The 113,594-nt window shown below is 55.1% G+C and carries 97 protein-coding genes and 2 tRNA genes; 30 read left to right on the top strand and 69 right to left on the bottom strand.

Translation table 11 applies throughout. From position 1 onward, the window contains the following. The 6 genes from VFA09_09810 to VFA09_09785 all read right to left on the bottom strand — a co-directional run. The coding region (locus VFA09_09810; GenBank protein HZU67563.1) for a GTP-binding protein at positions 1-276 on the bottom strand (276 nt) is incomplete at its 3' end. A 345-nt stretch (positions 277-621) separates the two neighbouring features. Continuing rightward, complete coding sequence (gene fusA / locus VFA09_09805) at positions 622-2,697, bottom strand: elongation factor G (protein ID HZU67562.1); 2,076 nt, start codon at positions 2,695-2,697, stop codon at positions 622-624. A gap of 6 nt (positions 2,698-2,703) precedes the next feature. Continuing rightward, positions 2,704-3,174 (bottom strand): 30S ribosomal protein S7, encoded by a 471-nt coding sequence (gene rpsG / locus VFA09_09800; GenBank protein HZU67561.1) that lies wholly within the window; start codon positions 3,172-3,174, stop codon positions 2,704-2,706. A 349-nt stretch (positions 3,175-3,523) separates the two neighbouring features. Next, a complete protein-coding gene (gene rpsL / locus VFA09_09795) occupies positions 3,524-3,973 on the bottom strand; it encodes a 30S ribosomal protein S12 (GenBank protein ID HZU67560.1) in 450 nt (149 codons plus the stop codon). Between the two features lie 124 nt (positions 3,974-4,097). Continuing rightward, positions 4,098-8,426, bottom strand: a complete 4,329-nt coding sequence (rpoC, locus tag VFA09_09790; protein ID HZU67559.1) for a DNA-directed RNA polymerase subunit beta' — start codon at positions 8,424-8,426, stop codon at positions 4,098-4,100. A 14-nt stretch (positions 8,427-8,440) separates the two neighbouring features. Then, positions 8,441-11,938: a DNA-directed RNA polymerase subunit beta gene (locus tag VFA09_09785; GenBank protein HZU67558.1), complete on the bottom strand. Its 3,498-nt coding sequence runs from the start codon at positions 11,936-11,938 to the stop codon at positions 8,441-8,443. Between the two features lie 677 nt (positions 11,939-12,615). Here VFA09_09785 and VFA09_09780 point away from each other — a divergent pair. After that, positions 12,616-13,134 (top strand): hypothetical protein, encoded by a 519-nt coding sequence (locus tag VFA09_09780; GenBank protein ID HZU67557.1) that lies wholly within the window; start codon positions 12,616-12,618, stop codon positions 13,132-13,134. 47 nt (positions 13,135-13,181) lie between these two features. Here the strand turns inward: VFA09_09780 and VFA09_09775 are convergent, their stop codons facing one another. The 20 genes from VFA09_09775 to VFA09_09680 form a co-directional block, all read right to left on the bottom strand. Next, positions 13,182-16,265 (bottom strand): FtsX-like permease family protein, encoded by a 3,084-nt coding sequence (locus VFA09_09775; GenBank protein HZU67556.1) that lies wholly within the window; start codon positions 16,263-16,265, stop codon positions 13,182-13,184. A gap of 62 nt (positions 16,266-16,327) precedes the next feature. Next, positions 16,328-19,462, bottom strand: a complete 3,135-nt coding sequence (locus VFA09_09770) for an FtsX-like permease family protein (protein HZU67555.1) — start codon at positions 19,460-19,462, stop codon at positions 16,328-16,330. A 6-nt stretch (positions 19,463-19,468) separates the two neighbouring features. Continuing rightward, positions 19,469-20,161, bottom strand: coding sequence for an ABC transporter ATP-binding protein (locus VFA09_09765; protein HZU67554.1), 693 nt, complete (start codon positions 20,159-20,161; stop codon positions 19,469-19,471). A 190-nt stretch (positions 20,162-20,351) separates the two neighbouring features. Continuing rightward, positions 20,352-20,474 carry a hypothetical protein gene (locus VFA09_09760; protein ID HZU67553.1) on the bottom strand — a complete coding sequence of 41 codons (123 nt, stop codon included), beginning with the start codon at positions 20,472-20,474 and terminating at the stop codon, positions 20,352-20,354. Between the two features lie 81 nt (positions 20,475-20,555). Further along, a complete protein-coding gene (locus tag VFA09_09755; protein HZU67552.1) occupies positions 20,556-21,524 on the bottom strand; it encodes an ABC transporter ATP-binding protein in 969 nt (322 codons plus the stop codon). A gap of 2 nt (positions 21,525-21,526) precedes the next feature. After that, a complete protein-coding gene (locus VFA09_09750; protein ID HZU67551.1) occupies positions 21,527-24,553 on the bottom strand; it encodes an FtsX-like permease family protein in 3,027 nt (1,008 codons plus the stop codon). A 422-nt stretch (positions 24,554-24,975) separates the two neighbouring features. Further along, a complete protein-coding gene (locus VFA09_09745) occupies positions 24,976-25,884 on the bottom strand; it encodes an LLM class F420-dependent oxidoreductase (GenBank protein HZU67550.1) in 909 nt (302 codons plus the stop codon). Positions 25,885-25,992: 108 nt separating this feature from the next. Beyond that, the gene (locus VFA09_09740; GenBank protein ID HZU67549.1) at positions 25,993-26,823 is read right to left on the bottom strand and encodes a hypothetical protein; all 831 of its coding nucleotides are present in this window, start codon (positions 26,821-26,823) and stop codon (positions 25,993-25,995) included. 133 nt (positions 26,824-26,956) lie between these two features. Then, positions 26,957-27,898: a cysteine synthase A gene (gene cysK, locus VFA09_09735; GenBank protein HZU67548.1), complete on the bottom strand. Its 942-nt coding sequence runs from the start codon at positions 27,896-27,898 to the stop codon at positions 26,957-26,959. A gap of 10 nt (positions 27,899-27,908) precedes the next feature. Then, a complete protein-coding gene (locus VFA09_09730; protein ID HZU67547.1) occupies positions 27,909-28,298 on the bottom strand; it encodes a response regulator in 390 nt (129 codons plus the stop codon). Between the two features lie 60 nt (positions 28,299-28,358). Continuing rightward, complete coding sequence (locus tag VFA09_09725) at positions 28,359-28,796, bottom strand: Rrf2 family transcriptional regulator (protein ID HZU67546.1); 438 nt, start codon at positions 28,794-28,796, stop codon at positions 28,359-28,361. A gap of 117 nt (positions 28,797-28,913) precedes the next feature. Next, a complete protein-coding gene (locus VFA09_09720) occupies positions 28,914-30,494 on the bottom strand; it encodes a cytochrome c biogenesis protein ResB (protein ID HZU67545.1) in 1,581 nt (526 codons plus the stop codon). Positions 30,495-30,594: 100 nt separating this feature from the next. Next, positions 30,595-31,416 carry a Uma2 family endonuclease gene (locus tag VFA09_09715; GenBank protein HZU67544.1) on the bottom strand — a complete coding sequence of 274 codons (822 nt, stop codon included), beginning with the start codon at positions 31,414-31,416 and terminating at the stop codon, positions 30,595-30,597. A 351-nt stretch (positions 31,417-31,767) separates the two neighbouring features. Next, positions 31,768-31,902, bottom strand: a complete 135-nt coding sequence (locus tag VFA09_09710; protein HZU67543.1) for a DinB family protein — start codon at positions 31,900-31,902, stop codon at positions 31,768-31,770. 266 nt (positions 31,903-32,168) lie between these two features. Then, positions 32,169-33,656: a beta-glucosidase gene (locus VFA09_09705; GenBank protein HZU67542.1), complete on the bottom strand. Its 1,488-nt coding sequence runs from the start codon at positions 33,654-33,656 to the stop codon at positions 32,169-32,171. A 48-nt stretch (positions 33,657-33,704) separates the two neighbouring features. After that, positions 33,705-34,682, bottom strand: a complete 978-nt coding sequence (locus tag VFA09_09700) for an ABC transporter permease (GenBank protein HZU67541.1) — start codon at positions 34,680-34,682, stop codon at positions 33,705-33,707. Positions 34,683-34,685: 3 nt separating this feature from the next. Next, complete coding sequence (locus tag VFA09_09695) at positions 34,686-35,678, bottom strand: ABC transporter permease (GenBank protein ID HZU67540.1); 993 nt, start codon at positions 35,676-35,678, stop codon at positions 34,686-34,688. Positions 35,679-35,837: 159 nt separating this feature from the next. Continuing rightward, positions 35,838-37,574, bottom strand: a complete 1,737-nt coding sequence (locus tag VFA09_09690) for an ABC transporter substrate-binding protein (GenBank protein ID HZU67539.1) — start codon at positions 37,572-37,574, stop codon at positions 35,838-35,840. Between the two features lie 226 nt (positions 37,575-37,800). After that, positions 37,801-38,919, bottom strand: coding sequence for a LacI family DNA-binding transcriptional regulator (locus VFA09_09685; GenBank protein ID HZU67538.1), 1,119 nt, complete (start codon positions 38,917-38,919; stop codon positions 37,801-37,803). Between the two features lie 195 nt (positions 38,920-39,114). Further along, on the bottom strand, positions 39,115-39,525 hold the full coding sequence (locus VFA09_09680) for a DUF5666 domain-containing protein (protein ID HZU67537.1): 411 nt from the start codon (positions 39,523-39,525) through the stop codon (positions 39,115-39,117). Between the two features lie 249 nt (positions 39,526-39,774). Here VFA09_09680 and VFA09_09675 point away from each other — a divergent pair, with 249 nt between their 5' ends. From VFA09_09675 to VFA09_09645, 7 genes are all read left to right on the top strand, one after another. Further along, complete coding sequence (locus tag VFA09_09675) at positions 39,775-40,524, top strand: response regulator transcription factor (protein HZU67536.1); 750 nt, start codon at positions 39,775-39,777, stop codon at positions 40,522-40,524. 4 nt (positions 40,525-40,528) lie between these two features. After that, positions 40,529-42,199: a HAMP domain-containing sensor histidine kinase gene (locus tag VFA09_09670; protein HZU67535.1), complete on the top strand. Its 1,671-nt coding sequence runs from the start codon at positions 40,529-40,531 to the stop codon at positions 42,197-42,199. A gap of 367 nt (positions 42,200-42,566) precedes the next feature. Further along, entirely contained in the window at positions 42,567-42,809 is a 243-nt protein-coding gene (locus VFA09_09665) for a hypothetical protein (GenBank protein ID HZU67534.1), read from the top strand. Between the two features lie 219 nt (positions 42,810-43,028). Next, positions 43,029-43,475: a succinate dehydrogenase, cytochrome b556 subunit gene (gene sdhC, locus VFA09_09660; protein HZU67533.1), complete on the top strand. Its 447-nt coding sequence runs from the start codon at positions 43,029-43,031 to the stop codon at positions 43,473-43,475. Positions 43,476-43,527: 52 nt separating this feature from the next. Then, positions 43,528-43,944: a succinate dehydrogenase gene (locus tag VFA09_09655; GenBank protein ID HZU67532.1), complete on the top strand. Its 417-nt coding sequence runs from the start codon at positions 43,528-43,530 to the stop codon at positions 43,942-43,944. A gap of 153 nt (positions 43,945-44,097) precedes the next feature. Further along, entirely contained in the window at positions 44,098-45,834 is a 1,737-nt protein-coding gene (gene sdhA / locus VFA09_09650; protein HZU67531.1) for a succinate dehydrogenase flavoprotein subunit, read from the top strand. 15 nt (positions 45,835-45,849) lie between these two features. After that, a complete protein-coding gene (locus VFA09_09645; GenBank protein HZU67530.1) occupies positions 45,850-46,557 on the top strand; it encodes a succinate dehydrogenase iron-sulfur subunit in 708 nt (235 codons plus the stop codon). A gap of 500 nt (positions 46,558-47,057) precedes the next feature. Here VFA09_09645 and VFA09_09640 read toward each other — a convergent pair whose 3' ends face one another. From VFA09_09640 to VFA09_09615, 6 genes are all read right to left on the bottom strand, one after another. Next, positions 47,058-48,419, bottom strand: coding sequence for a glycosyltransferase family 39 protein (locus VFA09_09640; protein HZU67529.1), 1,362 nt, complete (start codon positions 48,417-48,419; stop codon positions 47,058-47,060). Between the two features lie 271 nt (positions 48,420-48,690). Further along, complete coding sequence (locus VFA09_09635; protein HZU67528.1) at positions 48,691-48,918, bottom strand: hypothetical protein; 228 nt, start codon at positions 48,916-48,918, stop codon at positions 48,691-48,693. A 92-nt stretch (positions 48,919-49,010) separates the two neighbouring features. Further along, positions 49,011-49,925, bottom strand: coding sequence for a hypothetical protein (locus VFA09_09630; GenBank protein ID HZU67527.1), 915 nt, complete (start codon positions 49,923-49,925; stop codon positions 49,011-49,013). 53 nt (positions 49,926-49,978) lie between these two features. After that, positions 49,979-50,551: an RNA polymerase sigma factor gene (locus tag VFA09_09625; GenBank protein ID HZU67526.1), complete on the bottom strand. Its 573-nt coding sequence runs from the start codon at positions 50,549-50,551 to the stop codon at positions 49,979-49,981. Positions 50,552-50,701: 150 nt separating this feature from the next. Further along, positions 50,702-52,372 carry a molybdopterin-dependent oxidoreductase gene (locus VFA09_09620; GenBank protein HZU67525.1) on the bottom strand — a complete coding sequence of 557 codons (1,671 nt, stop codon included), beginning with the start codon at positions 52,370-52,372 and terminating at the stop codon, positions 50,702-50,704. A gap of 104 nt (positions 52,373-52,476) precedes the next feature. Further along, entirely contained in the window at positions 52,477-53,328 is an 852-nt protein-coding gene (locus tag VFA09_09615) for an alpha/beta hydrolase (GenBank protein HZU67524.1), read from the bottom strand. Positions 53,329-53,536: 208 nt separating this feature from the next. On the opposite strand from VFA09_09615, the gene VFA09_09610 reads away from it, so the two are divergent. The 9 genes from VFA09_09610 to VFA09_09570 all read left to right on the top strand — a co-directional run bounded on the left by VFA09_09610 (position 53,537) and on the right by VFA09_09570 (position 60,246). Next, positions 53,537-54,643: an ROK family protein gene (locus VFA09_09610; protein HZU67523.1), complete on the top strand. Its 1,107-nt coding sequence runs from the start codon at positions 53,537-53,539 to the stop codon at positions 54,641-54,643. 2 nt (positions 54,644-54,645) lie between these two features. Beyond that, positions 54,646-55,392, top strand: coding sequence for a TlyA family RNA methyltransferase (locus VFA09_09605; protein HZU67522.1), 747 nt, complete (start codon positions 54,646-54,648; stop codon positions 55,390-55,392). Between the two features lie 51 nt (positions 55,393-55,443). After that, positions 55,444-57,030 (top strand): benzoate-CoA ligase family protein, encoded by a 1,587-nt coding sequence (locus VFA09_09600; protein ID HZU67521.1) that lies wholly within the window; start codon positions 55,444-55,446, stop codon positions 57,028-57,030. A gap of 28 nt (positions 57,031-57,058) precedes the next feature. Continuing rightward, positions 57,059-57,802 (top strand): enoyl-CoA hydratase-related protein, encoded by a 744-nt coding sequence (locus VFA09_09595; GenBank protein ID HZU67520.1) that lies wholly within the window; start codon positions 57,059-57,061, stop codon positions 57,800-57,802. Between the two features lie 33 nt (positions 57,803-57,835). After that, complete coding sequence (locus tag VFA09_09590) at positions 57,836-58,408, top strand: NUDIX hydrolase (protein HZU67519.1); 573 nt, start codon at positions 57,836-57,838, stop codon at positions 58,406-58,408. Between the two features lie 24 nt (positions 58,409-58,432). After that, positions 58,433-58,843, top strand: coding sequence for a MaoC family dehydratase N-terminal domain-containing protein (locus VFA09_09585; protein ID HZU67518.1), 411 nt, complete (start codon positions 58,433-58,435; stop codon positions 58,841-58,843). 94 nt (positions 58,844-58,937) lie between these two features. Next, positions 58,938-59,019, top strand: a tRNA-Leu gene (locus VFA09_09580). A 70-nt stretch (positions 59,020-59,089) separates the two neighbouring features. Further along, positions 59,090-59,163, top strand: a tRNA-Val gene (locus VFA09_09575). 306 nt (positions 59,164-59,469) lie between these two features. After that, a complete protein-coding gene (locus VFA09_09570; GenBank protein HZU67517.1) occupies positions 59,470-60,246 on the top strand; it encodes an acetate uptake transporter in 777 nt (258 codons plus the stop codon). Between the two features lie 361 nt (positions 60,247-60,607). Here VFA09_09570 and VFA09_09565 read toward each other — a convergent pair whose 3' ends face one another. From VFA09_09565 to VFA09_09495, 15 genes are all read right to left on the bottom strand, one after another. After that, positions 60,608-61,000 (bottom strand): PPOX class F420-dependent oxidoreductase, encoded by a 393-nt coding sequence (locus VFA09_09565; protein HZU67516.1) that lies wholly within the window; start codon positions 60,998-61,000, stop codon positions 60,608-60,610. A gap of 49 nt (positions 61,001-61,049) precedes the next feature. Next, complete coding sequence (locus VFA09_09560; protein ID HZU67515.1) at positions 61,050-61,460, bottom strand: hypothetical protein; 411 nt, start codon at positions 61,458-61,460, stop codon at positions 61,050-61,052. A 352-nt stretch (positions 61,461-61,812) separates the two neighbouring features. Continuing rightward, positions 61,813-62,112, bottom strand: a complete 300-nt coding sequence (locus VFA09_09555) for a hypothetical protein (GenBank protein HZU67514.1) — start codon at positions 62,110-62,112, stop codon at positions 61,813-61,815. Continuing rightward, complete coding sequence (locus VFA09_09550; GenBank protein HZU67513.1) at positions 62,112-62,588, bottom strand: hypothetical protein; 477 nt, start codon at positions 62,586-62,588, stop codon at positions 62,112-62,114. The genes VFA09_09555 and VFA09_09550 overlap by 1 nt, the downstream gene beginning before the upstream one ends. 60 nt (positions 62,589-62,648) lie before the next feature. Next, positions 62,649-64,634 carry an MDR family MFS transporter gene (locus VFA09_09545; protein ID HZU67512.1) on the bottom strand — a complete coding sequence of 662 codons (1,986 nt, stop codon included), beginning with the start codon at positions 64,632-64,634 and terminating at the stop codon, positions 62,649-62,651. 166 nt (positions 64,635-64,800) lie between these two features. After that, a complete protein-coding gene (locus tag VFA09_09540) occupies positions 64,801-65,304 on the bottom strand; it encodes a MarR family transcriptional regulator (GenBank protein HZU67511.1) in 504 nt (167 codons plus the stop codon). A 701-nt stretch (positions 65,305-66,005) separates the two neighbouring features. Further along, positions 66,006-66,554, bottom strand: coding sequence for a hypothetical protein (locus VFA09_09535; GenBank protein ID HZU67510.1), 549 nt, complete (start codon positions 66,552-66,554; stop codon positions 66,006-66,008). A gap of 168 nt (positions 66,555-66,722) precedes the next feature. Beyond that, on the bottom strand, positions 66,723-67,586 hold the full coding sequence (locus VFA09_09530) for an SPFH domain-containing protein (protein ID HZU67509.1): 864 nt from the start codon (positions 67,584-67,586) through the stop codon (positions 66,723-66,725). 202 nt (positions 67,587-67,788) lie between these two features. After that, complete coding sequence (gene cydB, locus VFA09_09525; GenBank protein ID HZU67508.1) at positions 67,789-68,832, bottom strand: cytochrome d ubiquinol oxidase subunit II; 1,044 nt, start codon at positions 68,830-68,832, stop codon at positions 67,789-67,791. 9 nt (positions 68,833-68,841) lie between these two features. Continuing rightward, the gene (locus VFA09_09520; GenBank protein HZU67507.1) at positions 68,842-70,215 is read right to left on the bottom strand and encodes a cytochrome ubiquinol oxidase subunit I; all 1,374 of its coding nucleotides are present in this window, start codon (positions 70,213-70,215) and stop codon (positions 68,842-68,844) included. Between the two features lie 16 nt (positions 70,216-70,231). Next, positions 70,232-71,977 (bottom strand): thiol reductant ABC exporter subunit CydC, encoded by a 1,746-nt coding sequence (cydC, locus tag VFA09_09515; GenBank protein HZU67506.1) that lies wholly within the window; start codon positions 71,975-71,977, stop codon positions 70,232-70,234. Beyond that, a complete protein-coding gene (cydD, locus tag VFA09_09510) occupies positions 71,974-73,782 on the bottom strand; it encodes a thiol reductant ABC exporter subunit CydD (GenBank protein ID HZU67505.1) in 1,809 nt (602 codons plus the stop codon). The genes cydC and cydD overlap by 4 nt, the downstream gene beginning before the upstream one ends. 175 nt (positions 73,783-73,957) lie before the next feature. After that, complete coding sequence (locus VFA09_09505; protein HZU67504.1) at positions 73,958-74,836, bottom strand: alpha/beta hydrolase; 879 nt, start codon at positions 74,834-74,836, stop codon at positions 73,958-73,960. An 11-nt stretch (positions 74,837-74,847) separates the two neighbouring features. Then, positions 74,848-75,993 carry a M20/M25/M40 family metallo-hydrolase gene (locus VFA09_09500; protein ID HZU67503.1) on the bottom strand — a complete coding sequence of 382 codons (1,146 nt, stop codon included), beginning with the start codon at positions 75,991-75,993 and terminating at the stop codon, positions 74,848-74,850. Positions 75,994-76,024: 31 nt separating this feature from the next. After that, positions 76,025-76,486, bottom strand: a complete 462-nt coding sequence (locus VFA09_09495; protein HZU67502.1) for a YbaK/EbsC family protein — start codon at positions 76,484-76,486, stop codon at positions 76,025-76,027. A 645-nt stretch (positions 76,487-77,131) separates the two neighbouring features. On the opposite strand from VFA09_09495, the gene pdxS reads away from it, so the two are divergent. From pdxS to VFA09_09475, 4 genes are all read left to right on the top strand, one after another. Next, entirely contained in the window at positions 77,132-78,019 is an 888-nt protein-coding gene (gene pdxS, locus VFA09_09490) for a pyridoxal 5'-phosphate synthase lyase subunit PdxS (protein HZU67501.1), read from the top strand. A gap of 89 nt (positions 78,020-78,108) precedes the next feature. Then, positions 78,109-78,720 carry a pyridoxal 5'-phosphate synthase glutaminase subunit PdxT gene (gene pdxT / locus VFA09_09485; protein HZU67500.1) on the top strand — a complete coding sequence of 204 codons (612 nt, stop codon included), beginning with the start codon at positions 78,109-78,111 and terminating at the stop codon, positions 78,718-78,720. Between the two features lie 42 nt (positions 78,721-78,762). Then, positions 78,763-79,911 (top strand): hypothetical protein, encoded by a 1,149-nt coding sequence (locus VFA09_09480; GenBank protein HZU67499.1) that lies wholly within the window; start codon positions 78,763-78,765, stop codon positions 79,909-79,911. Positions 79,912-79,922: 11 nt separating this feature from the next. After that, positions 79,923-81,806 (top strand): R3H domain-containing nucleic acid-binding protein, encoded by a 1,884-nt coding sequence (locus tag VFA09_09475; protein HZU67498.1) that lies wholly within the window; start codon positions 79,923-79,925, stop codon positions 81,804-81,806. Positions 81,807-81,884: 78 nt separating this feature from the next. Here VFA09_09475 and VFA09_09470 read toward each other — a convergent pair whose 3' ends face one another. The 3 genes from VFA09_09470 to VFA09_09460 form a co-directional block, all read right to left on the bottom strand. Then, entirely contained in the window at positions 81,885-82,481 is a 597-nt protein-coding gene (locus VFA09_09470; GenBank protein HZU67497.1) for a Uma2 family endonuclease, read from the bottom strand. Between the two features lie 300 nt (positions 82,482-82,781). Further along, on the bottom strand, positions 82,782-83,477 hold the full coding sequence (gene tmk, locus VFA09_09465; protein HZU67496.1) for a dTMP kinase: 696 nt from the start codon (positions 83,475-83,477) through the stop codon (positions 82,782-82,784). 48 nt (positions 83,478-83,525) lie between these two features. Continuing rightward, the gene (locus VFA09_09460) at positions 83,526-84,272 is read right to left on the bottom strand and encodes a thymidylate kinase (protein HZU67495.1); all 747 of its coding nucleotides are present in this window, start codon (positions 84,270-84,272) and stop codon (positions 83,526-83,528) included. 241 nt (positions 84,273-84,513) lie between these two features. Here VFA09_09460 and VFA09_09455 point away from each other — a divergent pair, with 241 nt between their 5' ends. The 8 genes from VFA09_09455 (at position 84,514) to VFA09_09420 (ending at position 96,041) form a co-directional block, all read left to right on the top strand. After that, on the top strand, positions 84,514-85,140 hold the full coding sequence (locus tag VFA09_09455; protein HZU67494.1) for an alpha/beta fold hydrolase: 627 nt from the start codon (positions 84,514-84,516) through the stop codon (positions 85,138-85,140). A 122-nt stretch (positions 85,141-85,262) separates the two neighbouring features. Then, entirely contained in the window at positions 85,263-85,910 is a 648-nt protein-coding gene (locus VFA09_09450; GenBank protein HZU67493.1) for a TspO/MBR family protein, read from the top strand. A 362-nt stretch (positions 85,911-86,272) separates the two neighbouring features. After that, on the top strand, positions 86,273-87,544 hold the full coding sequence (locus VFA09_09445) for an ATP-binding protein (protein ID HZU67492.1): 1,272 nt from the start codon (positions 86,273-86,275) through the stop codon (positions 87,542-87,544). A 162-nt stretch (positions 87,545-87,706) separates the two neighbouring features. Beyond that, positions 87,707-88,354: a helix-turn-helix domain-containing protein gene (locus tag VFA09_09440; GenBank protein ID HZU67491.1), complete on the top strand. Its 648-nt coding sequence runs from the start codon at positions 87,707-87,709 to the stop codon at positions 88,352-88,354. A 17-nt stretch (positions 88,355-88,371) separates the two neighbouring features. Next, on the top strand, positions 88,372-89,403 hold the full coding sequence (locus VFA09_09435) for a site-specific DNA-methyltransferase (GenBank protein ID HZU67490.1): 1,032 nt from the start codon (positions 88,372-88,374) through the stop codon (positions 89,401-89,403). Beyond that, a complete protein-coding gene (locus VFA09_09430; GenBank protein ID HZU67489.1) occupies positions 89,400-90,356 on the top strand; it encodes a hypothetical protein in 957 nt (318 codons plus the stop codon). The genes VFA09_09435 and VFA09_09430 overlap by 4 nt, the downstream gene beginning before the upstream one ends. Positions 90,357-90,524: 168 nt before the next feature. After that, positions 90,525-93,497, top strand: a complete 2,973-nt coding sequence (locus tag VFA09_09425; protein HZU67488.1) for a PBP1A family penicillin-binding protein — start codon at positions 90,525-90,527, stop codon at positions 93,495-93,497. Positions 93,498-93,770: 273 nt separating this feature from the next. Further along, entirely contained in the window at positions 93,771-96,041 is a 2,271-nt protein-coding gene (locus tag VFA09_09420; GenBank protein HZU67487.1) for a transglycosylase domain-containing protein, read from the top strand. 90 nt (positions 96,042-96,131) lie between these two features. Here VFA09_09420 and VFA09_09415 read toward each other — a convergent pair whose 3' ends face one another. From VFA09_09415 to VFA09_09380, 8 genes are all read right to left on the bottom strand, one after another. Beyond that, positions 96,132-97,481: an MFS transporter gene (locus VFA09_09415; protein HZU67486.1), complete on the bottom strand. Its 1,350-nt coding sequence runs from the start codon at positions 97,479-97,481 to the stop codon at positions 96,132-96,134. Positions 97,482-97,824: 343 nt separating this feature from the next. Then, on the bottom strand, positions 97,825-98,697 hold the full coding sequence (locus VFA09_09410; protein HZU67485.1) for a PHP domain-containing protein: 873 nt from the start codon (positions 98,695-98,697) through the stop codon (positions 97,825-97,827). A 73-nt stretch (positions 98,698-98,770) separates the two neighbouring features. Then, positions 98,771-99,505 carry a response regulator transcription factor gene (locus tag VFA09_09405; protein HZU67484.1) on the bottom strand — a complete coding sequence of 245 codons (735 nt, stop codon included), beginning with the start codon at positions 99,503-99,505 and terminating at the stop codon, positions 98,771-98,773. 16 nt (positions 99,506-99,521) lie between these two features. Beyond that, a complete protein-coding gene (gene pstB, locus VFA09_09400) occupies positions 99,522-100,421 on the bottom strand; it encodes a phosphate ABC transporter ATP-binding protein PstB (GenBank protein ID HZU67483.1) in 900 nt (299 codons plus the stop codon). An 85-nt stretch (positions 100,422-100,506) separates the two neighbouring features. Beyond that, positions 100,507-100,731, bottom strand: coding sequence for a hypothetical protein (locus tag VFA09_09395; GenBank protein ID HZU67482.1), 225 nt, complete (start codon positions 100,729-100,731; stop codon positions 100,507-100,509). A 24-nt stretch (positions 100,732-100,755) separates the two neighbouring features. Then, positions 100,756-101,703 carry a phosphate ABC transporter permease PstA gene (pstA, locus tag VFA09_09390; GenBank protein HZU67481.1) on the bottom strand — a complete coding sequence of 316 codons (948 nt, stop codon included), beginning with the start codon at positions 101,701-101,703 and terminating at the stop codon, positions 100,756-100,758. Beyond that, positions 101,700-102,722, bottom strand: coding sequence for a phosphate ABC transporter permease subunit PstC (gene pstC, locus VFA09_09385; GenBank protein ID HZU67480.1), 1,023 nt, complete (start codon positions 102,720-102,722; stop codon positions 101,700-101,702). Before pstC ends, pstA begins: the two co-directional genes overlap by 4 nt. Positions 102,723-102,775: 53 nt before the next feature. Continuing rightward, positions 102,776-103,702: a phosphate ABC transporter substrate-binding protein gene (locus tag VFA09_09380; protein ID HZU67479.1), complete on the bottom strand. Its 927-nt coding sequence runs from the start codon at positions 103,700-103,702 to the stop codon at positions 102,776-102,778. A 513-nt stretch (positions 103,703-104,215) separates the two neighbouring features. Here VFA09_09380 and VFA09_09375 point away from each other — a divergent pair. Then, a complete protein-coding gene (locus VFA09_09375) occupies positions 104,216-105,187 on the top strand; it encodes an alpha/beta fold hydrolase (protein HZU67478.1) in 972 nt (323 codons plus the stop codon). Between the two features lie 80 nt (positions 105,188-105,267). On the opposite strand, the gene VFA09_09370 is transcribed toward VFA09_09375, so the two are convergent. The 11 genes from VFA09_09370 to tuf form a co-directional block, all read right to left on the bottom strand. Continuing rightward, positions 105,268-105,906: a uracil-DNA glycosylase gene (locus VFA09_09370; protein HZU67477.1), complete on the bottom strand. Its 639-nt coding sequence runs from the start codon at positions 105,904-105,906 to the stop codon at positions 105,268-105,270. A 169-nt stretch (positions 105,907-106,075) separates the two neighbouring features. Further along, positions 106,076-108,520, bottom strand: a complete 2,445-nt coding sequence (locus VFA09_09365) for a polyribonucleotide nucleotidyltransferase (GenBank protein ID HZU67476.1) — start codon at positions 108,518-108,520, stop codon at positions 106,076-106,078. Positions 108,521-108,961: 441 nt separating this feature from the next. Beyond that, positions 108,962-109,231 (bottom strand): 30S ribosomal protein S15, encoded by a 270-nt coding sequence (gene rpsO, locus VFA09_09360; GenBank protein ID HZU67475.1) that lies wholly within the window; start codon positions 109,229-109,231, stop codon positions 108,962-108,964. A 148-nt stretch (positions 109,232-109,379) separates the two neighbouring features. Beyond that, a complete protein-coding gene (gene rplL, locus VFA09_09355; protein ID HZU67474.1) occupies positions 109,380-109,766 on the bottom strand; it encodes a 50S ribosomal protein L7/L12 in 387 nt (128 codons plus the stop codon). Positions 109,767-109,868: 102 nt separating this feature from the next. After that, the gene (rplJ, locus tag VFA09_09350; GenBank protein ID HZU67473.1) at positions 109,869-110,414 is read right to left on the bottom strand and encodes a 50S ribosomal protein L10; all 546 of its coding nucleotides are present in this window, start codon (positions 110,412-110,414) and stop codon (positions 109,869-109,871) included. Positions 110,415-110,705: 291 nt separating this feature from the next. Beyond that, the gene (gene rplA, locus VFA09_09345) at positions 110,706-111,413 is read right to left on the bottom strand and encodes a 50S ribosomal protein L1 (GenBank protein ID HZU67472.1); all 708 of its coding nucleotides are present in this window, start codon (positions 111,411-111,413) and stop codon (positions 110,706-110,708) included. A 132-nt stretch (positions 111,414-111,545) separates the two neighbouring features. Then, positions 111,546-111,968: a 50S ribosomal protein L11 gene (gene rplK, locus VFA09_09340; GenBank protein ID HZU67471.1), complete on the bottom strand. Its 423-nt coding sequence runs from the start codon at positions 111,966-111,968 to the stop codon at positions 111,546-111,548. A 61-nt stretch (positions 111,969-112,029) separates the two neighbouring features. Beyond that, a complete protein-coding gene (nusG, locus tag VFA09_09335; GenBank protein HZU67470.1) occupies positions 112,030-112,539 on the bottom strand; it encodes a transcription termination/antitermination protein NusG in 510 nt (169 codons plus the stop codon). A 174-nt stretch (positions 112,540-112,713) separates the two neighbouring features. After that, positions 112,714-113,145 carry a preprotein translocase subunit SecE gene (secE, locus tag VFA09_09330; GenBank protein ID HZU67469.1) on the bottom strand — a complete coding sequence of 144 codons (432 nt, stop codon included), beginning with the start codon at positions 113,143-113,145 and terminating at the stop codon, positions 112,714-112,716. A 53-nt stretch (positions 113,146-113,198) separates the two neighbouring features. Further along, positions 113,199-113,369 carry a 50S ribosomal protein L33 gene (gene rpmG / locus VFA09_09325; protein ID HZU67468.1) on the bottom strand — a complete coding sequence of 57 codons (171 nt, stop codon included), beginning with the start codon at positions 113,367-113,369 and terminating at the stop codon, positions 113,199-113,201. Between the two features lie 87 nt (positions 113,370-113,456). Further along, positions 113,457-113,594, bottom strand: a 138-nt coding sequence (gene tuf / locus VFA09_09320; GenBank protein HZU67467.1) for an elongation factor Tu, incomplete at its 5' end; no start/stop codon positions are given.

Here is a 113,594-nt window from a genome sequence, read left to right as displayed (position 1 = left end):
GTTCTTGATGTAGTCGGCATGTCCTGGGCAGTCCACGTGCGCGTAGTGGCGTTTCTCGGTCTCATATTCGACGTGGGCAATGGCAATCGTGATGCCGCGCTCGCGCTCCTCGGGCGCTTTGTCGATCTGGTCGAAAGCGATGTACTTGTTGGCGGCGTTGGCTTTGGCCAGCACTTTGGTGATCGCCGCCGTCAAGGTCGTCTTGCCATGGTCGATATGGCCGATGGTGCCCACGTTCACATGCGGTTTCGTTCGCTCAAATTTCTTCTTTGCCATAAGAGTTTGTCATCCTCCATTGTGCTCAGTGCATCTGTGCTCAGAGGTTGCACCTTTGCGACAGCACACTCTTTGTCTTTACTCCTCATCCAGTCTGCATGCTGGACAAACTTTAAAAGATAGCAGTACGATACCCGGTAGGCCGTGCCTCTGATTTCGGCACCGGGTAGGGCCGAATAGTCGATTTTGACGAAATTATCAGGTAATTCCGCCGGGGGCCGATAAATCGGCGCTGCCCGCGATCAATCGGGGCCTACGACCCTATGGGACGGTTGATCGCACCCATCGTCGATTTATCCGTCTGTTGCCGGTTTATTTCATCAAACGTTGTTATCGCGGTGCGCTTTAGCGAGTCGCTTTGGCGATAATTGTATCGCCGATGCCTCGCGGCACCGGATCGTAGTGTGCAAACTCCATCGAATAGTTGGCGCGACCGCTGGTCATTGAACGGAGGTCATTCACGTAGCCGAACATTTCGGCGAGGGGAACATGGCCTCGCACTACCACCATTGATCCTCGATTATCCATACCCAGGATAGTTCCACGGCGACGATTGAGATCACCAATTACGTCACCATAGAATTCTTCTGAAGTGGTTACCTCTACCAACATCACCGGTTCAAGTAGGATTGGAGCTGCTTTGCGAACGGCCTCTTTGATTGCCAGCGAACCGGCGGTCTTGAAGGCCATTTCACTTGAGTCAACCTCGTGGTATGACCCATCATACAGTGTGGCTTTCACATCGATCATTGGATAGCCGGCAATTATACCATTTTCCAATGTCTCGCGAATACCATTTTCAACAGGTTTGATATATTCCTTGGGTATCACGCCGCCGACGATGGCATTGATGAACTCAAAGCCCTTGCCACGCTCGTTGGGGGCCACGCGGATCCATACGTCACCGTATTGGCCATGGCCGCCAGTCTGACGGACATGTTTGCCTTGAGCCTGGGCTTCGCGCGTGATGGTCTCTCGATAGGCGACCTGCGGGCGGCCCACATTTGCCTCGACCTTGAATTCGCGGAACAGGCGATCAACAATCACTTCGAGGTGCAGTTCACCCATACCGCGGATGATCGTCTGGCCGGTTTCCACATCGGTACGCAACTGGAATGTGGGGTCTTCTTCCGCCAATTTATTCAAGGCAATTGCCATTTTATCCTGGTCCGCGCGTGTCTTCGGTTCGATAGCGATTTCAATGACCGGCTCCGGGAAACTGATCGCTTCCAGGATAATAGGGGCTTGCGCGGCGCACAAGGTATCGCCGGTAAAGGTATTGCGCAGTCCAACGGCGGCACAGATATCACCGGCGCGGATTTCATCGATATCCTCGCGGTGATTGGCGTGCATACGCAGCAGTCGTCCGATACGTTCGGTTTTGTCCTTGGTACTATTCTGGACGGCGGCACCTTTTGTGAGGGTGCCGGAATAGACGCGCAAGTAGGCCAGGCGTCCAACGAAAGGATCTGAGACGATCTTGAACGCGAGGGCGCTGAAAGGTGCGTCGTCGCTTACTTCGCGAGTAACGACCTGACCGGTATCGGGATCGATGCCGGTAGGAGCAGGGATATCGAGAGGAGAAGGAAGATAGGCAATGACGGCATCCAGCATTGCCTGCACGCCCTTGTTCTTCAAGGCTGAGCCACAAAGCACCGGCACCAGAGTGCCAGCGATGGTAGCGCGACGTAGTGCCGCGATTAACTCCTCTTTCGTAATCGGCTCGCCCTCAAGATACTTGAGGGTCAACTCCTCATCTGTTTCGGCCACACGCTCGATCAGAAATTCCCGATGCTGCGCGACCTCGGACTCCATGCTTGTTGGAACCTGCGTATGCTCGGATTTTGTGCCCAGGTCATCCGTAAAGATAACGGCCTGCTGCTCAATGAGATCTATAAAACCTTTAAAGCTGCTTTCTTGCCCCACCGGTATCTGGATCGGGACCGGTACGGCGCCAAGGCGCTCACGGATCATTTCCACCGTGCGCCAGAAATCGGCACCAACGCGGTCCATTTTATTCACGAAGCAGATACGAGGGACGTTATACTTATTCGCCTGGCGCCATACGGTTTCAGATTGTGGTTCGACGCCGGCGACGGCATCAAACACCACAACGCCACCATCGAGCACACGTAGAGAGCGCTCGACCTCGGCGGTAAAATCGACGTGGCCGGGGGTGTCGATGATGTTGATGCGATGATCGAGCCAGAAGCAGGTGGTAGCGGCGGACGTGATGGTAATACCGCGCTCCTGCTCCTGGGGCATCCAGTCCATGGTGGCAGCGCCCTCATGAACCTCACCCATACGGTGAATCTTCTTCGTATAGAAGAGGATGCGCTCGGTCGTGGTCGTCTTACCGGCATCAATATGAGCTATAATACCAATATTTCTGGTTTTTTCGAGTGGAAATTCTCTTGACATGTATAGTTACCAACGGTAATGGGCGAAAGCCTTATTACTTTCGGCCATTTTGTGCGTCTCCTCACGCTTCTTAATAGTTGCGCCTTGCCCGGCGGCAGCGTCCATGAGTTCGCTGGCGAGCTTTTCCGCCATGCTTTTGCCGGTACGCGAACGTGCTGAGCGAATGAGCCAGCGCATAGCGAGTGCGTTGCCGCGCTCTCTACGAATATCTACGGGAACCTGGTAGGTTGAGCCACCGACGCGGCGGGGTTTTACTTCCAGGGTGGGCGTGGCATTTTTGAGCGCCTGCTCGAACACATCAAGCGGGGGACGCTTCTGCCGCGCCTCAATCGTATCGAAAGCATCATAGAGGATACGCTCGGCAAGGCTGCGTTTTCCATCCAACATTAACTTACCAATGAAACGGGATACGTTCCGGCTCTTAAATTTTGCGTCCGGCACGTCTGGCCGCCGCACCACTTTTTTACGTCTTGGCAAAGTCTGCCTGCCTTCCTTATTGCTTGAGTCGTTTCTCTTGCAAGCTCTCTCAGTCCGTAAACACCACAAAAGGCGTCGCTAGATTGTCTGGGACCGGAGACCCTGTGGTCAACCGGCGCGCAACAATCTCTACGCGGACGCCTGGCGCGAGTGCCTATCCAGCGTGCAGTACCTTCTTTAAGACACAGAAGAAGGTAAGATCGATACACAGGAGGACACTCGACACTCATCAAGAAGAGGCGAATATTGATGTTAAGCTTTCGCCTCTCTGATGATTCCGATTTGCCGACCTACCTGAGGCGTTCAGGTGGTATCGTTCGGGTAGACGCTGTATTTCGCCTACCACATTTTACTTCCTACCGCCCTTAGCGGCGGCGGCCTGTCCGGGTTTTGGCCGTTTGGCTCCATATTTGGAGCGGCCACGACGGCGTTTTGCGACTCCATCGCTATCCAGAGTACCGCGGACGATGTGATAGCGGACGCTAGGCAAATCTTTCACGCGGCCACCACGGATGAGGACGACGGAGTGTTCCTGTAAATTGTGCCCTTCACCAGGGATGTAGGCCGTCACTTCCATCTGGTTGCTTAAGCGAACGCGGGCAATTTTGCGCATTGCCGAGTTCGGCTTTTTGGGCGTCATGGTACGCACCTGAGTGCAAACGCCACGTTTCTGAGGCGAGCCTTTCAGGCGCGAAGTCCGGTTTTTCAGCGCGTTGTAGGAGTACAGCAGCGCCGGGGCCTTGACTTTTTCCTTCTTTTGCGAGCGGCCCTTACGGATCAATTGATTGATCGTCGGCAATGGATAATTTCTCCCTATGCTTATTTTTTAGAATGATAACCGGGCGCATTGCTGTGCCCGACACTTAGAACAGGGCGCGGAGTTCACCGCGCCCATTATCACTTGTTTGCAGAACCTTATGATATCACTCATCTTCGAGGCTGTCAAGTGTCAGGCCAAGAGTACCGGCTCCATTGCTACCGCCTGCCGCAACACTGGCGACCGGGGTAGCCTGGGCGGCCAGTCGCGCGGCAGCTGCCTGCTGGCGCGCGATCTGCTCGCGGCGTCGCTGGGCGATGCCGGAGCCTGCCGGGATGAGCTTACCAATGATCACGTTTTCTTTGAGGCCGGTCAGGTGATCGGTCTGGCCCTCAATTGCCGCCTCTGTCAACACTTTCGTCGTCTCGATGAAGGACGCGGCGGCGAGGAAGCTATCGGTGTTGAGCGAAGCCTTGGTGATACCGAGCAGAACGGTCTGGGCCGTGGCGGGTTCTCCACCTTCCGCCAGCACGCGGGCATTGGTATCCGCGTAGACGAAGCGATCGACCAGGTCGTTCGGCAGCATATCGGTATCGCCGGTTTCCTCTACACGCACGCGACGAAGCATCTGACGGACAATGACCTCAATATGTTTGTCGTTGATATAGACGCCGGTATTACGATAGACGCGCTGTACTTCTTTGATCAAGTACATCTGGACGGCTGCAGGACCCTGGATGCGCAGGACATCCTGGGGATCGCGCTGGCCGGCGGTGATGGGCGTGCCAGCATAAATCTTCTGGCCAGATGTCACCGTAATGTTGCGTGCTGCCGGAACGGGATACGAGCGCTCTTCTCGCTCCTCGAAGCGGATGGTCAGCATGCCTTCGGCATTGATGATTACCTCGCCCTCGGTGCGAGCATCTACTTTCTGCGGCTCGTTGCCATCTTCAGCCGGCATCAGAGCAATAGTTTGATCCTTGTGTACATGATCCTTATCAGCGACGAGTACATCGCTGCCAGAGGGCAGTGGATATTCGTCGAAGAAGACGTTGGTGGATACGACGCGTACTGTGCGTGCGTTCGTATTCTCGTCTTTGATGATCTCGACCACGCCGTCGATTTCGCTGATTTCGGCCTTGTCCTTGGGGACGCGAGCCTCGAACAGTTCTTCGACGCGCGGCAAGCCCTGGGTGATGTCACCCTGCGCGCCCGCGATACCACCGGTGTGGAAGGTACGCATGGTCAACTGCGTGCCCGGTTCGCCAATGGACTGCGCGGCGATGATACCGACTGCCGCGCCAAGACTGACCAGCGAGTTGGCGGCAAGGTCCCGGCCATAGCACTTGCGGCAGACGCCCTTGCGAGCGAGACAGCCGAGTACCGAGCGGACGCGCACGGCCTTGATACCGGCGTTGATGATATCTTCAACGATTTCTTCGGTCAGTTCGTCGCCTGGTTCCACGTTGTCAATGCCGGGGATGGCCTCGAGGAGCACGCGACCCTTCAGGCGATCACGCATATCGGGCAGCATCATATCTTTGCTGTCCTCATCCGTAATCAGAATACCTTCGGTAGAGCCGCAATCTTCCTCGGTGACGATGACATCCTGGGCCACATCGATCAAGCGGCGGGTCAGGTAACCGGATTCCGCGGTACGCAGGGCGGTATCGGCCAGACCCTTACGAGCGCCGTGGCTACTGATGAAGTACTCGAGTACGCTCAAGCCTTCGCGGAAGTTGCCACGAATTGGAATATCGATGATCTTACCTGATGGGCTTGCCATCAAGCCACGCATGCCTGACAACTGGCGGATCTGCTGGAACTTTGCCTTGGTTGCGCCTGACTTGGCGATGGTATAGATCGAGCCGTATGGGTCAAGGGTTGCCTCAACCATTTTGGTCACGTTTTCGGTCGCCTCGTTCCAGGCATCGACCGTTTGCTGGTATTTCTCGTTGTCGGTGATCAGACCTTCACGATACTGCTCTTCCAGTTCGGCGATCTTGGCATCGGCCTTAGCCAGTTCCTCTTGCTTACCGGTTGGCACCTTGACATCGCTGATGGCGATGGTGACGCCACACTTAGTGGCATAGGAGAAACCGAGGCGCTTGATTTCGTCGGCCAGTTCGGCGGTTTTGACGCGTCCATACTCCTTGAAGCACTCGCCGATGAGCTGCCTCAAGTTCTCCTTTTTCATAGCATAGTTCTTGAAGCGCAGGCGCTCCGGCAGGGCCTCGTTCAGGATGATACGCCCGACGGTGGTAGTCACGAGCTTGCCATTGGCCGATATGGTGGCCTTAGCCGGTGGTGGCTCATCGTAGACATCTACATCGCCCAGGCGCACTTTGATAAGGGCCTGTAGATCGATGACGCCGTGCTGGTAGGCCAGCATGGCTTCGGTCGTGTTGGTGAAGACACGTCCTTCGCCTTTCTTGGCGGGACGATCCTGTGTCAGGTAGAAGCAGCCAAGTACCATGTCCTGGCTGGCGCCGATGGATGGCTCGCCGGTCGCCGGTGAGAGCAGGTTGCGTGTTGAGAGCATGAACCTGCGGGCCTCATCCTGGGCCTTGTCGGACAGCGGAACGTGTACGGCCATCTGGTCACCATCGAAGTCAGCGTTGAAAGCTGAACAGACGAGCGGGTGCAACTGGATGGCGCTGCCCTCGACCAGCACTGCCTCGAACGCCTGAATGCCCAGGCGGTGCAGCGTTGGCGCGCGGTTCAGCAGGACGGGATGGTCTTTAATGACCTCTTCGAGTACGTCCCATACTTCCGGCTTGACACGCTCAACGAAGCGCTTCGCGCTCTTGATATTGTGGGCGAAGTTCTGCTCCACCAGCTTGCGCATGACGAACGGCTTGAAGAGCTCCAGAGCCATCTTCTTGGGCAGGCCGCACTGGTGCAACTTCAAGTCGGGGCCAACCACGATGACCGAACGGCCAGAGTAGTCGACGCGCTTACCGAGGAGGTTCTGGCGGAAGCGGCCCTGCTTACCCTTGAGCATGTCGGACAGGCTCTTGAGCTTGTGGTTGCCGGAACCGGCGACGGCGCGACCACGGCGACCGTTGTCGATCAGCGCATCACATGCTTCTTGCAGCATGCGCTTCTCGTTGCGGATGATGATTTCAGGCGCGCCCAGTTCGAGCAACCTCTTCAGGCGGTTGTTGCGGTTAATGACGCGCCGGTACAGGTCGTTGAGGTCGGATGTGGCGAAGCGGCCACCGTCGAGCTGTACCATGGGGCGCAGGTCGGGCGGCAGCACCGGCAAGACCGTGAGGATCATCCACTCCGGCGAGGTGCCGGATTTGCGGAAAGCCTCGACGACTTTCAGGCGCTTGGTGGCCTTTTTGCGGCGCTGACCAACGGTTGAGCTGATCTCGTGGCGCAGGTCGGCGGCCAGTTTGTCCAGGTCGATGCTGGCGATCAGCTCGCGCACGGCCTCAGCTCCCATACCCGCACGGAAGACGTGGGAGCCAAAGGAGTCGCGCAGCTCGCGATAGCGATTTTCCTGGAGCAGGTCCATCTTTTTCAGGCCTTCCAGGTCGCGGCGCAGCTGTTCGAGGCGCTGGCGTCTATCGGTGCGCTGGGATTCGAGTTGCGTCTGCACGTTGTCGATCTGTCCCTGGTAGTCCAGGCGAACGCGCTCGGCCTCTTGATCTACCTGCGCGCGCATCTCTTCAAGCTCGCGGCGGGCATTTTCGGCGATATCGTTGCGCGATGTTTCGGCCACGCGCTCCAGGATTTCCAGGTCTCTGGGCGCGACGACATCGCCGGCTTTGACGATGACGCGGTCGGTTGGTTCAAAGACGATATCGTCGTCGGCTTCCTGGCCCATATATTCACGCAGCAGCGCCCGTGTGTCGATTTCGGCCTGGCGAGCGGCTTCCAACTCCTGCTCGCGGCGGGCCTCGATCTCGTGCAGGGCATCGGCGATGCGATTCCTGGCATCGAGGATATCACCTTCGCGCTTTTCTTTCAAGCTATCGACGCGTTCGACGACCTGTTCGTCGAGGTTCTGTTCGAGGTTCATAAGTTCCTCGTCCAGGCGCATCAATTCCTGCTGGCGCGCCTCTTCGTCGATGTGCGTCACGACGTAGAGGGCGAAGTAGAGGATGCGCTCCAGGTTACGCGGCGAGAGGTCGAGCAAGAGACCGATGCGGCTCGGCGTCCCCTTGAAGTACCAGATGTGGCTGACGGGGGAGGCGAGTTCGATATGGCCCATGCGCTCGCGACGCACCTTTGAGCGGGCAACTTCTACGCCGCACTTGTCGCAGACGATGCCTTTAAAGCGCACGCGCTTGTATTTGCCGCAGTAGCACTCCCAGTCCTTGGTGGGACCGAAGATGCGCTCGCAGAAGAGGCCATCTTTTTCCGGCTTCAGCGTGCGGTAGTTGATGGTTTCCGGTTTCGTGACTTCGCCATAGCTCCAACTGCGGATCTGGTCCGGGCTGGCCAGGCTGATACGTATTGCGTTAAAATCGTTTACTTCAAGCATCAGTTACTCCTTTTTTATTGATCTCCTTCGAAACCGGATAGATTGATGCCGAGTTCGGGCATGACATCGTTGGAGGTGTCTTCGACGAATTGAATTTTTTGCTCGTCTTCGTTGAGGACTTCGACATTGATGCCGAGGCTCTGTAACTCTTTTACTAAGACTTTAAAGGATTCGGGCACGCCCGGTTCCATGATGTTTTCGCCTTTGACGATGGCTTCGTAGGTTTTGACACGGCCTACGACATCGTCGGATTTGACGGTCAGGATTTCTTGCAGGATGTTGGCGGCGCCATAGGCTTCCAACGCCCAGACTTCCATTTCGCCGAAGCGCTGGCCGCCGAACTGTGCTTTACCACCGAGCGGCTGCTGGGTGATGAGGCTGTATGGGCCGGTCGAGCGGGCATGCACCTTATCTTCGACGAGGTGCGCCAGCTTGAGCATGTAGGTGTAGCCGACGGTAATCGGGTTATCGAACGGCTCGCCGGTGCGCCCATCGAACAACTGCACTTTGCCGGTGGCGGGCAGGCCCGCGCGCATGAGTACTTCTTCGATGTCCTCTTCGCTGGCTCCGTCGAAGACGGGAGTGGCGATCTTGAAGCCGAGTTCGTGAGCGGCCCAGCCCAGGTGCGTTTCCATGATCTGGCCGATGTTCATGCGGTGAGGCACGCCCAACGGGTTCAGAATGATATCGACCGGCGTGCCATCTGGCAGGAACGGCATATCTTCCATGGGTAACACGCGTGAGATGACGCCTTTGTTACCGTGGCGACCGGCCATTTTGTCGCCGGCGCCGATCTTGCGCTTCTGGGCAATGCTGACGCGCACAAGCTGGTTGACACCTGGCGGCAGTTCGTCGCCAGCATCACGCGAGAAGACTTTGACCTCGACGACTTTGCCGCGCTCGCCGTGTGGCACGCGCAATGAGGTGTCTTTGACTTCACGCGCTTTTTCACCGAAGATGGCGCGCAGCAGTTTTTCTTCGGCGGTCAGTTCGGTCTCGCCTTTGGGCGTGATTTTGCCGACGAGGATGTCCTGCGGGCCGACTTCGGCGCCGACATAGATGATGCCGCGCTCGTCGAGGTTGCGCAGTCCCTCTTCACCGACGTTGGGTATGTCGCGGGTGATTTCTTCGGGACCGAGCTTGGTGTCGCGAGCGTCGATTTCGTACTTTTCTATATGGATCGAGGTGAAGAGATCTTCACGCACGATACGTTCGCTGATGAGGATGGCGTCTTCGAAGTTGCCACCTTCCCAACTCATGAATGCGACGAGGATGTTCTGGCCGAGGGCGAGTTCACCCAGTTCTGTGGATGAGCCGTCGGCGATGACCTCGCCTGCTCTCACGTAGTCACCCTTGCGCACGATGGGACGCTGGTTGATGCAGGTTCCGGCGTTGGACCGCACAAATTTGCGCAGGCGATAGGTATGCAATTCGCCCTCTTCGTCGATGATCTGAATCTGGCGAGCAGTGGCGCTGACGACCTCACCGTCAACATCGCTGACGGCGACCTGGCCGGAGTCGATGGCGACCTGGCGTTCGATGCCGGTGCCGCAAATGGGCGACTGCGGGCGCAGCAGCGGTACTGCCTGGCGCTGCATGTTGGCGCCCATAAGCGCGCGGTTTACGTCGTCATGCTCCAGGAACGGGATGAGCGCGGTAGCGACACTGACGGTCTGGCGCGGGCTGACATCCATGTAGTCCATTTTGTCGGCGCTGTCCATGACGAAGTCACCCTGGTAACGGGCGAGGACGCGCTCTTCGACGAATTCGCCGTTATCAGTCAGCCTGGCGTTGGCCTGAGCGATCCAGAAATTTTCTTCGTCGTCGGCGGTGCGATAATCGACTTCGTGCGTGACGAAAGGTTTGATACGCACTTCGGCGCTGCCTACTGCTTCCTGCAGGCGAGCGAACAGGCGCTCGTCGATGCGGGGGCGAGTGCGAGCCGGTATGATGACTTCGCCATCGGGAGTTTTGACATCTTCGTTTTCGTGTCCGATGACGCCACGGAATTCGCGACCGATCAAGGCCGGGTCATCGGCCCGCAGGCGTTTATAGACCTTGCGATACGGCGTTTCGATGAAGCCGTAGGGGTTGATCTGACCATAGGTTGCGAGGTTGCCGATGAGGCCGATATTGGGGCCTTCAGGCGTCTCGATAGGACAGATGCGACCATAGTGCGAGCGATGCACGTCACGGACATCGAAACCGGCGCGCTCGCGGGAGAGACCACCGGGGCCAAGGGCGGAGAGACGGCGCTTATGACCGATTTCCGCCAGGGCGTTGGTCTGATCCATAAACTGCGAGAGCTGGCTGCCGCCGAAGAATTCCTTCATAGCGGCGACGACGGGCCGGATATTGATGAGCGCGTTGGGCGTGGCCTGTCCTGGCTCCTGGATGCTCATGCGCTCTTTCACGACGCGCTCCATACGCAGCAGGCCAACGCGGAACTGGCTTTGAATCAGTTCGCCGACGCAGCGCACGCGGCGGTTGCCGAGGTGGTCGATGTCATCTTTGCGGCCATGGCCGTTGTTCAACTGCACCAGGCGACGAATGATGTTGACCAGGTCATCCTGGGTAAGGATGCGGTGGCTCTGCGGCACCGAGAGATCGAGCTTGCGATTGAGCTTATAGCGTCCGACGCTGCCGAGGTCGTAGCGACGACCGTTAAAGAACATGTTCTTGACCAGCGCGCGGGCGTTGTCAATGGTGGCCGGATCGCCGGGGCGCATTTTTTTATAGAGTTCGAGCAGGGCCTCGTCCTCGCGTTTGACGGGATCGCGGTCGAGCGTGGCCTGGATGTAGCGCACATTAGGATCGGTATCCACATCGCGGAAGGCGTCGAGGATGCCCTGATCGCTGGTGAGGTCCAACTGTTCGCCATACCACTGCTCTTTAGCGAGGGAGGCGATGGCGCGCAGCAGGGTTGTGACCGGCAGCTTGCGCTTGCGGTCGATTTTGACGGTGAGCAAGTTTTTGTTGCTGGTTTCGAACTCAAGCCAGGCGCCGCGGCCAGGGATGAGTTTGGCAGCATAGAGCTTACGGCCAGTCGTGGCATCCTCGTCGGCGGTGAAGTAGACGCCGGGGGAGCGAACGAGCTGGCTGACAACGACGCGCTCAGCGCCATTGATGATGAAGGTACCCTGTTTGGTCATGAGGGGAAAGTCCCCCATGAAGATGTCCTTCTCGATGATTTCGCCGGTTTCTTTATTGGTGAGGCGGGCCTTGACGGTGAGCGGCGCATTGTAGGTGGCGTCGCGGTCGCGGCACTCGTCCTCAGTATATTTGGGCTTACCGAAAGGCTCGGGTGGGACGATAAATTCGAGTTTCAGATTTTTGCCGGTAAAGTCTTCAATAGGAGAGATTTCGTCAAAGAGTTCGCGCAGACCTTCTTTCTTAAACCATTCAAAGGAATCAAGCTGAATCTGGATCAGGCCGGGCATGGGGCGGATGTCGGGAATGCGCGCGAATGAGACGCGCTCCGGCAGCGTGACTGCCCTGGTAGTAACGGACATAGGTAAAGTTCTCCTCTCACAGAATGGCCCACGGTGGTAGGCCGGGATTGATTGAGGCGGGTGATTACCCGAACCATGAAACGAGAAAACGTATAAAAGATAATTGCACTATGACAAGAAAAGTAACCGCTAGCCGCGCCAACTGTGCGTTCGCAATGCGGTTACTTGAGACTTGTGCTACGTGTACGATCTATTTTTGATCCTCCCACAAACACGACCCCACGGTAGAATACAAAGACGATTGCCCAATCTATAATACCAAAACATGCTGGCAAATTCCCACAGGGTGGTACTATTGTCAGGGCGCCCGGCGAGGACAGGCACAAAGCGCTGTCCCTACGGAGGTTGCGCATTATTTCCGTTCCGGCAACGGGCGACCAGCAGGGTACGCTCCCACGATAAATGGACGGTCCATGTTGTTAAAAGGCTTCACTAAAGAAAGGGGTGATCGATGTTCATAATCACCGTCGGCGCAAACCGGTGAAGCCTTGCAACATGTTAAGAACCCGGAAATAGGGAACATGCTGGAAGTTCCCACGCTCCCTTCCCATACATGGGTCTTCCCGTGCTTACGCTTTAATGGTTGCAGCGTGATAGCCTGTGCAGATCAACATAGACCAGCCGCCAATCGACATAGCCTGTTGGTTAAGCTGTGTGAGAGGAGGCGGTGAACCCTTATGCATGTAGTACCCTTACGTTGGTGTCGGGGAATGTTGTTCTATGGCCAAATTCGTGTTTCGTTTTTCTTTGCCTATCACTGTGTCATGTATCGTTTGATATTTTCACCGGATACTGAACAGACACTCGTACAGGATGAAGTATACTACCTTGTTCAAGAGATGTCAAGAGTTTTTGGGGTAATTTTCCCAAAAACGAATAAAATTCGTGGAATTGGGACAAAGGTAGCTTCGAAAGAGATAACAATGGAGGAGGGGAGATTATTCCCGGAAGGGGGGCGTCCTCGCCGGCTTGCGCAAGCATTCGGGTTAGTCAATGAAGACGAGATCGTTCATGAGGATAGGCCGGTACAGAATTATTCCCCACGCTACATTTACCTCGTGCTTGAAGCCTATCGACGGGAGAAGATTTCCCTCGGAAAGTTAGCAGAATTGCTTTCAATAGAAATTGCCGAAGCACGAGAACTCGTCTGGGACCTGGAAATGGATTCTAAAGAAGAACTACTCAGCGAAGATTAAATTCCGGTTGATCTGCCGGACGCATCTTCCGGCAGATCAACCGGAATTTAATCTTCGCTGACGCGCAACAGTTGGTGGACTGCCGGACGAAAGGCGACGCGAAGCATAGCGCCCAGGGCGATGAGACAGATGAGGATCAGCAGGCCGAGAGTGATGGCCAGCAGGGCATAAGGCAGAACGATGCGGACGGGTGGAGCATCCTGCAGGATGAAGAACTGTGTTGTGCTGATGGGCTGGCTGCCGCTTGTGTTGAGGACGGTGGTAAAGACGAGCCTGGGCAGGACGATGGCGGAGAAGATGAGGCCGGTGGCGATGCCAAGGACAATAGATACTATATAGATGATGGATTGCTCGCAGGTGAGGAGAGCGGCGATTTCGCGTGGGGTGCTGCCGAGGGCACGCAGGATGATGAAGTCTGGCAGGCGGCTGCGCGCGCTTTGCCAGGCGAGGGCGAGGTTGCCAACGAGGGCAAGCAGGACGACGGTTGCCACGCCGAGGTACAACACGACGATGAGGGTGAGATAGAGCGGATCATTGCTGAGGCTGTTGATAATGGCACGCCGGTCGCTAAGGTTAACGAGCTGGAGGGGACCGGCGGTGAGGGCGGCGCGAACGCTGGCGAGCGAGGCGGGATCATCGCGGGTGCGCAGCCAGATGTTGGTGGGGGTAACACCCTGGTTATTGACGGCGGCGGAGTAGTCGGAGTAGCTCTGGAAATCGGCAAGGAGGCCACCAAAAGCGCTGGAATCGGTGGCACTGGAGGAATAGGGACTGTCATTGATGGTTGGGATATGGGTGACCTGGGCAACGACGAGGGCATTGACGGGGTTGTTGGGGTCGTTGATGGTGAAGCGGGAGCCAACTGAAAGGTTGAGCTGGTTGGCTGTCGCGGTATCGATGATGACGGGGACGACTTTTTGCGAGGCCACCAGGGAGCGATGGGCAATGAGTTGCTGCATAAGGGAGGTTGCCGATTGTGATGAGTCCTGCGATGTCCAGTAAGTTGTCTGGGCGTAGGTAGCGGCGTTGACGATGCGTATGTCGATGGAGGTATTGAAGGAACCTGCGGTGGCGGTAAGGAAATTAGCATAGCCGATGGTGGCGGAGGTGACGCCTGGGATATGACGGTAGAGGGCTTCTTGCTGCTGCCAGGAGTCAAAACTGACGATGCTGCCTACGGCGAAGGCGCCGCTGAAGTCGGAGCCGACCTGGTAGGCGGCGACATCCGGGATGCGCTGCGCCTGGGAAGCGGTAAAGGAGAGGGTAAATGTGGCGAAGGCGATGGCGAGGACGAGCAGGGTGGTGATGCGGAGGGCCTGACGCGGTGAGCGCGCAATGTGGGCAAGGGCGAGCATGGGGGTTGCGCTGCGGCTGCGAGATGCGAGCGATGAGGCAAGACGCAGGATGGATGGGAAGAGGCGGAGCAGGAGCAGTGCGCAGGCGAGCAGGAGGAAGAGGGCGCCTGCGACGGTGGTGGCCGGTAAAATAAGCGTGCGGACGCGATCATCGAGAACGCCGGGAGTGGTGATATAGAGCGAAAAGGCAAAGCCTATAATGGCGATGAGAGCGGCGGCGAGGTCGAGACGCATACGCTGCCAGAACGGTTGATGTGTGGAACGGGCAGTTTCGCGTCGTAAGGCGAGCATGTCGATGCGAACTGCGCGTATGATGGCGAAAGCCATGGCGAGTATGGCGACGGCGATGGTGAGCAGGACGGGCCAGCGCAATCCCCAGGCGACCTGCAAGGGATTCTGCGTTATGAGGCTAATGATGGCTCGATCTGCTGGAGCAAGGGTAAGCAGGGTAATGAAGGAGGCAATGAGTATGGCAAGAAATGGGCCGGCAAGAAGGGCAAAGATGGCGACGGCAAGGCTCTGTACGATCAAGGCAGCGAAGACCTGGCGGCGACTGGCGCCGCGACTGCGCAGGAGAGCGATAGCCTGGTTCTGGCGGTCTACGAGCAGGGCGGTCATGATGCTGACGAAGAAGAGGATGAGCCCGGCGATGAGATAGGTGAGGCTATCCAGGGGGACGCTGATGACGGTGATGCGGCTGCTATAGCCGTCCAGGACATCGAGAGGGGCGATAGCGGAGGTGTGATCGAAGAAAGGAGGGTCGGAGGGATAGTTGGAAAGGTCATTGAGGATGGTTTTGAGCCGCGAGTTGAAGTCATCGAGGCTATGAATATCAAGATGCGCGGTGCCGAGGGAATAGTAGGTATAGAGGTCGAAAGGGGATGCGATGCCGAGGTCGGCAACGGTGAGGCCGGAGCCGAGAGGAGCGATAGCCGCACGGAGCATTTGATTGATAACGGTGAGCATTGCCTGGTTGGAGACGAGCGCGGGATAGCGTTCGGGTGGTTCGCCTGGGCCTACAGGTTTGAAGAGCTGGCCAGGGGCAAAGGTTTCGCCATGCCAGAACAGGTCATCTGATACAGGAAGTTTGAAGAGGCCGACGATGTGTAACGGGAGTTTGAGTGTTTCTGCCTGTTCAAAAGGATATTTCTGCAAGGGAATGACGTAGACGAACTGTACGAAGATGGTCGAGCCGATGGTGGCGTGCAGAAGAGCGGCGCTCTGGGGCGTGATGGCAATCTCAATAGTTTGAGCCGCATCCTGGGGAAGTCGTCCCTGGACAAGCTGGAGATGCTGACTGGCCTGAGAGATTGGGAAGCCAAGCATGGCAACCTGGTCTGGTGAGGGTAACAGCATAGGTTTACCAGAGGGGCGGGTAGTTCGCATCTCATAGAGGGGCAAGGAGTTACGGGCGGAGAACTCTTGCGGGCCGTCGATATATTGACCGAGGGCGAAATGAGCCTTAGCGTCGATCTGGCTTTCGTCTCGCTGGATGGCGTATGGAGAGAGTGCCGCGGCGGTACTATGCACGATGACGTAGGGGCCGGAGGGGGCGGTTTTGAGGGCATCACGCAAGCCGGCGCTGATGGCGACGTTGGAATAGAGGGGGACGAGACATACGAGGATGACGGCGGTAAGGATGCCGGCGGCGATGAGGAGCAGGAGACGCCAGGTGCGGCGCAATTGCCAGAGTGAGAGTGTGATAGTGGAGTTGAATGGATTATTGCCGTGTGGATGCGGTTTTCTGGCATAGGTTTTTGTATAGGTGTGTGGCATATTTTTTCTCGATTCTAGCATTTTTGGTGAGAGATGATTCCCCATTTTTTCAGGCATGGCATTTAATCCTCGTTCAATCTGAGAGTCTGGGCGATGGATGGGCGGGAGGCAATGCGGAGCATGATGCCGAGCGCGATGGCACAGATGACGACCAGGACGGCGAGAGCGATAACGATCGATAGAGAAGGAATAACGAGCTGGATGGGTGGGACGTTCTGGACGACGTAAAATTCGCCGTTGGTGAGCTGGGCCTGACCGGGATTGGCGGCGATGGTGGTGAAGACGAAGTATGGAATGATGATGATGGAGAAGAGGAAGCCGGCGAGAAGGCCGGTGAGGAGGCCGGCGCTGTAGGTGATACCTTGTTCGAGGCCGATGACGGCGGCGATCTGGCGTGGAGCGCTGCCGAGGGCGCGCATGACGGCAAAGTTGGTGAGGCGGCTGCGGGCGCTGAGCCAGGAGACGGTGAGGTTGCCGAGCAGGGCAAGTACGAGAGCAAGGATAGAGCCAATGGCGAGGACGCCGGTGAGGGCCAGGTAGAGGGGGTCGTTGCTGAGACTCGCGCTGAGGGCACGGCGGTCGCTGATGTTGTCGAGTTGGAGGGAACTGCTATTGATGGCGCTGCGGACGCTGGCAAGCGAGCGGGAGTCATCGCGCGTGCGCAGCCAGATGGTGTTTGCTTCTATGTCGGAGCTGTTGATGTTGCGTGCAACAGTGGAGTAGGTGGCGAAGTCGACGAGGATGCCGCCAACGGTGGTAAAGTCGCCGGAGCCGACATTCTGGGTAGTGTCATTGATAGTGGGGATGTTGTTGACCTCGGCGATGGCGACGAAGTTCATGGTGCCGTGAAAGTCCACCAGGGAGAAATGCATGCCGGTGGAGAGATGGAGGGTTTGCCAGGCGGCAGCATCGACGATGGCAGGGACGACGTTGCTAGAGATGGCGCCGTTTCTGAGCGCGACGAGGTGAGCCATGAGGGGTGCGATGGGCTGGTCTGAATCTTGCTGGGGCCAGATGACGGTTTTCGCGTAGGAGCCGGCATTGACGGCACGCAGTTCGACGGTAGTGTAGATATTGGAGGCGGAGATATTCTCGGTCTGCACGTAGCCGGCGGTAACGGAGGTGACGCCGGGAATGCTGGCGTAGGATGCGACTTGCTGGTCGATCGGCCCACCGAAGATGGTGCTGGCGAGGGCGCCGCTGAAGTCGGAGCCGACCTGGTAGGCGGTAACATCGGGGATGCGTTGCAATTGGGAGGCGGAGAAGGTGAGGGTGAAGATTGTCATTGCGAGGGCGAACGCAAGCAGCATGGTCATGCGAATAGCTTGCCTGGGAGCACGGGCGATATGGGCGAGCGCGAGCATGGGCGTCGCGCCACGACCGCGGGCGGCGAGGGCCGCGGCTGCGCGTAGGAGAGATGGGAAGAGACGCAGGAAGAGCAGCACGCAGGCGAGGAGCAGAAAGAGGGTGCCGGCGAGGGCCGTTGTGGGGAGAATAAGAACGCGGGAGCGGACATCGAGGACGCCGGGGCTGGCGATGTAGAGAGTGAAGCCGAAGCCGGTGAGAGCAATAATGGCGGCGACGATATCCAGGCGCAGGCGCTGCCAGAAAGGCGGGCGCGTGGAACGGGCGGATTCACGGCGCATGGAGAGGATATCCGTGCGCACGGGACGGAGAATGGCAAGTATGATAGCGAAGAGGGCAACGGCAATCGTGCCGAGGACGGGCCAGCGCAGGTTCCAGAGCGACGGACCGATACTGGCGGTAATCAAGCCGAAGGCGGTCTGGTCTGATGGCGCAAGTACGTGCTGGACAAGCAGATAGGTGGCAAGAATGGCGAGCAGTGGGCCTATGATGAGAGCGATGATACTCAGGCCGAGACCCTGAACAAATATTGACGCGAAGACCTGGCGGCGGCTGGCTCCCCGGCTGCGCAGCATAGCGATGGCAGGGGCCTGGCGCTCGACGAGCAGGTCGGTCATGAGGCTGACGAAGAAGATGAGCAGGGCGACGATAAGCAAGGATATGCTCTCCAGCGGGACGCGCAGGACATTGATGCGGTTGCTATAGAGTTGCAGCAGGTCGATAGGTCCAGTGGATAGTGTATGAGTCACAAAAGGAGGGTCATTTGGAGGGGCACCTGCCATCTGATTCAAGGCAGTATTGAGGCCATTGAGCAGGTCGTTGAGCTTATTGCTATCGAGGCGAGCGTAATCGAAATCGTAGTACCAGTACAGGTCCAGGGGAGTGGACAGGTAGCCGCCATTGAGCGTGGGATTGGTAGTAAAGCGGTTAAAGACGGAGAGAAGTGTGCCATTGGAAGCGATGGCAGGAAAGCTGATGCCATAGGCGCCGACAGGTTGGGTCTGGAAGTTTTGCCCATGCCAGAATGGGTCGTTGGACTGCGGGAGATCGAAGATGCCGGTGATGTAGAGAGGAAGATAGCTGCTAGCTTGCTCGTCGTTCGCAACAGTGAAATTTACGACGACGCTGATGGCGGAACCTACGTGCAGGTTGAGCCTGCTGGCAGCGTCCTGGGTGATGGCTATTTCGATGCCGTAGCTTCGTGGGGCGGGCAATCTACCGGCGAGCAGTTTGACGTGGGGAAGCGCATTTTCGACGGGAGTGCCGATGAAGGTGATGAATTCGTTGGAGGTGGGCGAGTTGACGCTGAACTGGCCCTGGACGGAGAGAACAGGGGATTTTTTGAGAAACGGACCCATATTTTGCTGCATGATGGGAGTCAACTGGCCCTGAAAGTCCTGGATGGACGAGGGGACTACTTGATAAGAGACGCTGTGTACGGTGATGAATGAGTCGGTGGGGGAGGCTGCGAGGGTGTCGCGCAGTCCGGCGCTCATGGAAACCTGCGAGTAAAGCGGGACGATGCAAATGAGTACGACAGCTGCCAGAATACCGGTGCCAACGACGAGCAGCATGCGCCAGGATTGCCGCATCTGCCAGAGGGCTAAGGTGATAATGATCGAGAGTTGCTGCCTATTGTTGTCACGTTTAGGGCCAGCAGCGAGGCTGGAAGCAGTAGACCTGGAAATCTCGATTGTACCGGTTGTTCCGGCGGAGGGCGACCCGCTCCGGGTGGAGAGCAGCCTGCCGCTGATGGAGAGCGACCTCAAGGGTGCGCCCTTGCTATGCCCACGAGATGGATTGAGCATGTTTTGTTGTTGTTCGATGTTCATTACGAGTTATTCTTCGCTGATGCGGCCATCCTGGATCTGTAGGACGCGGTCGGCGGCATTGACGACGGTGGCGTCATGGGTGGCGATAAGCATGCCTATCTGCAGGTCGTGACTGACGCTGCGCAGAAGGCTGGCGATATCACGACCGGTGACGGAGTCGAGGTTGCCGGTGGGTTCGTCGGCGACGACGAAGCGCGGGTTGTGTACGAGGGCGCGCGCGAGAGCAACACGCTGCTGCTCGCCGCCGGAAAGTTCGAGGCCACGATGGTGCATGCGGGCACCAAGGCCGACGCGCTGCAAGGCTTCGCGGGAGCGTCTTGTGCGCTCCTCGGGGTCCATGCGAACGAGGCGCAAGGGAACTTCGACATTTTCCTGAGCCGTGAGCGATGGAAAGAGGTGAGCGTTCTGAAACATCATGCCGATGCTTTCGCGCCGCAGGTGCGCCCTGGCGGTTTCATCCAATGTTGAGAGGTCACGGCCAAGGATGAAGACTTTGCCTTCGGTTGGGTCGTCGAGGCCGATTAAGATGTTGAGCAGGGTGGTTTTGCCGGAACCCGAACGCCCGCGGAGGGCTACAAATTCTCCTGGCAGGATGCGCAGGTCTATGCCACGCAGGGCATGGACGATGCCACCACCGCTACGAAAGTCACGTTTGACTCCGTGTGCTTCGGCAATTGCTGTTGCTATAGCCTGTTCCATAAGATGGCTCCTTCTGTTTAGAAGAAATTATTGCAATGTTTTTTAACGAATGTAATGAATCGGGTTGCCGGGCAGGGCCGATTATGAATTTTAACAACCAGAATCGGTAAGCAGGTGCTAGCCGTGTTATTCTTCGCTTCGCTCAGAATCTCGGTGGGCCGTCGCGGCCGATTCTTCGCTGCGCTCAGCATCACATAGCCTGAACCTGAGAAGCACCGGGAAATCCATGCCAGGACACCGGCGATTCTTCGCTGCGCTCAGCATGACACAGCCCGAACCACATGGATGATCGATTTTGATCGTGAAAGTTCATAATCAGTCACTGTCTCCTTGTTTATTACTCTGATCTTGCCAGGGGCCGATGAATCGGCGGTTGGGCGCGATCAATCGGCCCCTACGGCTTTGCCGTGGGATTGGGTTGTACGGTATCTCCGGTTGATTTGTTGTTGCCGTTGGTTTCGACGGCGAGCGGCCATAGCTCGACGTGGTCATTGACGATGCGCACTTCGGCACGGCCGTTGAATGGGATGGTTTCAATCGCCTCTTTGGGTAGCTGGAGGCGTCCGACGCGGTCTATGAGAACGGATTCGCGGTGTGTCTCGCTGGGCAGGCCGATGATAGCGCTGGCGCCGGGGACATACTCGCTGGCAGCCTCGAGTGGGGATTCACGACGCACGGTTTCGGTACTGGTACGGCCGTCGCGAATGGCGATGGTGCGATCCATGACGGCAGCGATGGCGACATCATGGGTTACGGTAATGATGGTGAGGCCGAGTTTTTCGTTCAAGGAACGCAGCAAGGCGAAGATTTCGCCGGCAGTGACGGAGTCGAGTTCGCCTGTGGGTTCGTCTGCGAGCAACAACACCGGGTCATTGGCGAGGGCTACGGCGATGGCGACACGCTGCTGTTCACCGCCGGAGAGCTGGTCGGGACGTTTTTTGCCCATGCCGGCAAGCCCGACGAGTGCGAGGAGTTCTTCGGCTTTGCGGATGCGTTTGCCCGCGGGAGCGCCGCCGAGCAGTTGGGGCAGTTCGATGTTGGCGGCTGCGCTTAATTCGGGCATGAGGTTGCGACCACTCTGCTGCCAGATATGACCGACGACATAGCGGCGGTAGACGATGCGCTGGGCCTCTGTCAAGCGGGTAAGGTCATTGCCGTCGACGATGGCACGCCCGGCGCTGGGAACATCGAGTCCACTGAGGATATTGAGCAGGGTGCTTTTGCCGGAGCCGGATGCGCCGACGATAGCCATCATTTCGCCGGGAACCACTTCGAGGTCGAGTCCCTGGAGGGCAACGACTTCGAGATCGGCTACTTTATAGATTTTGACAAGATTATCGCAGAGAACGATTGGTTCAGGCATACTTAATCCTCACTAAATCTTAGAGTCATGCTGATAGATGGGCGCGAGACGACGCGCACCATCAAGCCAACGGCAAGCAGGCAGATGGCGACCAGGATACCAAGGGCGATACTGACGAGCAGGCCGGGAATAATCATCTGGATGGGCGGGACGTTCTGGACGACATAAAACTCGCCGGTACTGAACTGGTTGACGCTGCCACTGGTGGTGACGGTGGTAAAGACGAAGGCTGGCAGCACAAGGAAGGAGAGCAGAACACCGAAAGCGACTCCCAGCCCGATAGCAATGGCATAGACGAGGCTCTGTTCCCATGTCAACACGCCGGCAATCTGCGGCGGCGTGCTGCCGAGGGCGCGCATGACGGCGAAATTGATCTGACGACTGCGGGCGCTGAGCCAGGAGACGGTAAGGTTGCCGATAAGGGCAAGCACGAGGGCGGTCAGCGAGCCGATCACGAGTACGCCGATCAGCACGAGGTAGAGCGGGTCATTGAGCAGGGCAGTGGTGATGGCCCGGCGGTCGTTGACGCCGGTAAGGGCGGTACTGCCGGTACTCAGGGCATGACGCACGCTTGCCAGGGACGCGGGGTCATCCGCGGTACGCAGCCAGACTGTGGTGGGGATAGGATTGGCGCCACCAGCGCCTCTAGTCGCCGCGGCATAGGTCTGGTAGTCTACGAGCACACCGCCAAAGGGAACGTAATCGTTGGTGCCGCTGGTCTGGGCGCTATCATTGACGGTAGGAATGTAGTTGACCTCGGCGACGGCGACGAAATTGATGGTATTGCTGTAATCGGTAAGCGTGAAAGGCGAGCCGATTGAGAGATGGAGGTTGTTCCAGGCCGCGGTATCGACGATAGCAGGCACATTTTGTGAGGGTGGCGCCTTTAAGAGGGGCAGCAAGGAGGACAGCGATTGCGAGGAATCCTGCGCGGTCCAGATGGCGGTGCTGGCAAAGGTGCGTGTATCGACGGCGCGCAGTTCCATGGAGAGGTTAACGCCGCTCTCAGAAGCGCGTGTGGATGATTCGTAGCCAATGGAGGCAGCGGTGACGCCAGGAATGTGGGTGAACGCGGACGTCTGCTGAGCCAGGGATTGCGTGGCGAGGCGATCATTGCTGGGATAGGTGCCGCTGAAATCGGCGCCGACCTGGTAATTCACAACCTGCGGGATGCGATTTGCCTGCGAAGCGTTAAACGACAGGGTAAAGATGGCGAACGCGATGGCGAGGGCGAGCAGGAGGATGACGCGCAATGATTGACGTGGGGCGCGGGCCATCTGTGCCAGGGCAAGGACAGGCGTTGCGCTGCGGCTGCGCGCGGCCTGGTTGGCGGCGAAGTTTAGCACGAATGGGAAGATGCGCAAGAAGAGCAGGGTACAACCAAGCAGTAAGAATGTCGCGCCGACAAGCGTCATGGGGGGTAGGATGAGGACACGGGTGCGATCATCCAGGATGCCAGGGCTGGTGATATAGACCGAGAAGGCATAGCCGGTGAGTGCCACGACGCCGGCGAGCATATCCACGCCCATGCGCAACCACAGAGGACGATTGCTGGCGCGGGCGGCCTCGCGGCGTAGGGTCAGCACGTCCAGGCGCGTGGCGCGATAGATGGCAACGATCATGGCGAGGACCGCGACGCCTACAGCAATGAGTGCCGAGAGGTAGAGGCCGAGAGCAACCGGCACAGGGTTAGCGGTGATGAGGTTGAGCACTCCCTGGTCGGCGGCAGATAAGGTAAGGCGCGCCAGCAGTGCGGCGGATAGAATGGCGAGCAGGGGTCCTACCAGCAAGGCAATGATGCCGGCACCGATGCTCTGAATAATGAGCGAGCTAAAAATCTGGCGGTGGCTGGCTCCCCGGCTACGCAGCATGGCGATGGCGGCAGATTGGCGGTCTACGAGCAGATCGGTCATGAGGCTGACAAAAAAGAGGACGAGGCCGACGATGAGATATGCCACGCTCTGCACGGGGATGCGCACAACGTCAATGCGATTACTATAGCTATCGAGCAGGTCGCTAGGACCGTTGGACTGGGTTTTCTCGATATAGCCGGGAACAACAGGCTTGTTGGAGAGGTCGGCAAGGACGTTGTTAAGGCCATTGGCCAGATCATCGAGCCTGTTGATGTCGATATGTGAAGTATCGAACGTGTAGTATTCGGATAGGGTGACCGGCCCGACGAGCGTAGTTCCGCTTGCGAGGCCAGGTTTACTTATGACCTGGCGTGAAATCCGATCAAATATGGTGATAAATGCCTGGTTAGAGACGAGCGAGGGATAGAGCGAGCCTTTGGCACTGAGCGGCTGGCGGGCAAAGCTGGCGCCATACCAGTATGGATCATTCTGGGATAGCGGCTCAAAGATGCCAACGACCTGTAAGGGCAGCGTTACAGTCGTTTGAGTCAGAGCCGCGCTGTTGTCGAATACAAGATTCGCGGAAAGTTGCGAGCCGATTTGGATATGCAGATTCTGCGCGGCCTGGGGAGTGATGGCAATTTCGAGGGGACAGGCACCAGAGGCAGCAGGACAGGCACCAGGAGTTGCCTCTACAGCAGAATCGTGTGGGAGCTGGCCTTGCAGTAGTTTGACGTGCGAGCGAACCTGGGGTATGGAAGCGCCGATCAGCTGCACCTGGTCAAAGGTGTTGATATTGATGCCCTGGCTTTGCACAGAAACCTGGGGCGTGCTGTTGATGAACGGACCAAGGTTGCTCTGCATTTCCTGATTCAGTTGCTGCTGAACCTGGCCGATAGCTTGCTGTGAGACGAGCGGAGCAGAACTGGTAATAGTGATGGCATTCGCGAGAGGAGAGGCGTTGAGGGCGTCGCGCAGCCCGGCGCTCATAGTGACCTGAGAATAGAGAGGCACAGCGCAAACGAGTATTACAGCTGCGATCATGCCTGCGCCGACAATCAGCAGCAAACGCCAGGTCTGACGCAGTTGCCAGAGGGCAAGCGTCACCATAGAGGGAAACGCGGCCAGACCGGTACGACCGGGCCTGCGAGAAACCTGGGAGACCGAACGACTCATGATGGCTTCTTTCTAAACGAGTAAATATCTATAGGTATATTACGCCAGCAAGATGTGACCTCTCTCGATTGCTTTGATAGAGCGAGCGAATAAAAAATACGAGTATTGTCGTACTCTTTGAAGCGTGAGAGCGGCCCAATGATGTATTTCATAGGACGAGCTGCACTTCAATCATAGCATAGAGTGTATAGGCTGGCAAAAGCAGCTCTCATAATCATAAGACGCCAGAATCTTAAAAGTATTGCAAGTTGTTGAGGAAATTGGGAAAAGAAGTCGGGGGTGATGATGAGAATCGGCCCCTTGGGCGAGTCCCAGGGGCCTGGTGGGCGGGCATATTATTCAATTCATTTGTCAAAGTGTATCACCGTTGCAATCGCCCTGGAGGGTCGATGATACGGCGATACACACCCGAACCGTACCGGTTAGCGCCCGGCGGGGACGATTTTCGAGACGGCGGGAACGATCTCAGTCATGAGCAGATCGAAAGGCTCCAGGTCAGAGACGTTGCGAAGGCTGAAGATGGCCTGGTCTATGCCGAGCGCCGCGAGTTCGGCGAAGCGGTCAATAGCCTGGGCCGGAGTGATGGCGTCGCCGCCGCCATTGCGCGTGATCTTCAGTGAATCCAGGGTCGTCTTTTCGATTTGCTCATAGGGGCGTCCGATGGCTTCGCAATGCTCGCGCAGGATTTGCAATTTACGCTGCAATTCATCTTTGCCGATACGGGCGAAGATATTACAGGCATCGGCATATTGCGCGACCAGGCGCAGTGTTTTGCGCTCGCCGGTTCCACCGATCAAAACAGGTGGATGCGGCTTCTGCACCGGTTGGGGCGAACTGAGCGGGCGCTCGAGCTGGTAGTGTTTGCCGTTGAAGGCCTCTTCGTTGCCTGACCACATCTGGAGCGCAATCTGTAACGTCTCTTCCAGGCGCTCGAAACGCTCTTTCAGTGGCGGGAAAGGCACGCCCAGGCCACGATGCTCTTGCTCGTTCCAGGCGGCGCCAATACCAAGGTAGGCGCGCCCGTGGGAAAGGACATCGAGGGTTGTAGCGGTTTTAACCAGAATACCGGGATATCTATAGGTTACACCGGTGACCATGGTGCCTAATTTGATGCGATTGGTGCGGCCGGCGGCGAAAGCCAGCGCGCTCCATCCTTCAAGCATTTCGTTTTCCACCGGGCCAACATTGGGAATCTGGAAAAAGTGGTCCATTACCCACAGGCTGTAGAGGCCCGCGCGCTCTGCCCGTTGGGCGATCAGGCCAAAGGTATCGCCGAGATTGGCCTGGCCATTGGGCCACGTGAAATTGGGAACTTGCAAACCAAGTCGCATAACTGTTTTTTTTCTCCTGTGTTTCTTTTCGTTTGTTGTGGAACCCGCACCTATTATACATAACAAAGTGCCGGTTCGCGCAAGGGGAGATTTGGGAGGTCACCTCTTTCACACGGTCAGGGCGGCGCGTTCTGCCTGGCACAGGGCTTCTTCGATCTCCTGGCCCAGAGTAGGGTTCCAATCGGATTGCGCGGCGAACCAGCGTTCATGGAGAAGATGTAAGAGGTGGCGGGCGTCGGCTGGTTCGAGCAGGTTGAGATCGAAGAGCGATTCCTGCTGGTCGGGATAGAGGATCGAGAGAACGAAGCCATTGATGCTGATGGATGCCTGTTGCGTGAGGTTATAGGTTTGAGGGGCGCCCATCTTGCGGCAAAATGAGATGCTGCCGGCGAAGCCAATCAGGACAAAAGCCAGCGCTATAGCGGTGACGATCAATCCTGCCAGGCTCAGGATACTGGCCAGGGAGGTTCCCAGGACGACGAGCAAGGGATGTGGCAGGCGCAGGGTCCAACCAATCAAAATAAGTGGTACAAGCCCGACAAGGGCGGCGAGAAAGCAGCCAAAAACGGTACTCACTAACCAGTAAATGCTGGACAGGTTTTTGGGCGAGAGATCTCTACCCGTGAATGTGTTGCCTTGCAGCTGTAGCATCCAGCGGGAGTATCCGGCTTGTAGGGCATAAAGGAACCGGAGCACAAGCACGCAGCTGCCGAGAGCCAGCAGCGCGGTAAATACCAGGGTGGCAAGCAGGGCATCTTGCCATTTGAGATAGAGGGTAAACGTGTGCGAGTACGTTGGAAAGAGCCGCAGACTCAGTAGTATGCAGGCGACTGCGCATACAAAAGAACCGGCTATTAGTAGCCACGCTATTCGCCGGGTATGCAGGTACGATGTTCGTTTCAGCCGGTAGATAAAGGGAGCTTCCTGGGATTCGATCATGTTTTTCTTCGCCACTTCTCATTGATCTAGATGGCCACTTCATCATATACGCCGAAAATGGCATCCAGGTAACAGAGCCGTTTCCAGTAGAGCTTGAAACTCGTAGTTCACTACGAATGAGGGATACGAGCGGTTACGATGTGGCCCGAAGGTCATCAAAGAGGATGGAATGGAGGTAGCGTTCGGCGGCGCTGGGGAAGATGGTAACAATGACTTTGCCGCGATTCTCTTCTTTGCTCGCTTCCTGCAGGGCGGCCCAGGCTGCCGCACCACTGCTGATACCGATAGAAAGGCCTTCTTCGCGCATGATGCGGATGGCGGCGGCGGTGGCATCGGCATCGGTAACTGGAATAACGCGGTCGATGAGGTCGCGGCGAAGCGTATCCGGGATAAAGCCCGCGCCGAGGCCTTCGATGCGGTGTGGGCCGGGGCGGCCACCCGATAGGATCGCGCAGGAGGCGGGTTCGACGGCTACGACTTCAAGCGATGGCTTGCGGGCGCGTATGCCTTCGGCGACACCGGTTAATGTTCCGCCGGTGCCAACGCCGATGACGACGATATCGACGGCCCCTGCTGTGTCCTGCCAGATTTCAAGTGCTGTACCTTCGCGATGAGCACGCGGGTTGGCCTGGTTGTAAAATTGCTGCGGGTACCAGCAGTTGGGGCGGGTAGTGCGCAGTTCGGTGACCTTATTGATGGCTCCACGCATGCCCTGGTTTCCGGGTGTGAGGATGACCTGCGCGCCGAAGCGCTGCAAGAGCAGGCGTCGCTCGATGTGGATAGTATCAGGCATGGTGAGAATGCATGAATAGCCACGGGCGGCGGCGATCCAGGCAAGGGATATGGCCATGTTGCCGCTTGATGGTTCGGTGATAGTACCGCCGGGGCGCAGTAGTCCTTGCGATTCTGCTTCGCAGATCATTTGTAAGGCGGCGCGATCTTTAACGCTGCCGCCGGGGCTGAACATTTCGAGTTTCGCAAGCACGGTGGCCGGCATACCGGCAGTCACGCGCTTCAATGCGACAAGTGGCGTGCGACCGATGAGTTCGGTGGTATCTTTTTCCCAGTGGGTCATAATTTTTCTTTCAGGCATCCAGCAAGGCCGAGATCATAAAAAGCAATTCTTGCACGTTAAAGGGTTTGCGGAGCAGGATGCCTTTTTGCAAGCCCATGCGATGGAGTTCCCAGTCATGGCTGCCACTAATGACGATGATTGGTGTATTGCGGGTATTGTTGTGCCCGCGCAGTATTTTATAAAGCGATACGCCGTCCAGGTTGGGCAGTCCAACGTCTAAAATGATGAGGGAGGCGTGTAGCTCAGGCAGCTGGTCTCTGGCATCCTGCCCGTCGGCAAAAATACACAGGCGCCAGCGTCCATCGTATGCCAGGATATCACGGAAGAGGTTTGCGAGAGCCGCATCATCTTCGACGATGGCTATCAATTTGTCATCACCTGGTGGGTCTTGCCAGTTCACAACCACTTGCTACCGCTCCCATTTTATAAAATACAAGGGCGAATAATGAGTTTTCCCCGGTCAAATATAATACATTGTTTCGTTGCTGCCGGTGCGATGTCGCTGCGCCAGTTCTTCAATCGTTGTCGTATTGAGGACCTGCTGGGTCATTGCGTCGATTTTTTGCCAGACTTCGCGCAGGGCGCATCCGGGCGAGAGCTTACAAAAATCCGGGTTGGGCAAGCATTCCATGGGAGGCACATATCCCTCAAGGGCATGCATCACTTCGCCCATAGTGATATGCGATGGGGGTTTCGCAAGCATATGACCGCCCCTGGGGCCGCGGACACTTTTCACCAGACCTTCTTTACGCAGCGCCATCAGAATCTGGTCGAGATATTGCTCGGGTATGTATTGGCGATTGGCGATATCGGCGCTTTCAATCGGTCCCTGCCCATAATAGGCGGCCATATCGAGCATGGCGCGCAAGCCATAATCGCCTTTCATGGTTAATTTCATGCTGTCCTTTATCCTCCAGTGTGCGACGCGACCAGTTCCATTGATGGCTTTATATTGCTAGAATATATCAGGAGCAAAAGGCTGTCAATGGTTTGAGCAGCACACTCGCCTGGTTGGTTAACTCTCTACAACTTTTTCATACATCCTGGCTTCCTTTGTAACGCTGAGCAAATCGGTACGGATATTCGTGAAGTGTTCGCGCAGTGCGGCCATTTGCACGCGCTGGCCGGAGATGCGCACCCAGATGCGGCGCTGTGGGAAATAAAATGTGACGCACAGGCTCAGGATCAAGATAACCGCCGTCGGCCAGACCAGGATGGAACCCGTGTCTCTGGTCACAAGCAGGACCGTGGCCTCGCTGGCACTGTTCAGTGTGACCTTCCACTGCTTGTCGAAACTGGGAAGTGTTTGCCCCGGGCGCAGGTTGACCAGCACTTTATCCTGGTTAACAGGCGCGCCCGGCACGCCGACGCCGACCAGTATGATCGGATCCTGCACCTGGGCGAGCTGTTGAGATGGAAGATGCCGGAACAGGACGCTGACCGTCATGTTCGTGCCAGGCACCGGTATGCCATTGGCGTAATCCACGGTGAGGTTGGGGGAAATGTTGGCGGTTTGATCGAGTACGATTGGCTCATCGCAGAGCAGGCAGCCGTTCGCATCGCTGATGGTGATATTGACCGATGGGATCAGCGAGGACTGGTGGAAGACGATGCCATCATAGGAGAGCGGATCGTTGACGCGCAGGTGGTCGCTGTGCGCGACCAGCTCGCCATCCTTATAGACGCTGAGGTCGGTGACATAATCGGTGGGCAGGCCGGTTTTGGGGTCAAAAGTAGCGCGAAAAGAGTTGGCGCGAAAACTGATATTATGCGGGGTGCCGCGAGGATAGACGATTGCGCTCTGTCCATCGGGTAACGCCTGATCAAAGGTAAACCCGGCCAGGCTGTCTGAAAGGCTGACGATTGGCGCGGGCAGGAAGCGCCTGGCGGGGCTATCGGGCGCGAAGCCATGCCACTGCGAGAGGACACCGGCCAGCAAGAGCGTGACCAGCGCGGCGTGAAAGACAAATGTAGAGAGTGTGGCCCAGGAATTTTTGTTGGCATAGAGATAGGTGATTTCATCCTCTCCAACGACGCTGCGCACGCGATAATGACGCCTGCGCAGGGCCATCTGCGTCCACGATACGGCATCATGATGAGAGAATTCGGCGCGTTCAAGTGCGTTCACATAGAATTTATCGCTGCGCCTCAGCAAGGGATGGCGGAAATTCTGCCAGATGGCGGGCGCGCGGTTCAGCGTGCAGACGACGATGCTCAAGGCCAGGATGGTGAGCAGGAGCATGAAATACCAGCTGGAGAAGATTTTGAAAAACTGCAGGCTATCGTAGACCGGTGTGAGCGAGCCGTAGCGGGGCAAAGCATTTTGCTGCACCCAGGCGGCATAGGCGGTCGGGTCGTTTAGTACTTCGCCGGGGGCCTGCACAAAATAAATGCCGATCAGACTGACCAGGGCAATAGCCGAGATGAGAAAAATAGCGGTGCGCACCGAACTGAGCCATCCCCAGACGGTATCCGCGGGATGGCGCAATTTATAGAGAAGCCGCCGCTTGAAACGCTGCCGGGGCGAAAGCACCTTTTTTTTGTGGGGCTTCTTGCTACTTTTATTCCCGGGCGAATTTTTTATTAATGTAGCCATACTGCTCTATCATTCTCAGGTGAGGTAACATTTCAAAAAATGATCCATGACGGACGCCTTGTTATATGATAGAGCATGGATGCGTTTCTGGCAAGCGCGCCTAAAGTACCTGATCCGGGTCGATACCGAGGGAGCGCAGTCTCTCAGCAAGCAGGCGTGCTTTCTCGGCCTCCTCCTGCGCTCGCCTCTCGGCTATCTGGCGAGCCTGCAATTCAGCCTGCATTCGCCTCTCGGCGGCTTGAGCGCGTCTCTCGGCGAAGCGCCTGGATTGTGCTTCAGTTGCTGCTCGCCTCTCGGCGGCTTGCCGGGCCATGGCCTCGGCCCCACTTCTTGTTAACCGCACATCGCCGGCATAATCATAGAGGTGAAGCTTAGGACCATCGGGAATCAGCAGGCTGTCGAGTTGCTCGCTCCATAAGCGTCCATCAGGACCGGGGATTATCTGCTGCATCAGACCACTCTCTTTGTCGAGCCGCCATCCACAGAGCCGGTAAGGTTGATTGCGCCACACCTGCGGCTGGTTCGGGTCATAGGCAAAATATTCCTGAACCCCCATCCTTGCATAGCGATCTGGCTTTTCCAGCAGGTCGCGCATCCAGGTCTCCTCGGACGCAATTTCGAAGACCACCTGTGGAGCAGGCCCGGTCACGCCAATGCGCCAGCTACGGACGGGAAGGTATTGGGCGCCCTTGATGACAGCGATATCAGGGGCGAGTGGCTTTTCATTCCTGTTATTGGTCTGGTAGAAATTGAAGTTTTCATAGACGGCGCACAGCTGATCGCGAAACAGCCAGGTCAGGACTTCCATCAGATAATGAACCAGGGCGGCGTGCGATGGTGACTCCCCCATCAGATCCTCCTCGGTGGGGTGGCTGTCATAATAATAGTAGGAGGCTACCTCATCCCTCGCTCGCTCGATCATGTTGTACTCCTTGTCAGTTTGCCGATCGTGCCTGTCACCGGTATGCTTTATCCAGGTCGCTTTCCCCTCTGTGCGCCTTGCCCCAAATTTTTCGCCGGCCGGTCGCTTTCTTCCGCCTTTGTAGGGGGAACAAGCCCATTGCCATTTCTATGATAACATAGTTTTGATGGCTCTACAAGCTGGATTGTGCTTCCTTTTCACTCTTCCATACATAGCCAGAGTCTGGCGGGTTTGTCGCCAGGCCGCCACGCGCGCCAGCCACAGATTGAGCCAGTTGAACAGGGGCGTGGGAATCCTACGGATGCCCCGGCCGGTGCGCACCATTCTGACGACGCCAGGGGTTTGCCTCAGTCAGAAGACGATATGGACCAGCACTTCTTTGACGGTCCAGGCGGACGTGACGCTCTTCTGCTGCAAGTCGGTCTCCGAGAGAGAAACAAGCAGAGCCAGAAAGTCGCTTCTGGCCTCTTCTAGCTCTGTCCGCACGATTTCTGGCAAGGAAAGGGAGACAGAGGAAACGAACGGGTTGCGAATCTGAGTTGAACAAATTGCCGTGGGAATCCGGGGGCCGATCATGGGGTTTGACGAAATAACCCGGCAAGCGGTGCGAGGCCGATCAATCGGCGGTGGGCGCGATCAATCGGCCCCTACGGGGGACGATGAATTTTCACGATCAAGATCGGCTGTCCAGGTGGGTGGCCTTGCGGATGTCATTCTGAGCGCAGCGAAGAATCCCCGGCCCGAAGTTGTTCCTACGTCCTGCGCTGTGAGGCCAGGAACGAGGCGTACCAGTAGCCACTATCTTTGACGATGCGGCGCTGCGTTGGGTAATCGATGTAGACCAGGCCGAAACGCTTGCTGTATCCTTCCCCCCATTCGAAGTTATCCGTCAGCGACCAGACGAAGTAACCTTTCACGGGTACGCCCTGAGCGACTACCTGCTCTAGGGTAGCAATATGCTCGCGCAGGTATTGAGTGCGCTGCGAATCGTGGACGGTATGGCCACCATCCCATTGATCGTTGAACGCGGCGCCGCTTTCGGTCACGAGTAGCGCTTTCGGCCCGTACTCACGATTGAGGCGTGTCAAAATATTGGCCAATCCCGAGGGATAAATCTCCCAGCCCATCTCGGTATAAGACGATCCTGGCACCTGTTTGACCGCCTCATATCTTTCAGCGACCGGTGGCTGGTTTAATTGCGCGCCGCCGGGTCGCGCCTCTTGCTTAGCGGCCGTGTTCTGTTGCTCAGGCTCTGGCAATCCGCGCACCATGATGCGCGAATAATAATTCACGCCGAGAAAGTCGATGGGAGTTGCGATGATAGTGAAGTCGGTGTCCTGGATTGGTGGCGGAAGAACGCCCATGTCGGCAAAAAGATGCTCAGGATAGCTTGCACGAAAAACGGGGTCCAGGAACCAGCGATTGCGGAAAGCGTCGGCCTTTTCCAGGCCGGCGAGTGTTTCAGGCTGGTTATCGGCGGCATAGACGGGGTAGAAATCGATGGCGATACCCACCTGCACGCCTGCACTGGTATGCGCTCGCAGGCGCGATACCGCCAGTCCATGAGAGAGCAGTACGTGATGCCCAACAGTCACTGCCATCTGCACATCTCGTATGCCCGGGGCGTGCATGCCAAGGCCATAACCGAGGTAGGCGATGCACCAGGGTTCGTTATGCGTCAGCCACCACCTGACGCGATCTCCCAGGCGTTGGGCTACGACCGTGGCATAGTCGGCAAAGGCATATGCCGTATCACGATTGAGCCAACCGCCCCGCTCCTGCAAAGCGAGCGGTAAATCCCAGTGGTGGAGGGTGGCCAGAGGTTGTATTCCCCTGGCAAGGAGAGCATCGACCAGGCGATCATAAAAATCCAGGCCTTTCTTGTTCACGCTGCCTGTGCCATCCGGCAGGATACGCGGCCAGGCGATGGAGAAGCGGTAGGAGCTCAAACCCAGGCGGGCCATTAGAGTCACATCCTGCTCCATCAGGTGATAATGATCGGCAGCAATATCAGCTGTCTGACCGTCGTAAATAGCGCCGGGGATGGTCACGAAACGGTCCCAGATCGACATGCCACGCCCGTCTTCATGTGTGGCTCCCTCGACCTGATAAGCGGAACTGGCCGCGCCCCATAGAAAGTCCGCCGGGAAGGCGCTCTTTGCGCGGCCCCGGGGCTGCGTCTGGGCGGCGATATCGTCCTGCGCGGCTCCTGCGCGTTTTGTATCGTCGGTAATGCTCATTTAGGCTCCTTAGTTATGAACATGGCGGGCGACCTCAAGGGTACGCCCCTACGAGATTGGTCGGTCAGCAGTCTTTTTCTTTTGTTTGCGGCTGGCAAGCTTGCCTTCGTTGCGCAGGCGAGGGTTTGCCAGTTCGTCGATGCCAAAATTGATAAAGGTCAGGCTTGCGCAGAGGATGGCAACGCATAAGCCTGCCGGTACGAATTGCCACCATTTTCCTACGATAAGCGCTCCATTATTTTGCGCCCAGTATAATATTTCGCCCCAACTGGCTTTCGATGTATCACCGAGGCCAAGAAATTCCAGCGCCACTTCCGCCCCTACCGCGTACACAAATGTTCCGATAAAGGTAGAAGCGACCAGAGCGGCCTCATTGGGCAGTATCTCGGCAAAGATCAGGCGCAGGGAGCTTTCACCGGATGAGCGGGCGGCAGTTACGAATTCGCGCTCTTTTAATGAGAGCGTTTGCGCTCGCAGGACACGAGCTCCGTAGCTCCATGAGGTGAAGAGCAGCACCAGGGCAATGACGAATTCGTTTTTATTCGCGGCGTCGGCGGTGCTGGCTAACGAAGCCAGTACAATCGTCAGCGGCAGGCCTGGCAGCACGAGAAAGACGTTGATGATCAGGGAAAGCACTTCGTCGATGACGCCGCCAAAAAAGGCGGAGGTCAGCCCAAAAAATACCTGCAGGAAAGTGGAACCGATGGCGGCGGCGAAGCCAACCAGCAACGAGACACGCGCGCCATAGACGATCTGGGCGAACATATCCTGCCCCAGGCCGGTGGTGCCCAGAATGTGCGCGGGCGAGGGGGGCAGCGAGCCGACAACGACGCTGGCATCCGGGTTATAGGGAGTCAGCAATGGAGCCGCTATCGCCACCAGCACAAAAAGAGCTACCACTGTGGTACCGAAAGTGATTTTGGGATTGGATGTGAGGACACGCAGGATACTGCTTCCGCGGCCCCTTGCTCTGTCTAATATGGTCGCGGATTGGATTTGCGCATCGGTGAGATTTGTTACCTGCATCTACTAGCTCCTCCCTTGCCGCACGCGCGGATCGAGGAACGCATAGACCAGCTCGGACAGGAAATTGGCGATCAGCACCGCCAGCGCGATGACGAGGAAACATCCTTCAACCAGGGCGTAATCATCGGCCTGCACGCCTTTATAGAGGGCAAAGCCGATGCCAGGATAGTTGAACACGATCTCCGTCAGCAGCGAGCCGCTCACAACCAGACCAAGCGAGATGGAGAAGCTGGTGATGCTGGGTAAAATGGCGTTACGGGCCGCGTAGTTGACCATTACCCGTCTTTCAGGCAGACCTTTCGCCTGCGCCATGAGCAGATAATCTTCTGAAAGCGTTGTGACCATCGTATTGCGCATGGTGAGGACCCAACCGGCCAGCGAACCAAGTACCAGCGTCGCTACCGGCAGGACCGCATGCTGGATTACGCTGCTGATGAAATCCATGCTCCAACCGGGAGTGACGCTGAAGACATCATAGCCGCTATCGGTCGGGAACCAGTTGAGGTTGACGCCGAAGATATACACCAGGGCCAGGGCCATCCAGAAATAAGGCACGGCAGAGAAAAACGTCAGGATGGGCGGCGTGACGGTATCGTACCAGGAGCCGCGCCGCCATGCGATCAACATGCCCACTAATGTACCGATGATAAAACTGATGATCAGGGCAGAGCCAACCAGGCCAATCGTCCAGGGTAAGCTCTGGCGCAGGATATCGGAGACCTGCGAGGGAAACTGCGAGGTTGCAATACCCAGGTTGCCGTGCAGGATGCCGTTCAGATAATCAAGGTACTGCTTCCAGATGGGCACGTTCGGATTGACGCCGAATTCGGCGCGGATGGCATCGATTTGCGCGCGCGTGATCTGCTGCGTCTGCAATTTGGCGATATAGGCTTCGGCGGGGTCGCCGGGCATCAGGCGCGGGATGATAAAATTGAAGGTGATCGCGGCCCATAGCGCAATCAAATAGAAGGTCACACGCCTCAAGAGAAAGCGCATCGCACTTCATCTCCTCTCCGTCTCAGGGCATAGTGGGAACAGGTAGGGGCCAGATTATGATGTTTCACAACATAATCCGGCAAGGGACGCCGGGCCGATCAATCGGCGCTGGGCGCGATCAATCGGCCCCTACGGCGTCATTCCCCATTCGCCCTGTTATCAGGACGCTGGCGTCAAATGGAGAATGACGTTCTCGGCATCGGGCATATTGTAAGGCGCGCCTGAATCGTAGGGATTGCTGGCGTCGGGCCATCCCTGCCAGTTTTTCGTTGTATATTCGTCCCAATAGACATTGACGGTCAAGGGCAGCACAGGCAACTGGCTGACCATAATGTCTTCGATGCCCGCGATGGCCTGCTTCTGCACATTGATATCAGCGGAAGATTGATACTGCTGGAGAAGCTTATCGGTCTGCGCGGCATAGCCATTGCTGGTCGAGGCATCCCAGCGTTCGAAGTTGGTGCCGACGACGGATTTTCCGGGCGGGGCCGAGTTCGCGCTGCTGAGCAGGGCATAATAGGCATAGTAGGGAGTGGGGCCACTGTTCGTCCAGCTGATAGCGGCCTGGTAGTTGCCGGTTGAGATGTCGTTATAATACGGGGTGTAGCCGCTTTCCGAGTTGACGGAGGCCTTGATACCGGCGGCGTTCAGATCATTGACGATGAACTGTACGTCCTGGTCCCAGTCGCTCCAACCATTGACTACATCGACCGATATGCTCAACTCTTTCCCGCTGGCATCGCGGTAGAAACCATCGCTGCCCTTTGTGAATCCTGCCGCCTGCATGTAGGTCGCCACCTTATCGGTGCCGGTGTCGAAAGACATGCTCTGGTACTGGGGCGCGATCCAATCATTCAGCGTCGGTATGATGATGCCGGTGGGATTGGCAATCTGGGCATATTTTGCGACGCCCTGCGGCAACTGCGTGCGGTTAATGGCCGCGTTAATGGCTTTGCGCACATTGAGGTTATTGAAAGGGGCCTTTTGCAAATTGAGGTACAGCATGACCGTATTGCTGGCGGCAAACCAGGTATGATTGTGCAGCGAGTCCTTGCCGGTGAAGAGCGGATCGTAGTCGGGGTTCCAGCCGGTCCCCATCCAGTCGAGCTTGCCCTGGATCATATCGGTAATCGCGGTACTGTTGTCTTTGATCGAGGGCACCTGAATCTTCTGCACTTTTGGCTTTGTGCCCCAATAATTGGGATTGGCGACGTAGGTGATCAGGTCGGGGGTGAAGTTGCTGAGCAGGTAGGGGCCTGTGCCGACGGGCTTGTTGTCGTTGGCGAACTTGGCCGGGTCGCCGCTGATGTTGGACCAGCTATGCTGTGGCACGATGAAGACCTGGTCACCGATGTGGAAGAGCGCCGTGCTGTCCGGGTGGGTTAGTGTGAATACCACCGTGCTGCTATCGGGCGCCGTCACACTCTTGATGAGGGGCAAGACACCGTTCTGGTCGAGCGCGGGATGCTGCTGCATCAAATTGAAGGTGAAGACGACATCCTGGCTGGTGAAAGGCTGGCCGTCGTTCCATTTGACGCCTGAACGCAGGGTGAACGTCAACTGTGTCAGGTCGCTGTTGTAGTTCGCAGCGGTGGCGAGCCAGGGCTGGGTCTGGCCGTTATACAGGTTGGTAAAGTAGAGTGTTTCGTACAGCAGGCCCTGCGCGCCAAAATCACCGCCCTGGTTGGTATCAAAGAACGGATTGAAGAAATCGGGATTGGGTTGTCCAGGGGCAGAAAGCACACGCAGGGTTGTGTTGCTGCCTGAAGAGCTACTGGTGCCGTTGCCGGTAGTTCCGCAGGCGGCGAGAATAGTTGCCACGATGAGCAACAATGAGCAAATAGTCGCTATACGCCGATAGCGATGCGCCGGTGGGGGTGTTGGATTGGGAGCCATGATTAACCTCCTCGTTAATGGATGCCGGAAACGATCCAATATTTGTCTTCCTTACGAGCCGGATAAAGCTTTGCCCTCGCCACAAACGAGAGACTTTTCCGGCCGGATTGTGAAACAGACAACAAGATGACACTATGACCGTATAAGTATACGGACAAATAGAATTGCGCGCCGTAAGGTTCTCAAAACTCTCTTCCAGTTCGAAGTGGTTGCCTGAGTTTCTCCTTTACGATGGGATTGTTAAACGTTGAGAAGCGCCACAAGATGCACGCACTACAAGAGTTGTTGCTAATTGAAGACGGACGGGTTTATCTTCTACCTGCGCAGGTAGTGGCGAAAGGCGACTTGATGATTTGAGCGCCGGGCTATATCCATTCCAGCCGTTAACAGAGCGCGGCGAATCCACCAGGGAGAGTAGAAGTTCAATTCCGCGTTGCCCCATTTCAAAGAATGGCTGCCTGACGGTGGTAAGCGCGGGTTGCATGTGAGCAGACGCGGGCAGGTCGTCGAAGCCTACCAGGGCCAGATCATCGGGTATACGCAAGCCATACTCCTCAGCTGCCGCCATAACGCCGTAGGCCATGTAGTCACTGGCAGCGAAAATAGCAGTTGGGCGCTCAGGCAATTCAAAGAGAGCGCGCGCGCATTCCTTGCCGCCAGAGGGCATAAAATCCCCCTGTATAACCAGCGCGGGATCGATGGTGATACCGGCCTCGCGCAGCGCCTGGCAGTATCCTTCATAGCGATCATGCGAGACCTTGTACTTGAGCGGCCCCTGAATATGCGCGATACGTGTATGCCCCAACTGGATTAAATGCCGCGTTGCCTCATATGCTCCTACGCGATTGTCAGCGCTGATCCAGGGTGTATTTTCTGGCGGCAAGCGCTGGTCATCAAGCAGGACAACAGGAAAATCGCGCCGGTGTAATTCGCCAAGGTGATGGGAGGAAGGGCCGGGAAATATAGCCAGCAGGCCAGATGCGAGTTTTGTGCCGACGATACGATCGATGACATCGCTGCGGTCTTTGTCATGATTGGCTTCGGTAATACTATACAAAATAAGTTCGTAGGAAGTGGTTTCGATCACGTCGCCTATGCCACGCATGATCTCTGGAATAAGGGGCCACGTTAATGCGGGTACCAACACGCCGAGCAGACGATTTCGGCCACCGGCCAGGCCTGACGCGGCGATACTGGGTACAAAGCCTTGCTCATCCATAATGCGCAGTATGCGCTCCCTGGTCTCCGGGTCCACGTCTGGTTTCTGATTCAAGACGCGAGAAACAGTTGCCTTGGAGACGCCGGCTAAACGCGCGATATCCGAGATGGTGAGCTTATTCGACATACCAGGCCCTCTTGATCTTCTTTACAAGGCGGCTAAAAGCTCTGTCCCTGGCATAAACATAAATTTTTGACTATGTAACCGGAACCGGTACCGATTGCGAAACCGTTTACGTAACCGGTTACGAATAAGTATAATGATGAGTGCCCCTACTGTCAAGAGGTTTTGCGAGCAAAATTTAGACTTTTTGCCTGAGGTTCATGATGTGACTGTGACGCTGGTGGCGGTTAATGTTTGACCGCTTAATGAACCTTTTACGGTCACCTGATCTCCTGGCTTCAGGTCGCTGAAGGTGATTGTGCCACCGGTGCTGCTCGTATAGGTTGTCTGGTCGCTGACCATGACGGTCAAGGTTTTCGCCTTTTTGCCTGACTGCGTCATGACAAATTCATTTGTGCCGATGGATTGAATGGTGCCTGTGTAATTCTTTTCCTTATTTTTATTCTTTGTTTTTGTCGTCGTCGTGGTTGTGGGTACCGTTGTGGGAGTAGGAGTAACGCTCGCTGTTCCCGAACTCGCATGTGATACGGCGTAAGCCAGGCCAAAGCCGGCGGCACCCATCACTATTACGAGCAATGACCCAACAATGATAAGAGTTCGTGTACTCATCGCTCATCCTCCAACATAGTTTTCTATTATCATAGGTATTGTAATATGCGCTCAACAGAAAGTCACCACAATGGGAGGATTTTCTGCCTGTATTATAATCCGCGATATTCAAGAAAGGATCAAGCAGAGATTAATTTCTGCTGAGAAAGAGAGGGGTTTATGCATGTTGCCTTGCGTATTCTTTAAGGAATATCTATAATACCAGTGAAGTCGTGCTTCACCTATTCCAATTCATCAGGAGCGAATACTATGTATCAGGAAGCTCGCGTACAGGCAAATACGGACAATTCGGCTACATCAACGGTGCTGGTTATCGACGATGAAGAAAATATCATTGAACTGATCAAATTAGGACTGAAGTACGAAGGCTTCCATGTCGAGTCGGCTCCAGACGGGCCGCAGGGATTAGCGGCGGCTCAGCGGCTCAATCCCAATTTAATCATTCTGGATCTGATGCTGCCGGGCATGGATGGTCTGGAGGTCTGCCGCCGCCTGCGGTCTAATCCGACGACGCGGGATATTCCGATTCTGATGGTGACGGCGAAGGATGAGGTGCGCGACCGCGTGGTGGGGTTGGATACGGGAGCTGATGATTACCTGCCGAAGCCGTTCAGTTTTGAGGAGCTGGTGGCGCGCATTCGAGCGATCCTGCGGAGGCAGAGCCGTGGCAAGGATGATGGTGGCGACGGCAGCAGCAGTCAGATACTCCAATTTGGAGATTTGCAGATCAATACTGCTACACGCGAGGTGACGCGGGCCGGGCGGCTGATTGAACTGACGGCGACGGAATATAATCTGCTGCATCTCTTTATGAGCCATCCACGGCAGGTGCTGGACCGGCAGACAATTCTCAACCGTGTGTGGGGCTACGATTTTCTGGGTGAAACTAACATCATCGAAGTCTACGTGAGATATTTGAGGGAGAAAATCGAGGATTCTCCCAGCACACCTCGTCTGATCCAGACCGTGCGGGGAGTCGGGTATGTATTGAAAGGGTAGGTGTATGTCATCTGGAATCTGGGTATCTATCCTGGGCGTTCCTGCTTACTTCCATATGGCACCATTACTTTACCCTATCGAGACATCTTCCGCCGGTAAAGATGAACAGACTGACGCCACTGCCATCCCATATGGTGAATCTCACGATTCGCAGGGTGGGGAACCGCCAGGACAACCGCCCCAGCGGAATCGCTGGTTGCACTCCTTTTTGACTTTACGCTGGCGGCTCGCCACTGTCTATATTACCCTGTTCGCGCTTTTCGCGATCATTCTGAGCCTGTTTACGTATAATTCCATCTCCAGTTCGCTGCTACATGATGCACAACTGGCCTTTCCGCAGCGTGTGGTGCTGTTGCGAACGCAGCTGGTGCGCGATCTCTGTAACAATGTCTCGCTCTCGAACGCCGCTAATTTTCTTGGTCAGGAAGAAACAACCGACGATCTTGACTCGATTTACCTGTTGAATGCATCGGGCAAGATCATTGCGGGCAGCAATAGCGGGAACGCGGCAGCTGCAAGGGGCAGCACATTTCAGTATATTGACGCGTCATTTTTCAGCACATGGCATCCTACCGCTACGCAAACATTCACGGGCGCAAACTCCGATACTTCGTTCGATGGACTGTTATTATCGGTGCAACCGGCCCTCAGCTGCCCGGGTAAGAGCCAGTTCCAGGGCTACCTGGCGGCGACGACTTCCTACAGCATAGAACACGCGACGCTGCGCATTCTGTTGCTTGTGATCATTATCACCGCGCTGGTGATGATTGTTCTAGGAGCCATTATCATTCTCTTGCTGACGGGTGTAATGCTACGCCCGCTGAGGCAGATGATCGGGGCTACGCAGGCGATGGCGCGCGGGGATATGCAGCGGCGCGTGCGGGTACCGAATAGCGAAGATGAAATCGGGACATTGGCGGCCAGCTTTAACCAGATGGCCGACCGCCTGGAGCAATTGCTGGAAGAGCAGCAGGATTCGGAGAGGCGAGCGCGGCGCTTTGTTTCTGATGCCTCGCACGAACTGCGCACGCCGATCACCTCGCTGCGCGGCTTCACCGAAGTGCTGATGCGAGGCGCAAAGGATGACCCGGCGACAGCGCAGCGCGTGCTGCAACTGATGAAGTACGAGGCCGACCGCATGACGCGGCTGGTCAACGACCTGCTGACCCTGGCGCGCCTGGATGAGAATCGGCCGCTCGAAATGCGCTCAACCGACCTGGTTGATATCGCCATAGAGAGTGTGCGGCAAATCCGCAACCAGGCGCCGGAGCAGTGCAAAATATCTCTTGATCTGGTGACACAGGAGCGCCTGAAACTACAAGGTGATCCCGAGCGGCTCAAACAAATGCTGCTGATTCTGCTCGACAACGCGGTAAAATACGGCTGTTCAAGCAACACTAGCTCAATCATCCTGCGTCTTGACAAACAGGGCGAGAATGCTGTTATCCAGGTCATCGATAGAGGACAGGGCATCTCGTCCGAAGACCTGCCTCACATTTTTGATCGCTTCTACCGCGGCCAGCAGGTTCCGACTGCCAATGGCGCGCCGATTGGCGGCACGGGCCTTGGTCTTGCCATCGCTATCGCCATAGCCCGTGCCCACCATGGGACGATTACGGTTGATAGCGAACCGGAGAGGGGAGCGACCTTCACCGTGACGCTGCCATGCCCGTAGGGGTGTGCCCTGTGATCGCTCAATAGTACGTTTGCGCATCCCCCCACCGTGGAGTATAATAGGCATACAACGTCAATAACCCGGCAGATCAGGTATAGCAGCAATCCGTCCTCTTCATGCCGCTATGTGAGGCCGATCAATCGGCGGTGGGCGCGATCAATCGGCCCCTACGAGCAGTTTGGCGTTGAATCTAGAATCTGTGAGCATAGCTTATGATGCCATCAAAATCTAGAACCCGGCGAATCCATGTATTCCTCGCGGGGCTAACGTAAGCGATCTTCTGCCTTTTCTATCGTCGTAGTAGCATCCCCCCACGCGAGGCCGAGAATGGGATGTAACCAGTTCTCCAGGCGTCGCGGGGCCGAGAATGGACTTTAACAAAATAATGCAGCAACAGGCCGATCAATCGGCGGTGGGCGCGGTATGCCTGTCCCCCAGACAGGACTGCCCGGCCCCTACGGCACAGCCGTGGGTAATGCATCGCCCAACGAAGCCGTGGGATATTCATTCCCAGCTTTGCCGTAGGCCCCGATTGATCGCGGGCAGCGCCGATTCATCGGCAGGCAGAGCCGTGGGGGATGCATTCGGCTGCGCCGTAGGCCCCGATTGATCGTGGGCAGCGCCGATTTATCGGCCTCGCGTCCGTTGCCGGGTTATTTTGTCAAACACCATAATCGGCCCCAGAGAATATAGGATGCATTCAGTATGTAAGGGCGAGAAGCGGCGGGTATCCGTATAAGCGTTAACCTGAGACCGTCTAAGATAAGGAATCAGGACGACCAGTAGAGCGCGGATTCGCGTAGCGTGCAGGTGTGTAGAGAGTCGATCCATGGCGCTCGTCACGTGGCGCGCCTCTACAAGCCCAACGCCTCTCGTCGTTAGAATTGAGGAACGTATGTATAAAGGTCAATCAGGCATGTGGTCCTGGCTGCTGCATCGCATAACCGGACTCGGCGTTCTGTTGTTTCTGCTTGTCCACATTGTGGATATTTCTCTGCTGGGCTTTGGCCCGAAGGTTTACAACGACGGCATTGCCCTTTTTGCCACGCCCATTGTGCGCGTTATTTCGCTCTTGCTAATTGGCGCCGTCTTATATCATGCTTTCAATGGCGTCCGTATCATATTGATAGACTTCTGGCCGAAGGGGGGCCGCTACCAGCGCCTCATGTTCGCGGTTGTGCTCATAGCGACAATCGTGTGTTTCGTTCCGATGGCTTATTTTGTCGTGGCGCCGATCTTTGGACTGCCCGCCAGCAATACCGCGTCGGGAATGTAAGGGTCAGGTTTATGTCGTTCCTCGTAGAGGTGTATCTTAGGAGAAAACAGTTATGCGTATATCGACCGGCTATGGAGCGCGCCCAGGGGGCGGCGGATTCGAGACTTTCTCATGGTACTTCTTCCGCATCTCGGGTGTGGCGCTCATCTTTCTTGCCATCATTCACCTGTTCTTGAACCATGTGACGACGGATGTGGCCTGCACCAGCTACCAGCTCATCGCTTTGCGCTATGAAAATCCGTTCTGGCGGCTCTACGACTGGCTGCTACTGACGCTTGCGCTCTTGCATGGCATGAACGGCCTGCGGATCGTCATTGATGATTATGTCCATACCCGCAGCTGGCGCCTGGCCTTACAATCTACGATAGGCATCTTGACGCTGATCTTTTTTATGTTAGGCACGATCACTTTAATCACGTTCCAGCCGGTGCCTGGGACGGTTGCCGGCCAGTATTGCATTCATTCATAGATAAACTGAGTGACCCCGGCCGTGTCATTCTTCGCTGCGCTCAGAATGACACGGCCGGGGTCACCCGGATGACCGTTTTTAGTGGTAAAAATTCATTACCGCGTCCCAGGAGTGAGGCCCAGGTAGCGGATATAACCTGAGAGGAAAGAGGCTATGTATCATAAATTTGATGTTATTATCGTTGGTTCTGGTGGCGCCGGCCTCATGGCGGCGATGCAACTGCCCAACGCGAGTGTGGCCGTGCTGACCAAAGTCTATCCCACGCGCTCCCATACCGGAGCGGCGCAGGGCGGTGTCGCGGCGGCGCTGGGCAACCAGGAAGAAGACCACTGGAAATGGCACATGTATGACACGGTGAAGGGTGGCGACTACCTGGTAGACCAGCCTGCCGCGGAAATCCTGGCGCGCGAAGCCATTGATGCCGTTTACGAACTTGAACATCGAGGCCTGCCTTTCAATCGCACCCCGGATGGGCGCATCGACCAGCGACGTTTCGGCGGCCACACGCGCAATTATGGCGAGGCGCCCGTGCGACGCTCCTGTTATGCCGCCGACCGCACCGGCCACATGATCCTGCAAACGATGTACCAGAACGCCATCAAGAACGAAGTGCGTTTCTTCAATGAGTTTCTCGTCCTCGACCTGCTGATGAACGAGGGACGCGCCTGCGGTGTTGTTGCCCTGGAGATTCGCAACGGCGAAATTCATACGTTCCATGCCAGGGCCGTCCTTTTCGCTACCGGCGGCTACGGGCGGGCGTGGCGTGTGACCAGTAACGCTTTTGCCTGCATGGGCGACGGTATGTCCATCGCTTACCGGCGCGGCATTCCGCTGGAAGATATGGAGATGTACCAGTTCCATCCTACCGGCATTTACAAGGTGGGCGTGCTGCTGAGCGAGGCGGCGCGTGGTGAGGGAGCCAAATTGCTCAACGGCAAGGGCGAGTACTTTATGGAACGCTACATGCCCACGCTCAAAGACCTGGCCCCGCGTGATATCGTCTCGCGCTGCATCATCCAGGAAATCAAGGAGGGGCGCGGCGTGGATGGCAAAGACTACGTGTTCCTGGATGTGCGCCACCTGGGCGCGAAGGTCATCCAGGAGAAATTGCCGGATATCACGGATTTCGCGCGCAACTACCTGGGTGTCGAGCCGATTACGGAGCCGGTACCGATCCAGCCGACCGCGCACTATGCCATGGGCGGCATTCCGACCGATCTTGACGCGCGCGTGGTGATTGACCCGCAGTGGACGCCGCTGCCGGGCTTCTATGCCGCGGGTGAGGTTGCCTGCGTCTCCGTGCATGGAGCAAATCGCCTGGGTACGAATTCGCTGGTAGACCTGATCGTCTTCGGGCGGCGCGCCGGCAAGCACATGGCAAAGTTTATTACCGAAAACGAGCACGTGCCGCTGCCGCCGGAGCCCGAAGCCTATTCACGCGAAATGGTCGATCGCCTGTACACCTCAACCGGCCACGAATCGGCGGCGCGCATTCGCTCCACGCTGCAAAATGAGATGCTTGAGCGGGTCTTTGTCGAGCGCGATGAGCGCGGCCTGCGGCACGCGCTGGATACACTCGACGGCTTGCAGGATGCCTATCGAAAAGTGGAGTTGCAGGACAAAGGCAAGACATTCAACACCGAGCTGGTTGAAGCCATCGAACTTGGCTTTCTGCTGGACTGCGCGGAGGCGACTATTCATGGCGCACTCGCGCGTACTGAGAGCCGGGGCGCCCATTACCGCACCGACTACCAGAAGCGCGACGATGTCAACTGGCTCAAACATACACTGGCCTACAAGGGTAGCAAAGCCCACGATGTACGGCTGGATTACAAAGACGTGGAGATGGTCGATGACCCCATTTTCAAACCGAAGGAACGCAAATATTAGACTGGAGAAACTGACATGCAGGTAGTAATGCGCATCAAGCGCTATGACCCGGAGAAGGATCGCAAGCCGTACTGGGATGAGTTTCGCGTTGAAGCCGATCCCATTGATCGCCTGCTGGACGCCCTCAATACGGTCAAGTGGACAATGGATGGTACGCTGACGTATCGCCGCTCGTGCGCGCATGGCGTGTGTGGCTCCGATGCCATGCGCATCAATGGCCGCAATCGCCTGGCCTGCAAGGTACTGATACGCGATGTGGGCAATAAAGTGACCATCGAGCCGATGCTTGGCTACCCGGTCATCAAGGACCTGGTGGTGGACATGGACCCGTTCTTTGAGAAATATAAGTCCGTCAAACCCTACCTGATTACCTACGATTCGGAGCCAGGAACCGAGCGCCTTCAGAGTCCAGAGGATCGCGCGCGTTACGATGAGGGCACCAAGTGCATTCTCTGCGGCGCCTGCACCGGCTCCTGTCCATCCGTGTGGGGCAATCCAGACTGGGTTGGACCGGCATCAATTGTGAACGCGCACCGCTTCATTTTCGATAGTCGCGACCAGGGGGCCGCGGAGCGACTGGCTATCCTGGGGCAGCGTAACGGTGTATGGCGCTGCCGCACGATTTTCAACTGTGCCGACGCCTGCCCACGCGGCATCCCCGTAACCGATCTTATCGAACAGGTGAAACGGGCGATTGTGTATAATGATGCGAAGACGGAATAATTTATTGTGAGATAACATTTCCACAATTGCTTGGCGACGAAACGAATTACTGGATGGTTTATAGCTGAACGCACTTGTATCCACAGGTGCGTTCAGCCTACATCTCAAAAAGAACTGGGAATTACATTATGCTCATTCATAGAGCCATATCCCTATCAGAGTTACAAAGGAAGGAGTGTACTCCTGGTAGTAAGAGAAGTAAAACCTTGCTTGATTGGCGTATTGGATATGCCCCCAGTTATTTCCGGTAAGTATATCGTAAACCCCTGAAAGGTTCGGGTCAACGAAACCTCCGCCGCCCCAACAGTACTCGTTGATATTCCCATTGAAATTGTTCCAGACTGCGAACCAGCCGCCCGGTCCACTACTGCAATTTGCTGGCGTGATCTTTGGTTTCACCTTACCAAAAGGAAATGGTTTCTTAATATTTAAAAGTCCTCTTTTGAAATGCTGACTCACTGTTGGAGAAAATGTATCTTTTTCTGTCAGAACGAGTGTAGTTATCTCTCTATCCAGGCAGACAACTCATCACTTATGTAAAGCTTTGATTCAATTGTGGTCCCCTCTTTGAAGCCCTGTCTAGACATTAACCACCATAATACTCCTCCTGTTAATAACACTAGCAAGGGTTCGATAGGGGCACGGAAACGCATATCGCCATAGGTGACAATATTCTGAACAATGGTTAAGCCGATTACCAGGTAGACCACCAGGAGTCGTTTTTTATGTTGTTTCCAGGTAAGGAGAAGTCCCAGAGCAGCCAGAAAAAAGATGGGTATCGACATGAGAGGGATCAGACGGAACATGAAAATTGATAGTGGACGGGTAGGGAATTCTTCAAAAGGCAGACCATGTGAATAGGTATATGGTATCCAGGTATTAATAAAGTGCAGGCCCAACAAATAAGGCATAGCAGTTAGATGCGCATGTATCCAGGACAATGCCCGTGCCGTATCAGCTTTATCATCTGCTGGTGTATAAGCATATGCGTCGTGGCTAATCGAGTGTAGTGGCGGTTCCCACATTCCTGGCGCCGCAAGGCTACCGTTTAAAACGACATTATTATAAACGCCTGAAAGAACTTCTCCTGTTCCTGTTGATACAGGAACGAAGGCATGGCTAACAACATAATTCCGATAGCTCCAAGGCGCAACCATTATTGCAGCTATACATGTAATAATCAGGCTACTTCTGACGGCTACTCGCCAGGGCACGATTTTTGCGAACATAACAATTGCGGCCCAGGCATAAACTAGACCAAATACAATCAGACCATTTGGTCGGGTAAGGGCCAGGAATCCAAGAAATACTCCACATACGATGATCCAACGTCCATTCTGAAATATCCTGAAGCATCTATTTTTCGTGTTCAAAGCTGATGGCAGAGGAGCATTCTGCAGCCGATAGAGTGAGTACGTAAACATCAACAGACAAAAGGTGTACAGGGATTCGCTGTAAAGCCATCCATCGTAAATGAAAAGCCCGGTGTAAATTGCAGCTATTGTGCCGGTAAATAGAGCTACGTGCCGACCGAAAAGGTCTTTTGCAAAAATATAGATAAGTACACAGGTTCCAGAGCCAAGAAAACACAAAAAGAGACGCGCAAAAAACTCTTGCTTTCCCGCAAACAAGTAAATGACCGCAATGATAAATGGCCACAGAGGAGGACGACTCACTGCTGGGTGGTAGGTATAGAGACAAAAGCAATGTTCATCGACAAGCTTCTGCGCTATATTATTATATAGGGCTGCATCGAATATCGGAGTATAATCACGAGCAATAGTGAGATTGTAGGTGATACGTACGAGTAAAGCGAGGCAGAAGATGATAATTATAGGACTATATTCCTTCAAATGTTTCATTTACTGGACCTTCTGCATCCTACATATATGTATTTGCCCATAAGAAGAGACGAGTAGCAGAGAATAAAGTAACGAAATAGGCGCAGAACCTATTTTTATGCATATTTTTAGGAAAGCGACTGAGCAGATTCTCGCGCCAAAAACAGAAAGGCCGAACCGCTGCCGCACTTCTGGGGGGGAGAAAATGCAGCCCGCTCTAACTAGAGCGCGGTTCGACCCTCTAGACGGAGACCTGCTCCGTCCAATTGAAAGAGAGAGGTATTCTGCTTTACTACGTTGAGCGCCGGAAAGAACTGCTAAAACGCATCACACCGGTTCTCGTCGTGTTGGGAAGTGGCACGCGCTGCTTTTCGGTATCCTGCAACACTTCTTCAAGCCAGATATCGCCGCACACCGTACACATGCCATGCGTGGCATCATAGGTTTTATCTACAGGCGCGGATATTCGCTTGCCGAAATCATCGATGAGCCGCAAACACCAGGCACACTGTCGCTGCATTTGAACCCCTTTCTGCCACAACAGGCCAACCGTTCGTTTTTTCGTTATGTAGCAAAGTACGCAACAAGGTTGCAATGTGCTGTACCGGCCACTCAGTGGCCTCTCGTATTATTCCCAATATTTGGGAAAGGTACGTGACATTCCCCAAATTTGACGCCTTGCAGTGTATTCGAATACACATTCGTATTGGTAAGATCATGCACTACAATAGCCAGCGGGACGTTGCAATGATTGATTGCTATTGTCAGATTGATCTTCCCCTTGTTATCGACAATCACGATACGGCGCTGCTTTGGCTCGCCTGATGCAGGCATTGTTACCAGCACCGCGACTTTATCGCCAGGTTTAAAGCCTGAGCCGCAGATGGCGATGAGCGATTGCTTGCGCTCCTGATTGTTTGTGCAATCCCAGATGCGCGCACCTGACTGTCCCTGGCCTGTTTGATTCGCCGTCGATGGCGCCCGGTGCTGTGGCAGCGTTATGCCTTTCGGCTGGCCCACCTGAGGTATACCGGACTGAGCCGGGATGAAAGGCAACGCCTCACCATAGAACACCCTGCTGGCAGCGAAAACGATGCCAAATGCCAGCATGGTTAAAAGCACCATCAGAATTAACGCGGCATATACCGGAGATAGCCGACTTACAGGCTTGAAATATCTGCAATAGCGCAGGAACCAGCGTTGTACCGGCTCGAGTCGTCGTATGAGGCGTGTCGATAAACGGCGCTCATACCTGGCGGCCTCGGCCTGCAGGCGATTGAAAACCCGCTCGGGCGGCACATCCGTGTATCTGAGATGGCGCTGCATCGTCTTCAACGTGCTGAGTACATCAGCGGCATCTTCAAAATTTCTGCTCATGTCAAGACAACGTGGGCACTGAAATACATGTTGGCGAATCTGGATTGCTAAGGGACCATCAAGCTCCTGCCGTTCTAAGGCCAGTAACATGCTATTTTCAGGATGTTCCTTACCAACTTCATCCAGCACCCACCCGTTTTTTCTCGCCATAGGCTCTTTTTACACCATCACTTTTGCACTCCAGGGATGTGGTAACAAGCAAATCAGGCCTTTAAATGTTCCACTTTCTGAGGCATTGATGCGGGAACTTTCCCGTATACCGCGCGAAATTTCTCTACGCCGCGCGCTACACGTTTACGCACTGCCTCAGAACTCATCCCCATGACCTGGCCAATCTCCTCATAGGTGAAGCCGCTGCCATAATGCAGTTGCAATACTGCCGCGTCCTTCGGCTTCAACATGCCCAAAGCCTGCTGGACCAGAATGCGTACCTCCGTCTGAGCTTCGGGGCCTGCCTCGGTCAGGCTCTCATCGTACATCTCGCGCGCCTCGAGGCCAACAAACTGTTTCAGGCGTTTGCGGTTGAGGTAGCGCAGGCCAAAATTGGTCGCGATACGATAGATCCATGCATCCAGAGCGAGGTCGTCCGAGGTCTTCCCGATTTCCTTATACACCTGCAAAAATGTATCCTGCGCAAGGTCAAGAGCCACTTCGCGGTCTCCCACGAGCCGATGCAAATACCCGGTGATAGGCTGTTGCAAACGTTCGATCAAAGAACGGAAGGCATATGCATCCCGCGCGCGCAGGCGCTCTACCACCTGAACATCCGTCAACATGTTGGCCTTTTCAGCGACTTCCCCGTTTCTGTGTTGTCCCCTTCACTTACTATAATCATTCACGGGGAGCAATCCGGACAAAAATTTGTCGAGTTTTTTTGGGGGCATACCAGTTTGCGAAGTTCTGATATTACCTGTATTAGAAGACGTTTATGAGGCAGAGACGGTAATGCTGTGGTAGCCTGATGACCCATTTGGTAGAGGGGGTGCTACGTTGGGGTCCTGGACATTTCCTTCCAGGTCGATGGCGCGTACCGTCACGACATAGCTGCCGGGAGCGGGCTTCCATGGCAGTTCCCACAGCACCCATGTCAGATCCGATAACGGTTTTTTCAATGTTGCGCGCTGCCAGGTCCTTCCCATATCGGTACTCACATCAACCTCGCTGATGCCCTTTTCTCCTGAGAACGCTACGCCGGCGATATAGGTGACGCGGTTGGCGGGCACGCTTGAGCCATCCAGGGGAGTATCGATACGCGAGGTCAGGCGCACGGGCGCGTCATCGCTCCAGCCGCGCTGCTGCCAGTAACCCTGGTAATTTGTATTGACAACTTCGATGCGCGTGAGCCATTTAACATGCTTCATGCCGTAGATGCCCGGTACCAGCATACGGGCTGGGAAGCCATGCCCATCAGGCAGCGTGGCGCCATTCATGCGTACGGCGAGCAGTGTTGTCGGCTCAAGCGCCTTCGACAGGTGGATGCTGTCGCTATAATCGTCCGCGGCATAGAACACGACCTTCGTGGCTCCAGGTTTCACTCCGGCACGCTGCAACAGGTCTTTGAGGGGAACGCCCTCCCACTGCGCGTTGCTCATGTATGGTCCACCCACCTCGTTGCTGACGCACATCATCGATTCGTATTGCGTTTGCATTGGCTGGGCCAGCAATTCATCGTAGGTGAGCGAAAACACATGTTCGACCTGCCCATAGACGACCAGTCGCCAGCCATTCGCGCTGACGGTGGGGTCGGCATACAGATTTTTGGAGACGACATAGAACTGATCATTGGAAGTAACTTCCGGCGAGAGGAACTTTACCGGCGTAATGGCGCCGTAATTGGGCGTTGGCGGCGGCATGATCTTACTTTTATAATTCTGCAACAGCTGGGCAACGGGCACCTTCGATGTGCTGACGCCATCGGTGATAAATTTCCACAGCCCCACGCCCAGCAATCCAATGCCGGCCAGCACTATACCACGCTGGACTAATTCGCGGCGCGATATGCGACCGTAATCATCGTCTGCTTCAGAGGCCGCTTTTTGCAACGCCTGTGATGGCTGCATCCCGGCCTTCTCCTCACCTGGTACATGGGCCGTAATCCAGCGCTGGAATAGCACGAAAGATAGGCCAAAGACCGCGCCGACTACCGCCAGGCTAATCATACCGGTGGCAAATCCGGCATTCAGATTAGCCCCGAAGAATCCTGAACCGATTGCGGGTAGCAAAACCAGCCCGGCGAAGAGCCATAAGATGAACGCTAAGAGCGAGCCTTGCTGCCATTCCAGGCCTTTGCTGCCAGGATTGACGCGCCGGTTAAAAATCGCCCCGCTCAGCGCAAATACAAGACACTGTCCCACCAGGATGATGTAGAAAAGGTAGTGTTTCGCGTCCGCGCCAATGGCCTGGTGCAGGTATTCGAACCACGATGGGGGCATTAATCCTGTGATTGTCGAACCGAATTCCTCTGGCAGCGATACGCCGCCAAATGTGACGCTGAGAAACAGCATTACGCCGGTCGCGATCAGGCCAGCCGCCAGGCCGGCCACGAAACCTATGCCAGATGTATTATTTCGCCGCAATAGCTTTTGATGCTTTTTCATGGCAGTATCTTTCGTCAGCATGATATAGGTAAGTATATTATAAAGTCCATAAAGTTACACGAAATTGCGGCATAAAATTTACAGGGGCCTCATCAATTTGACCGCTACTTCAGCGACTCCAGAAAATCCAGCACTACCCGGTTGAATTCTTCTGGTTTCTCCATATTGAGGTGATGTGCAGTGCCACGAATAACGACCTTTTTCGCGCCCACGATCCCTTTTTCGAGTACATCTGCTATCTGGAGGATGACGCGCACATCCTGATCGCCGACAATGATCAGTGTCGGAACATGAATTTCCGAAAGCCTCCCGACCGCCGGTTGCCCTTGATGTTCCGGCTCCACATCCTCCAATACATCTGGACGCTCATAGTTACGCCTTGTCATAGCGCCCACTTTCGCGCGTACAACGGGATCAACCTGGTCTGGCGTGCGGGCAGGGCCATCTGTCCATTTACGGAGCGTTAGCTCGACCGCACGATCAAGATTATGCTGTTCGAGCGCCTCACCCACCTCTTTCCAGTGAGCCTGCTCTTTCTCATTCTCCTTCTTGTCCTCAGGCACAAAGCCACTTAAACCCATAGCCACCGGAATAAGCGCATCTACCATTTCGGGATAGCGGAGCGTAAAATCAATTGCAATCGCCCCTCCCATGGAGAGTCCGAGTAAATAGGTTTTCTCAATGCCCAGATATCGCAGCAGATCATGCACATCCTTCTCAAGCGAAATCGTTTCCCCTTGCGCCGAGAGCAGTCCCGAATCGCCAAAGCCGCGCATATCAAAGCGCACGACCCGGTAGTGTTGCGCGAACGCCTCGAACTGATCGTCCCATAATTTCCTGTTGACCAATCCGCCATGAATTAAGGTTAGCGGATGACCCGTACCCGCAACTTCGTAACACAGCCACGTTCCATTTACCTCTGCGAAGCCTGTTTGTACTTCCATCTTCTCAGTCATGAATATTCTCCTTCAAGGTTTTCTTAGCTTGATCCCACACCATGCCAGTGTATCATGAAAAGTGGAGTAATGCGAGGGCATCCTCCATACTGTTCGCGTAAGCCCGGAGATTGCATAACCTCGTACCTTGTCTCACCTCCTCAAATAGGGTATTATCTGAATCGTCGCTTGTGTTAATAATTCTGTTTGTTTAATGTAGGAGTCCTATATGAATCAGGCCCAGATCGCCGGCTCGCAAAATTTGCCGCTGGTTTTAGCTGTAGACCTTGGTGGCACGCAGATGCGTACAGCGGTATTGCAGGGGGCCAGGCTACTTTCGCGCGTAGGCCTTCTCACGGGAGCCAACCGCACTCCCGAAAGCGTCATTCCGCGTCTTCATAACGCTATACAGCAGGCGCTTGACGAGGCTCATGTCTCGCTGGACCAGGTCGCGGGCATAGGCATTGCCACTCCAGGCCCATTGGATAACCGCACAGGTATTATCTATTCACCACCAAATATGCCTGGCTGGGACAATGTTCCGCTGCGTGATCTTTTCAATGAACGCTATAAGGTAGCGACGTATGTTGAGAACGATGCCAACGCCGCGGCCCTCGGTGAATTTCTTTTCGGAGCGGGCCGTGGCTATAAGAATATTGTGTATCTTACGATCAGTACCGGTATCGGTGGCGGCATCATCATCGACGGCAGGCTGATTGAGGGAGCAAGTGGGACAGCGGGCGAACTGGGACATATGAGCATTGATTGGCGAGGAGTGCCGTGCAGCTGCGGCAGTACCGGTTGCCTGGAGGCGATGGCTTCCGGTACCGCCATCGCACGCCGCGCCAACGAAGCCATCGCGGCCGGTGAGGGTGTTGAATTGCTCGCCTTTGCCAGCACGATGCTGGAACACCCTGATACGGTTCCCGACCCGGCAGCCTTACCAACACAAGAATCGTCGACGCTGCCATTGAACGAGCAGGAAGAGTTCGATGCTGCCGGAGAAGCGCTGCGGGTGAATTCTCGTACCGTAGCACGGGCAGCTGAGGCCGGCGTACCCCTGGCACGCGAGATCATTACCAACGCGGCTGAAGCGCTCGGAGCCGGGCTTGTCAACATCATTCATATCTTCAATCCCGAAATGGTCATCCTGGGGGGAGGCGTGACACAGATGGGGCGCATGCTGATGGAGCCTGCCCTGCGCATTGTGCAAGAGCGTGCTATGAAAGCTCCCCGCGAGGCCGTTCAGATTTCCCTGGCACAGCTCGGCACCAATGTGGGGCTGATCGGAGCGGGCGGATTGATATATTACTATAATAATCTTCTAGCAAGATAAGCATGGCATCAAACAAGGAACGTCTCGATATTGCACTAGTGCGGCGGGAGCTGGCTCCGAGCCGCGAACGGGCGCGCGCGTTAATCATGGCTGGGCAAGTATATCTGGGGGATCGCGTGGTCGATAAGCCGGGCACGCTTGTAGCGCCTGACGCCGATGTTCGCCTGGCTGAAACGCCGGAGGAATTGAAGTATGTCAGTAGAGGGGGTCTGAAGCTTGAAAAGGCGCTGGAGACCTTCCACCTGGAACCGGCGGGCCTGGTGGCGCTCGATGTTGGGGCCTCAACCGGCGGCTTTACCGATTGCCTGCTGCAACATGGGGCGAAACGGGTTTATGCCATCGATGTCGGACGCGCTCAACTGGCGTGGAAATTGCGCAACGATTCGCGCGTCGTCGTCATGGAACATACCAACATTCGCAATGTTAGCAGCTTACCGGAGGTCATTGAGTGCGCTGCCATCGATGTCTCGTTTATTTCGCTGCGGCTTGTGTTACCCGCCATCGTACCGCTGCTGGCGCACGGGGCGTGGGTAGTGGCGCTGGTCAAGCCCCAGTTCGAGGCCGGTAAAGCCGAGGCCGACAGGGGCGCGGGCATCATTACCGACCCTGCTGTACACGAGCGCGTGCTGAATGAACTGCAGGGCTGGATACGCGAACATACGCCCTTTCTGATAAAAGGCTTGACCGATTCACCGATTTATGGGCGTGAAGGCAACCGGGAGTTTCTTTTACACCTCAGTTTGGGATAAAATAGAACCAGATTCTGGGAATAGCGTCCGAAAAGAAAAGAGGTATGCCCTATGTTGACCATCCCGAAGATCGTCATACCAGATTTGTATAATGCTGCTACCGATTTCCTGGATCGCAATGTGCAGGAAGGGCGGGGCGCAAAAACCGCTATTTATTACGAGGGAAACGCCTATACCTACGCGCAGATCGCGGAACTCGCCAACCGCGTGGGTAATGGCCTGCGTGAGCTGGGCGTTGATCTGGAGCAGCGTGTAGCATTGCTCATGCTCGATTCGCCTGAACTTGCTGCCGCCTTTTTTGGAGCCATGAAGATGGGAGCCGTGCCTATTCCCATCAACACCAACCTGCGCCCGGATGATTATGTCTACATGCTCAACGACAGTCGAGCGCGCGTGCTGCTGACGCATGCCGTGCTATGGAAACAGGCGCAGGCAATTCTACCTCAACTCAAGTACCTGCGTCACGTTGTTGTAGTTGGACTCGAAGAGAGCGGGGAGCATGAAACGGCTACCGTGCATGACTTCGAGCGATGGGCGCAAAAAGCCTCGCCCGACCTGCAGGCCGCCGAAACCAGTCGCGACGACAGCGCATTCTGGCTCTATAGTTCGGGCAGCACCGGCTTTCCCAAGGGCTGCGTCCACTTGCAGCATGATATGGCCTACTGCACAGAATGCTACGCCAAACCTATTCTTAACATTTCCGAAAACGATATCACCTTTTCAGCGGCCAAACTCTTCTTCGCCTATGGCCTTGGCAACAACCTGTACTTCCCATTTGCCGTAGGAGCCAGCGCTGTACTCTATCCGGGACGACCGGTGGCCGAGGATATGTTCAAGGTCGTGCAGCAATATCGTCCGACCATCTTCTATGGCGTGCCAACGCTTTACGCGAGCATGCTGGCCCTGTCGGATGCCGAGAAACGCTTCGATTTCTCCTCTGTGCGCATCTGTGTCTCCGCCGGAGAATCGCTGCCCGCCGATATCCTACGCCGCTGGCAGGAGAAATTCCATGTCGATATCCTGGATGGCATCGGCAGCACCGAAATCCTGCATATCTTCATCAGCAATCGCATTGGCGAGATAAAGCCGGGCAGTACCGGCAAGCTTGTGCCGGGTTATGAGGCCATCATTGCCGATGAAAAGGGCCAGCCTGTACCGCAGGGCGAAATCGGCAACCTGCTGATTAAGGGAGATAGCACCGCCGCGTACTACTGGAACAAGCACGAGAAGACCAAAGATGTGATCAACGGCCACTGGATTCATACCGGCGACAAGTATTACCAGGATGAAGAGGGCTACTACTGGTACTGTGGACGCGCCGATGATATGCTCAAGGTCAGCGGCCAGTGGGTTTCACCGGTCGAGGTAGAGGCGGCACTGATCGCGCACCCGGCGGTACTCGAAGCCGCGGTAGTGGGTGATCTTGACGCGGAAGGGCTGGTTAAGCCGCGAGCATATGTTGTTCTCAAGCACGGCTACGAGCCATCGGAGGGGTTGGCGGACGAACTGAAAGCATTCGTCAAGAACCGGCTGGCCCCTTTCAAATACCCTCGCTGGATCGAGTTTGTTCCCGAATTGCCCAAAACCGCGACCGGCAAAATACAACGCTTCAAGTTGAGGGGCGGAGAGGAAGTTTAATCAATTTTCTTTTTGTAGGAAGACATTTATGCAGCAAGCCTATCGAGTACTGAGAATTGTATCCGAGGCGCAAACGATTCGCATCATTTTATCGTCTCATCCAGGCGAGCTGATGCTTAAGGAATTAAGCATCGCCTGCGCTTCCCTCAATACTGAAAGCAGCAGCGGCATTAAAGCTGTGGTACTGGATTTCACGGGGGAATTGCAGCAAGGCATCAAAGATGTACCGGTCACCGACGAGGCAGTACAGTATGCGACGGGCAAAATGCGGGGAGCAAGGGAGCCGGGCAGCGTCTCCACCGTTGTGGAGGTGGCGCTTGCATCAATCCAGGCTATTGCTCAACCCGTGCTGGCAGTCGCGCGTGCCACTCCATCGGCGGCGGCCTGGTTGCTGATTGAGGCTGCTGATCTTACGCTTGTAGCCGATGAGGCTGTGCTGACTATATCAAATGTGCAGGCCGGCAACGAGGCGCTGAACGGTGTGCAGGCAGCGCGCCTGGGGTATGTCACCTGGTCTGTACCTTCTAGTGACATACCCAAAGAGATGGAACACATCCTGGATATGCTGCGGGAAAAAAGTGCCATAGCGCTGCAACTTACCAAGGCCAGCACGCAGCTGGGTCGATCTTCGCAGACCAATCACGCGACAGCGCTTGAAACCTTGAAGCAGGTCAACGCATTCTATCTCGAAAAGGTGATGCAAACAAAAGATGCCAGCGAAGGCTTGCAGGCCTTTCTGGAGAAACGCAAACCGAACTGGAAAAATATGTAAAAAGATCTTACATTGCTAGAAAGAAGTTTTTCGATGGCAAGAAATGCCCCCTGGCAAACGCTCTCGTACCGGCAGATTATTGATAGTCCCTTTCTGAAAGTGCGGTGCGAGCAGGTAGCCATTCCCAATGGGCCTCTGATTGCTGATTATTACATCATTGAAAATCGTGGTTGGGTCGGCATCGTTCCTGTAACGGAAGATGGACGATTTCTCATCAACTCTCAATACAAGCACGGTATCGGACGCGAGGTGCTTGAATTTCCGGCTGGCGGTATTGATGCAAACGAGGACGATCCGCTGGTAACGGCGCGGCGCGAGCTGATGGAGGAGACGGGATACAGCTTCGATGATGACAAAGTGGAGTTGCTGGCCCACATGTATGCCAACCCGACCGGAGCGCGTACCGAAGCCTGGTGGTACCTGGCCCGCGATGTGCGCAAGACGGGTACGCCCAAGGTTGATCCCGCTGAGGTTATCGAAAACCTGCTGGTTACGCCGGAGCAGTTGCTGGCAATGATTCATGATGGCAGCTTCGCGGTCATGGGCCAGATTCCCGCCGCGTATATGGCACTGGAACGCCTTGGATACTTGAAATCCTGTTTCTAGTTCGCGCCCAAAGGAGTAGTAATCATGCCCATAGATCACAGCCTTGTTGGTAAAAGTTCTGAACCTCAAACGTTTGAGGTGACGGAAGAAGCGGTGAAACGCTTTATGGAGGCCACGGAAGACCCGGCACTGCAAAGCGGGGAGCCATTGCACTACGCTCCGCCAACGTTTCCTACGACCTTCCGCACGCGCATTCCAGGCCTGGAACTGGATGGCAACAAGATGCAATTGTTGCACGGCGAGCAGGAATATCACTATACTCGCCGCCTGCGGATAGGCGAGCAGGTGACATGCGTTGTACGCATTGTGGATGTGCGCCAGAAGGCAGGGCGTACCGGCTCTATGACATTCATTACGAGTGAAACGACCGGAACCGATAGCGAGCAGCAGCCGGTATATACGGCCCGCAGCATTTCTATTGTGCGCGAGAAGTAACTTCATCACACGGAGAAAATCAGAGCCTCTAAAGCGTTGACAAATCGGAGTCATAGGTATAGAATAGGTTGCGAAATCCGTTACGTTATGACTAGCCCTCGTGGCGGAATGGTATACGCGGCAGGTTGAGGGCCTGTGCCTTTAAAGGCGTGCTGGTTCGAGTCCAGTCGAGGGCACCCACATATATACAGCAATAAGCAAAGGCACCCGCGAGGGGTGCCACTATATTTTTCCTCACGCAGATAGGGGCGACTAGCTCAGCTGGTTAGAGCGGCTGCTTTACACGCAGTAGGTCTGGGGTTCGAATCCCTAGTCGCCCACCCTCTTTGCTTTCTCAACTGGCTTTACGAGCCGAATTAAACGACCAGGCGGAGTTTCAACAGTAGAGTTTATCAGTTAAAACTCGGTTGGCCCCCACATGGTGTTGTAAACCATGGTTCCTTCACCGGCGAATGTTCGTTCTAAAGGTTCTGGCCGACTCGTAATTCCTCACTCCACGCTGATAACGCTGTCCATAGCGTTTTCATGACGCATAGCGCTTATACTGCTCCCAAAGAGGTTGGAGTAGCCTCTCGTTGAAAAACAGTGTGAATGGAGAGTAGATAAGGTGAAAGAAAGGAAGTGCGATGAGAGATTACAATGCCGCTCCAGAGCCACAGGAACCGGGGGGTGTTGAGCCACGTGCTGAACAGCGTGTTGGGTCGCGTGCCGAGCCGTATACTGAGCCGCGTGTTGGGTCCCGTGCCGAGCCATATGCTGAACAGCGTGTTGGGTCGCGTGGTGAGCTAGCCGGGATGACCGTCGCGAATCCGGCTCCGCTGGGTTTGAATGTACTTGCATTCGCAACAGCAGTTCTGGGATGTTTTTATACCGGGTTTATTATCCCTTACCAGGCACTGGTTATGCGGCCAGCGGTTGGGGGCGTACTCCTCATATCCGGTATCGTGCTTGTTATTGCGGGTATATTAGAATACCGCAAAAACTCAATGCTGAGCGCGACCATCTTCACGGCCTATGGGGCCTTTCTCGCTGTCATTGGCCTGGTCTTCCTGCCAAATGCCGGTATCCTGGGTTTCCTTCTGAGTAGTAGAAGCATAAGTTTTGCGCTGGGGCTGTTCTTCCTCTGCTGGGCAATTTTCAACGCCATATTGTTTCTTGGATCAGCGGGTGTGAACTTGCTATTAACAGGCACAATGTTGATACTGTTTCTCGGCTATGTGGCGTTGACGGTTGGACAACTGGCCGGAAATAACACCGTCGCCAATATGATAGGAGGATGGCTACTCATTGTTGCTGCCCTGGCGGCCTGGGTGACTTCGCTTGCCAGTCTTCTCGGTAGTGAGGGTACCGCGACACGATTCTCGTTGCCGGTTAGAGGGCGTGGAATTTCTGCTGTTGATTGAGGTGGAAGAAGTTGTTGGACCCCTGTGTAACTGTTGAGAAAGAGTCACACAGGGGTTGATCTTGACTTGCCTTTTCTCAGTCTTTCATGATTCACGTTGCTGCATCCGACTCAAGCGTTCATTGAGTTCTTCCAGGTTCGTTAGAAACCACACCACAAAAAGTATGTCGAACCACATAGGGGATAGCCGTTTGGGGACGGCTAAATTGGGTTCGACAAAAATAATACGCTATAGGGTTACGCCGATTGCAAGCCTGCCCGCGATTTCGTGGCTGGAGTTAATGGGCGGAGCAAGCTCCCCGCCCTCCATCTACCTCCACTCCCACCCTTACTTTGCGCGCAGATGACCCGTGAAATGGCTATCAGTTGGTAACGATCTTATCGGGTCGCAACACCACCAGTACCCGCTTTGGGTCGTCAACTACTGCCTTCACCGCCTGTTCGACGCGATCTGCCGGCACGTATTTTTTGATGACCGGGCGTACCAGGTCGGCAAAATCATGCTCGATAATTTCGGCTCGCCCATAGGCTACGACATATTTGTGCATGTCAAAATCGTCGACAATCAGCGAAATGTTGGGGTCACGCCGGATGTTGGGATATTTGGCGCGATCTTTCGTGGTAGAGAAATAAAAGGTGGTGCCATCCCAGGCGTACCAGACGGGTGTGAGTTGCGGCCCACCTTCGGGCCGGTTGACGGCAACGATGGCATTGTTTGATTTTGAAAGGAGTTGCTGAATCTTTTCATCGGCCATTATTGTCTAAGCTCCCATTCTAGAAAATTCACGTGATATCGCCTTCAAGTCAGTCCCACCAGACAAACAGAACGCGGTCATGCTCATCGTGAAAATTGGCGAATATCATCTCTTCGTCTTCAGGTATGTACACGCTGATTTCGCTTGCCTGCCAGCGCTCTTCGACCAGGCGCTGCAGTTTCTCCAGCTTTTCTTCGCTCGTCCAAATCAAGAGGGTATCGGCAGGCCAATAATTCCAGCGCGTTGTTCTCAACAATGCGAGACTGATGGGTAGCCTGTTCTTGTCGCTGCATGGGAAAGGCAGGCGAATCGCATTGACACTATACCATAGATCGCGCCATTCCGTAAGGTCGCGCACGACGCTTTCGCCATCAAGCAGATTGTAGCGCACTTGCCGGAACAACTCAAAGTAATGTTGCTGAACTTCGTTTATAGGTTCTTGCGTTTGTTCTTCGCTCATATGCTTTTTCCTCCGATCGCATTAGTGATATTTAAGCGGATTTAGAACTTATGTTCTACTACTCAACTATAGCCGATTATGAGAGGTTAGTCAAGCATTTAGACAAAGAGTACGTTTCCTTTGGAGCGACCTGAGAGGCCGCGCCCTGGGGGCAATAATGGAGTTGAACAAGCTTATTTGTGGTCATCCGAGGAGCCGAGCATGGTGTTTGACAAACTACTCCGGCAACGGACGTGAGGCTGAGCATGCATTTTACCAAAGTATTCCGGCAAGGGGCGCGGAGCCGATGAATCGGCGCTGGGCGCGATCCATCGGCCCCTACGGCGCGGGCGCGAGTCGGCGTATTACCAATTTAATATGTTGCGGTGGCCTGTTGTTCCTGCAACTCTTGCTGCAATTGCTTTTCGTGTGCTTCGCGCAGGATGTCGCGCAGTTCGAACGCCATGTATCCGAGGACACCAGCGAGAGAGACGACGATCAGGAGACTGCCGGCAACCACATTATTGATCGTCGAGGGAATCCAGTGAATGCCGGATGGCTGGGTGGTCATCGCGAATGGCGAGATGACCACCCAGATGCCGGCCAGAAAGAATAACAGCAATACATAGCTGCCAAGCGGGAAAAGCCGCCTCATTGCAGTACCTAAAGTCATTATACATCCCTCCTGTTTGAAATGGTCTGGTCGGTTTGCTGATCGCTGCTTGCCTGAGCCTGGCGGCGACTGTTCAAGTCGGCTGCGAGGGCGGCTGCCAACGTTGCCAGCGTGCGGTCAAGATCGCTCTGATCGGAATAGGTGGCCGGGGCCACAGGTGCCGCGGTTTGCATCATCGCCTGAGCCGGGGCTGCCGCAATCACTGGCTGCAGGCGCTGCGTGACAACCAGCACACCTGAGGCGCGTAAAGCGCCGATGAGCGAGACTAAGAAGAGCGTGAAGCTCAGCAGGGCTACGACGGCGACGGGTATACCAACCCAGAAATCATTGATGGTCTGGTTAGCCCAGTCGGCTCCCCATGGTTGATAACCGAGCGCGAAAGGCGCCAGGATCAACCATCCGCCGGTCAGTAGAATGATGAGGCTGGCGGTCATGCCCCAGATGTATTTGGCAATCGTTACTCGTGTTGTTTGCACGTTGAAACCTCCATGTTTTTCAGGTGCTTCAAATGATGTAGGTACAATAATTTCGTAAGATTAGCCGATAAAGCCGTGTGCGGAAAAATCACCTTCTCCTAGATTCATTTCTTGCTGCGCACCGGCAGCGTTTCCATTTGCCCCATTCGCGTGACCGTTGCCGTTGACGGCTGAGGCCAGGAGCGCGATGGACATGGGTTCGAGGATATCGCTGGCGACGGCTCTGCCGCGCTGTTCATCGCTCCAATCATGGGGATAGCGCCCATTGACGGAAGATGATAGCGTTTCCAGAATTTGCGGGTTGGCATCCGGCTTCTGCGCCTCGCGCGCAATCATGACCATAACAAGACCGAGCAAGGCGCGGCGGCGATTCACGACGGATGGAGCAGACGTGATAGGCTGCGCCTGTACTGTTGCCGCCTGGCCGCTGTTGCTTTTACGCAGCGGAATCTCGCGCAGGAAGAACACCGAGAACAAAGCCACCAGCATGATAATGAAGCCCAGGAAAAATGTGTTGGTGATCGCGCCCGAGAGACTCACCTGCATGGCATGCAGCAGTTGCTGGAAGAGCTGCGCACCTTGCGGGCCAAAGGCCGCGAAGCGATGTTGAATAGCAGTTACGGCCTCCGGCGAGAGCAGTATCTGTGGGTTGTTCAGTTGCGAAAGCGCGGCGGGTGGTATCACTCGTTTCAGCGTCTCCGGTAAGTTGCTCTGAAAGGCGTTCTGGAAATCGTTGGTGAGGATTGTGCCCATCACAGCTACGCCAAGGGTCGAGCCGATTGAACGGAAGAAGGTGAGGCTGGCCGTGACTTCACCAAGCAGCTTGAACGGGAAAGCGTTCTGTACGACGATGGTGAACAGGCTCATCATCACGCCCATGCCGAGGCCGGTAACGATCATGTTGCGCACGACTTCGCTCTCCGGCGTTGCGGCGGTCATGCGCGAGAGCAGGAACATACCAACCGAGGCGATGCTGAAACCGCAGATGGCGAGTATCTTATAACGGCCGGTGCGCGAGAGAATCTGGCCGCCGACGATACTGCTGAACATAAATCCGAGCATCATGGGGGTCAGTACAACACCAGAATTGGTGGCGCTATTGCCCAGTACTCCCTGCACGAAGAGCGGCAGGTAGAGAATCGCTCCGAACATGCCGGCGCTGAGCAGGAACATAGCAAGCGTCGAGACCGAGAAGATGCTGTTTTTGAACAGACGAGGCGTGATGATAGGCTCAGCTGCGCGCGTCTCAACCCAGACAAACACTGCCAGCATTATCGCGGAAAAGACGAACAGACCGATAATCTGCCATGATCCCCAGGCATACTGCGTGCCGGCCCAGGAGAAGGCGAGCAGCAATGGAACGGACCAGGCAATCAAGGTGATCGCGCCCAGGTAGTCAATCGTATGTTGGATGCGGCGTCCAATGCCGGGCAAAAAGAGTCCATCGGCCAGGATAGCGACAGCTCCAACAGGCATATTGACGTAGAAGACCCAGCGCCAGCCCCAGTTGTCGGTAATCCAACCGCCCAGGATTGGCCCGACGATAGTGGCGAGGCCGAATACTGCCACAATCAGCCCTTGCCATTTACCGCGCTCGGCCGGTGGAAAGATATCGCCGATGAGAGCCATGGCGATGGGCATCAATGCGCCCGCGCCCAATCCCTGGATGCCACGATAGATGATCAATTGCGTCATGTCCTGACTGGTACCCGAAAGCGCCGAACCAATCAGGAAGATGACCATGCCGCTGACGAAGAATAGCCGGCGGCCATAGATGTCGGAGAGCTTGCCGTAGATCGGAATCGAGACGGTAGATGCGAGCAGGTATGCGGTGACCACCCACGCATAGTGATCAAAACCGCCAAGGTCGGTGACGATGCGCGGCAAGGCCGTGCCGACAACGGTCTGGTCAAGAGCGGAGAGCAGCATACCTAGCAGCACGCCGATAATAATTAAAACGAGCCGTTGGCGGCTGACGGTATCTCTCAAAGCTTTTGGCTCGAGAGCGGAAATAGCCGCGACTGACCCGGTTTGTGCCTGTGCCATAAATTACATTCCTCCTTCTCTTTTGCCTGAGCGCCCGCGGATTTTTCCAATCGCACGCGGAAAATCCTGGACCCGGACGAGGACAGTCACAAGGCACTGTCCCCACAGTTTTCCCGGATGCGGCTGTCAAAATTCATCAGGGCAGGTGGCGTTCTGGCAAGATGGATTAGTGTTGATGCTTCAATAGTTCAAGTGTTTGACAATCTTTATCGGATTTCAGATCAGCAATAGACGCATGTTTCTGGTACACAACGCAATTGATTGCTTTGAGTCCTTGCAAGAACGCGGCCAGATCGTCCTGATTCACCTCATGCAGCCACTCCTGTATCTGGTGTATCCCGCTCCAAAGGCGGGCGAGCAGTTCTTCGCCTTGTGGAGTGAGCTTTGCGAGCGTGCGCCGGCGATCCTCGATATCTTCGGTGCGTTCGGCCAGTCCGGCCTGCACGAGCCGGTCAACGAGGTGACCACCGGTTGAGAGGCCGATACCCAGGCGCTGGGCGATCTGCCCGATTACGAGCGGGCCCTCAGCAAGAACAAGCAGCGTGCGCATCTGGGGCAAGGTGAGATCGATCTGCATCCAGGCCTGCCCCATAGTTGCTTTGAGCCCGCGCATCATCGTCCTGTACTGTGCTATGACTTCTTGCTCAAGTTCCTCGTGAGTCTGGGACATGTTCCTCTCCTTCCTCTATTGGTTATGCCACCTATCTATGCTACTTTTTTCTCACACAAGGGAGTCTAACATATTACTACGATGTTGTCAATCTATTTGATGGTGTAGGTTAATTGGAAGGGGTCGGAGTAAAGTGAGGAGTATTCCCTGTTTGCTCCCCATAAAGCGGGTTGGTGGATAATCTGGCGGGATGACAAATAATGTCCGCATACTACAAGTACCTCTTTCACATCGCCCCGTTTCTGTGGGTCTTTATTAATATTGCGCTTCGCCGAAACCTCGATAATCTCGCATCCTTTATAGATATCCAGGATGAAGTCACAATGAGAATTGCTTACCAGTACATAACAGTCCTGTTGCGCAAGTTTCTTTACTGTCTCGGCCAGGATACGCTGGTCTTCTTCATAAAAGAACTCTGCCGTGTAGCGTTTAAAATCAGAATATTTAGAAACAGGATGATAAGGTGGATCGATGTAGACAAAATCACCAGCTTCGGCGTATTGTCGTAGTGTCTCCTGATAGTCGGCACAGCATAATTCGGCGTTCCTGAGCGCATAACTGGCTGCTCTAAGCCGTTCGGCGTCACAAATAACCGGATTCTTGTAGCTGCCAAAGGGAACATTGAACTGGCCCTGTTTATTGACGCGATACAGCCCGTTATAGCGGAAATAATTCCTGCTGGCTAATCAAATTACCGGTTTTTACATCGGCAACAACAAAAACCGCTCGCGTTCCTGTGCCAACCGCGTCAATTGCTGGATCATCTGCCGCAGGGTGCTGCCACCCTGGCTGTTCCAGAGGTCGGGGGTCAGCTGGGAAACGTATTGGTAGATTTGCTCGCTACTGCGTACCAGTGACAGGTCGAAGTTGAGCAGTTGCATGAGTAACGGCTGCTCCTGGCGGAAGCGCCACCAGACGCGATCTTGCGTGGGGACAGACATGCCGCGAATATGCGATTCCAGGCTGGAAAGCGCCTGCTGGAGAGATTCGATCTCGCGTATCTGCGCCATGACTTCCTGCGGCGGGTCGGGATTAGCCCGTGTCAGAGGTGGGATGAAGCGCATGGCATAGTCGTTACGCAGTTGTGCCAGCATGGAAAGAGCCTGCGAGAGGAAGTAAGAGGCGCGCTGTCGCACCAGCATGTCATCGGCGCGCGCTTGAGTCGTTGTGTTGTAGAAGTTATACCCGTAGCCGGTGAGCAATAATTGCAACTGCTGCACGATGGGGTCGTTGGATGGTCCTGAACTCATTGCGGGTCTCCTGGAGGGCGACCACCCGGGTACGCCCTTACTATGCGGGATATCCTGATTGACCTGGCACTTATTGCGGGACAGGGGCTAGCCGCTGTCTCTACAGAATGCGGGATATCCTTGATTGACCTGGCACCCCCAATGGGTGCCAGGCATTGCGTTACTTGATTATCGATTCTGTTGCTGGGGAATCACAGCAGGCGCACTTGAGTTGACCGTGTAGCGGTCGGTGCTGGCAGTTGGCTGCACGCCGCTAATATTGAAAGGCAGGCCAACCGCCATATTGGGGGCAGAGACGACGCCGCGTTCCGCCATCAACATGGCCGTGTAGTAGCGCACAGCGTCGATTTCGCTGAGTCCGAAGGCCTTGAGCGAGATGAGAGCTTTCATACGCTCGTCGCGTGGGAAGACCAGGACTTTGACGGTATTGAGCGTGATGCCATAGGTAGCCAGGAACTGCTGCAGGTGCTGGAAGACGATCTGTGAGAGATCATGAATCTTCTCATTGACCGATTCGAGCGGGGTGATCTGCACGAGCTGGTTTACGGCCTGTTCAATAACGGGGCCGGCATAGCTATTGACTTCCTGCGTGGTGATGGCATGCCCGCGATAAGGCATGTGTTGAACAAGCTGTACCGCCGCCTCGCGTGTCTCGACATGAATGTAGTAATCCACGCTATAGACCATCTCGGCCATTTCGCGCGAGAGCGCCATGCCGTTGGTCTTCAACACGAGTTTGGCGCGATTGATGTAAAGCGCCTCGTACTGCCATGGACTCTGGCCGCCGTAGAATGCCTGCTGCATATTGCCGAAAAGCGGACGATCCGGGGTCTGCACCGGGTACTGGCCTGTCTCATACACGTTAAGGATGGCACCGCGCGATTTGAGGACACAGAAATGGTTGCTTTCTACCGTGAGCAGTGAGCCATTCACGATATCGTTGTTGGGATAGTGCCAGAGCAGAATCTCTGGTCCCATAACCTCTTCGCCGTTGTCGGTCAAGGTGGAAATAACACTGCGAACTCCAGGCATAAAAACCTCCTGTATTTGGTTCTGATACTATATACACTGGACCTTCCGTTCTTGTCCAATTGCAAGATGAAAGGAGCATGAGAAAATCCTCATACCTGTTAAACGGACGAGATTGGAAAAAATCAAGTACGGGTTTTGTCTTAAAGTCTAAGGGCGACCATTTGGATTAAAATCTAAGGGCGACCGCAAGGGTCGCCCCTACTCAGTACCCCTCGCTTGCTCTTACATCGACCTTGCCCCAGAAGAGGCGATAGGTGAGGATGAAGTAGATGGAGGCCAGGATGATGCCGATAATCCACCAGACTAATCCCACAGTCTGACCATATTGTGATGCTGAGGCATTCTGGATAGTCAGGCTGTAGGCCGGGTTCACGGCAGGTAACATCAGTGGGTACAGGCCAAAGGCCGCGCTGGCGAGCATGCCCACGATGAAGGCACAGGAAAAGAAAAAGGAGGTCAGATCGCGCTCGCGTAAATTATAAAAGATGGAGCCCACGATGCCGATCAGCGCGGTAAGCGGGAAGATAAATCCCCAGGGACGCGCAAAGAAGCTGGCGATGATATGGGGCTGGACGGCAAAGGTTGCAATCGTTCCCAGTATCGCAAGGATGATAGTGGCGACCCAGGTGGCGCGAGCAATGAGCCGCGAACGGACATTGAGATCACCATTCGTCTTGACCGCGACATATGTGGCGCCATGAGTTGTCAGCACGGCAAGCGCCATCAGAGCGATGAGGATGGTATACCAGTCCAGGATGCCAGGATTGGAACTAAACGGGTTGAAATCCGTCCACAGGGCCTGGAAAAAGTTGCGATTCTTATCGAGCGGCACCCCACGGATGACGTTCGCCATCGCTGCCCCGTAGAAGATGGCGAGCAGGGCGCTGCCGATAAAGAATATGCCATCCCAGAAGGAATTCCAGACCGGGTTTGGGAACAGCGAGCGTAGTTCTATGGCGACGCCACGCAGCATGAGCAGCCAGAGGACAATGATTAAGGGCAGGTAGAAACCGCTGAAGCTGGAAGCATAAAGCACTGGGAAGCTGAAGAAGAGCGTGCCACCTGCCGCGATCAGCCAGACCTCGTTGCCATCCCACACCGGCCCAATCGCGCGCAGGATCAGGCGGCGCTCGGAATCATTTCTGGCCGCGAACAGGTGAATGGCCCCGGCGCCGAGGTCAAAACCATCCAGTACAACGTACATGGTGAGCATAAAACCAACGAGGATAAACCATAGCGTCTGCATCTTTGCACCTTATCCTTCTACTAACAGGTCGGCCAATCCCTCGGCCTCCTGTGGGCCTTCTTCCTTTTGCACCGGGCCGCGCAGCATTTCAAACACCACCAGCAAGACATAGAGCAGGCCGATCAGCAGGTACATACCCGCGAATCCGATCAGGGTGAAGAGGACATTGCCGGATGATAGGACGGGAGATGATCCTGAGATGGTGCGCAGCAGCCCAAAAACGATCCAGGGCTGGCGGCCAAGTTCGGTCGTGAACCATCCTGCTGTATTGGCAATAAAAGGGAAAGGCGTCGCCAGCATCAAAATCCATAGCATCCAGCGCGCGCGAAAGAGGCGACCACGCCAGAGCAGGAGAAACGCGAGGCCCATAATGGCAATGAAAATGGTGCCAAGCCCAACCATAATATGATAGCTATAATAGAGCAGCGCGACATTATCGGGATGCTGATCGGCAGGGAAGGCGTCGAGGCCCCTGACCTCAGCCGTCCAGCGCCGGTAGGTCAGGAAACTGAGTACATTGGGTATGATCAGGGGATTGTCCAATGTTCCACGGTCTGTATCTGGCTGTCCAAGGATGACGATGCCGGCGCCCTGTTGCGTCTGGAAGAGGCCCTCCATCGCGGCGAGTTTGGTTGGCTGGTGGGTGGCTACCTGCTGACCCTCCAGGTCTCCACTAGGGAAAAGCTGGAAAAAGCTGGAAATGACGCCCACAATGACACCTATAGTAACAAATATGCGGGCGTAATCGAGATGCTGCTTCACCAGCATGTAATAGGCTCCCAGGCCGGCCATGACAAACGAGCCGGTGACGACGGCTCCACTCATGGTATGCATATATTGTGGCACAATCCAGGGATTGAACAGCACGGCCCAGTAGTTGGAGAGATGGAGACGACCATCGGAGGATATGGTATAGCCAACCGGATGCTGCATCCAGGCATTGGAGGCAATGATGAAGCCTCCCGAAGCCCAGGTGCCTATCCAGACCATCAAGGCTGAGAACCAGTGCATCCTTTGTCCAAAAGCCTGCTCGCCAAAGAGGAAGATGCCTAGGAAAGCCGATTCGATAAAGAAGGCAAAGGCACCCTCCATGGCAAGGGTCTGCCCAATGATATCGCCTGCATAAGCGGCGAAGCGCGACCAGTTCGTGCCAAACTGAAACTCCATCGGAATGCCCGTCACTACGCCCACCACAAAGGTGATGGCAAAGATTTTCGCCCAGAAATGTGCGCTTCTATTGAATAATTCGTTCTTGCGCCACAGATACAGGCTTTTGAGAATCACGAGCAGCAGCGCCAACCCCATGGTAAACTGGGGAAAGAGATAATGGAACGAGATCGTGAAAGCAAACTGTAAGCGTGACATTATCGTTGAAACATCCATGGCATCTCCTCCTGATCTACCGGTATGCCGGGTGAAGCACATCCAGCATGTAGTGATAAAGCCCCTGTGCTTTGAGCAACTGTTCGTGCGTACCGCGCTCCCGAATCTGGCCCTCGTCAAGCACCAGAATTTCATCCATACGCTCCATGTCGATAAGGCGATGGGTAATAATCAAGGTCGTGCGGCCTTGCATCAGGATATCCAGGGTCGCAAGCAGATCGCGCTCGGTAACCGGGTCAAGGTTGGCGGTCGCCTCGTCCAGAATGAGCAGGGGCGGGTTCTTCAGCAAGGTGCGCGCGATGGCAAGGCGCTGTCGTTCGCCGCCTGAGAGTCGCAGACCTTGCTCGCCCACCCAGGTTCCCAGGCCGCGCGGCAACTGGCGTACGAAATCGGTAAGTTGCGCCTGTTCCAGCGCCTGTTCGATGTCGCTCTCGGCGGCATGCGGCCTCGCCAGCAGCAGGTTGCCGCGTATCGTATCGTTGAAAAGATAGGTATCCTGGGCGACCACGCCTACCACCTTGCGCAAATCGGCAAGCGCGTACTGCCGGATATCCTGCCCATCCAGGCGAATTATACCTGCCGTTGGGTCCCAGAAACGCAAGACCAGGTTGACGATGGTGCTTTTGCCGGAGCCACTGGAACCGACAATAGCAACGCGCTTGCCAGGAGAGGCGGTGAAACTGATATCATGCAACACTTCGTTCTCGCCGGGCGCATATTTGAAATGGACGTGGTCAAATTCCAGGATGCGACCGGGCGGTTTTTCTGGGGCCAATTTTGCCTGTTCAATTTTATAATCGGCTACCACCGGAACGGCATCGGTTACTTTAAACAGCCGCTCTCCGGCGGCGAGCGAGTGGCCTAGAAATTGAAAGGCCTGACCGAGCGGCTGGACAGCTTCAAAGCTGGCAAGAATTACCAGGCCCAGGAAGCCCAGGTAGACGCCATCGATGGCTTTGGAGATGACGAGCGGTATCGCCAGGATCAAGAGCAACCACAACGCGAGGTTCATTAAGAGATCATTGAGCGCCTGCTGTAAGCCTGCGATGAAAGCCATGCGGCCTTGTATCTGTCCCAGTTTGTCTTGAAGATTGGCAATTTTGTTTTCCTGATCGCTGGCGCGCCCGCAGGCCAGCAGGTCCTGGATGCCCTGGATGCTATCGACGATGTGCGCGTTCAGTTCGGCTCGCAAGGCAAGCTGCTGCTTTCCCAGGCCGCGAGCGAGCCAGCCCGACAGCAAGGGTACGCCAAAGCCCGCCGCGACCAGGAACGCCAGGGCCGTCCAGGCCAGAGCGGGACTGAAGAGGCTGAAGAGGCCAAAGGTAAGCAGTCCGATGGCGATGGCAACCATGATGGGCGAAAATACGCGCAGGTAAATGTTTTGTAGCTCCTCGACATCCGAAACGAGGCGCGTAAGGACATCGCCGCTGCGATATGCTTGCAAATAGGCGGGAGCCAGCGGCTCCAGGCGGCTGTAGACCCAGACGCGCAGTTCCGCCAGCAAACGGAACGTCACATTGTGTGAAACCAGGCGTTCCAGGTAGCGCGAACCGGCCCGCGAGACACTGGCGAAACGCACGATATAGATCGGTATGGTGAGCGTGATCAGCAAAGGAGCGAGCGCCGCGGCGGCGATGAGGTACGCGGCCATGCCCAGCAGCGCCATATTGCTGGCGATCATCGCGCAGCCCAGCAGGATAGCAAACGCTGCCTGCCAGCGAAATGCCGATAGGAATGAGAGCAGGCGAAACAGTAGTTTCACAGGAACACCGCCTTTCCAGAGCTTCCCGGTTGGGCATACATTCCCTCAGGTTGTAACAAGTCATCCGGCTCGCCAACTTTGACCAGTTTTCCATTTTCTAATACCGCGACCTGGTTGGCATGGGCAATCGTATTGTAGCGGTGGGCAATTACCAGCACGGTGCGCTCGTGTGTCAGGCGTTCGAGGGCTTGCCGGATCAGGAACTCACTCCTGGTATCGAGGCTTGAGGTTGGCTCATCAAGGATGAGCAGCGGCGCATCTTTGAGAAAAGCGCGGGCGATGGCGATGCGCTGCGCCTGGCCCGCGCTCAATCGCGTTCCTCGTTCGCCGATTTCGGTCGCGAAGCCTTGCGGAAGCTGGCGAATGAATTCGAGCGCGCCCGCGAGTTCCGCGGCCTGTTCGACCTCTTCGTCGCTCGCATCCGGTCGCGCCAATCGAATATTTGTCAGTACGTTGCCATAAAAAAGATAAGGCCGCTGGGGAACCAGGGCCACGTATTCGCGCCAGAGTTCGATGGGTAGTTCCGCGATGGGGATATCGTTCACCGTGATATGACCATGCTGGGGATCCATAAAACGCAGCAACAGGTTGACGAGCGTGCTTTTACCGGCTCCGCTGCGACCGATAAGGGCCGTGAAGCTTCCGGCGGGCAGCGTCAAGGAAACATTGTCCAGGGCGGGATGCTCGCTGCCCGGATAGGTATAGGTTACGCCGGTAAATGTGATGGTGAGTTGATTACGAGGGCGAGGCACGGATTCTTCGCTGCGCTCAGAATGACATGGGCGGGCCGATTTATCGGCCCCCGTCGCCCGATTATCGCGTAAAACTCCATCACTGGCTCCTGCATTGCTATATGGTACGGGCGTCTCCAAAATTGCAATGATGCGTTCCGCCGCGGCCTTGCCCTCCATGCCGGCATGACGATGCACGCCAAGCTCGCGTAAGGGGTGGTAGAACTCCGGCGCCAGCAGCAGTATCAGAAACGCGGTCTCGAACGGGATGCCACCATTGAGCAGGCGTATTCCGAGGGCCACTGCCACCAGGCCAATGGCGACGGCCGCCATAAATTCAAGCACCATGCCTGAAAGGAATGCGACGCGCAGCATTTTGAGCGTTCTTTCGCGGAAGCCGTCGCTTAACAGGGCCACGCGCTTGCGAGCCGCCTCAGTGCTGCCAAAGAGCTTCAGGGTGGGCAGGCCCTGCACGGCATCCAGAAAGTAGGCGCTCATGCGCGCTAAGGCGAGCCACTGGCGCTGCACCTGCTTCTCGGCATAGCTCCCCACCAGCATCATGAGGAGTGGAATAACCGGCCCGGTCACCAGCAATATTACCGCGCTGGCCCAATCGAGCGGGAAAATATAGATGACGATCAAAAGCGGCACCAGCACGCTGAATGCGAGTTGGGGCAAATAGCGGCTCACGTAGGCATCCAGGCGCTCAATACCTTCGCTGATCGTTGCTACCAACTCGCCCGTTGATTCGCCCTTACTGTAAGCGGGTCCTAATTGCAGCAGGTGAGCGAACAGGCGCCGGCGCAGTTCGGACTTGACACGAATAGCGCACCTTTGAGCCGTTATTTCGCGTATCCACACCAGGCCTGCTCGTACAATAATCGAGGCTAACAAGAGCAGGAGCAGCCATGTGATCTGGGTAAGCCCCTGATGGAGTAAGAATACGCTATTCACAACCTTGCTGAGCAAGGCCATTTGAACGATGATCGCGCCAGTCCCTAACAGACCAAAGATGATCGTGAGGATGAGTGTAGCGCGAGCGTGCCGGATATATCGAAAGAGAGTTTTATTCATCTTGATTTGCCTGTAGTCGGTTCTGTAAATCGATGGGTATACTCTGCCTCCCTGGTATTGGCAGGTATGCTAAAGGCAGAATCTTCCTCTTTCTTTATATACCTCTCAGGTCAATCAAAATGCAACAAATATCCACGAGGTTAGGGGACGATTACCAATACTTGCTTTAATCTTTTCAACTGTGCAAGAACTCTGCTATGAAGGCGTTGACCTCGTCCGGTTTCTCCTCCTGCACCCAGTGTCCACTGTCGGGAATGCGGCGGATCTGAAGGTTGGGCACCCATTGTTCGAGTCCCCGCGTTAGACCGGTACCAAGCGCCACGTCTTGCTCGCCCCAGATAAGCAGGGTGGGAACATCAATAGTAGCTTTTGACCTGGCTCCGGTGCCTCTAAAACCGTAGCCGCCCCTGCGGGCTGTGGCGCGATAATAGTTTATGGCTGCCGTCATCGCGCCCGGTTTGCTGATGGCGTCCTGGTAGCGGTGCAATACGTAAGGTGGAAAGGCCGATTTTTGAACGGCGGATGAATAGATTAATCTTGCTACCGGCGCGGCGTGATTATAGCTGAGCAGCTTTTCAGGCAGCCAGGGAATTTGAAAAAAGAAGACATACCAGCTCTTCCGCAGTTGTTGCAAGGTGCGCAGTTCGCGTTGTAAGGCCCAGGGATGAGGAGCATTCAGGATGACCAGGCGCTCAGTCATCTGTGGACAGCGCATCGCGAACACCCAGGCAATCGCTCCGCCCCAATCGTGTCCGACGATGATAGCCCTGTCGTATCCCAGACCGCGGATAAGCCCCTCAACATCTTTTAACAGGGTAGGCACATCATAGCCCGTGGGAGGTTTGTCGGTATCGTTGTAGCCCCGCAGGTCAGGGGCGACGACTGTATAGCCAAGGTCGGCGAGAAAACCTATTTGATTATGCCAGCAGAACCAGAACTCAGGGAATCCATGCAATAAGACGACGAGCGGCCCTTCGCCCTGCGTGACATAATGCATGCGGATGCCGTTGGCAAGTATTTCGCGGTGCTGCCAGGTTTCCTGGGTAGAGAGCATCGATATGTCCTTTACACTTTTTGCGCAATCAATGAACACGCCTCAATGCAGAGGCGCGCGAGTTGCGCGAGTCCGCTTCCGATGGGCGAGACGACGAGGAATTCTTCGAGTGTATGCGCGCGTTCGACCTGCGTGATGCCGATACAGACCGCCGGAATATTGAGACTGATGGGGATATTGGCATCCGTGCTGGATGCCTCGTATACCGGCTTCATCCCTATCCAGGTGATAGCGCCAGCGGCCAGTTGCACCAGCGGGTGTGATGAACTTAGTTCGCCGGCAGGACGTTCGCCCAGTACCTCAATCTCAACCTGCAAACCCGGGCCGGCACGCTCCTCGGCAATTGCTTGTACCTCCTCAGCAAGCCGGTTCAGAGCAGCGACATCGGTTGAACGCATATCAAGTAGAGCGGCGGCATGAGCCGCGATGGTATTGACACTGGTGCCACCTTCGATGACACCAACGTTGTAGGTCGTCTTTGGCTCCTGCGGAACTCGCAGATCGGCAATAGCAGCAATGATGCGTGCCAGGCCATGAATGGCGCTGGGCTTGCCAAACGACCCATACGAATGTCCTCCGGGACCGCGTACAGTGATGCGCCAGCGTTTCGAGCCAACCGCGATATGAGTGATGCTGCCAAGGTCGCCGTCGATGGCAATTACCGCGCCCAGGTTCTCTTGATAGCGTTCGACGGCCGCACGCGCACCACGGAGATTTCCCAGGCCCTCTTCACCCACGTCGGCAACGGCGATGATATCGGCGTCTGTTTCTATTCCCAACTCATCGAGTACATCTATCACGCTAATCATGGACGCGACGTTGACGCTGTTATCGCCGATGCCAGGACCGCGCAAGATGTCTCCCTGGCGTTCGACGAGAATAGGCGTCGATTGCGGAAATACGGTATCAGTGTGTGCCAGTAGCATCAATAGCGGTCGCTGCTCGTGCCTTCCACGTCGCACGTAGACGTTGCCAATGGCATCAATTTCGGGCGTGTAGCCGCGTTCTTGCCAGAGCGAGGCGACGAACTGCGCGCGTTCCGTTTCATTTCCGGTAGGCGCTGGAACTGCGCAGATGCGCTGAGCGAGTTCAGCAACCGTTTCAGTACGTTTTTCAGCGGCTTCGCGCAACTGGTTCAACTGGGATGCAGTTAGCATAAAATTGCTTCCCTTTACTTGTGTTCCGCTCCTACTTTACGAAAGAGGCGATGATGGGCGAGACTAATGTGCGCAAATCGGCGCTTTTCATCGCAATCGAATGTGTGGTACTTCCAGGATTAAAGTTTACCACATCGTTCTCGAAAAGGCTTTCATCGAAGTAAGTCGGAAGCCCCAATATGTTGCCGAAAGGTGGGACGCTGCCCATTTTGACGTGCGCGACGCGCTCGGCCTCTTCCTCTGTGGCAAATCTCAGGTTGCTTACATGCAATATGGCGCGTACGCGCTTCCAGTCAATCTGCCTGTCGGCGGGCAAAACGAGCAGATAGTAGTTGTCTTTGCCTCGCACGATCATGGCTTTGGCCCCGGTTTTGAGCTCCGCACCGCGAACCCTGGCTGCCTGTTCGCTTGTACGCACGGGTTCGTGTTCCGTGAGCCTGTAGGGGATATGATGCTCTTCTAAGAGCGCCAGGATTTGTTCAAATACGCTCATGCTACTGATCCGTCCGTTCTTTGCGTGATTTTGTTGTTGCTTATACTAGCAAATATCCTGCTATATCTCAAGCAACCGGCACTCCAGGGATTCCTCAGCAGCCCGTCAGTTCAGATGGGGTGGCCCAGGATGAATGAGGGGGCAGCGAAGAATCTCTGCCCCCTCATTCATCCTGGGCCATGTCATTCTGAGCGCAGCGAAGAATCTCTGTCCAGCCCCTGGGGAATCATCAGAACAATACTCTCCCATAGAAGTATACTACGTGGAGCTCGTCCGCAAGCAGCGCCATCTTCGAAACAGGGAATGTAATATCCACCCAGGCATGTTTGTATATATGGATATGAGGGATAATGGTTGTTCATAAACTACCGTGGTAAGGGACGCGGGGCCGATCAATCGGCGCTGGGCGCGATGAATCGGCCCCTACGGGAGAGCCGTAGGGCCGATTCATCGCCGGATTGCCGGACTATTTATCAAAACTCATTATGAGATTGACGAAGATTAACAGATGGTAGGGTCGTTGATGGCTGGCACTCTTACCCTCACTTGGCTGTAGCGGCCCCCAAACCGATATGATACAATATTTCTAATCTAGTACAAACGTTACACTCATACACTAATTGATTAGCCAGGAGACCATTGATTATGCAGAAACAAACAGGAACAGTAGATGTCAAGCGCGCTTTCCCGGAGATGCTCAAGGGCGGAGTGATCTGCGATGTGGTGAACGCGGACCAGGCGCGTATCGCGGAAGAGGCCGGAGCATCCGCGGTGATGGCACTGGAGCGCGTGCCGGCGGATATTCGCGCGCACGGTGGCGTCGCGCGCATGAGCGACCCCGAACTCATTATTCAGATTAAAGAGGCGGTTACTATTCCGGTGATGGCGAAGTGCCGCATTGGGCATTTTGTCGAGGCTGAAATTCTCCAGGCCATCGGTGTAGATTGCATCGATGAGTCCGAGGTGCTGACCCCGGCGGATGAACGTTTCCATGTCAATAAGCATCTCTTCCCCGTTCCATTTGTGTGCGGGGCGCGCGACCTTGGCGAGGCGCTGCGGCGTATCGGCGAGGGAGCGGCTATGATTCGCACCAAGGGCGAGGCCGGAACGGGCAACATCGTCGAAGCAGTGCGGCATATGCGAGCAATTATGGACGGAATTCGCCGCCTGCAAATGCTGCCAGAAGAAGAGTTGATGACCGAGGCCAAGAATCTTGGCGCGCCATACGAGCTGGTGCGCGAGGTCGCGGAAAAAGGCAAGCTGCCGGTCGTGAACTTCTCCGCGGGCGGCGTGGCGACACCGGCTGATGCCGCATTGATGATGCGTTTGGGAGCCGAGGGTATCTTTGTTGGCTCAGGCATTTTTAAGTCGGGCAATCCGCTAGCGCGCGCCAAGGCGATTGTGCGCGCGACGACTCATTTCCAGGACCCTGAAATCCTGGCCGAGGTGTCCAGAAACCTGGGTGAGCCGATGGTAGGTATTAACCTGGATCAACTGCCCGAGCAGGAACTGATGGCACGGCGCGGATGGTGAAACGGTAAAGGTTTTCTACATCATGCATCCCAGTCAGGTTCCTGGCTGGGATGCATGATGTAGAAAACCTTTACGAAGGCAGGTATACTATGACAACGTCAAACTCAAAAACAGTGCGTATCGGTGTATTGGCATTGCAGGGTGATTTTGAGGCCCATATGAAAATGCTCGCCGAACTCGGAGTTGAGGCAAAAGCTGTTCGACTACCGGTGCATTTGGACGAATTAGATGGTATAATAATACCAGGTGGTGAAAGTACCACGATTGGCAAGTTGATGGTGTTGTACGGTTTGCAGGAACCGATACGACAAAGGATTCGGGAAGGCTTCCCCGTTTGGGGAACCTGTGCAGGATTGATCTTACTAGCGCGGGAGACGGAAAACGCACTCGCAGGCCAGCCTTTGCTGGCCACTCTGGATATTCGCGTTCGTCGTAATGCGTTTGGCAGCCAGCGGGAAAGTTTCGAGACTGATCTTTCTGTGCCGGTATTAGGAGAAGCGCCATTCCACGCATTCTTCATCCGCGGCCCCGTCATCGAGGAGGTAGGCCCGGAGGTAGAGGTGCTGGCAACGCTCGACGATGGATCCATCGTCGCCGTCCGTCAAGGACCCATACTCGGTACGGCATTTCACCCGGAGGTTTCGGGAGACCCACGTTTCCATAACTACTTTCTCCGCATAGTACAGAGCGTCAAGGGGTGACATTGACGAGGACTTTGCCCCAACTGGACGCGGGAGCACTGGATGATACGACCGGTACTATACGTTGATCTGCCGGGAATCATCTACGCCATTGACCGCCGGGCTCGCAGCAAACAGCACGAGTTTGCCAACTTCGTATGTTGGCTCGAACCGGAGGAAAATCGTATTCTCCTGCCGCCTATCCTGAGAAACATCTTCCCACTCAACCCGGCCTCACGCACATGGATCTGTGAGAATCACTGGCATATCTTAGGATTCGGCCAGGTGCGAGAGCGTCCATCCGGCATGACATGGGACCTCTCGTATCTTGCTTCGATGGTTAATAGCAGCATTCCCAGCGATGAAGTGCTGACGGCGCTGCTTGATTATATTCTGGAGATCGCAGCAACGCATGGCATTCTCCGTATTTTTGCAAAGGTTGACGATGAAATTCCAGAAATGGAGCTTTTCCAGAAAGCTGGTTTTCAGCGTTACGCCCGTCAATTGACGTATGTCTTCGACCCAACAGTGGAATTGCCAATGAGCGATTCCGGTGAGGGGGAGACAGAAGCTTCCGAGGGGGCGGCCACAAGTGTTGCCGCTACGGATGGCGCGTCAGAGGCATGTGACCAACCTGCGGGTTCAATTAGACGGAACCCACCTTCACTACGACGCTGGAATCGCCACCACGTGTGGGGATTGCACCAACTTTACAAGGCCACAACCCCGCAACGGGTACAGATGGCGGAGATGTTGGAGAAGAGTGAAGAATTTGCGAAGCTTTACGTCGGCTCGCTGCGTCCGTTGCCATCGTTTCTTTCGCGGGGCGATGAGAACTACGTGTACGATGCTGGCGTTCGATTAGGCGCCTGGCTGCGTATCCGCCGGGGACAAGGACCGGGGCCGCACCAGGTCTCGCTTATCGTACATCCTGAACATACCGAGCTGGCTGAACCCATCATCCGGTTTGGTATGCGCCGGCTTTTGGAAGGAAGCACGCGCCCCATCTATTGCCAGGTGCGGGAATACGACTCCTTCGTTATAACCGCTCTGCGTTCCAGCGGCTTCGAGCAAGTCTCGACCAGGGCATTGCTCGTGCGGCACATAGCGATGCTGGCTATGAACCCGCGCACCGTTCCCGCAATGGAGCAACGAGTGGCCTACGGAGTGAAAGGGCTGGGAACAGTCAATTCACGCCAGTCAATGAGGTGATAGAACTGCCTATGCAACAAATGATCACTGACGATCTGGAAGCTCTGCTGGTTGCTTTGCCACCGGAGATCCACGACGCGGTCAATCGGCTCGACAACCGAAGCGAACTGCTAGAGATCGTAATGGACCTGGGGCGCTTGCCCGAGGGACGGTTCCCAGAAGGGGAGGTGATCCTAAGTACTCAGCCAGTGACCTACGCCGATCTCGAATACGTGGTCGAGCGTATCGGTGAATTTGGTGACGACAACCGCGCCGGTATCGAGCGCACCCTGCATCGTATCAGCGCATTACGCAATCGAAAAGGTAAAATAGTCGGCCTGACCTGCCGTATTGGTCGCGCGGTACTCGGCAGTATCGCCCTCATTCGTGATATTGTCGAGCAAGGCCAATCCATCTTGATACTCGGTCGCCCTGGTGTGGGCAAAACCACTCTGCTGCGTGAAATCGCCCGCGTTCTGGCGGACGAAGCCAACAAGCGCGTGGTGGTGGTAGATACATCCAATGAAATTGCCGGTGATGGGGATATCCCGCATCCTGGCATCGGGCGAGCGCGCCGCATGCAGGTGGCTCGCACGGCGGAACAGCACGCTGTGATGATCGAGGCAGTGGAAAACCATATGCCGCAGGTCATTGTTATAGACGAAATTGGTACCGAGCTGGAGGCCGCGGCCGCCAGAACTATCGCGGAACGCGGCGTGCAGCTGGTCGCGACCGCGCATGGTAATTCGCTGGGCAACCTGCTCGTAAACCCGACCCTCTCGGACCTGGTGGGCGGCATACAAACCGTCACCCTGGGCGACGAGGAGGCGCGGCGGCGCCACACGCAGAAGAGTATCCTCGAGCGTAAAGCGCCTCCGACTTTCGATGTGGTCGTCGAACAACAGAGCTGGCAGGAACTGATCGTCCATCGCGATGTCGCGGATACCGTGGACAGCATGCTGCGCGGTCAGACCATTGTAGCCGAGGAGCGCACGCGAGATGAGGAGACGGGGCGTGTGAGTGCCCGCCGTATTACTTCGGGCGGCATGGATGTGCCAACCTGGGGTATCGAGGGCTTCGGCGGCGGTATAGCGCGCTCGCCGGGTTCCGCCAGCACTTTTGATCGCTCCAGCCCTTACAGTCCTGCCTGGGGAGGCAATGGGGGTGGAAATACGGTTCGGCGCATGCCCCAGCAGGGAGCGCGTGAAACCAGTGGCAGCAATCGCAATCAACAACTACAGGTAAGGGCGCTGGCGCCTACCGGTACTGCTCCTGGTGAGGTACAGCGACAGAACGGTGGCGGATTTGTCGCAGTTGAACGGGAGCGACCACAGTTGCTCTCGGAGGGTATCTACGCGCCTGACGAGGCGGAGGAGCGCCTGCCGATCATGAAGACGCTCCGCATCTACCCGTTTGGGGTCAGTCGCGACCGCCTGGCGGAGTCCGCGCGCCAGCTGCACGTACCCATCATTGTGACCAACAACCAGGCTGATGCCGATGCGATTATCACGCTGAAAAACTATTATCGCCGCCAACCGGAACGCTTGCAGGAAGCGGAAGATGATCGCAAAATGATCATCATCCTGAAGAACAATACGGTCGCCCAGATGCAGCATGCCCTGGCGCGCATCTTCGACCTGCCCGTCGATACCTCGGCGGAGGAAGACGGGGATGAAGCGGACGACGAGAGGAGTTCTCCGGTCTCCGACGATCAAACCATGCGGGCGCTGTTAGAGACGGAAGACGCCATTCACCAGGTTCTCAACAAGGGCCTGACGACGGCTGAACTTGCTCCCGCCAATGCCTATATCCGTAGATTGCAGCACCAGATGGCGACTCGCTACAACCTGATCTCGCGCAGCCGTGGGAAGGAACCCAACCGCCGGGTGAAGATTTTCCGCTCGCGGGAATCATAATATCCGAAATCAAGAAGGGAAACGAGGCCATGACCTCCATCAGGTGCGGGTCATGGCCTCGTTTCCTTTTTGGAGTGACTACAAGAAGAATTGCTCGACACAAACCGGTAACTCGGGCACGATTCGAGACGGCAATACCTGCTCTGCACGGAAGATGCCGGCCGAATAGTATTCCCCGTTTTCTAATATCATTACTTCAATGGTGCGGTCGGTGGGCTTCACAATCCAATACTCAGGCACGCCATAGCGGGCGTAGACTTCATACTTGCTGATCCGATCCAGGGTAGCAGTGCCTGGAGACGCAATCTCTACCACCAGGTCGGGCGCGCCGATAATCCTCTTCGGTCCCACTTTATGCAGGTGCGCATTGAGCAAGACGACGACATCAGGCTCAAACACATCCTTTGGGCCTAATTCTACATCTACGGGGCCTGGGAAAACACGACCGCGACCGGCAAGCTGAATATGCATCATTAAGTAGTAAGTCAACCATCCTGAGATTGATTGATGATTTGGGGTGGGCGCAGGTGTCATAAGCAGGACGCCATTTACAATTTCGTAACGCTGCCCATCATCGGGGAGCGCGGCATAATCATCGTATGTCCAGGAGCCTTGCCGGGGCCCTGGCACCCAATCAGCAGGAGTAACTACTGATAGTCCTTCATTCGTTGTCATAGTCGCCTTGCCTTTCTCTACGGGGAAAGGGTTATTTCTGGAAACACCGGTTTATTTGCTCTTTACTATATCCTAAACATCGCTATCCTGTCTATAAGTTTCCAGAAGATGGACCGAGATTTCTTCCCCGTTCGCTGCGCTCAGGGCTTCGGCTCCTGCGCTCAGAATGACAGGCCCCGGACACAACCGGCTGTGTCCGGGGCCTGTCATTCTGAGCGCAGTGAAGAATCTCGCGTGCTCCTGAGGCCGCGTGGGATCCGCTCGTCCTGGGGAATGCTGGGAATCACCAGGAATTGACGCTCACCCCTGGGGTAACAGGGGCAGTACGCGCTGTTTCAATTGCTCGGCAATCATTTCGATGGGCTGGCTGGCATCGATGACCTGAAAACCATAGGATTCTGACATCCTATCGAATTGTTCGAGCAGCCGCGTCTGATAATTAACGAAGCTTTCGAACAGGTCGGCGCCCAGTCGCATATCCATGCCGGATTCCCAGTAATCAAAGCCGCCGCGCTGCAATACACGCGGGATCAGATCTTCGATGCCTATTTTGAGATAAAAGATAACGTCAGGCTTCAACGCCAGCCCATAAATGGAGCGAATCCATTGGGGGTCGGCTCCCCGCACAAGCGCGCGAGCTATCAGCGAATAAATGTAGCGGTCTGTCAGCACGATAAAACCGGCGCGCAGGGCCGGCAGAATCTGGCTCTCGAAGCGATCGACAAAATCGGTAGCATAGAATAGATTGAGGGTGATGGGGCCCAGCGTATGCCCCTCTTTGGCCTGTTTGAGACCGGGCCCGGCGAGCACTGAGCGCGTCATTTCGGTATCGACGACCGCGTAGCCGCTGCTCTCAAGCCAGGGACGCAGTAGTTGTAATTGTGTTGTGCGGCCTACTCCATCGGTTCCTTCAATAACGATCAAGCGACCGGGTAAGACCTCTTCACGTTCCTTCAGGTGAATGGCATCAATGCCATAAAATGCGAGTTTTGTCATAGCTATCCTCTCTGCGATGCCCCGGATGAATGCAGGCTCTTACGCAGCTTATCTCCCTACAATCTCATGCGAGGGGCGCATCTCGCGCGCCAGACCGGCCCAGGCCGATTCTTTGGCGGACGAACGTATGCGACGCACACCTTGTAGATATGGACGAATCAATTTGCGCATACGGCGCTGCTGCTCAGGAATAGGCAAGGTAGCATCCATCACCGTCAGACCAAACTCATCAATCATCGATTCGTATTCGCTTACAATACGTTCCTGGAACAGTTTGAAGCTCTCTTGCGGATCACTGCTCAATCCCAGATCCATGCCCGCCTCGTAATATTTGAGTTCAGTACGCCCGGTCAGGATACGATTCAGTGAAACTTCTAGCGGCACGCGGTAGTAAAAAGCCATGGTGGGCTTCACGGCAAAGCGGTACAATTCTCGCACCCAGCGGCGGTCCACATTGCGGGCCACGTCGCGAGCGAATGCGGTGTAGATATAGCGATCGGCGAGCACAATCGCTCCGGCCTTAAGTGGCGGAATGATATCGTGTTCTGTGCGGTCCGCGAAATCTGTGGCATGGATAAGGCTGAAAGTGGTGGGTGTGAGCAGTTGTTTTTTCTTCCCCTTGCTGGTCGTCTTTTTTACCAGGGGTGATGAATTCCATTCACTGAAGAAAACAGCGTAGCCTTCGCTAATCAGCCATTGCCGGAGCAGGGCAATCTGCGTGCTTTTCCCTGAGCCATCGACTCCTTCGACGACGAAGAGCCGCCCAGGATAGACATGTGTGCCATACGTTTCCATATTAGAGCCTTCTTCTGCCATAGTGTGTATGATCTTCATTCCGATCAGATAAGAAAAGTATAGCATGGATTATCGTGAAGCGGCTGCTCCTTGTCAAGGGCAATCAAGCGTAGAGATGGAGAATCTTTTATAGATCAGGATGCCATAATCACATGAGTTGTTGTACAATAGAACATGAGAAGAAGATTAAGCCAGTGTTCGAAATGAAACGCGAAAGGAACGATGAGCCATTAGCCTGATATTGCATGTAAACATACCGACCCCTACCGGTTACCTGGAAGGAATTCTCAAGCCAGAAGAAGACGGAATTGTACCTCGCTACACGGCGCTGGTGTGCCATCCCCATCCACTGGGCGGCGGAACGATGCATAATAAAGTTGTCTTCAAAGTCGCGCAGGCGCTACAGGCGCTGGGAATGCCGGCCTTGCGTTTCAATTTTCGCGGCGTGGGGCACAGCACGGGCACCTATGACGAGGGGCGCGGTGAGATGGACGATGTGCGGTACGCATTGGAATTTCTGAGCCGCCGCTACCCGGGCTTGCCAGTTTTGCTGGCAGGCTTTTCGTTCGGCTCATATGTTGGCCTGCGCGTCGCTGCGGTCGATGATCGTGTGCAGGCCATGATTGGCCTGGGTGTGCCAGCCCGCATGTTTGATGGAGACTACCTGCAAAATTCCCATAAACCCAAACTCATTATCCAGGGAACGAATGACGAACTGGCTCCCTACGACCTGGCCGTGCAATGGTTTGAGCGCCTGCCCGCGCCAAAAAGTATGATCGCGGTAGAGGGCGCGGATCACTTTTTCCAGGGACGCCTCGACGAAGTGCAGGCTATTATTACCAGCTTCGTCCGTAACTTCGTGCTGTGACGATTTACCCATATCACCTCTCCAGTACATCATCATAAGAGAAAGGTATGTTTTCGCTGATTGTTGCGTGATAACCAATCCATTCAAAAGCAACGAGAAGCAGTACTGGAGAGGATATGATTATGTTTGCTACAACGCCTGCACCCGAAAGTATCAAACCTGCTAGAGCCAGTACGACAGCGTCAGATTGGCGCTGGTATCATGGTATTATCTTCTACATCATAATCCAGTCAATCACTTTTGGCCTGTCGGGCCTTGTAAGCGCCATCAGGGGATCTTCGGGCAAAAGCTTACGAGAAGATTTTTTCGGTAACCCATCTTACTTCAACGACTTGAATCAGTCCATTTTCGCTCCCCCTTCCTGGGTGTTTGCTCCTGCCTGGACCATCAACAACATTGCGGTTATCTGGGGCAATTTGCGCGTCCTCAACCGGCCGGAGAAGACCTCTGGACGCGATACTTTTCTCGTCCTACAAGCCGCTTCCTGGCTGAACTATGTTGTATTCAATGCCGCTTACTTCAGTCTACGCTCACCCATCAATGCATTTATCCTTACACTCAGCATGTTTTTGCTGACCATCGCAAGCGGCTTCGTCGCCATTTTCCGCTTAAAGGATAGTCGCGCAGCCCTGTCTCTGGCGACGCTTTTCACCTGGCTTATCATCGCGCTGACCGCTGCCACGTTCCAGGCACTCTGGAATCATGATGATTTCTATGATGCGGGACCGTTCGTAGCGCCGAATCCGGCTTTGCTTAAAAAGCAGAGATAGAACAAATACGAATTTTTCCAATAGTCCTATTTTGGCCCCAAAAACAGCACACATTCCACAAGAAACATGGTACAATCTTCATGGAAGAAGTATTTCGATTTCCATAGAATTTATCTCTGGCATGTATGCCGGAAGCATAAATTGTGACAGGGAACGATGCCGTTGGGAACCCCTACCCATCGATTGATCAAACACGCGAGGTTCGCTTTATTTTATGTTGCTCTTCTGAGCCATGTTTTTCGCTATATAGCGAAGGTCAATGCGTCTCGCAGGAAATATTTCGTGCTTAACGGGCATCTTTCTCTATATCAAGCGACCGGGTATGCCAGTACTAATAAATAAAGAGAGGTTAGAGTCTCCCTATGTTCGAAGCCATGGCACAGCAACAAGTCGTTTCTCTTCATATAGAGAATCCGCCCGCATTTTCTCTCGAAAGCGCCGGTAAGAGCAAAAATTACTCCTTCACGCGCTCAAACACCCACCAGGGGAATCTTTCAGGGCCGCAGAAAGAGGAAGTTCGTGGTACTCATCATCATCGACATCTTGACAAAATTCTCGAATCCCTAGGGTTAGGCATATGGTGTTGCGACCTGCCGTTCAAGTCGCTAGGATGGAACACTATGTGCAAAAGGCACTTCGGCTTGCCACCGGATGCAGAAGTCACTATTGATATTTTTTATGAACTCTTGCATCCCGACGATCGCGCCGTGGCACAGCAGGCCATAGAGCGTTCTATCGCGGAAAATGGGCTCTTCGATATGGACTGCCGCACTACCGGAATAGATGGCCAGATGCGCTGGATACATACCAGTGGGCGCTGCTATGATGACGACGAGAGCAGGTCAAAGCATTTCGACGGCATCATTTTTGATATCACGGAACAGAAACAGGTAGAACTGGCGTTGCGCGAACAACTGGAACGTTTGAAAGTGTTTGACACGCGCAAGGACGAGTTCTTCAGCATGGCCAGCCACGAACTCAAATCGCCCATTACGAGCCTGAAGGGATACACGCAGATGTTGCAGAATCGCTTCAGGAAAGCAGGAGATGGACAGGCGCTCTACTACCTCACCATTATGGATGGGCAACTTAATAAGCTCATTGACCTGGTGAATGACATGCTGGATATTTCCAGGATACAGACGGGCAAGCTCAACTTTCGCGATACTCTTTTCGACCTTGGTATGGTTGTTCGAGAAACGGTCGAACACCTGCAAGCAACCACACCGGCACACCAGCTTATTGTTGAAGGCATAGAAAGCGCGCAGGTATATGGAGATAAGGATCGGATCGGGCAGGTACTCATCAATCTGCTGAACAATGCTATCAAATATTCTCCCTATGCCGACCGGGTGATTGTACGCATCTTTACCGATCAAGAATATGCGACGGTGAGCGTGCAAGACTTCGGCCTGGGCATTGATGAGGAACACCTGGAAAAGGTTTTCGAACGGTTCTACCAGGTGCATGGCCTGGCGAATAAAGAGTCATCGGGTCTGGGAATAGGCCTCTACATTTCCGACCAGATCATTAAACGCCATGGGGGGGCGATGCAGGTCGAGAGCAAATTGGGGGCAGGTTCCACATTCAGCTTTACTTTGCCTCTTTCGCGGAAAGACATTCCCTCTGCTTGATTGTTAAGAGGGCGATCACGAGAATGAGGCCCTTGTAGTCGCCCCTTGACGGTATGAAGCGAATCTCATAGAATGAAGCAACCGGATCGACGCCACATGAGTAGAAAATGCGTAGCCCAAATAGAAGAAGGAAGCCGCATTCTAGAGGAGGGCTATCATCTGATGTCATCATCGCAGACCGAGGACGAGTGGTTGAGCCTGCGCCAGGCAGCCGAGATGCTGGGTATGCACCCGGCAACGGTACGGCTATGGGCTGATCGCAACGAATTGCCATCGCGGCGTACCAATGGAGGGCATCGACGTTTCCGGCGTTCCGATATCGAAGCGCGCCTGCAACACGAGGTTGAGCGCAAACCCAACCCAGCCGCGCAGTTGCTGGTACAATCTATTCTTGGCCGCGTGCGCTTTGCCTTCACGGGTGGGACACTCAATACCTTCCCGTGGTACTCGCATTTCGACGACGCGGCTCGCGAGGGATATCGAGTTCTGGGACGGCGTGTCCTCGACCTGTTGTTACACGCGCTTACGAATACTACCTCGAGTGACGAATTGCGTTCCAATGCTGTGCAGCTTGGCATTGAGTATGGCTCTATTACGCGTAATTCTCGCGTGCCGGTTGCCGATGCAGTGCGCGCCTTCCTGTATTTTCGCAGTCTTGTTGATGAAAGTGTGTTACAATTTGCTGAAATTCAGGGTACCCGCGATCACCAGGATATTCCCTGGGTCGAGAGCCTGTACCAGATTCAGGCTTTGACCAACGAAATTCTGCCGGCTTTGATCGAAGCGGCGCTGGTACCGGTTAACACTTGATAAATTTTTGCAGGTGAATGATGAATAAAAAAAAGGGAACAGGACAGCCTGGGCTAATCGATAAGAAGGAACTTCACGAACCATCAGCTATTTATGCCAGAAACATACAGATTCCAACCTTCTTTGGTGAACCCGTGCTACAAGGCTCCTTTACACAAACAGAGGGACATCAATTTATAGCAAGCAATCCAGAAGTCTATTATCAGCACCCACATGGGGAGATATGGTGCGGCGATTCTATCATCTGGCTTAAGTCTTTTAAAAGTGAATCTGTAGACCTGATATTTGCTGATCCTCCATATAATATCAAAAAAGCTGAATGGGATAGCTTCGAGTCTCAGGAAAAATATGTAAGCTGGTCACTACAATGGATAGAGCAGGCAGCGCGTATCTTGAAACCAACAGGTACGCTCTATGTTTGTGGATTCTCTGAAATTCTGGCCGATCTTCGCCTACCAGCTTCACGTTATTTTCAGGGTTGTAAATGGCTGATCTGGCATTATAAGAATAAGGCTAACCTTGGTTCCGATTGGGGCCGTTCGCATGAAAGTATCCTTCACTTCAGAAAAAGCAAGGTGTTCACCTTCAATATCGATGATGTGCGTATTCCATATGGGCAACATACCCTAAAATACCCCGAGCATCCGCAGGCCGAAACGAGCCAATATGGGAACGGCAATGGAGCTAAAGACAAGCTGTGGTCTCCACATCCGCAAGGAGCAAAACCTCGAGACGTGATCGAAATTCCAACCACATGCAATGGCATGCATGAAAAAACGCCTCATCCGACACAAAAACCAGAGGAACTTCTCAGAAAAATAGTACTTGCCTCGTCTAACTCTGGAGACCTCGTAATCGACCCCTTTTTAGGCTCTGGAACTACAGCCGTGGTATCCGAGCAACTCAATAGATGCTGGAAAGGCTGTGATATTTCACCTGAGTACTGTCGATGGGCAGCAGAAAGAATTGAGTTGGTAGAAAACTGGCCCATCGAAAAGTGGATTCGGTACGATCAGGAAAATGCTGAACGAAGGAAGTCCATTCGATGACCGACTACACTTTAAATGATCTACAGGTGAGTGTCCAGGATAGGCTAGCATTCAAAAATCTGACCGATTATATGATATTATGCGAAGCCTTTCTAGTTTTCCTTGAAAGGGCTAATCTAACACGCATAGTCTCTCCCACCCACCACAATTACTTTTTTTACCAGTATGATGAAACCCATGATCATAAGATAACCCGCCCACTTAATACAGACTTATTCATCGAAAGCGTTGACGTTTTTCATCATACATTTGAAACGTTTATTGATTTTCTGCTCGACCTCAAAAAATACCAGGAGGCCGTCCTAGAGAAATCTGGTTGTAGTGAGTACATCAAATCAAATAATATCAGCAAGATAGTCTACACTATCCAACAATCTATCGGCAGCATTGGTGACTCATTCCACAATCCGAACCAATCGAGGAAGCGTATCGGCCAGTTATTTGAGAGATTGATAGGCCTGATCATCCAGCAAGTTGGGCTTGAGTGTCAACCACGAACCATTAACATCCCCATTCCAGATAATGCCGGCTATTATATGTCCTATGAGTTAGATGTCGTCTTTTCCCGAAATAAAGCTATTCTGACAGTCGATGCAGATTATATTAGCCATTCAGAAATCGTGGGATCAATAAAAACCACAAGCAAAGACCGGCTGGACAAAATATTCCTCGATAAGTATCTGCTAACCAAATTTATTGGAAGAGATATACCTGTTGTAGCAATATTCCTGCATGACGTTCAACGAGCTTTGAGAGGAAATAGTATTTTTGGAGTTAATACTACATTCAAGACCAATCATTTCCTCGGTTATACAGTTGCGTTAAATAAATTAGATGGCGTTTACTATGTGGATCCCAGACCTGAAATGTTAGTCAATCGCCGCCTACGGGAGCAAATATTTGATTTCCAACAGTTCCTGGTGAGAGATATCTGGAAACTTTCCAGTTCTTGAGATACAGAGAGGTAAGCAATAAGTATGCGATTGGATGCAACAAATTGCCCCATCCATAACGTCTACTCTATCAGGAGCAGCGAAAGGAAAGCGGCACTTATCGCTATCCAGGTCTTATAAAACCCAGGCATTCTATATAATGCTAATAAGAAACGCGAGGATACGGGCATGGCAGCAGAACTCCCCGGCGATACTGGCGAAACGATGGCCGAGTCCAACGGTATAGAGGCTTCCGGTGGAAATGCTGGCACGGTTGTATCCTCAACCTCTGATACAGGCGCTATTGCTCCTCTCCAGGCTATAGATGCGCAAAGCATTGTTCCCTCGCAACTTGACCCGGTCACGCCACTTCCCGAAGAAGAGGGCGAGCAAACAATCGAACTGACACCACAGCAGCAACGAGTACTTCGCTATCTCGCGCGCAGGCATATGCGCAATGTACGAGTGACAAGACGCCAATCCGCCGGAAATAGTAAGCCAGGGGAGATAGAGGAGAGCGGAGAACCGGAACCAACTGTGAATCCTGAATCCTCGCCGGCAGGAGTAACATCCCATAAAACCCAGCCGCTAGCAGGCATCTTCCATTTCAAAACGCAGCCGCTCAGGGACATTTTCCACCTGGCGACCCAGCCTTTAGCTAATGGAAATGGGACAGAGCCTGATCTTGTTCCGGCAGCATCCCAAGGGGTACAAGCGCCATTGGAAAGCAACTCCAGCAGTACATCATCCCTGGCCAATATCGAGCCTATGGAGCCGCTGATGCCGAATCCGCTCCATGGCCGGGCGATTGGAGCAAGCAGGACTGCGCATCACCCGCACCTCACGCTCGCTAAAGATTTGAGGCGCCGGCGGCGACACCATAAAATAATGCTGCGCCATCTCTCGCGCAAGCATATGCGTGCGGCACGGACGCATGAGCGCCATTCGCGTCGCCGTCTCTGGACGACTATCGCCAGCAGCATTCTGGCATTGCTGGTCGTCCTGCTTTCGCTGGGCGGCACGGGCGCCTATGTCAGTTATCGTTTCTACAATTCGACACAGCAGACCTACGGCAAGAACCTGTTCACATTACGCGATCTCCTGCCTCTCGATAACCTCAAAATCTTCGATAGCAAAGGCATACTGATTGGCCAGCTGGCCGATAATGGCATTCATACAACCGTCAAGCTCGCCCAGGTTTCTCCTTATATAATCAACGCTACCGTCGCCACGGAAGATAAGGATTTCTGGATCAATTCGGGCGTTGACCTCGCAGGCATTATTCGTGCCGCCATTACCAACCTGGAAAATGGGCGGGTCGTCGAGGGTGGCAGCACGATTACGCAGCAGTTGATCAAAAACCTGGTTGTGGGCAACGATCCAACCTATATACGCAAGTTGCAGGAAGTTATCCTGGCACCGCAGCTCAACAGCATGTATTCCAAACGCGACATCCTGGAAATGTACCTGAACAGCATCTATTACGGGCACCAGGCGTATGGAATCGATGCCGCGGCCACCGTCTACTTCGGTTTGCAGGATTCACCGGGTCGAACAGCCGCGCAGCAACTGGATTTAGCCCAATCCGCCATGCTGGCCGGGCTTCCCAGTAATCCGTCGGAATATGACCCGGCCCTGAATTTCTCGACCGCTACGCAGCGTTTTGAAACGGTGCTGAATCTGATGGTGAGCCAGGGATACATCACCCGTCTCCAGGCGCAGAGCGCGATCATCGAGGAGCAAGGCCCGCATTTCTTCAAAACAGCCGCCGCCTTGCAAGACCGCGCGCCGCACTTCACAGAATTTGTGCTGGAACAACTCGAGCAGATGTTTCACCTCAAACGCAGCGACCTCTCACGCTCCGGTATGCGGGTCTATACCACGCTCGACATCGGTTTGCAGGACAAGATACAGAAGATTATGCAGCAGCATATCGCAGAATTGCGCGATACGCATCATGTGACGAATGCCGCCGAGGTGCTGATTGATTTTCATACCGGGGCCATCATCTCGCTGCTTGGTAGTATCGACTACAACAACACATCCATTGATGGGCAGTTCGATGTCGCGACGGCCTACCGCCAGCCGGGTTCATCTTTCAAGCCATATGTGTATGTGACCGCCTTTGCCCAGGGCGCTTCCCCGGCGCAGGCCATCGACGACGCGCCGATCACGATTCCGGTACCCGATTCTAATCCACCAACTTTTTCGCCCTCCAACTACGACCTGCACTTTCATGGGCATATGACCCTGCGCTGCGCCTTGCAAAACTCTCTCAATGTGCCCGCCGTGAAAGTGTTGCAACACGTGGGCATCAATAACGCTATGCAGACGGCCTACAAGATGGGGATCACCAGCTATGAGGGCACGCCTGGCTATTCGCTTGTGCTGGGCGGCCTTGGCATACGCCTCATCGATCATACTTCGGCCATGGGAGTCTTTGCCAATGGTGGCGTGCGCGTTCCCTACTATGCCATCAATAAAATCGTCTCCGGCAGCACCGGCAAGGTTCTCTTCCAGCACCAGTTCACGCCCGGCAAACAGGTCATCAGCCCGCAGCTGGCCTATATGATGACCAGCGTGCTGAGCGATAACAACGACCGGCTCCCCGAATTTTACGATTGCAATGTGCTGCAGCTCTACTCCAATTCGCAGCAAGATTGCTACGAGGGCAATCGCGGCGTCGTGCGACCGGCAGCCGCCAAAACAGGTACGACGCAGAATTTCCGCGATAACTGGACCGTTGGCTATACAACCGATTTCGTCATGGGCGTGTGGGCAGGCAATGACGACAACTCTGCCATGTACGATGTTACCGGCGTGCAGGGCGCGGCTCCCATCTGGCACGATGCGATGCTGCTGGCCGAAAAGGGCCATCCGATACGCAACTTTACCAATCCCGGCGGGCTGGTTCGCGCCACTGTTACCTATCCCGATGGAGTGCAAACGACGGACTGGTTCCTGCCGGGCACCGTCCCCAACTTTTCCTCATCCTCTGCATCCCCGACGCCTACGGCATCCGGGACTCCCGGCCCCAATCCTGAGCCTACGCCTGCTCCATCCGGCCCGGTACCCGGCCCCTATTGTCCGGGCGACTACACCTTCGCTTTCCCACCTCCTGCGGGTAATACGCCATCATCTGCGAACGCGGGATGGTGGTAATCTCCCAATTGCAGTGCTTATTTAACGCGCTATTATACCTATAGGGGCACTTGCTACCTGTTTGCCTCCTGATTCGTTTCAATAGCAGATACCATTCGTCCTGACAGGGGAATTGTGGCACTCGCAAGCGTCCCCTCGACCTGTAGGGACAGTGCCTGGTGCCTGTCCACACCCGGACGCCAGGACAGGCACCAGGCACTGTCCCTACAGGTTGGAGAGATGAGACCATTACACCTTTATTCGATGTCCTGGGGGTGACTGAAAGAAGGTCCTATGCCAGAAGAAGATCGCTCGCTCACAGTGAAGGATGCCCCGAAACCGGCTACGTTACCCGTGACCAGCCGCGCCGCGGCAGCTCAACGGCTCAATGCGCTGCCTGAAAAACCTGCCAGGGGCGTGTATTATCCCGTTCCTCATCGCAAAACGGCTCCCACCGGCTGGCGCACGCGCCGCTATATCAAACGCAGGCACCTGCGTCGTTCCGCGGAACAATATGCCGTTGTTGAGCGCATGGGCACGCAGTACACGATGCTGCCGATGGCCTTTATCGCGCTGCTCATCATGGTGCTGGTTACGGGGCTGATGGTCGGTCTGACCGCGGCGGTTGAAGCGACGCAGCAGCGCTACTCGCAGCAGGTTACCACCCTGGAAGATATCTTGCCCAAAGATAGCCTGAAAATGTACGACGAGCATGGCACGATGATCTACCAGATGGTCGATCAGGGACTGCAGACGACCGTTCCGCTGTCGCAAATTTCGCAGAACCTGATTAACGCAGAGGTAGCGACGGAAGATCAGAATTTCTGGTCAGACCCCGGCATCGATATCACGGGCATCGTGCGCGCCGCCATCGCCGATCTCTCGCATGGTCACATCGTCTCCGGTGGCAGCACGATCACGCAGCAATTGATTAAAAACAATATTGTGGGCAACCAGGATACCATCCTGCGCAAGCTGCAAGAGATCATCCTGGCGCCGCAGGTGACGCGCTACTATAGCAAGCAGCAAATCATGTCGATGTACCTCAACACGACCTATTATGGCGAGCAGGCCTATGGCGCCGACGCGGCCGCTTTTACCTATTTTGACCTGCAAGATACGCCTACGCGAAGCGCGGCCTCCCAGCTTGACATAGCGCAGGCGGCGATGCTGGCAGGTATTCCCAGTTCGCCGGTCGCGCGCGATCCCTTTTTGTATCCCCAGTCTGCCGCGGCTCGCATTCACCAGGTGCTGGACTTAATGCGGGCGCAAGGCTACATTACGTCGTTGCAGGAACGCCTGGCGCTTACCGAGGCCAGCTCACCGCATTTCCTGCACCGCGGCATCATACATAATAACCTGGCGCCGCATTTCGCGGCTTATGCGGTAAACGAACTGGCAACCACGCTGAATGTCAAACCCGGTGACCTGGCGCGCGCGGGACTGGTCGTTTCCACAACTCTTGATCTGCCATTGCAAAACCAGATTCTGAAGATCGCGCAAAAACACATCGCCGAACTGGCACAGGCGCATCATATGTCAGATGCCGCGGTGGTGCTGATCGACTTCCACAATGGGGCGATACGCACGCTGCTGGGCAACATCGACCCCAACAACCCGCAATATGGGGCCTTCGACGTGGCAACGCAGGGCTACCGGCAGCCGGGGTCATCCTTCAAACCATTCATCTATGCGACGGCATATGAGCAGGGGCTAAGCCCGGGTATGCCGGTGATGGACGGGCCATTCACCATCCAGATGTGCTGCGGCCTGCCACCCTATTCGCCCAGCAACTACGACCAGACGTATCACGGCCTGATCACCTATCGCTACGCGCTGCAAAACTCGTTCAATATTCCGGCAGTGAAGGTTTTAACGAAAGTCGGTGTTGATAATGCGCTGCATACAGCAGAGGCGATGGGTATTACCGGCTATACGGGGACGCCGAACTATACGATGGTGCTGGGGACGCTGGGCGTTCACCTGCTGGACGAGACGGCTGCTTACGGGGTATTCGCCAACGGGGGAGTGCGCATTCCGCCGCACGCCATCAACACGGTTGTGGATGTGCAGGGCCACCTGATCTACCAGTTCGCAGCGCAGGGCACACGGGTCATCAGCAAGCAGGTGGCCTATATGATGACCAGCGTGCTGAGCGATAACGCCTCGCGCACATTCGAATTCGGCAAATGCAGCGCGCTGTACCTGTACAGCAATACGCAGTTGCAGTGTTACCAGGGCAATCCAGGGATAATACGCCCGGCGGCGGTGAAGACGGGGACCTCGCAGAACTTCGACGACAACTGGACGGTGGGCTACACGACCGATTTCGTGCTGGGCGTCTGGGCGGGCAACAACGACAACTCGCCGATGATCAACGTTACGGGCGTGGATGGAGCCGGCCCGATCTGGCACGACAGCATGCTGCTGGCCGAGCAGGGAAAACCGGTAACGGACTTTGCCAACCCAGGAGGGCTGGTAAAAGAAACTATCCATTACCCGCAGGGATTGACGACCACCGACTGGTACATTCCGGGTGTGAGCGGGGGAAACTGGTACCTGTGAACCAGGACGCGGCGGAAGAGAAAAAACCATGCCTTTGAGCAGGCGTCCACCAACCCGAAAGAGGCCTGAGCATTTATGACCAGGCCTCAATTAGCTAAAGTCTGGCGATTTCGCAAAGTTCTTCTCCGCCGGTTTGCGCCACACCCAACCGATTCCTGTGACCACAAGGCAGAGAAGCGCCCCAATGAGCAGTGCAATGGAGGGTCCGTAGAGACCAGATAGCCAGCCCATGAGGAGATATCCCAGTGGAAGACTGCCGTCGAAAGAGAGTACCTGCACGCTCATGACACGCCCACTTAAGTGATTGGGAGTAACGGTTTGCAGAGCAGTCAGAGACTGAGCGGCAAAGGCGTTCTCCATGAAGCCGACGCCGGCGATGAGCAGCAGCGATAAGGGATAGAGGGGTGAGAGGGCGAAAAGTGCCTCCAGGATTGCGAAGGTCAAAGCGCCGGTCAAGACGCCACGGATGGTTGGTCTGCGATTGCCCCAGGCGAGCCAGAGGGCTGAAAGCAGGGAGCCAAGACCGGTGGCGGCAGAGAGGAAGCCAAAGCCGGTGGCTCCGACATGCAGGATGTTTGTGGCGAAGAGGGGGAGTACGACGTTGAAGTTGGAGCCGAAGAGCAAGACGAGGCCGGCGACGAGGATGAGCAATAGCACTGCCGGGGCTCGCCAGACATAGACGAGGCCTTCGCCCAGGTTGTGCCAGGTATTCTGTCGCTCGCTCGTATTCGTGCCACGTGGTGCCTGCGTATACAGTTCGGAGCTCTTGATCAAGACCAGGCCGATAATGACGGCCAGAAAGCTGAGGGCGTTCAGCAGAAAGAGGATGGAGATTCCACCGGCGGCGATGACGATGCCACCAAGGCCAGGACCGACAATGCGCGCCAGGGTGGAGAGCGAGAAATAGAGGGCAAAGGCGTTGGGCAGGTCTTCGCGCCCGACCATTTCGACGACGAATGCGCGGCTTGCGGGCCTGCCAAGACTACTTGAGCATCCCAGTAACAGCGCCAGAATATAGAGATGCCAGATCTGAATGGTACCGGTGACGATCAGGAGCCAGAGCACAAAAGCCTGGATCATAGCCGCCGTTTGGGTCGCCAACATGACGCGTCGTTTGGGCCAGCGGTCGGCAAAGACGCCGGCAAAAAGGGAGAAGAACAGGATTGGGAACGCTTCCAGCGCCCCAACCACGCCGAGTTGCCAGGCACTATGGGTGAGCTGCAGCACGAGCCAGGCCTGCCCGATCATTTGCATGGAGGTGCCCATGAGCGAGAACATCTGGCCAAACCAGTAGAGGCGAAAGTTGCGATGGCGTAAGGAGGTAAAGGCACGCAGCAGGCCTTTTTTCGTCTGCTCTGGTGGCATGATTGCAGGTGTTTGACGTTCTGAGTCATTTTCAGGAACAGGTTGCTCCTGAAAATGCTGCGGGCGTTTTTTCATGTCTGTTGTCCCTTCTGATATACACCGGGCGATGTTTATAGAATTTGACAAGATAATCAGCGAATTCTGGCGAGAAAACCCGAGGAGGACACGGACAAGCCGCTGCCCCTACAGGACGGCGTATTCCGCGATGCGGTCGTCCAAAATCACCAGGATGCCCAGGTTTCCAGTTACGGATTATGTGTCAAAGTATACAGAAGGCGCGGCCAAAAAACACCGTCCAAAGGGACGTTGCGAGGTACTTGACAAGGGTGATACAATTAAAATGAGAATAGAAGGTTGGAAAAGGGTTACTGCGAATACTTTTCTACTATATATAAAACCACCCTTTGAATCATCCCCGTTAAGGCTCTATATGGACATCGAGGCGCTCCAGCAGTTTGCGGCTGATCTCAGCACGATGCTTATTCGGCATACGCCCAGGGATGCCATGCGAGTCGGAACCTGTGCTGAGCAGGAGATCGTGCTTGCGCACGTATTCCAGGTACATTTCAATGATGTCGGGCGTGTGGTAGGGATGGTAAACTTCGATGCCATCGAGAGGAACTTCGGCACGTAGCTGATCCAGCAGGGGGATATCGTAGAAGGTGAAGCTGGATTCCTTGCGACCTGGATGGGCAATCAGGCAAACGGCGCCACTGCGATGGGCGGCGTCGACGGTTTCGGCCATATCGGCCAGGATGGAACGGAAGCCGGCCTCGCGAATCATGCGTAAGGCGGTTTGCCAGTCTGGCGCATAGCCATGTTGACGCAGCAGGCGGCCATTATCGGCGGGGCGGCGCAGCTCGCCGCCATTTTCGGCCAGCACCTCTGCCTGGCGCGGAAATTCGTATCCTTTGCGGCGCAGTTCCTCATGCACCTGCAGGGTATTCTCCAATTGCAGTCGCACAATCTTCTCGGTGATGTCGCTTAAGAAATTATGCGCCGGGTCAAAGCCATAGCAAAGGACATGGCCCATTTTGTCGTGCCACTGCGTACTCATTTCGACGCCGGCCAGCACGGGCAATCCTTTCTGGGCGGCTAATTGCTGAATGCCGGCGACTGTGTCGACGCGATCATGGTCGGTCACGGCTACCAGGGCAAACCCCTCGGCAACCAGGTAATCAATCAGTTGTTCGGCGGGCCAGCGTCCATCGCTGTAGTTGGTGTGCATGTGCAGGTCAATGGGGGCGTCAGGTGCTAAGGTAAGATGTGCCTGTTGGGTTGAATGCTGCAAAACTGGCTCCTTCTAGAAGAAAGCAAGATGATCTATGATTACTTCCTATGGTATCACACAAGGGGAAAGGCGGCTACCAGCGGAAGCAATAGCCGACGCCGCGCACGGTTTGTATGAGGCGGGGGTTGGCGGGGTCTTCTTCGAGCTTCTCGCGCAGCCAGCGCACATGCACATCGACGGTGCGGGTGTCGCCCGCATAATCGTAGCCCCACACGTTGTGCAACAGCTGGTCGCGCGTCAGCACGGTGCCGCGGTTGCGCACGAGGTAGGTGAGCAATTCGAACTGCTTGGGCTGCAATTCTAAGACCTGGCCGCGGCAATAGACGCGCCTGCCGGCGAGGTCAATACGCAGGGGACCGGCGACCAGTTCGCGATCAGGACGCGGTACTTCCCCGGAAATCTCTTTTGCTCCTCGCTCTTCACCTGGGATGGCATAATCGGTACGACGCAGCAAGGCGCGGACGCGTGCGAGCAACTCGCGGCGGCCAAAGGGCTTTGTCACGTAGTCATCGGCCCCTACTTCGAGGCCGACAACTTTATCGATCTCCTCGCTTTTGGCAGTCAGTATCATAATCGGCGTAGTGGCTGTATTCCCCTCGCGGCGCAGCTGGCGGCACACCTCTAAGCCATCCATTTCGGGCAGCATCAAATCGAGTATGATGAGATCAGGCTTTTCACGCCGCGCGGCCTCTAATGCGCTGGCGCCGTCGGCTACCGTTATGACGGTGTAGCCGGCCTGTTCGAGGTTATAAGCAATCGTTTCGACGAGCACAGGCTCGTCATCTACGACGAGAATTTTACGGGCCACAATAGTCTCTCCTTAATCAACCGAATCGCCCGCTGACATAATCTTCCGTCTCTTTGTGTTTGGGATGCTCGAAGAGGTCAACAGTGGTAGCATATTCGATCATCTTGCCTGAAAGAAAGAAACCGGTGAATTGCGAGACACGCGCGGCCTGCTGCATGTTATGCGTGACGATGACGATGGTGTAATCCTTCGCCAGTGCGGTAATCAGTTCTTCGATTTTCAGGGTGGCGATGGGATCGAGCGCGGAAGCCGGTTCATCCATCAGCAGCACTTCAGGGTGTACGGCCAGGGCGCGCGCAATGCACAGGCGCTGCTGCTGCCCGCCCGACAATCCGAGCGCCGAGGTGTTGAGGCGATCCTTGACCTCATCCCACAGGGCGGCACCGCGTAAGCTTTCTTCCACCGTCTCTTTGATCTCTTTATTTGGTCTGCCCTGCACGCGCAAGCCATAGGCCACATTCTCGAAGATCGACTTGGGAAAGGGATTGGGGCGCTGGAAGACCATGCCGATGCGCTGGCGTAACGCAACCACATCGATTGATTTGCCATAGATATTGAGACCGCCAAAAGTTGCCGCGCCCTGGGTACGTGTACCAGGGATCAGGTCGTTCATGCGGTTGAGCGTGCGTAAAAAGGTCGATTTGCCGCAGCCAGAAGGGCCGATCAAGGCCGTGACCTGCTTTTCGCGTATAGGAATGCTGACCTGAAAGAGGGCTTGCTTAGCGCCATACCAGAAATCGAGGCGCTGCACATCTATTTTTTTGGGAGCCGAGAGGTTGAGATGCCTGGTGGGATCAAAATGCCCCATCACTTCGCGCGATGTTTCCGCGATGACGCTGGTATCCGGCCCGTTTTGATCTTCCGCATTTGCATCGAGCGGCTTTGATTGAGACGATCTGTTTATACGAGTATCCATTCTTCCTCCTGATAACCCTTAGCGGGAGGCCACCTTTATTATAACCTTCAATGTACCTGAATGAGAAATTCCCTCTCATGCGAGCCTATGCTAAAGGATACTCTTTATGCAAAGGGATAGAGGCGTCGACGATGAGACGATCGGCCAGCACCACGAGGCGAATATAACGACCGGCGAGTGCCTTACTAATGAAGTATGGCCGGCCCTCGTAGGAAATGTGTCCGCTACGCGCTACTTTACGAGAGAAGATATTGGCCCCTTCGGGAAGCATCATATTGCTGTTTCCCTGGGCATCAGTAGAAACATTCATGATAGTAAAAACCTCGCTTCAGATCTAGGCAGCCGTTATTCTGCGCTCAATGGCGCGGCCAATACTCCGAGCACCAATGTTAATGACTAACAGGATCACAACAAGCACAGCAGCGGATCCTGCCGCGATTGCGCTGGCCTCCGCGGCAGTTACCCCTGGCGGGATATCCTGGGTCTTCAAGTACCAGATATGCACTGTCAGTGTATCGCTGGCGATGAGCGGGTTCAGGGTGAAGACGCCGCTGAAAGGATTCGTCTCGCCCATCGTGAAGACGATAGCCGCGGTCTCACCGATAATGCGGCCTGCCGAGAGAATGATTCCGGTGACAATGCCGGGCAAAGCGGATGGCAATACAACGGTACGAATCATGCGCCACTTACTTGCTCCCATCGCCAGGCTGCCTTCGCGCAAATCGCGCGGCACAGCGGTCAGGCCTTGCTCAAACAGGCGCAGCGCGATAGGGAAATTGAGACAGAGCAGTGTCAATGCCCCGGCCAGGCGGCTGATATGTAGCTGGAACTGCGCGGAAAACAGGATAAAGCCGAAGAGACCGAGTACAATCGTGGGCACACCGGCCAGCGTTTCGGCGGCAAAACGAATGACGGCAACCAGTGGTCCCTGGTTGGCATATTCGACCAGGTAAATGGCCGCTCCCAGGGCAATGGGAACCAGGAATATCTCCGTCAGGATCAGGATGTAGAAGGTATTGAAGACTTCACTGGCAATACCAAACTCAGTCCCGCCCCAAAAATCTGGATTCAGCAGCACGGCTGTATTGCCCAATCTGGCTGTAAACCCCTGGATCACGAGATCGACGATGATGGCAACGAAGATGAGCGCAACCAGCATTGCCACAGCCCAGATGACGCCGACCGCTATATTGTTGCCGGTATGCAGGCGGCGTAGCAGGCGCGACATCGCTGCATTCGACGCCCGCTCCCCAGCGGTGATTGGTTCCACCTGCGTACTCATCTATAAACCCTCCTCGAGGCGAAGTAGCGGCTGATGCAGATAAAAAGGAAAGAGATGACCAGCAAGACGAAAGCCAGCATCCAGTAAGCATCGCGCGAAACGCCATACGTTTCCGGGAACTCGTTCAGGATGGCCTGGGTAATATTCGTATTGGGCTGGAAGAACGTATCGAGGCCGAAGTGCGAGGGCAGGATATCACTACCGCCCAGCACCATTGCCACTGCCAGCGTCTCTCCGATTGCTCTGGCCATGCCGAATACGACTGCTGTTGCCAGCGCAGGCAACGCGGCCGGCAGCACCGCTCTAGACATCATTTGCCAGCGCGTGGAACCAAGCGCCAGGCTGGCCTCGCGCACGCTCATAGGTACCGCGCGCAAAGCATCTATCGAGATACTGGCAATCGTGGGTACAATCATGACGACCAGCACGATGATTGCCGCCGCCCATCCAAAACCACCGACAGGGCTGTTGCCGGTTATGGGCGCGACGAGCTTCGTCATAAATGGCACCAGCACAACGAGGCCAAGGAAACCGATCACCACCGAAGGAACGCCGACGAAGATTTCCAGCAGAGGTTGGAAGAATCTAATGGCCCATCCTGGACTGACCTCGACGAAAAAGAGCGCGACACCAATCGCAAGTGGGGTAGCAATCAATACCGAGAAGAACGTAATCACGATCGAGCCTATGATCAGCCCTGATGCGCCATATTGAGGGATGCCACTATCACTGGTTACGCCGGTCGGGTCCCAGGTGGTACCACCAAAGAAGCCCGGGAAAGTTGCTCCGCCCGGCTCAAAAAAGAGATGCAACGCATTCTGGCCAACAAAAAAGAAGATCCCGGCGATAACTATAACCAGCAGAATAGCACAGAGTAAGAAAACGGTTCGAGCGATGCGGTCATAGAGATGGCCTCTTCGTACATTCTGCAACTCCAATTGTGTTTGCACATCTATTCCCTTTCCTGCTACGTTTGCCAGCGCGTTCGGTAGGGGCGGGAGCGGGCCGCGGCGAGGCATATCCACCACCACCCTCGCCCCTACTTGTTTCCAGGCGTACTTTACCAATCATCCTAGGACGAGGGCTGGTGAGCCTGGATGGCCGACGAGGACATCTGATTAAGAAGCAGGAACTTCAGATCGCTTGCCGCGGCCTGAGCATCGGGACCGGTCATATAGGTAAGGAACGAGGCAGCAAGTCCTGACGGCTGGCCTTTGGTATACATGTGCTCGATGTTCCAGAACTTGTAGGTATTGTTCTCAACATTGGCTGGCGTGGGAGCATTGCCATCAATGTTGAGAATGACAATCTTTGAACCCTGGTTGTCGGAATCACCCAGCGTGGTGTAGCCAATCGCGCCACTGGTCTGTTCGACCGTCTGCAAGACGAGCTGGGAGCTATCGGCGGTCAGGTTGGTCGCTTTGGCGGGACTCTCAGCGGTACCATTGAGGATGTATTGTTTGAAAGTCGCGCGCGTGCCCGAAGTTACCGGGCGGCTCACGACGACGATGGGCAGATTGGGACCACCTACCTGGTTCCAGTTCGATATTTTGCCTGTATAGATGCTTAAAATCTGCGCGCTTGTCAGGCTGGTGACGCCTGTGACGTCCGGGTTAACGTCCAGCACAAAGGTTACAACCGCTACCTGGTGATCAACGAGGTCGCTCTGAGTCGAGGCGGCAAAGACATCGGAGTCACCGATCTGAATAGACCCGGCCTCAACTTCGCCCAGGCCTGTCTTACTACCACCACCCTGTACAGTGATATTCGCGCCAGAGCATTGCGCTTCATATTTCTGTGCCACAGCCTGTACCAACGGCATCAACGCTGTCGACCCGGCAGCAGTAATGCTTCCCTGTACGCAATTACTCGAGTTACCCGAACCTGTGGTGGGCGTAGAGCCGCCGCTGCCGGTAGCGGAGCCGCCACAGGCTGCAATAATAATGCTGATTGCGATTGCCACTCCTAACAGAAGTGAAATGCGCCATTGTTTGGTCATGGGTCCTCCTAATAGACCTATCTACTTGCTTTATATTGGTGGCAACTGGGAATTTAACCGCCTGTTACCTTCGCACTCATAACGTATCATGGGCTGATTAACTATGCTTTATGGATATGTTAAGCCTTGTTAAATCCTGGTTAAACTTTTCCTGAAGGATATGTCAATTATAGAAGTTAAGATGCTGCCAACCGGTACCGGTGTTTGCATTTTCCTGGGGACACATGGTATATTACGAGGCGGTTTTCAGATACTACTGCTGGGGAAGTGCAGCAAGGTAAGGGTAATCTCCTCGCCTGGAGAAAATTACAAAAGGCATTCTACATTAAGCGCCATTTGACGGCCTACGTATGATGGTAGGGGAAGCCTTATACAGATTCCGGGTTGAGGTTTGAGATTCTTCGCTGCGCTCAGAATGACATGATCTGGGCATGTCATTCTGAGCGCAGCGAAGAATCTGATGTTGCTGCTTATTTCGTTACGTACACAAAACTTACTGCTAGGAGAAAGAAAGTGAAAGTTACAGGCAAGTTGCTGACCGCCGGGCTGGTGGTTGGAGGAACCCTTGGTGTATTGTCCGTGTTCAATAGAATTACCGAGTCACAGGCAGGCGAACTCGATACAGCGTTGAAAGGCGAGGAGCGGCGCTATCCATGGAAATATGGAGACGTATTTTATCAGGTCAGGGGGAACCGCGAGGCAAAGCCGCTTTTGCTTATTCATGGTTTTGGTCCTGGCGCGTCCTCTTTTGAATGGCGCAAGAATGTCGACGCGCTCTCCGAGCAATACCGCGTCTACGTACTCGACCTGCTGGGCTTCGGTCTCTCTGACCGCCCATCGATTGACTATACCGCGGAGACCTTTACCGACCTGATCGGCGATTTCCTGCGCGAGGTCATTGCTCGCCCAACCGTGGTTGTTGCTCACAGCCTGACCTGCGCCTACGTTATCGCCAATGCGTATCGCCGCCCGCAGCTTTTCGAGCGGCTCGTACTTGTATCGCCGCCAACATCGTTACTAGAGGAGAGCCTGCCAGGGTTGCTGCCAGGCATTTTGAAGTATGCCTTGCGCACACCGGTTATCGGCCAGTCCCTTTATAACATCCTGACCTCGCGGCGAGCAATCGAGGGCTATTTTGATCGCCAGGGCTATCACAACCCGGGCTTGATTACCGATGAACTGGTAGAATACGTCTACAGCAGCGCGCATCAATCCAATAGCCGTTTCCCGGCGGCCTCGCTCTTGAGCGGCAACCTGCACATGGATGTTTACGAACCGCTGGCGCGTTTACAGATGCCGGTCATGGCGATCTGGGGACGCGAGGATATATCGCCCGCGTCCGAGGCAAGCGCGGCTTTCAAACGTGTCAATCCGCGCATCGAAACGCGCGTATTCGACAATGCGAGCGAGCAGCTCCAGGATGAGCAGGCCATCAAGTTCAATGCTCTAGTCAAAGAGTTCGCGGGGGCGCCTGTTACTCAATAATTGTTTTGAAGAAGAGAGGGATTGATCATGACGAACTTACAGCAGAGCCGTAAGTTCGCCATGATCAATCCCTCTCTTCTTCAAAACAGCGATAGCTGCTGCGGTGGTTCCTCTTTGGGCTTAGGAGGTTCAGCCCTCATCTTGCCTTCGGCCTCTAAACGTTCGGCTTCGGCGATGATGGTGGGGATTTTCTTAAAATCGGCGCGGATGGTATCCTTCAGGCTGGCCTGGTGCAGGCCGGCGGCCGGGTGATACATGGCGATGACCAGTTGTCCATCGACCTTGCGCGCGCGCCCGTGAATAGCGCTGATCTTCTCACTGCCGAAGAATCGCGCCATCGAATGACGGCCAAGCGTGACGATCACCTGCGGTTTGATGGCGGCGATCTGCCGGGTAAGATAATCGCTGCAGGCTTCAATCTCTTGTGGATGGGGGTCGCGATTTTCGGGCGGGCGGCACTTTACCACGTTGGTGATAAAAACGTCCTGGCGCTTCAAATCAATACTCTTGAGTAGCTCGTCCAGGAATTGACCGGCGGGGCCGACAAATGGGCGCCCTTGCTTGTCTTCCTGATAACCGGGGCCTTCGCCGATGAACATGATTTTCGCGTGGGGATTGCCCTCACCGGGTACCGCCCTGGTACGGGCTTTGCAGAGATCGCAATTGGCACAAGTCGAGACCTCCGCCGCGATCTCCTTCAGAATTTCCTCTGACGACATAGATGCCTCTTTTCAAAAGTGATGAGGGACGCAAAACTTTGCGCCCGCGAGAGATTCTTCGCTTGCTCAGAATGACAGGTCTTTTCAAAAGTGATGAGGGACGCAAAACTTTGCGCCCCTACATGTATTTTCCATATTTTACCGTGAAAAACGGTAATACTGGCAGGCTCTACCAGCGGCGCTCAGGAGGACGCTGACCAAAGCCGCCTTCGCGGCGCGGACCGCCGGGGCCACGATTAGGTCCGGTGGTGCCAGGGCCCATCGGTCGACGCTGTCCACCGTAGCCGCTATTGCCGCGATCTCCGTAGCCGCCTCCGCTGCGCCCGCCGCGATCATTATAGCCACCGCCACTGCCGCCGCGGTCATTGTAGCCACCGCGGTCTCCGTAACTACTACGGCTGGGGGCCGACCCTTCACGAGGGCGTCCGCCGCCATAGCTGCCACCGCCAGGCCGTCCCATACCGCCGCGACTCGGGCCGCGACTCGGGCCGCGATCACTCTCCATTTCGGAAGCAGTGGGCATCTCACCGCTTAGAGCGGCGCGGCGAGACAGATTGATGCGTCCTTGCGGATCAACTTCGATCACCATGACGGTGATCTCATCGCCCACCGAAACAACATCCTCCGGCCTCATCACCTGGTAGTCAGCCAGCTGCGAGGTGCGCACCAGACCTTCTTTGCCCGGCAGAATCTCCACGAAAGCGCCGAAATCCACCAGGCGGCGAACTGTGCCGGTATAGATGCGACCGACCTCAACCTCTTCGGTCAAAGCGCGCACGGCATCCATAGCCTGCTGCATCGCCTCACCCGAATTAGCCGAGATATTGACCGAGCCATCATCCTCGATATCGATCTTCGCTCCGCTCTCTTCTTGAATCTTGCGGATCATTTTTCCGCCCGGTCCAATGACAGCGCCAATCTTATCGGGATTGATCTTGATTGTCTGGATGCGCGGCGCGAACTCCGAGAGTTCCTCACGGGGAGCATCGATGGTATCGAGCATCTTCTCCATGATGTACATGCGGCCTTCGCGCGCCTGCTCCAGAGCCTTCGCCATAATCTCGTAGGTGATCCCCTTGACCTTGATGTCCATCTGCAGGGCCGTGACGCCGTCCGCGGTACCGGCTACCTTGAAGTCCATATCGCCCAGGGCATCCTCGATACCCTGGATATCGGTCAGCACGGCCCATTTGCCATTGCGCTCGCCCTCGCCGGTAATCAGACCCATGGCGACACCGGCGACCGGAGCGTGAATAGGCACGCCCGCATCCATCAGCGCCAGCGTCGTGCCGCAGACTGAACCCATCGAGGTCGAACCGTTGGAAGATAGTACATCGGAGACCGCGCGAATGGTGTAAGGGAATTCTTCCTGCGAGGGAATGACAGCCGCGATGGCCCGTTCCGCCAGAGCGCCATGCCCGATTTCGCGGCGGCCCGGCCCGCGTAGAGGCTTGGTTTCGCCGGTTGAGAACGGCGGGAAGTTATAGTGGTGCATAAAGCGCTTGCTCTCGCCGAGGCCCAGGCCATCCAGCACCTGTTCTTCACCTGGGGAGCCGAGCGTTACCACGCTCAAGACCTGCGTCTGCCCGCGTGTGAAAATCGCCGAACCGTGCGTGCGCGGCAGCAACCCGACTTCACAACTGATCGGACGAATAGTCTTCAGGTCGCGCCCATCAGGGCGAACGCCATGATCCAGAATATTATTGCGAACGTAGGCCTTCAGTTCCTTTTCGTAGAAAGCGATAATATCCTTCAAGCGATCAGGATACTCGGCGCCCAGGGTGGCGATCAACTCGTCCTGCACGATGTTGAGTGCCGCGGAACGTGCCGTTTTGTTCGCGTTGTTGACCGCTTCATCAAAACGCGGGCGTACAAACTCGGCCACCTTTACCTGCAAGGCTTCATCAACTGGGGGAGCCTCAAATGGACGCTTGGCGACATTGACCGCCTGCATCAACTTCTCCTGCATCTTGATAATATCTTGCAGCGCCTCCTGGCCAAAGCGTACCGCTTCCAGCATCAGGTCCTCAGGCAGCTCTTTGGCGCCGGCCTCGACCATCATGACCGCGTCTGCCGTACCGGCAATCGCCAGGTCTAGCCGTGACTGCTCCATCTGGGATTCCAGCGGATTGATTACCAGGTGGTCATCGATATAGCCGACGCGCACGGCACCCACGGGCCCGGCGAAAGGGATATCCGATACACTGAGAGCCGCCGACGCGCCAACAATGCCCATAATATCGGGGTCGTTCTCTTGATCCGCAGAAAGTACGGTAATTACGATCTGCACATCATTGCGATAACCCTTGGGGAACAAGGGGCGCAGAGGGCGGTCTGCGAGGCGGCAGGCGAGAATGGCATGTTCTGAGGCACGCCCTTCTCGTTTGATAAACCCGCCGGGGATTTTTCCGGCGGCATACATACGCTCTTCTACATCAACAGTTAATGGGAAAAAATCGATGCCTTCGCGAGGCTCGTTGCTGCCAACAGCTGTGGCCAGGATAACCGTATCGCCATAGCGTACTAAAACAGCTCCGTTTGCTTGCTCCGCCACGCGGCCGGTCTCAATGCTCATGACGCGGCCACCGATGACGGCTTCTTGACGGTGAATCATAATTCCTCCGGACTTCTACTGCCCCCGTACATTACACTGCGGCCTCTCTTGAGGTCTTGTAGGGTTTGGGTTTCCGCGCCCATTCAAAAGGGGGCCTTTACTTAACAACTAACTGCCCCTGCTCGTTTGTTTCCTCTTACAATCCTTGTAGGGGTCTTGTACTATTTTTTTCTTCTCTATTCTGCTCTGCCTTTTGCACTCTTCAAACCCTTGTGGCTTCACCTGGTGAATAGACTCTAGGGGCGGCCTCTCGTACTCGCCCACGAGGGGGGAATAGCTCTTACCTTTGTTGTCCTGGTCGTTTAATTCTATTGCTCTTCAACACAATGCATATGTTCATGCGGTGGGAGAAAATGAACCGCAGAACCTGCGTGGCGGCCGGCTAAAAATGCGACGTTTGCCAGAACGCCTCGCCCCGACCGCTCCCAACACGACTTCAATCTAGTGGCGCAATCCAAGTTTTGCGATGAGCGCGCGATAGCGTTCCGGGCTTTTCCTGCTTAGATAAGCCAGAAGCCTGCGACGCTGGCCAACCATCATCATCAGACCGCGGCGCGAATGCAGGTCATGTTTGTGAACTTTGAGGTGTTCGGTCAACTGATTGATGCGCCGGGTCAGGATCGACACTTGCACCTCGGGTGAACCTGTATCAGATTCGTGAACGCGGGAATTCGTGATGATTTCCGCCTTTTCTTCAGTCGTTAACGACACGTTTCTTCAAGACCTCCTGTGTACATGCGCACATAGCATAGACGGATATCTCTTGCGGGAGATATCCTGACTTCAACCAGACGTAAGTATGCACGCATTATAACATGCAAAGGATGGGAGCGCAATTGATTCGCGCCCCCATTTCAAACTACTTGATAGTGACCTTTGCGCCGACCTCTTCCATCTTCTGGGCGATCTTCTCGGCCTCTTCCTTGGAGACGCCCTCTTTGATGGCCTTGGGCGCTTCGTCGACGACAGCCTTCGCCTCTTTCAGGCCCAGGCCGGTCAATTCGCGCACAACTTTAATGACGTTGATTTTGTTCGGACCGACATCTGTGAGGATGGCGTCGAATTCGGTCTTTTCTTCAACCGGAGCTGCGGCAGGCGCGGCTTCGGCGGCGGCCACGGGCGCGGCAGCAGCGGCGGCTACAGGCGCGGCGCTGACGCCCCACTTTTCTTGTAACGTTTTGGTCAGTTGGACCAGTTCGAGAACGTTCAACTGCTCAATTTCGGCAATAATGTTATCGACAGACATGTTTTTGCTTCTCCTTTTGTTTTGTTAGCATCCCAGGCTCGCGCTTTTTTTCTTATCCGATTGCTGCCTGGGGATCTGCGTTCAAACGCTTGACTACTTGAATTACTCGGCCTGGGCCGTTTCGCCTGCATTCAGCTGATCGGCACGTGCCTGAATTACATAACACAAATCGCGCAGTGGCGCGCTGAATAGACTATACGCTGTGGCCATAGGGCCTTGAATGACCCCGACGACCTGGGCCTTCGCGTTATTTTTCCCACCCGGCATCCTGGCCAGGTTTTCGACCTGCTCGGCCGTCAATGTGCGTCCGCCAAGAATAGCCGATTTGAGTTGTGCTATTCTGGAGCCGCGGATGTAGTCTGCTACCGCTTTAGCCGCCGCTACCTCGTCATCATAGCCAAAAGCCACGGCAGTTTGACCGTTAAAGATACTCTTGTCCACATTGACCATATTGTTGCGCTCGGTAGCAATTCGCAGGAGCGTATTCTTGGCAATCTGGAATTCGATTTTCGCAGCGCGCATTTTACTGCGCAGGTCATTCATGTCCTTGACGTTCAGGCCCTGGGTCTGCACCAGTATTGCCACTGCCGCACGGCTCAATTTTTCGGCCAATTCATCAATCTTCTCTGCTTTCGCCTGTGTAGGCATCTACCCTTCTTCCTCCTTTCCTGCAAGATGGCTAAATCTTCTATACAAACAAATGCAGCCTTCGATTTGAACCGGAGGCTGCATGAAGATCGTATGTTGTTAATCCGGTATTGCGATTCAGGGCGAACAGCGGCGCGTTAGCCTGTTCTGTCCATCATCATACCGAACTTTTTACTTTATACGTTCCCTCGGCAAGCCAGCGCAAGAGCGCTATTTACATGCCTGTGGCATACTTGCTGTCTCCGGTTACGAGTGCCTGGGATATTCCCCGTTTATTGTATTATTTTTTTATCAGGATGGTTTCAAAGCGAGCGCCGCCGGAACATCCAGCCGGACGCTGGGCGACATTGTCGATGATAATACTACGCTTTTGACGTAGGTTCCCTTGGCCCCGGTCGGCCTGGCGCGTACAACCGCGTCCACAACCGATGCCAGGTTCGCCATCAGCGCATCCTCGCTGAACGAGAGCTTGCCAGCAGGGATATGCAGCAGGGCCGTCTTATCGACGCGAAATTCTACGCGGCCAGCTTTTACATCGCGCACCGTCCTGGCGATATCAAATGTGATGGTACCGGCTTTTGGGCTGGGCATCAAACCGCGCGGGCCGAGCTTCTTACCGAGGCGACCAACCTTGCCCATCACGTCGGGGGTCGCAATCGCCACATCAAAACCGAACCAGTCTTCTTCAATCCGCTTGATCAGGTCATCCAGGCCTACAAAATCCGCGCCGGCAGCTTCCGCCTCGGCGGCTTTCTCGCCCTGCGCGAAGACCAGGACCTTCACATCTTTTCCGGTACCGGCAGGTAACATTGCCGTGCCACGCACCATCTGGTCCGCGTGACGCGGATCGACGCCGAGCTTCATGTGAACCTCGACGGTCGGATCAAACTTTACATAGTTTATGCGCTTGAGCAGTGAAACAGCTTCTTCAGGTTGGTAGAGTTTCTCCCTATCAACGAGCTTCTCTACCTCGCGGTACTTTTTTCCGTGCTTTGCCATACTCTTTATTAGCCCTCCTTGTGGCAGCATAACCGCAGTGACTCTCGGGCATGCTTATTTTTTTGTTTCTAACGTATCTCGAACAAATTGATAGATGAAATGAGAAGGCATTTCCGATAAATGCGTTCCTACTTACTCAACCGTAATGCCCATACTGCGCGCCGTTCCTTCAATCATGCGCTCGGCGCCCTCAATGTCGATTACATTGAGGTCTTTCATCTTCAATTCAGCGATCTCGCGCAATTGCGTGCGATTAATCGTACCAACTTTTGCTTTATTGGGGGTGGCAGACCCTTTTTCGACACCGACCGCCTTCTTTAACAGATCGGTCACCGGTGGTGTCTTGGTAATAAATGTAAATGAGCGATCTTCATAAATTGTAATTTCGGCAGGAATAATCATGCCTACCTGCCCGGCGGTACGCTCGTTGTACTCCTTGCAGAACGCCATGATGTTGACGCCCTGGGGACCAAGCGCGGTACCGATGGGGGGCGCTGGATTGGCCTTTCCCGCCGGAATCTGTAGCTTCACTACAGCTTTCACACGTTTTGCCATACTGTTTCACACTCCTGTTTAATTCACCCTCACCCAGCTTCCGCCAGATATTCTCACCGGTTTAGATTTTCTCAACCTGCAGAAAATCCAGAACGACCGGAGTTTCACGACCAAAAAACGAAACCAGCACAGTCACCTTATTGCGGTCCATGTTTATATCACTGACCGTGCCAATAAATTCGGTGAATGGTCCATCAATGACACGCACGCTCTGGCCTTTAGCGAAACTGATCTTCGCCTTGGGTTTCTCCGTCTCCTTCGTCACCTGCTTCAGAATGGACTTGATCTCATGCTCTTGAAGCGGGACCGGGCGCGTGCCAGAACCAACGAAACTCGTGACACCGGGTGTGTTACGCACGACATACCAGGCTTCGTCGCTCATGATCATCTCTACCAGCACATAGCCGGGGAAGACCTTGCGCTGCACAGTTCGCCGCTGGCCCTGCTTGATCTCCACCTCTTCCTCCATTGGCACAATGACGCGGAAGATTTTGTTGCGCATATCCATCGACGCGATGCGCGCTTCGAGGTGGCTCTTCACCTTATTCTCATACCCCGAGTAGGTATGGATGGCGTACCACTTAGGCTCACCCGCGCTGGCGTCAGGCTTCTGCTCTGCCCTCTCCGGCGTCGTCTGCCCGGCTTCATTGGTATGTTCAGTAACCACGATATTTTCCCTCGTCATTCCCTGTAGCCTGAGGCGGACAGGGAGCAGCCGCTGTCCCTACCGTTTGGAATTGAAAGACTAGCCGCCAGTAATCAACTTGAAGAGTTGAAAAAGCCCCAGGTCCGCTAAGCCCAGGAGAAGCCCGACCGCGGCAGACAGCACAATTACCACAAACGTCATATTCCTGGCCTCTTCAAAAGTAGGCCAGGTGACCTTATAGCGTAGCTCGTAGTAAGCCTCACGTACAAAACGCACAATACGATTATTGCGAAAACGTGTTGAGGCCGGTGACTGCTTGCTCGGACTTGCACTGCGCACGGTTTTCGTTTCCCGCACTTTGCGCTCTTCGCGGGCCGCTGCCCTGGAGCTTTTACTCTGTTCCTTGTCTTCACGTTCACGAGCTACGGCTCTGGTATCTTTGCTCTGTTCTTTCTCTGTGCTGCGCGCTGATGCGGGAACTGTTCCTCCCTGGCTAGCGTTTTTCTTTTTGTCAGCCATTTTATTTGCCACGTTCGACCTTTCTCGATCAGTAGTGACCGTATTTTTATACTATCACACTACTATCACTTGGTTTCGCGGTGGGCAGTATGCACACGGCAGGTAGGACAAAACTTCCTGAGTTCAAGACGCTCAGGATTATTCTTCTTATTCTTCGAGGTCGCATAGTTACGCTGCTTGCAAACGGTGCAGGCTAATGTGGCAACGATGCGATTCTCTTTACCTTTACTCGCCATCCTTTTCCGCCTTTCCACTTGAAATGTATAGGTGTACCCCGTTTAATAAAACGCGTGTGGTACACCTACAAATTCCAAACGCTCTGCTTAGCTCTCGACCCTGGTGCAGATGCCAGCGCCCACGGTTCGACCACCCTCACGAATGGCAAACTTGACGCCCTCTTCCATCGCCACTGGCTGGATCAACTCCACCGTCATGTCGATGTGATCGCCGGGCATCACCAT

Source organism: Ktedonobacteraceae bacterium (genome assembly GCA_035653615.1).
Classification (GTDB): Bacteria; Chloroflexota; Ktedonobacteria; order Ktedonobacterales; family Ktedonobacteraceae; genus DASRBN01.
This window is presented reverse-complemented; position numbering and strand designations above follow the sequence as displayed.

Excerpts from the sequence above, each read along its gene's own strand:
- fusA (HZU67562.1), bottom strand. The coding sequence starts at position 2,697 with ATGTCAAGAGAATTTCCACTCGAAAAAACCAGAAATATTGGTATTATA.
- rpoC (HZU67559.1), bottom strand. The coding sequence starts at position 8,426 with ATGCTTGAAGTAAACGATTTTAACGCAATACGTATCAGCCTGGCCAGC.
- VFA09_09785 (HZU67558.1), bottom strand. The coding sequence starts at position 11,938 with ATGTCCGTTACTACCAGGGCAGTCACGCTGCCGGAGCGCGTCTCATTC.
- VFA09_09780 (HZU67557.1), top strand. The coding sequence starts at position 12,616 with ATGCATGTAGTACCCTTACGTTGGTGTCGGGGAATGTTGTTCTATGGC.
- VFA09_09775 (HZU67556.1), bottom strand. The coding sequence starts at position 16,265 with ATGCCACACACCTATACAAAAACCTATGCCAGAAAACCGCATCCACAC.
- VFA09_09770 (HZU67555.1), bottom strand. The coding sequence starts at position 19,462 with ATGAACATCGAACAACAACAAAACATGCTCAATCCATCTCGTGGGCAT.
- VFA09_09765 (HZU67554.1), bottom strand. The coding sequence starts at position 20,161 with ATGGAACAGGCTATAGCAACAGCAATTGCCGAAGCACACGGAGTCAAA.
- VFA09_09760 (HZU67553.1), bottom strand. The coding sequence starts at position 20,474 with ATGAACTTTCACGATCAAAATCGATCATCCATGTGGTTCGGGCTGTGT.
- VFA09_09755 (HZU67552.1), bottom strand. The coding sequence starts at position 21,524 with ATGCCTGAACCAATCGTTCTCTGCGATAATCTTGTCAAAATCTATAAA.
- VFA09_09750 (HZU67551.1), bottom strand. The coding sequence starts at position 24,553 with ATGAGTCGTTCGGTCTCCCAGGTTTCTCGCAGGCCCGGTCGTACCGGT.
- VFA09_09745 (HZU67550.1), bottom strand. The coding sequence starts at position 25,884 with ATGCGACTTGGTTTGCAAGTTCCCAATTTCACGTGGCCCAATGGCCAG.
- VFA09_09740 (HZU67549.1), bottom strand. The coding sequence starts at position 26,823 with ATGATCGAATCCCAGGAAGCTCCCTTTATCTACCGGCTGAAACGAACA.
- cysK (HZU67548.1), bottom strand. The coding sequence starts at position 27,898 with ATGACCCACTGGGAAAAAGATACCACCGAACTCATCGGTCGCACGCCA.
- VFA09_09725 (HZU67546.1), bottom strand. The coding sequence starts at position 28,796 with ATGAAATTAACCATGAAAGGCGATTATGGCTTGCGCGCCATGCTCGAT.
- VFA09_09720 (HZU67545.1), bottom strand. The coding sequence starts at position 30,494 with ATGGCTACATTAATAAAAAATTCGCCCGGGAATAAAAGTAGCAAGAAG.
- VFA09_09715 (HZU67544.1), bottom strand. The coding sequence starts at position 31,416 with ATGATCGAGCGAGCGAGGGATGAGGTAGCCTCCTACTATTATTATGAC.
- VFA09_09705 (HZU67542.1), bottom strand. The coding sequence starts at position 33,656 with ATGAGCATTACCGACGATACAAAACGCGCAGGAGCCGCGCAGGACGAT.
- VFA09_09700 (HZU67541.1), bottom strand. The coding sequence starts at position 34,682 with ATGCAGGTAACAAATCTCACCGATGCGCAAATCCAATCCGCGACCATA.
- VFA09_09695 (HZU67540.1), bottom strand. The coding sequence starts at position 35,678 with ATGCGCTTTCTCTTGAGGCGTGTGACCTTCTATTTGATTGCGCTATGG.
- VFA09_09690 (HZU67539.1), bottom strand. The coding sequence starts at position 37,574 with ATGGCTCCCAATCCAACACCCCCACCGGCGCATCGCTATCGGCGTATA.
- VFA09_09685 (HZU67538.1), bottom strand. The coding sequence starts at position 38,919 with ATGTCGAATAAGCTCACCATCTCGGATATCGCGCGTTTAGCCGGCGTC.
- VFA09_09680 (HZU67537.1), bottom strand. The coding sequence starts at position 39,525 with ATGAGTACACGAACTCTTATCATTGTTGGGTCATTGCTCGTAATAGTG.
- VFA09_09675 (HZU67536.1), top strand. The coding sequence starts at position 39,775 with ATGTATCAGGAAGCTCGCGTACAGGCAAATACGGACAATTCGGCTACA.
- VFA09_09670 (HZU67535.1), top strand. The coding sequence starts at position 40,529 with ATGTCATCTGGAATCTGGGTATCTATCCTGGGCGTTCCTGCTTACTTC.
- VFA09_09665 (HZU67534.1), top strand. The coding sequence starts at position 42,567 with ATGGACTTTAACAAAATAATGCAGCAACAGGCCGATCAATCGGCGGTG.
- sdhC (HZU67533.1), top strand. The coding sequence starts at position 43,029 with ATGGCGCTCGTCACGTGGCGCGCCTCTACAAGCCCAACGCCTCTCGTC.
- VFA09_09655 (HZU67532.1), top strand. The coding sequence starts at position 43,528 with ATGCGTATATCGACCGGCTATGGAGCGCGCCCAGGGGGCGGCGGATTC.
- sdhA (HZU67531.1), top strand. The coding sequence starts at position 44,098 with ATGTATCATAAATTTGATGTTATTATCGTTGGTTCTGGTGGCGCCGGC.
- VFA09_09645 (HZU67530.1), top strand. The coding sequence starts at position 45,850 with ATGCAGGTAGTAATGCGCATCAAGCGCTATGACCCGGAGAAGGATCGC.
- VFA09_09640 (HZU67529.1), bottom strand. The coding sequence starts at position 48,419 with ATGAAACATTTGAAGGAATATAGTCCTATAATTATCATCTTCTGCCTC.
- VFA09_09635 (HZU67528.1), bottom strand. The coding sequence starts at position 48,918 with ATGCAGCGACAGTGTGCCTGGTGTTTGCGGCTCATCGATGATTTCGGC.
- VFA09_09630 (HZU67527.1), bottom strand. The coding sequence starts at position 49,925 with ATGGCGAGAAAAAACGGGTGGGTGCTGGATGAAGTTGGTAAGGAACAT.
- VFA09_09625 (HZU67526.1), bottom strand. The coding sequence starts at position 50,551 with ATGTTGACGGATGTTCAGGTGGTAGAGCGCCTGCGCGCGCGGGATGCA.
- VFA09_09620 (HZU67525.1), bottom strand. The coding sequence starts at position 52,372 with ATGAAAAAGCATCAAAAGCTATTGCGGCGAAATAATACATCTGGCATA.
- VFA09_09615 (HZU67524.1), bottom strand. The coding sequence starts at position 53,328 with ATGACTGAGAAGATGGAAGTACAAACAGGCTTCGCAGAGGTAAATGGA.
- VFA09_09610 (HZU67523.1), top strand. The coding sequence starts at position 53,537 with ATGAATCAGGCCCAGATCGCCGGCTCGCAAAATTTGCCGCTGGTTTTA.
- VFA09_09605 (HZU67522.1), top strand. The coding sequence starts at position 54,646 with ATGGCATCAAACAAGGAACGTCTCGATATTGCACTAGTGCGGCGGGAG.
- VFA09_09600 (HZU67521.1), top strand. The coding sequence starts at position 55,444 with ATGTTGACCATCCCGAAGATCGTCATACCAGATTTGTATAATGCTGCT.
- VFA09_09595 (HZU67520.1), top strand. The coding sequence starts at position 57,059 with ATGCAGCAAGCCTATCGAGTACTGAGAATTGTATCCGAGGCGCAAACG.
- VFA09_09590 (HZU67519.1), top strand. The coding sequence starts at position 57,836 with ATGGCAAGAAATGCCCCCTGGCAAACGCTCTCGTACCGGCAGATTATT.
- VFA09_09585 (HZU67518.1), top strand. The coding sequence starts at position 58,433 with ATGCCCATAGATCACAGCCTTGTTGGTAAAAGTTCTGAACCTCAAACG.
- VFA09_09570 (HZU67517.1), top strand. The coding sequence starts at position 59,470 with ATGAGAGATTACAATGCCGCTCCAGAGCCACAGGAACCGGGGGGTGTT.
- VFA09_09565 (HZU67516.1), bottom strand. The coding sequence starts at position 61,000 with ATGGCCGATGAAAAGATTCAGCAACTCCTTTCAAAATCAAACAATGCC.
- VFA09_09560 (HZU67515.1), bottom strand. The coding sequence starts at position 61,460 with ATGAGCGAAGAACAAACGCAAGAACCTATAAACGAAGTTCAGCAACAT.
- VFA09_09555 (HZU67514.1), bottom strand. The coding sequence starts at position 62,112 with ATGACTTTAGGTACTGCAATGAGGCGGCTTTTCCCGCTTGGCAGCTAT.
- VFA09_09545 (HZU67512.1), bottom strand. The coding sequence starts at position 64,634 with ATGGCACAGGCACAAACCGGGTCAGTCGCGGCTATTTCCGCTCTCGAG.
- VFA09_09540 (HZU67511.1), bottom strand. The coding sequence starts at position 65,304 with ATGTCCCAGACTCACGAGGAACTTGAGCAAGAAGTCATAGCACAGTAC.
- VFA09_09535 (HZU67510.1), bottom strand. The coding sequence starts at position 66,554 with ATGAGTTCAGGACCATCCAACGACCCCATCGTGCAGCAGTTGCAATTA.
- VFA09_09530 (HZU67509.1), bottom strand. The coding sequence starts at position 67,586 with ATGCCTGGAGTTCGCAGTGTTATTTCCACCTTGACCGACAACGGCGAA.
- cydB (HZU67508.1), bottom strand. The coding sequence starts at position 68,832 with ATGCAGACGCTATGGTTTATCCTCGTTGGTTTTATGCTCACCATGTAC.
- VFA09_09520 (HZU67507.1), bottom strand. The coding sequence starts at position 70,215 with ATGGATGTTTCAACGATAATGTCACGCTTACAGTTTGCTTTCACGATC.
- cydD (HZU67505.1), bottom strand. The coding sequence starts at position 73,782 with ATGAATAAAACTCTCTTTCGATATATCCGGCACGCTCGCGCTACACTC.
- VFA09_09505 (HZU67504.1), bottom strand. The coding sequence starts at position 74,836 with ATGCTCTCTACCCAGGAAACCTGGCAGCACCGCGAAATACTTGCCAAC.
- VFA09_09500 (HZU67503.1), bottom strand. The coding sequence starts at position 75,993 with ATGCTAACTGCATCCCAGTTGAACCAGTTGCGCGAAGCCGCTGAAAAA.
- VFA09_09495 (HZU67502.1), bottom strand. The coding sequence starts at position 76,486 with ATGAGCGTATTTGAACAAATCCTGGCGCTCTTAGAAGAGCATCATATC.
- pdxS (HZU67501.1), top strand. The coding sequence starts at position 77,132 with ATGCAGAAACAAACAGGAACAGTAGATGTCAAGCGCGCTTTCCCGGAG.
- pdxT (HZU67500.1), top strand. The coding sequence starts at position 78,109 with ATGACAACGTCAAACTCAAAAACAGTGCGTATCGGTGTATTGGCATTG.
- VFA09_09480 (HZU67499.1), top strand. The coding sequence starts at position 78,763 with ATGATACGACCGGTACTATACGTTGATCTGCCGGGAATCATCTACGCC.
- VFA09_09475 (HZU67498.1), top strand. The coding sequence starts at position 79,923 with ATGCAACAAATGATCACTGACGATCTGGAAGCTCTGCTGGTTGCTTTG.
- VFA09_09470 (HZU67497.1), bottom strand. The coding sequence starts at position 82,481 with ATGACAACGAATGAAGGACTATCAGTAGTTACTCCTGCTGATTGGGTG.
- tmk (HZU67496.1), bottom strand. The coding sequence starts at position 83,477 with ATGACAAAACTCGCATTTTATGGCATTGATGCCATTCACCTGAAGGAA.
- VFA09_09460 (HZU67495.1), bottom strand. The coding sequence starts at position 84,272 with ATGGAAACGTATGGCACACATGTCTATCCTGGGCGGCTCTTCGTCGTC.
- VFA09_09450 (HZU67493.1), top strand. The coding sequence starts at position 85,263 with ATGTTTGCTACAACGCCTGCACCCGAAAGTATCAAACCTGCTAGAGCC.
- VFA09_09445 (HZU67492.1), top strand. The coding sequence starts at position 86,273 with ATGTTCGAAGCCATGGCACAGCAACAAGTCGTTTCTCTTCATATAGAG.
- VFA09_09440 (HZU67491.1), top strand. The coding sequence starts at position 87,707 with ATGTCATCATCGCAGACCGAGGACGAGTGGTTGAGCCTGCGCCAGGCA.
- VFA09_09435 (HZU67490.1), top strand. The coding sequence starts at position 88,372 with ATGATGAATAAAAAAAAGGGAACAGGACAGCCTGGGCTAATCGATAAG.
- VFA09_09430 (HZU67489.1), top strand. The coding sequence starts at position 89,400 with ATGACCGACTACACTTTAAATGATCTACAGGTGAGTGTCCAGGATAGG.
- VFA09_09425 (HZU67488.1), top strand. The coding sequence starts at position 90,525 with ATGGCAGCAGAACTCCCCGGCGATACTGGCGAAACGATGGCCGAGTCC.
- VFA09_09420 (HZU67487.1), top strand. The coding sequence starts at position 93,771 with ATGCCAGAAGAAGATCGCTCGCTCACAGTGAAGGATGCCCCGAAACCG.
- VFA09_09415 (HZU67486.1), bottom strand. The coding sequence starts at position 97,481 with ATGAAAAAACGCCCGCAGCATTTTCAGGAGCAACCTGTTCCTGAAAAT.
- pstB (HZU67483.1), bottom strand. The coding sequence starts at position 100,421 with ATGGATACTCGTATAAACAGATCGTCTCAATCAAAGCCGCTCGATGCA.
- VFA09_09395 (HZU67482.1), bottom strand. The coding sequence starts at position 100,731 with ATGAATGTTTCTACTGATGCCCAGGGAAACAGCAATATGATGCTTCCC.
- pstA (HZU67481.1), bottom strand. The coding sequence starts at position 101,703 with ATGAGTACGCAGGTGGAACCAATCACCGCTGGGGAGCGGGCGTCGAAT.
- pstC (HZU67480.1), bottom strand. The coding sequence starts at position 102,722 with ATGCCTCGCCGCGGCCCGCTCCCGCCCCTACCGAACGCGCTGGCAAAC.
- VFA09_09380 (HZU67479.1), bottom strand. The coding sequence starts at position 103,702 with ATGACCAAACAATGGCGCATTTCACTTCTGTTAGGAGTGGCAATCGCA.
- VFA09_09370 (HZU67477.1), bottom strand. The coding sequence starts at position 105,906 with ATGTCGTCAGAGGAAATTCTGAAGGAGATCGCGGCGGAGGTCTCGACT.
- VFA09_09365 (HZU67476.1), bottom strand. The coding sequence starts at position 108,520 with ATGATTCACCGTCAAGAAGCCGTCATCGGTGGCCGCGTCATGAGCATT.
- rplL (HZU67474.1), bottom strand. The coding sequence starts at position 109,766 with ATGTCTGTCGATAACATTATTGCCGAAATTGAGCAGTTGAACGTTCTC.
- rplJ (HZU67473.1), bottom strand. The coding sequence starts at position 110,414 with ATGCCTACACAGGCGAAAGCAGAGAAGATTGATGAATTGGCCGAAAAA.
- rplA (HZU67472.1), bottom strand. The coding sequence starts at position 111,413 with ATGGCAAAGCACGGAAAAAAGTACCGCGAGGTAGAGAAGCTCGTTGAT.
- rplK (HZU67471.1), bottom strand. The coding sequence starts at position 111,968 with ATGGCAAAACGTGTGAAAGCTGTAGTGAAGCTACAGATTCCGGCGGGA.
- rpmG (HZU67468.1), bottom strand. The coding sequence starts at position 113,369 with ATGGCGAGTAAAGGTAAAGAGAATCGCATCGTTGCCACATTAGCCTGC.